The sequence below is a fragment of the Pseudomonas neuropathica genome, assembly GCF_015461835.1.
GTDB lineage: Bacteria > Pseudomonadota > Gammaproteobacteria > Pseudomonadales > Pseudomonadaceae > Aquipseudomonas > Aquipseudomonas neuropathica.
In genome coordinates this window covers 113,560-228,902 of the sequence record NZ_JACOPX010000011.1, presented here as the reverse complement: position 1 = coordinate 228,902, position 115,343 = coordinate 113,560, and the positions used below count along the sequence as shown (strand labels likewise).

Annotated in this window: 94 protein-coding genes and 1 tRNA gene (2 of these 95 only partly in view); 53 read left to right on the top strand and 42 right to left on the bottom strand. The window is 59.6% G+C overall.

What is annotated here, in order from left to right; genetic code table 11:
- Positions 1-630, top strand: the 3' portion of a protein-coding gene (locus H8F23_RS18085) for an alpha/beta hydrolase family protein (protein WP_194935292.1). The gene continues 354 nt to the left of window position 1, outside the view; 630 of the gene's 984 nt are visible here — the last part of the coding sequence; its start codon lies beyond the left edge, outside the window; it ends in the stop codon at positions 628-630.
- 138 nt (positions 631-768) lie between these two features.
- Here H8F23_RS18085 and H8F23_RS18080 read toward each other — a convergent pair whose 3' ends face one another.
- Genes H8F23_RS18080 through H8F23_RS18070 form a run of 3 tightly spaced genes read right to left on the bottom strand, consistent with a single transcriptional unit; the run spans position 769 to position 3,225 of the window.
- The gene (locus H8F23_RS18080) at positions 769-1,536 is read right to left on the bottom strand and encodes a TerB family tellurite resistance protein (protein ID WP_093441918.1); all 768 of its coding nucleotides are present in this window, start codon (positions 1,534-1,536) and stop codon (positions 769-771) included.
- Between the two features lies 1 nt (position 1,537).
- Positions 1,538-2,209 (bottom strand): N-acetylmuramate alpha-1-phosphate uridylyltransferase MurU, encoded by a 672-nt coding sequence (murU, locus tag H8F23_RS18075; protein WP_095050318.1) that lies wholly within the window; start codon positions 2,207-2,209, stop codon positions 1,538-1,540.
- Entirely contained in the window at positions 2,206-3,225 is a 1,020-nt protein-coding gene (locus H8F23_RS18070) for an aminoglycoside phosphotransferase family protein (RefSeq protein WP_194935291.1), read from the bottom strand. The genes murU and H8F23_RS18070 overlap by 4 nt, the downstream gene beginning before the upstream one ends.
- Before the next feature lie 130 nt (positions 3,226-3,355).
- Here H8F23_RS18070 and H8F23_RS18065 point away from each other — a divergent pair, with 130 nt between their 5' ends.
- From H8F23_RS18065 to H8F23_RS18015, 11 genes are all read left to right on the top strand, one after another.
- Positions 3,356-6,154: an LPS-assembly protein LptD gene (locus tag H8F23_RS18065; protein WP_194935290.1), complete on the top strand. Its 2,799-nt coding sequence runs from the start codon at positions 3,356-3,358 to the stop codon at positions 6,152-6,154.
- Positions 6,135-7,451, top strand: coding sequence for a peptidylprolyl isomerase SurA (surA, locus tag H8F23_RS18060; protein WP_407692564.1), 1,317 nt, complete (start codon positions 6,135-6,137; stop codon positions 7,449-7,451). The genes H8F23_RS18065 and surA overlap by 20 nt, the downstream gene beginning before the upstream one ends.
- The gene (gene pdxA, locus H8F23_RS18055; protein ID WP_194935288.1) at positions 7,448-8,437 is read left to right on the top strand and encodes a 4-hydroxythreonine-4-phosphate dehydrogenase PdxA; all 990 of its coding nucleotides are present in this window, start codon (positions 7,448-7,450) and stop codon (positions 8,435-8,437) included. Before surA ends, pdxA begins: the two co-directional genes overlap by 4 nt.
- Positions 8,434-9,252, top strand: coding sequence for a 16S rRNA (adenine(1518)-N(6)/adenine(1519)-N(6))-dimethyltransferase RsmA (gene rsmA / locus H8F23_RS18050; RefSeq protein WP_038363334.1), 819 nt, complete (start codon positions 8,434-8,436; stop codon positions 9,250-9,252). Before pdxA ends, rsmA begins: the two co-directional genes overlap by 4 nt.
- Before the next feature lie 113 nt (positions 9,253-9,365).
- Positions 9,366-9,746 (top strand): Co2+/Mg2+ efflux protein ApaG, encoded by a 381-nt coding sequence (gene apaG, locus H8F23_RS18045; RefSeq protein ID WP_194935287.1) that lies wholly within the window; start codon positions 9,366-9,368, stop codon positions 9,744-9,746.
- Positions 9,746-10,627, top strand: a complete 882-nt coding sequence (locus H8F23_RS18040) for a symmetrical bis(5'-nucleosyl)-tetraphosphatase (RefSeq protein WP_194935286.1) — start codon at positions 9,746-9,748, stop codon at positions 10,625-10,627. Before apaG ends, H8F23_RS18040 begins: the two co-directional genes overlap by 1 nt.
- Positions 10,628-10,660: 33 nt before the next feature.
- Entirely contained in the window at positions 10,661-10,990 is a 330-nt protein-coding gene (gene glpE / locus H8F23_RS18035; RefSeq protein WP_150749669.1) for a thiosulfate sulfurtransferase GlpE, read from the top strand.
- A 297-nt stretch (positions 10,991-11,287) separates the two neighbouring features.
- The gene (locus H8F23_RS18030) at positions 11,288-13,210 is read left to right on the top strand and encodes a PrkA family serine protein kinase (protein WP_007910115.1); all 1,923 of its coding nucleotides are present in this window, start codon (positions 11,288-11,290) and stop codon (positions 13,208-13,210) included.
- A 121-nt stretch (positions 13,211-13,331) separates the two neighbouring features.
- Positions 13,332-14,603: a YeaH/YhbH family protein gene (locus tag H8F23_RS18025; RefSeq protein ID WP_007910114.1), complete on the top strand. Its 1,272-nt coding sequence runs from the start codon at positions 13,332-13,334 to the stop codon at positions 14,601-14,603.
- Positions 14,600-16,162 carry a SpoVR family protein gene (locus H8F23_RS18020; RefSeq protein WP_194935285.1) on the top strand — a complete coding sequence of 521 codons (1,563 nt, stop codon included), beginning with the start codon at positions 14,600-14,602 and terminating at the stop codon, positions 16,160-16,162. Before H8F23_RS18025 ends, H8F23_RS18020 begins: the two co-directional genes overlap by 4 nt.
- Positions 16,163-16,225: 63 nt before the next feature.
- Entirely contained in the window at positions 16,226-17,455 is a 1,230-nt protein-coding gene (locus tag H8F23_RS18015) for a multifunctional CCA addition/repair protein (protein WP_194935284.1), read from the top strand.
- A 98-nt stretch (positions 17,456-17,553) separates the two neighbouring features.
- On the opposite strand, the gene folK is transcribed toward H8F23_RS18015, so the two are convergent.
- Complete coding sequence (gene folK / locus H8F23_RS18010; RefSeq protein ID WP_194935283.1) at positions 17,554-18,072, bottom strand: 2-amino-4-hydroxy-6-hydroxymethyldihydropteridine diphosphokinase; 519 nt, start codon at positions 18,070-18,072, stop codon at positions 17,554-17,556.
- Entirely contained in the window at positions 18,063-18,419 is a 357-nt protein-coding gene (gene folB, locus H8F23_RS18005; protein WP_122599210.1) for a dihydroneopterin aldolase, read from the bottom strand. The genes folK and folB overlap by 10 nt, the downstream gene beginning before the upstream one ends.
- A 74-nt stretch (positions 18,420-18,493) precedes the next feature.
- Between folB and plsY the strand changes: the two genes are divergently transcribed.
- Positions 18,494-19,063 (top strand): glycerol-3-phosphate 1-O-acyltransferase PlsY, encoded by a 570-nt coding sequence (gene plsY, locus H8F23_RS18000; protein ID WP_093441972.1) that lies wholly within the window; start codon positions 18,494-18,496, stop codon positions 19,061-19,063.
- A gap of 23 nt (positions 19,064-19,086) precedes the next feature.
- Here plsY and tsaD read toward each other — a convergent pair whose 3' ends face one another.
- A complete protein-coding gene (gene tsaD, locus H8F23_RS17995; protein WP_093441977.1) occupies positions 19,087-20,112 on the bottom strand; it encodes a tRNA (adenosine(37)-N6)-threonylcarbamoyltransferase complex transferase subunit TsaD in 1,026 nt (341 codons plus the stop codon).
- Positions 20,113-20,311: 199 nt separating this feature from the next.
- Here tsaD and rpsU point away from each other — a divergent pair, with 199 nt between their 5' ends.
- From rpsU to H8F23_RS17900, 19 genes are all read left to right on the top strand, one after another.
- On the top strand, positions 20,312-20,527 hold the full coding sequence (rpsU, locus tag H8F23_RS17990) for a 30S ribosomal protein S21 (RefSeq protein WP_002551877.1): 216 nt from the start codon (positions 20,312-20,314) through the stop codon (positions 20,525-20,527).
- A gap of 486 nt (positions 20,528-21,013) precedes the next feature.
- Positions 21,014-22,978: a DNA primase gene (gene dnaG, locus H8F23_RS17985; protein ID WP_194935282.1), complete on the top strand. Its 1,965-nt coding sequence runs from the start codon at positions 21,014-21,016 to the stop codon at positions 22,976-22,978.
- 67 nt (positions 22,979-23,045) lie between these two features.
- Complete coding sequence (rpoD, locus tag H8F23_RS17980) at positions 23,046-24,890, top strand: RNA polymerase sigma factor RpoD (protein ID WP_093441990.1); 1,845 nt, start codon at positions 23,046-23,048, stop codon at positions 24,888-24,890.
- A gap of 126 nt (positions 24,891-25,016) precedes the next feature.
- Complete coding sequence (locus H8F23_RS17975; RefSeq protein ID WP_194935281.1) at positions 25,017-28,763, top strand: bifunctional diguanylate cyclase/phosphodiesterase; 3,747 nt, start codon at positions 25,017-25,019, stop codon at positions 28,761-28,763.
- Positions 28,764-28,778: 15 nt separating this feature from the next.
- Positions 28,779-28,855 (top strand) — tRNA-Ile (locus tag H8F23_RS17970).
- A 335-nt stretch (positions 28,856-29,190) separates the two neighbouring features.
- The gene (locus H8F23_RS17965; RefSeq protein ID WP_194935280.1) at positions 29,191-29,703 is read left to right on the top strand and encodes a PAAR domain-containing protein; all 513 of its coding nucleotides are present in this window, start codon (positions 29,191-29,193) and stop codon (positions 29,701-29,703) included.
- Positions 29,696-30,394: a VRR-NUC domain-containing protein gene (locus tag H8F23_RS17960; RefSeq protein ID WP_194935279.1), complete on the top strand. Its 699-nt coding sequence runs from the start codon at positions 29,696-29,698 to the stop codon at positions 30,392-30,394. The genes H8F23_RS17965 and H8F23_RS17960 overlap by 8 nt, the downstream gene beginning before the upstream one ends.
- A 16-nt stretch (positions 30,395-30,410) precedes the next feature.
- Positions 30,411-31,499 (top strand): DUF3396 domain-containing protein, encoded by a 1,089-nt coding sequence (locus H8F23_RS17955; RefSeq protein WP_194935278.1) that lies wholly within the window; start codon positions 30,411-30,413, stop codon positions 31,497-31,499.
- A gap of 189 nt (positions 31,500-31,688) precedes the next feature.
- The gene (gene ptaA / locus H8F23_RS17950) at positions 31,689-32,783 is read left to right on the top strand and encodes a pyoverdine biosynthesis transaminase PtaA (protein WP_194935277.1); all 1,095 of its coding nucleotides are present in this window, start codon (positions 31,689-31,691) and stop codon (positions 32,781-32,783) included.
- A 146-nt stretch (positions 32,784-32,929) separates the two neighbouring features.
- Positions 32,930-33,391, top strand: a complete 462-nt coding sequence (locus tag H8F23_RS17945) for an Lrp/AsnC family transcriptional regulator (RefSeq protein ID WP_007910086.1) — start codon at positions 32,930-32,932, stop codon at positions 33,389-33,391.
- 222 nt (positions 33,392-33,613) lie between these two features.
- A complete protein-coding gene (locus tag H8F23_RS17940) occupies positions 33,614-35,296 on the top strand; it encodes a flavin monoamine oxidase family protein (protein ID WP_194935276.1) in 1,683 nt (560 codons plus the stop codon).
- Between the two features lie 12 nt (positions 35,297-35,308).
- On the top strand, positions 35,309-36,103 hold the full coding sequence (locus H8F23_RS17935; protein ID WP_194935275.1) for a carbon-nitrogen hydrolase family protein: 795 nt from the start codon (positions 35,309-35,311) through the stop codon (positions 36,101-36,103).
- A 38-nt stretch (positions 36,104-36,141) separates the two neighbouring features.
- Positions 36,142-38,556 (top strand): pyrroloquinoline quinone biosynthesis protein PqqF, encoded by a 2,415-nt coding sequence (pqqF, locus tag H8F23_RS17930; RefSeq protein ID WP_194935274.1) that lies wholly within the window; start codon positions 36,142-36,144, stop codon positions 38,554-38,556.
- A 156-nt stretch (positions 38,557-38,712) separates the two neighbouring features.
- Positions 38,713-38,787, top strand: coding sequence for a pyrroloquinoline quinone precursor peptide PqqA (gene pqqA, locus H8F23_RS17925; RefSeq protein ID WP_003422658.1), 75 nt, complete (start codon positions 38,713-38,715; stop codon positions 38,785-38,787).
- 81 nt (positions 38,788-38,868) lie between these two features.
- Entirely contained in the window at positions 38,869-39,780 is a 912-nt protein-coding gene (gene pqqB / locus H8F23_RS17920) for a pyrroloquinoline quinone biosynthesis protein PqqB (RefSeq protein ID WP_194935273.1), read from the top strand.
- A 140-nt stretch (positions 39,781-39,920) separates the two neighbouring features.
- Entirely contained in the window at positions 39,921-40,673 is a 753-nt protein-coding gene (gene pqqC / locus H8F23_RS17915; RefSeq protein ID WP_194935272.1) for a pyrroloquinoline-quinone synthase PqqC, read from the top strand.
- On the top strand, positions 40,670-40,945 hold the full coding sequence (pqqD, locus tag H8F23_RS17910) for a pyrroloquinoline quinone biosynthesis peptide chaperone PqqD (RefSeq protein ID WP_186616312.1): 276 nt from the start codon (positions 40,670-40,672) through the stop codon (positions 40,943-40,945). The genes pqqC and pqqD overlap by 4 nt, the downstream gene beginning before the upstream one ends.
- Positions 40,938-42,077, top strand: a complete 1,140-nt coding sequence (gene pqqE, locus H8F23_RS17905) for a pyrroloquinoline quinone biosynthesis protein PqqE (protein ID WP_228759287.1) — start codon at positions 40,938-40,940, stop codon at positions 42,075-42,077. Before pqqD ends, pqqE begins: the two co-directional genes overlap by 8 nt.
- On the top strand, positions 42,043-43,854 hold the full coding sequence (locus H8F23_RS17900) for a S9 family peptidase (protein ID WP_194935271.1): 1,812 nt from the start codon (positions 42,043-42,045) through the stop codon (positions 43,852-43,854). The genes pqqE and H8F23_RS17900 overlap by 35 nt, the downstream gene beginning before the upstream one ends.
- A 111-nt stretch (positions 43,855-43,965) precedes the next feature.
- Here H8F23_RS17900 and H8F23_RS17895 read toward each other — a convergent pair whose 3' ends face one another.
- Both H8F23_RS17895 and H8F23_RS17890 read right to left on the bottom strand, forming a co-directional pair.
- Positions 43,966-44,124, bottom strand: coding sequence for a YqaE/Pmp3 family membrane protein (locus H8F23_RS17895; RefSeq protein WP_003228885.1), 159 nt, complete (start codon positions 44,122-44,124; stop codon positions 43,966-43,968).
- Between the two features lie 194 nt (positions 44,125-44,318).
- Complete coding sequence (locus H8F23_RS17890; protein ID WP_194935270.1) at positions 44,319-45,602, bottom strand: aspartate aminotransferase family protein; 1,284 nt, start codon at positions 45,600-45,602, stop codon at positions 44,319-44,321.
- Positions 45,603-45,771: 169 nt separating this feature from the next.
- Between H8F23_RS17890 and H8F23_RS17885 the strand changes: the two genes are divergently transcribed.
- Entirely contained in the window at positions 45,772-46,686 is a 915-nt protein-coding gene (locus H8F23_RS17885) for a LysR family transcriptional regulator (protein WP_194935269.1), read from the top strand.
- 227 nt (positions 46,687-46,913) lie between these two features.
- Here the strand turns inward: H8F23_RS17885 and H8F23_RS17880 are convergent, their stop codons facing one another.
- The 11 genes from H8F23_RS17880 to bioB all read right to left on the bottom strand — a co-directional run bounded on the left by H8F23_RS17880 (position 46,914) and on the right by bioB (position 61,734).
- Positions 46,914-48,692, bottom strand: a complete 1,779-nt coding sequence (locus H8F23_RS17880; RefSeq protein ID WP_194935268.1) for an acyl-CoA dehydrogenase C-terminal domain-containing protein — start codon at positions 48,690-48,692, stop codon at positions 46,914-46,916.
- 212 nt (positions 48,693-48,904) lie between these two features.
- On the bottom strand, positions 48,905-50,701 hold the full coding sequence (locus H8F23_RS17875) for an acyl-CoA dehydrogenase C-terminal domain-containing protein (protein ID WP_194935267.1): 1,797 nt from the start codon (positions 50,699-50,701) through the stop codon (positions 48,905-48,907).
- Between the two features lie 90 nt (positions 50,702-50,791).
- The gene (locus H8F23_RS17870; RefSeq protein WP_194935266.1) at positions 50,792-52,081 is read right to left on the bottom strand and encodes a GGDEF domain-containing protein; all 1,290 of its coding nucleotides are present in this window, start codon (positions 52,079-52,081) and stop codon (positions 50,792-50,794) included.
- Positions 52,082-52,279: 198 nt separating this feature from the next.
- Positions 52,280-54,382 carry a cytochrome-c peroxidase gene (locus H8F23_RS17865; RefSeq protein ID WP_194935265.1) on the bottom strand — a complete coding sequence of 701 codons (2,103 nt, stop codon included), beginning with the start codon at positions 54,380-54,382 and terminating at the stop codon, positions 52,280-52,282.
- 271 nt (positions 54,383-54,653) lie between these two features.
- Positions 54,654-56,459, bottom strand: coding sequence for a phenylacyl-CoA dehydrogenase (locus H8F23_RS17860; RefSeq protein ID WP_194935264.1), 1,806 nt, complete (start codon positions 56,457-56,459; stop codon positions 54,654-54,656).
- Between the two features lie 274 nt (positions 56,460-56,733).
- Complete coding sequence (locus tag H8F23_RS17855; protein ID WP_093429944.1) at positions 56,734-57,030, bottom strand: pyrroloquinoline quinone biosynthesis protein PqqE; 297 nt, start codon at positions 57,028-57,030, stop codon at positions 56,734-56,736.
- A gap of 107 nt (positions 57,031-57,137) precedes the next feature.
- The gene (bioD, locus tag H8F23_RS17850) at positions 57,138-57,818 is read right to left on the bottom strand and encodes a dethiobiotin synthase (RefSeq protein ID WP_095050294.1); all 681 of its coding nucleotides are present in this window, start codon (positions 57,816-57,818) and stop codon (positions 57,138-57,140) included.
- Positions 57,815-58,624 carry a malonyl-ACP O-methyltransferase BioC gene (bioC, locus tag H8F23_RS17845; protein WP_194935263.1) on the bottom strand — a complete coding sequence of 270 codons (810 nt, stop codon included), beginning with the start codon at positions 58,622-58,624 and terminating at the stop codon, positions 57,815-57,817. The genes bioD and bioC overlap by 4 nt, the downstream gene beginning before the upstream one ends.
- On the bottom strand, positions 58,617-59,348 hold the full coding sequence (locus tag H8F23_RS17840) for an alpha/beta fold hydrolase (protein ID WP_095050292.1): 732 nt from the start codon (positions 59,346-59,348) through the stop codon (positions 58,617-58,619). Before H8F23_RS17840 ends, bioC begins: the two co-directional genes overlap by 8 nt.
- On the bottom strand, positions 59,341-60,519 hold the full coding sequence (gene bioF / locus H8F23_RS17835; RefSeq protein ID WP_137217376.1) for an 8-amino-7-oxononanoate synthase: 1,179 nt from the start codon (positions 60,517-60,519) through the stop codon (positions 59,341-59,343). Before bioF ends, H8F23_RS17840 begins: the two co-directional genes overlap by 8 nt.
- Before the next feature lie 159 nt (positions 60,520-60,678).
- Positions 60,679-61,734: a biotin synthase BioB gene (bioB, locus tag H8F23_RS17830; protein ID WP_194935262.1), complete on the bottom strand. Its 1,056-nt coding sequence runs from the start codon at positions 61,732-61,734 to the stop codon at positions 60,679-60,681.
- Between the two features lie 91 nt (positions 61,735-61,825).
- Between bioB and H8F23_RS17825 the strand changes: the two genes are divergently transcribed.
- The 5 genes from H8F23_RS17825 (at position 61,826) to rarD (ending at position 67,668) form a co-directional block, all read left to right on the top strand.
- A complete protein-coding gene (locus tag H8F23_RS17825) occupies positions 61,826-62,560 on the top strand; it encodes a ComF family protein (RefSeq protein WP_194935261.1) in 735 nt (244 codons plus the stop codon).
- 182 nt (positions 62,561-62,742) lie between these two features.
- A complete protein-coding gene (locus tag H8F23_RS17820; RefSeq protein WP_099757351.1) occupies positions 62,743-63,507 on the top strand; it encodes a TOBE domain-containing protein in 765 nt (254 codons plus the stop codon).
- A gap of 70 nt (positions 63,508-63,577) precedes the next feature.
- The gene (locus H8F23_RS17815; protein ID WP_194935260.1) at positions 63,578-65,479 is read left to right on the top strand and encodes a PhoX family protein; all 1,902 of its coding nucleotides are present in this window, start codon (positions 63,578-63,580) and stop codon (positions 65,477-65,479) included.
- A 166-nt stretch (positions 65,480-65,645) separates the two neighbouring features.
- Complete coding sequence (locus H8F23_RS17810) at positions 65,646-66,620, top strand: serine/threonine protein kinase (protein ID WP_016983182.1); 975 nt, start codon at positions 65,646-65,648, stop codon at positions 66,618-66,620.
- A 160-nt stretch (positions 66,621-66,780) separates the two neighbouring features.
- On the top strand, positions 66,781-67,668 hold the full coding sequence (gene rarD / locus H8F23_RS17805; protein ID WP_093429936.1) for an EamA family transporter RarD: 888 nt from the start codon (positions 66,781-66,783) through the stop codon (positions 67,666-67,668).
- Between the two features lie 223 nt (positions 67,669-67,891).
- Here the strand turns inward: rarD and H8F23_RS17800 are convergent, their stop codons facing one another.
- Positions 67,892-68,410, bottom strand: coding sequence for a glycine cleavage system protein R (locus H8F23_RS17800; protein ID WP_093429935.1), 519 nt, complete (start codon positions 68,408-68,410; stop codon positions 67,892-67,894).
- Between the two features lie 504 nt (positions 68,411-68,914).
- Here H8F23_RS17800 and H8F23_RS17795 point away from each other — a divergent pair.
- The gene (locus H8F23_RS17795; protein ID WP_194935259.1) at positions 68,915-71,092 is read left to right on the top strand and encodes a malate synthase G; all 2,178 of its coding nucleotides are present in this window, start codon (positions 68,915-68,917) and stop codon (positions 71,090-71,092) included.
- A 325-nt stretch (positions 71,093-71,417) separates the two neighbouring features.
- Here the strand turns inward: H8F23_RS17795 and H8F23_RS17790 are convergent, their stop codons facing one another.
- On the bottom strand, positions 71,418-71,864 hold the full coding sequence (locus tag H8F23_RS17790; RefSeq protein ID WP_194935258.1) for a response regulator: 447 nt from the start codon (positions 71,862-71,864) through the stop codon (positions 71,418-71,420).
- A gap of 259 nt (positions 71,865-72,123) precedes the next feature.
- On the opposite strand from H8F23_RS17790, the gene H8F23_RS17785 reads away from it, so the two are divergent.
- The 8 genes from H8F23_RS17785 (at position 72,124) to H8F23_RS17750 (ending at position 81,420) form a co-directional block, all read left to right on the top strand.
- Positions 72,124-74,058 carry a putative nucleotidyltransferase substrate binding domain-containing protein gene (locus H8F23_RS17785; RefSeq protein WP_324187889.1) on the top strand — a complete coding sequence of 645 codons (1,935 nt, stop codon included), beginning with the start codon at positions 72,124-72,126 and terminating at the stop codon, positions 74,056-74,058.
- The gene (locus H8F23_RS17780) at positions 74,055-74,762 is read left to right on the top strand and encodes a 3'-5' exonuclease (RefSeq protein ID WP_194935256.1); all 708 of its coding nucleotides are present in this window, start codon (positions 74,055-74,057) and stop codon (positions 74,760-74,762) included. Before H8F23_RS17785 ends, H8F23_RS17780 begins: the two co-directional genes overlap by 4 nt.
- A gap of 355 nt (positions 74,763-75,117) precedes the next feature.
- Positions 75,118-75,594, top strand: coding sequence for an RNA polymerase sigma factor (locus tag H8F23_RS17775; RefSeq protein WP_228759281.1), 477 nt, complete (start codon positions 75,118-75,120; stop codon positions 75,592-75,594).
- A complete protein-coding gene (locus H8F23_RS17770; protein ID WP_194935254.1) occupies positions 75,591-76,565 on the top strand; it encodes a FecR domain-containing protein in 975 nt (324 codons plus the stop codon). Before H8F23_RS17775 ends, H8F23_RS17770 begins: the two co-directional genes overlap by 4 nt.
- 235 nt (positions 76,566-76,800) lie before the next feature.
- Positions 76,801-79,227 (top strand): TonB-dependent siderophore receptor, encoded by a 2,427-nt coding sequence (locus tag H8F23_RS17765; protein WP_194935253.1) that lies wholly within the window; start codon positions 76,801-76,803, stop codon positions 79,225-79,227.
- A gap of 74 nt (positions 79,228-79,301) precedes the next feature.
- The gene (locus H8F23_RS17760; protein ID WP_194935252.1) at positions 79,302-80,432 is read left to right on the top strand and encodes a PepSY-associated TM helix domain-containing protein; all 1,131 of its coding nucleotides are present in this window, start codon (positions 79,302-79,304) and stop codon (positions 80,430-80,432) included.
- Positions 80,429-80,608 (top strand): hypothetical protein, encoded by a 180-nt coding sequence (locus H8F23_RS17755; RefSeq protein ID WP_194935251.1) that lies wholly within the window; start codon positions 80,429-80,431, stop codon positions 80,606-80,608. The genes H8F23_RS17760 and H8F23_RS17755 overlap by 4 nt, the downstream gene beginning before the upstream one ends.
- A gap of 182 nt (positions 80,609-80,790) precedes the next feature.
- The gene (locus H8F23_RS17750) at positions 80,791-81,420 is read left to right on the top strand and encodes a glutathione S-transferase (RefSeq protein WP_194935250.1); all 630 of its coding nucleotides are present in this window, start codon (positions 80,791-80,793) and stop codon (positions 81,418-81,420) included.
- A 208-nt stretch (positions 81,421-81,628) separates the two neighbouring features.
- On the opposite strand, the gene creD is transcribed toward H8F23_RS17750, so the two are convergent.
- From creD to rloA2, 4 genes are all read right to left on the bottom strand, one after another.
- A complete protein-coding gene (gene creD / locus H8F23_RS17745) occupies positions 81,629-82,999 on the bottom strand; it encodes a cell envelope integrity protein CreD (RefSeq protein WP_186619973.1) in 1,371 nt (456 codons plus the stop codon).
- Positions 83,000-83,168: 169 nt separating this feature from the next.
- A complete protein-coding gene (gene creC / locus H8F23_RS17740; protein ID WP_194935249.1) occupies positions 83,169-84,587 on the bottom strand; it encodes a two-component system sensor histidine kinase CreC in 1,419 nt (472 codons plus the stop codon).
- Positions 84,587-85,267, bottom strand: coding sequence for a two-component system response regulator CreB (gene creB / locus H8F23_RS17735; RefSeq protein WP_194935248.1), 681 nt, complete (start codon positions 85,265-85,267; stop codon positions 84,587-84,589). The genes creC and creB overlap by 1 nt, the downstream gene beginning before the upstream one ends.
- Before the next feature lie 73 nt (positions 85,268-85,340).
- Entirely contained in the window at positions 85,341-85,844 is a 504-nt protein-coding gene (gene rloA2, locus H8F23_RS17730) for a retropepsin-like aspartic peptidase RloA2 (RefSeq protein ID WP_194935247.1), read from the bottom strand.
- A gap of 306 nt (positions 85,845-86,150) precedes the next feature.
- On the opposite strand from rloA2, the gene H8F23_RS17725 reads away from it, so the two are divergent.
- Positions 86,151-87,038 carry an acyltransferase gene (locus H8F23_RS17725; RefSeq protein ID WP_194935246.1) on the top strand — a complete coding sequence of 296 codons (888 nt, stop codon included), beginning with the start codon at positions 86,151-86,153 and terminating at the stop codon, positions 87,036-87,038.
- A gap of 1 nt (position 87,039) precedes the next feature.
- On the opposite strand, the gene H8F23_RS17720 is transcribed toward H8F23_RS17725, so the two are convergent.
- The gene (locus H8F23_RS17720) at positions 87,040-87,597 is read right to left on the bottom strand and encodes a DUF2780 domain-containing protein (protein WP_194935245.1); all 558 of its coding nucleotides are present in this window, start codon (positions 87,595-87,597) and stop codon (positions 87,040-87,042) included.
- Positions 87,598-87,747: 150 nt separating this feature from the next.
- Here H8F23_RS17720 and H8F23_RS17715 point away from each other — a divergent pair, with 150 nt between their 5' ends.
- Positions 87,748-88,383 (top strand): RNA polymerase sigma factor, encoded by a 636-nt coding sequence (locus tag H8F23_RS17715; RefSeq protein WP_194935244.1) that lies wholly within the window; start codon positions 87,748-87,750, stop codon positions 88,381-88,383.
- Positions 88,380-89,054 (top strand): anti-sigma factor, encoded by a 675-nt coding sequence (locus tag H8F23_RS17710; RefSeq protein ID WP_194935243.1) that lies wholly within the window; start codon positions 88,380-88,382, stop codon positions 89,052-89,054. The genes H8F23_RS17715 and H8F23_RS17710 overlap by 4 nt, the downstream gene beginning before the upstream one ends.
- Positions 89,055-89,154: 100 nt before the next feature.
- Here H8F23_RS17710 and H8F23_RS17705 read toward each other — a convergent pair whose 3' ends face one another.
- The 9 genes from H8F23_RS17705 to H8F23_RS17665 all read right to left on the bottom strand — a co-directional run bounded on the left by H8F23_RS17705 (position 89,155) and on the right by H8F23_RS17665 (position 99,861).
- Positions 89,155-89,577, bottom strand: coding sequence for a DUF3757 domain-containing protein (locus H8F23_RS17705; RefSeq protein WP_194935242.1), 423 nt, complete (start codon positions 89,575-89,577; stop codon positions 89,155-89,157).
- Positions 89,578-89,749: 172 nt separating this feature from the next.
- The gene (gene fdhA / locus H8F23_RS17700) at positions 89,750-90,949 is read right to left on the bottom strand and encodes a formaldehyde dehydrogenase, glutathione-independent (RefSeq protein WP_194935241.1); all 1,200 of its coding nucleotides are present in this window, start codon (positions 90,947-90,949) and stop codon (positions 89,750-89,752) included.
- A gap of 172 nt (positions 90,950-91,121) precedes the next feature.
- Complete coding sequence (gene purU / locus H8F23_RS17695; RefSeq protein WP_008086918.1) at positions 91,122-91,979, bottom strand: formyltetrahydrofolate deformylase; 858 nt, start codon at positions 91,977-91,979, stop codon at positions 91,122-91,124.
- A 217-nt stretch (positions 91,980-92,196) separates the two neighbouring features.
- Positions 92,197-92,829 (bottom strand): sarcosine oxidase subunit gamma, encoded by a 633-nt coding sequence (locus tag H8F23_RS17690; protein ID WP_008086919.1) that lies wholly within the window; start codon positions 92,827-92,829, stop codon positions 92,197-92,199.
- Positions 92,830-93,010: 181 nt separating this feature from the next.
- Positions 93,011-96,028 carry a sarcosine oxidase subunit alpha gene (locus tag H8F23_RS17685; protein WP_194935240.1) on the bottom strand — a complete coding sequence of 1,006 codons (3,018 nt, stop codon included), beginning with the start codon at positions 96,026-96,028 and terminating at the stop codon, positions 93,011-93,013.
- Positions 96,025-96,354: a sarcosine oxidase subunit delta gene (locus H8F23_RS17680; protein WP_007913119.1), complete on the bottom strand. Its 330-nt coding sequence runs from the start codon at positions 96,352-96,354 to the stop codon at positions 96,025-96,027. The genes H8F23_RS17685 and H8F23_RS17680 overlap by 4 nt, the downstream gene beginning before the upstream one ends.
- A gap of 14 nt (positions 96,355-96,368) precedes the next feature.
- Positions 96,369-97,619, bottom strand: coding sequence for a sarcosine oxidase subunit beta (locus tag H8F23_RS17675; RefSeq protein ID WP_034155011.1), 1,251 nt, complete (start codon positions 97,617-97,619; stop codon positions 96,369-96,371).
- A gap of 20 nt (positions 97,620-97,639) precedes the next feature.
- Positions 97,640-98,893, bottom strand: a complete 1,254-nt coding sequence (locus tag H8F23_RS17670) for a serine hydroxymethyltransferase (RefSeq protein ID WP_007913117.1) — start codon at positions 98,891-98,893, stop codon at positions 97,640-97,642.
- A 257-nt stretch (positions 98,894-99,150) separates the two neighbouring features.
- Positions 99,151-99,861 (bottom strand): TraX family protein, encoded by a 711-nt coding sequence (locus H8F23_RS17665; protein WP_194935239.1) that lies wholly within the window; start codon positions 99,859-99,861, stop codon positions 99,151-99,153.
- Between the two features lie 126 nt (positions 99,862-99,987).
- Between H8F23_RS17665 and H8F23_RS17660 the strand changes: the two genes are divergently transcribed.
- Complete coding sequence (locus H8F23_RS17660; protein WP_093429910.1) at positions 99,988-101,028, top strand: threonine aldolase family protein; 1,041 nt, start codon at positions 99,988-99,990, stop codon at positions 101,026-101,028.
- A 173-nt stretch (positions 101,029-101,201) separates the two neighbouring features.
- Positions 101,202-102,026 carry an SDR family oxidoreductase gene (locus tag H8F23_RS17655; RefSeq protein WP_194935238.1) on the top strand — a complete coding sequence of 275 codons (825 nt, stop codon included), beginning with the start codon at positions 101,202-101,204 and terminating at the stop codon, positions 102,024-102,026.
- Positions 102,027-102,214: 188 nt separating this feature from the next.
- Here the strand turns inward: H8F23_RS17655 and gbcB are convergent, their stop codons facing one another.
- The gene (gene gbcB, locus H8F23_RS17650; protein WP_007911227.1) at positions 102,215-103,315 is read right to left on the bottom strand and encodes a glycine-betaine demethylase subunit GbcB; all 1,101 of its coding nucleotides are present in this window, start codon (positions 103,313-103,315) and stop codon (positions 102,215-102,217) included.
- Between the two features lie 297 nt (positions 103,316-103,612).
- Between gbcB and gbcA the strand changes: the two genes are divergently transcribed.
- Positions 103,613-104,908: a glycine-betaine demethylase subunit GbcA gene (gbcA, locus tag H8F23_RS17645; RefSeq protein ID WP_194935237.1), complete on the top strand. Its 1,296-nt coding sequence runs from the start codon at positions 103,613-103,615 to the stop codon at positions 104,906-104,908.
- Between the two features lie 102 nt (positions 104,909-105,010).
- On the opposite strand, the gene H8F23_RS17640 is transcribed toward gbcA, so the two are convergent.
- The 6 genes from H8F23_RS17640 to dgcB all read right to left on the bottom strand — a co-directional run.
- Positions 105,011-106,255: a metallophosphoesterase family protein gene (locus H8F23_RS17640; protein WP_194935236.1), complete on the bottom strand. Its 1,245-nt coding sequence runs from the start codon at positions 106,253-106,255 to the stop codon at positions 105,011-105,013.
- A gap of 25 nt (positions 106,256-106,280) precedes the next feature.
- On the bottom strand, positions 106,281-108,149 hold the full coding sequence (locus tag H8F23_RS17635; protein ID WP_194935235.1) for a c-type cytochrome: 1,869 nt from the start codon (positions 108,147-108,149) through the stop codon (positions 106,281-106,283).
- Positions 108,150-108,285: 136 nt separating this feature from the next.
- Positions 108,286-111,738 carry an alpha/beta fold hydrolase gene (locus tag H8F23_RS17630; RefSeq protein WP_194935234.1) on the bottom strand — a complete coding sequence of 1,151 codons (3,453 nt, stop codon included), beginning with the start codon at positions 111,736-111,738 and terminating at the stop codon, positions 108,286-108,288.
- A gap of 1,129 nt (positions 111,739-112,867) precedes the next feature.
- Positions 112,868-113,638: an electron transfer flavoprotein subunit beta gene (gene etfB / locus H8F23_RS17625; protein WP_194935233.1), complete on the bottom strand. Its 771-nt coding sequence runs from the start codon at positions 113,636-113,638 to the stop codon at positions 112,868-112,870.
- 9 nt (positions 113,639-113,647) lie between these two features.
- Positions 113,648-114,868: an electron transfer flavoprotein subunit alpha gene (gene etfA / locus H8F23_RS17620; protein ID WP_194935232.1), complete on the bottom strand. Its 1,221-nt coding sequence runs from the start codon at positions 114,866-114,868 to the stop codon at positions 113,648-113,650.
- A protein-coding gene (gene dgcB / locus H8F23_RS17615) for a dimethylglycine demethylation protein DgcB (RefSeq protein WP_194935231.1) crosses the window boundary here: on the bottom strand, positions 114,868-115,343 show its 3' portion. It continues 1,474 nt past the right edge of the window; 476 of the gene's 1,950 nt are visible here — the last part of the coding sequence; the start codon falls outside the window, past its right edge; the stop codon is at positions 114,868-114,870. Before dgcB ends, etfA begins: the two co-directional genes overlap by 1 nt.

The following is a 115,343-nucleotide window of genomic DNA, read 5'->3' as shown; positions in this document are numbered from 1 at the left end:
GCAAAATGGAGCAGCCTGAGTATCACCCTGCCCGATCTGCAAAGCGACGCCATCGCACCGCGCGTGGTTGAAGCGCCGGTTGCGCCGAAAGCACCGGAGTCGGGTAGCAAGGACTCCACCACCGCGCAGCCAATTGAACAAGCCGCTGGCGGTGAAGCCGAAGTGACGGATCAAGTGGTCGCCGAAACCCCTGAAGAACAATCCAAGGCTGACGCCGAACGCATCTTCGCGCGCATCGACGCCGCGATTGCCTACGCCGAACAGCAGAGTGCACGCAGCATTGTCGTGCTCGGACACGGCACCGGCGCCTATTGGGCCGCGCGATACCTGGGCGAGAAACAAACCGCGCAGGTAGAGAAGTTCGTCATGGTCGATGCGCAGATGCCAGCCAAGGCCAAACCGCCACTGGCCGAGCTGACGCCAACGCTGAAGCTGCCGACCGCAGATATTTTCTACATGGACAAGCCGCTGGATCGCAACGCCGCGCTGGAGCGCATGCAGGCGAGCAAGCGCTTGAAGACTTCGGCGTTCAGCCAAGTGGCGCTCAGAGCCTTGCCAGACAACAAGGCTGAGCAGGAACAGTTGTTCCGTCGGGTGCGTGGCTGGCTGAATCCGCAGAACACGGACTGACCGAATAAGACCGAGGCGCCTTCATTCGCGAGCAAGCTCGCTCCCACACTTGATCGCATTCCCTGAGCTGGCATGCGTTCGAATGTGGGAGCGAGCTTGCTCGCGAAGGGGTCATCACTGGCAACACAGCTTTAACGGTTAGCGAAAATCCCGCCGCTCACGAATCAACGTATAGGCATTGTGCAGCTCCCGGGTTCTATCAGTCGCCTCACGCACCTGCGCTGGCGTCGCCCCCGTTCCGGCAATCTTGTCCGGATGATGACGACTGAGCAGGCGCCGATAGGCCCGTTTGATCTGCGCCGGCTCACTGGACGCCGACACGCCCAATAAACGCATCGCCTCCTGATAGCTCACTGCAGCACTGACGATCGGACGCTTGCCCGGTTCGTAATCACTGGCCAGCGCCTGCACCTGATGCGTTGTCCAGCCCAGCCATTTACCCCACTGCGCCAACAATTCACGCTCGCTGACGCCAGCACGACCATCGGCCCAGACCATCCGCCAGCACGCACGCAAGACACCCTCGGCCGCATGGGGCTGCGCGCTCAAGCGCCGCAGATAACCGCGCAGATTGTCATTTTCAGACTTGCCACGGTTGAATGCCGCGATGGCACGGCGCGTTGCCGGCTCACTCATCTCCAGCGCACGCATCTCGTTGCGCGCCTGCTGGATATGCCCGTCGGTAACCCGACCATCACTCTTGGCCAGACGCCCGAGCAACACAAACAACAGTTCGTCGTTGCGCAGCATCGGCCGACCGCCGAGTTTTTCCCGCAAGTGTCCCCAGCTCTGCAAGTGCAGACGCCGATCCAGCGCCTGCCCCAACAATGCCCCAAGCATGGCCCCCGGAATGCTGGCGATTGCAAAACCCGCTCCGGCTCCAATCAGAGTCCCTGGCCACAACATGTCAGCGACTCGCTTCTATCAATGTTTCAGCTTCGGCCAGACGCTCATGCGTACCGACATCGACCCAGTGCCCTTTCAGGCGTTCGCCACTCACTTCGCCAGCCGCCATGGCTTTGCGCAGCAGCGGTGCCAGCTTGAACGCGCCATCGGTGCAACCGTCGAACAGTTGCGGATGCAGCACAGCAATGCCGCTGTAGGTCAGGGTTGCAGCATCAGGCTGGCCATCGATCACCTGGCCATCGGCCAACGTGAAATCACCGTTCGGGTGATGCGTCGGGTTGTCCGCAAGGACCAGATGCGCGAGTCCGTTGATCGGCTGGTGCAGGACGCTGAAGTCATAATCGGTCCAGATATCACCGTTGACCACCAGGAACGCATCATCGCCAAGCATCGGCAGCGCCCGGAAAATCCCCCCGCCGGTTTCCAGTGGCTCGCCTTCGGGCGAGTACTGAATGCTCACACCAAATCGCGAGCCGTCACCCAGATAATCCTCGATCTGCTGACCGAGCCAGGCGTGGTTGATCACGATCTCGTTGAATCCTGCGGCCGCGAGGGCGCGCAGGTGATATTCGATCAGGGGAACACCGCCGGCACGCACCAGTGGTTTCGGCGTGGTCAGGGTCAGCGGACGCATGCGCTCGCCTTTGCCGGCCGCCAGAATCATTGCCTTCATGCTGTTGCTCCACCCCGCAGGCTGGTGAACAGCGCTTGCAGTTCGGCCAATTCAGGACGTCGCGCAATCACCGCTTCTATATAGGAGAAGAAACGTGGCACGTCGGCCAGATAACGCGGCTTGCCGTCACGGTGGCAGATGCGCGCGAAGATGCCGATGACTTTCAAATGACGCTGCACGCCCATCAGATCGCTGGCGCGCAGGAAGTCTTCGAAGTCCGGCTGCACCGGGATGTTCAGCGCCGAGGCTTGTTGCCAGTAGCTTTCCAGCCAGCCGCGTACACGCTCTTCAGGCCAACTGAGGAATGCGTCCTTGAACAGGCACGTCACGTCGTAGGTCACCGGGCCGTAGACCGCATCCTGGAAATCCAGCACGCCGGGGTTCGGCTCGCTGAGCATCAGGTTGCGTGGCATGTAGTCGCGGTGCACCAGCACTTTGGGTTGAGCGAGTGCGCTGTCGATCAGCAGATCGCTGACCTGCTGCCACTGCTGTTGCTGAGTCGAATCGAATTCGACACCGAGTTCACGCTTCACATACCACTCAGGGAACAGTTCCAGCTCACGGCGCAGCAAGGCAACGTCGTAGCTCGGCAACGGTGCAACCATCGGCAACTGCTGAAAAGCCAGCAGTGCTTGCAAGGCATCGTTGAACAAAGCGTCGGCATTTTCGCCATCGATCACGTCGAGATAGGTCTGGCTGCCCAGGTCATTGAGCAAAAGAAATCCGCGCTCGAGGTCCTCGGCATAAATTTTCGGCACATTTATTCCGGATTTCGCCAGCAAAAAAGCGATATCCACGAACGGTTTGCAGTTTTCCTGGGGCGGTGGCGCGTCCATCACGACGAAGCTGCGACCCTCGCCTTCCCAGCGGAAGTAACGGCGGAAACTCGCGTCGCTGCTGGCCGCAGTCAACGTGGCCGGGGGCACGGTGCCCCAGCCCTGATCTGCAAACAGGATTGCCAACTGCTCATCGAGCCAAACTTTCAGGTGTTGCAAGCGTACATCTTGGTCAGGCATTGCAAGGGTCTCCGACGGCGCTAGCCGTCAAGCGGGTCATGCTTTATTATCCAGCATCTTTTTCAGACCATCGAGAGGCGTGCGGCCCACACCGCGGGCAGATGGCACGCAGGAAGCCCGGACTAATAAGATGGCATTGAAATCCCCCGCGTTTCGTAAAAAATTTCCGTTGTTGGTAACCGGCAGTCTGCTGGCTATGCAACCTCTGGCCAGTCAATTCGTTGTTGCCGCCGAGCAGTATGACTGCTCCGTCTCGGCTTCGGGTGGTTGGGCCTGTGCGCCCAAATCAACCGCTGCTGCGTTGCCGCCGCGTCCGGTGCATGACGGCAGTGCCGTCAGCGCTACGGGCGAAGCGGCGACCGAGAACGGTTCGGCTGCCGACACAGCGCCTAAAACGGCGCTGGTCACCGAAGCCAAGGGCCGCGGTTTGAAATCCCGTAGCGAAGACTTCAGTCACCTCGACTGGGTTCCGCGCGAGAAGCTCACCGCCGCCCAATTGGCCGAGACCGGGCCTTACTGCTCTGGTGCCTACATCGAACCGATTCGTCCTGGCATGAATGACAAGACGAACAAAAGCGATGCTCCGACCTTTATCGGCGCAAAAGCCTCGCGCTATAACACCGATGATCAAGTCGGTACGCTGGCCGGTGATGTTGTCCTGCGTCAGGGCAGCATGCAGGTCGAATCCGACGAGGCCAGCCTGTATCAGGCCGAGAGCCGCGCCGAACTCAATGGCGATGTACGTATCCGCGACAACGGCGCGCTGATCGTTGGCGATCACGCCGATGTGCAGCTCGACACCGGTGAAGCCAAGGTCGACAACGCCGAATACGTGATGCACAAATCGCGTATCCGCGGTAACGCGCTGTACGCCAAGCGTGCCGAAAACGCGATCATCCGCTTGAAGGACGGCACGTACACCACGTGCGAACCGAACAGCAACGCCTGGCAGCTCAAGGGCAACAACATCACCTTGAACCCGGCCACCGGTTTCGGTACCGCGACCAACGTGACGTTGCGCGTAAAAGACATTCCGATTCTGTACACGCCGTACATCTACTTCCCGATCGACGACCGTCGTCAGTCGGGCTTCCTGCCGCCAACCATCGGCAGCGGCAGCGATACCGGCTTCATGCTGGTGACCCCGTACTACTTCAACCTGGCGCCGAACTACGACGCCACGTTGTACCCGCGCTACATGAGCAAGCGTGGCATGTTGGTGGAAGGCGAGTTCCGTTACCTGACCAAGTCGAGTGAAGGTCAGTTCGGTGCCGCGTATCTGAACGATGACGATACCGAGCGCAGCAAGCAGACCGACTACGAAAAAACCCGCTACATGTACAACTGGCAGCACAAGGGCGGTCTCGACTCCCGCGTGCTCACCGAAGTCGACTACACCAAGATCAGCGATCCTTATTATTTCCAGGATCTGCAGACCGATCAGATTGGCGTGAAATCCAGCGACTTCGTGAACCAGCAGGGCGCGGTTACTTATCGTGGCGACAGCTATACCGCTCGCTTGAATGCTCAGCAGTACCAATTGGCCACTGTTTCGAACATCACTCCGTATGGTCGTCTGCCGCAGATCACCTTCAATGGTCAGCTGCCGTATCATCCGGAAGGTTTGAACTTCGATTACGAGACGGAGCTTGTCCGGTTTGATCGTGATCTGAAAACTGGCCAGTTCATTGATGAAAACGGGGTTGGAGAGGATCGTCTCGATACTCACGTATCCGGCTTGGCTCGAGCAAACGGCGACCGTCTGAACCTGAAACCAGGTGTCAGCCTGCCAATGAACTGGACTTATGGCTTCCTGAAGCCATCGCTGAAGTATCAGTACACTCAATATCAGCTGGATCTGGACAACACCGGTAAATCGCAGATCGATGCGATGACTGCTGAGCAGAAAAAACTCAACGGTGAATTCGACAGCAACCAGAACCGTGGCGTACCAATCGCCAGTATCGACAGCGGCCTGTACTTCGACCGCAATACGTCGTACTTCGGCAAGAACTACCGCCAGACCCTGGAACCACGCCTGTTCTACCTCTATGTACCGAAGGTTGATCAGGAAGACATTCCAGTATTCGACACCAGCGAATACACCTTCAACTACGCCTCGCTGTTCCGTGACAACCGCTTCTCCGGCTCCGACCGTGTCGGCGACGAGAACAAGCTGTCGCTGGGCGTAACCAGCCGCTGGATTGAAGACAACGGTTTCGAGCGTCAACGCATCAGCGTCGGTCAGGCTTACTACTTCAAGGATCGTGAAGTACAACTGCCAGGTATCGCGTTCAAGGATCGCAAAGATGCCCAGTCCGACGTCTCGCCATACGCACTGGAATACGAATATCGCTGGAACCGCGACTGGCGCACCACGGCCGACTACAACTGGGATCCGGACAGCCGCAGCCCACGTTCCGGCAGCGCGATGTTCCACTACCAGCCTGAAGACAACCCGAACAAGGTTATCAACGCCGGCTATCGCTATCGCAACGACCAGGTTCGTTACGACCAGAACACCGGTAAATGGTCGGTGGGCGGTGGTGACTACGGCACCCCTGGCCAGCCTGGCTACGTGAAGGACTACTACAAGATCCAGCAGCATGACTTCTCGGTTATCTGGCCGATCGTTCCACAGTGGAACGCGATCAGCCGCTGGCAGTATGACTACAACCGTAACCGTACCCTGGAAGCCTTCGGTGGTTTCGAGTACGACAACTGCTGCTGGAAACTGCGCCTGATCAACCGTTACTGGGTTTCCTATGACGAGTTCAGCCAGGAAGCTCCGCAAAACGAAAAAGGCGACCATGGCGTCTTCCTCCAAATTGTTCTGAAGGGACTCGGCGGCCTGACTGGCGCCAAGGTAGAGAGCTTCCTCGACAAAGGCATTCAAGGTTATCGTGAACGTGAAGACCAAGCTTTCTGATTGTCTGCGCCCGCTGATGCTGGGCGCGCTGTTCCTGGGTACTGCGGCTAACGCCGCAGTTCAATCCATCGACAAAGTGGTAGCGATCGTCGACAACGATGTGGTCATGCAGAGCCAACTGGACCAGCGCGTCCACGAAGTACAGCAGACCATCGCCAAGCGTGGTGGCGGCCTGCCGCCTCCTGGCGTACTGGATCAACAGGTGCTTGAGCGCCTGATCGTCGAAAACCTGCAACTGCAGATCGGCGAACGCTCCGGCATCCGCATCACCGATGAAGAACTGAACCAGGCGGTCGGCACCATTGCCCAGCGCAATAACATGTCGGTTGAGCAGTTCCGTACTGCTCTGGCTCGCGACGGCCTGAACTATGACGACGCCCGTGATCAGATCAAACGCGAGATGATCATCAGCCGTGTGCGTCAGCGTCGCGTGGCAGAACGCATCCAGGTTTCCGAGCAGGAAGTGAAGAACTTCCTCGCTTCCGACCTGGGCAAAATGCAACTGTCCGAAGAGCTGCACCTGGCCAACATCCTGATCCCGACGCCGGAAAGCGCCAACTCTGAAGCGATTCAGAGCGCTGCCCGTCAGGCCATGGAGGTTTACCAGCAACTCAAGCAAGGCGCTGACTTCGGCCAGATGGCCGTTGCCAAGTCCGGCAGCGACAACGCACTGGAAGGCGGCGACATGGGCTGGCGTAAAGCCGCGCAACTGCCACCGCCGTTCGACCGCGAGTTGAGCAGCATGGCTGTAGGCGACATCACGCAACCTGCACGCACGCCGGGTGGTTTCATCATCCTCAAGCTGCTGGCAAAACGTGGTGGCGAAGCGCAGATGCGCGACGAAGTGCATGTACGCCACATTCTGGTTAAGCCGAGCCCGATTCGCGATGAAGCGAAGACCAAGGCACTGGTTCAATCCTTGTACGAGCGCATTCTGGCCGGTGAAGATTTTGCCACTCTGGCGAAAAGCTATTCCGAAGACCCGGGTTCGGCGCTCAATGGCGGCGACCTGAACTGGATCGACCCGAACGCACTGGTACCGGAATTCCGCGAAGTGATGGCCAAGACCCCACAAGGTCAGCTGTCCAAGCCATTCCAGACTCAATATGGCTGGCACGTTCTGGAAGTCCTTGGCCGTCGCGCCACCGACAGCACCGAACAGGCCCGCGAGCAGCAAGCCATGACCGTACTGCGTAACCGCAAATACGACGAAGAGCTGCAAACCTGGCTGCGTCAGATCCGTGACGAAGCGTACGTAGAGATCAAACTCCCTGGTGCAGACCAGGCAGCGCAGTGAAACCCAAGCGTTTCGCGCTGACACCCGGCGAACCAGCCGGCATCGGTCCCGACCTGTGCCTGCTGCTCGCCTCGCAAGCCCAGCCACATCCCCTGATTGCCATCACCAGCCGCGACCTGCTCTCCGAGCGGGCCGCGCAGTTGGGGCTGGCCGTCACTTTGCTGGATGTTGCGCCTGGCATCTGGCCGGATGCTCCTGCACCCGCAGGCAGCCTGTATGTCTGGGACACACCACTCAGCGCCCCCGTGGTTGCCGGGCAACTGGACAAAGCCAACGCCGCATTCGTCCTTGAAACCCTGAGCCGCGCCGGCAATGGCTGCGTGAACGGTGATTTCGCCGGAATGATCACCGCGCCTGTGCACAAAGGCGTGATCAACGAGTCCGGCATCGCCTTTTCCGGGCACACGGAATTTCTCGCTGACCTGACCCACACCGCCCAAGTGGTGATGATGCTCGCCACCCGCGGTTTGCGCGTGGCACTGGTCACCACTCACCTGCCCCTGCGCGAGATTGCCGACGCAATCACACCCGAACGGCTGGAGCGTGTGACTCGGATCCTGCACAGCGACCTGCAAAACAAATTCGGCATCTCCCAGCCACGCATCCTGGTTTGCGGACTCAACCCGCACGCCGGTGAAGGCGGACATCTGGGCCATGAAGAAATCGACATCATTGAACCGACATTAGAGCGCCTGCGCGGCGAGGGCATGGACCTTCGTGGCCCGCTGCCTGCCGACACTCTGTTTACCCCAAAATATCTGGAGCACTGCGACGCAGTGCTGGCGATGTACCACGACCAGGGTTTGCCTGTGCTTAAGTACAAAGGCTTCGGCGCTGCCGTCAACGTGACCCTTGGTCTGCCGATCATCCGCACGTCGGTCGATCACGGCACTGCCCTGGATCTGGCCGGCAGCGGCAAGATCGACACCGGCAGCCTGCAAGTCGCCCTGGAAACCGCCTACCAGATGGCCGAGACCCGTTTATGACCGAGCAATACCAACACAAGGCGCGCAAACGCTTTGGCCAGAACTTCCTGCACGATGCCGGCGTTATCGACCGCATCCTGCGCTCCATCAGCGCCAAGTCTGAAGACCGCCTGCTGGAAATCGGCCCGGGCCAGGGCGCACTGACCGCCGGCCTGCTGTCCTCCGGCGCACAACTCGACGTGGTGGAACTGGACAAGGATCTGATCCCGATCCTCAACCAGCAATTCGCCGGCAAGAGCAATTTCAACCTGCACCAGGGCGATGCGCTGAAGTTCGACTTCAACACGCTCAACGCCGCGCCAAACAGCCTGCGTGTGGTTGGCAACCTGCCGTACAACATCTCGACACCGCTGATTTTTCACCTGCTGAACAACGCCGGCATCATTCGCGACATGCACTTCATGCTGCAGAAAGAGGTGGTCGAGCGTCTGGCTGCAGGCCCTGGCGGCGGTGACTGGGGTCGTCTGTCGATCATGGTTCAGTACCACTGCCGCGTGGAACACCTGTTCAACGTCGGTCCCGGCGCGTTCAACCCGCCGCCGAAGGTCGACTCAGCGATCGTCCGTCTGGTGCCGCACGCCGTACTGCCGCACCCGGCCAAGGATCACAAGCTGCTGGAGCGCGTGGTGCGCGAAGCGTTCAACCAACGCCGCAAGACCTTGCGCAACACTCTCAAGCAACTGCTCAGCAATGCCGAGATCGAAGCCGCCGGCGTCGATGGCAGCTTGCGTCCGGAGCAACTGGATCTGGCCGCGTTCGTACGTCTGGCCGACCAGCTCGCGGTACAAGTCCCGGCCTCCCCCGCCGCCGACTGATAAACGATGAACGCTATCGGGCAGGACGCCACTCTGGTTTACTGCCCGATACTTGCCTAGACTGAATCCCCATCAGCTACGCCCCGCGTTCCGCTTCGTTTAAGGCCTCTTGCATGTCCGATTCCCGTTACCAGGTCGATGTCAGTGTCGTCACCCGCTATCTGGCAGACCAATCGCAACCCGAGCACGACCGCTTCGCCTTCGCCTACACCATCACTGTGCAGAACAATGGCGCAATCCCTGCCAAGCTACTTTCGCGGCACTGGGTGATCACCGACGGTGATGGTCATGTAGAGGAAGTGCGCGGCGCTGGCGTGGTCGGCCAGCAACCGTTGATCGATGCCGGCAAAAGCCACACCTACAGCAGCGGCACAGTGATGACCACCCAGGTCGGCACCATGCAAGGCACTTACCAAATGGTCGCCGACGACGGTAAACATTTCGACGCCATCATCAAGCCGTTCCGCCTCGCCGTCCCTGGAGCCCTGCACTAATGGCGACGTATGCCATCGGCGACGTGCAAGGTTGCCTCGAACCGCTCAAGTGCCTGCTCAAGCAAGTCGCGTTCGATCCGCAACTCGATCGACTGTGGCTGGTCGGTGACCTGGTCAACCGTGGCCCGCAATCACTGGAAACCCTGCGTTTTCTGTATGGCATGCGTGAATCGCTGATCTGCGTGCTCGGCAACCACGATCTGCACCTGCTGGCTGCGGCTAAAAACATCGAGCGCTTGAAAAAGTCCGACACCCTGCGCGAAATCCTCGAAGCGCCGGACAGCGCCGAGCTGCTCGAGTGGGTTCGGCAACAAAAGCTGATGCACTACGACGAGACGCGTGATGTCGCCATGGTTCACGCCGGCATTCCACCGCAATGGTCGCTGAGCCGCGCACTGAAGTGCGCAGCCGAAGTCGAAACGGCCCTGCGAGACGACAACATGCTGCTCGCCTACCTCGACGGCATGTACGGCAACGATCCGGCGAAATGGGACAACGATCTCAAAGGCGTGGCCCGCCTTCGTGTGATCACCAACTATTTCACGCGCATGCGCTTCTGCACCGCCGAAGGCAAACTCGACCTCAAGAGCAAGGAAGGCCTCGACACAGCACCCGCCGGATATAAACCGTGGTTTCAGCACAAGGATCGCAAGACCAAAGGCCTGCGCATCATCTTCGGCCACTGGGCGGCACTCGAAGGCAATATCCATGAGCCAGGTATCTCGGCGCTCGACACCGGTTGTGTCTGGGGCGGCAGCCTGACCCTGATGAATGTCGACAGCGGCGAACGGCTGTCGTGCAAATGCGACGAACACGGCGGACTCGCGCCAACTGTCGCACCACTTATCCCCGAAACTTCGCCAGTCAGCGCACCGCGTTAGACTGCGCTTTCAGCCGAGCAACAGGAACCCGCCATGAGCGAATTCAAACGAATCCCCCCGGAACAGGCCCAGGCCCTGCGTGAACAAGGTGCTGTCGTGGTCGACGTACGCGACCCGGCGACTTTCGCCGCCCTGCACATCAGCGGCTCGAAGCATCTGGACAACCATTCCCTGCACGCTTTCATTCAAGGCGCTGACCTTGATGCGCCGACCGTCGTCGTCTGCTACCACGGCAATTCCAGCCAGGGTGCTGCGGCCTACCTGATCAGCCAAGGCTTCTCCGACGTCTACAGCATGGACGGCGGCTTTGAGCTATGGCGTACGACTTATCCTGCGGAAACCGCGCAAGGCACCACCGAATAATTTTTTTGTCACGCGCAGGCCCCGGCTGCCGTGGGCCTGCGCGGGCAGACGAACGGTCTTGCCACAACTAATTACGTATCTCGCCTTTACCTCCCGAATTCCCAACTATCCTTAAGCCCAGGCCATCCAAAACAGGGGAGAGCCGGTACACCGGCGCACGGGTCATCGGGAGTGACTTTCACGATTGTCGATCGTGAAAGTGTTCTGGGGGGTAAACAAACAGCTGCCTAAACGGTTGTTTGCCAGCATCGACTGAGTGATCCGGCGTCGGCTCCACGTATCGAGCGAGGTGACGTCATGAGTATCTTTAGCCACTTCCAACAACGCTTCGAGTCCACACGCCAGGAAGAACTCTCGCTGCAAGAGTACCTGGAGCTGTGCAAGAAAGACCGTAGCGCCTACGTTTCCGCCGCCGAGCGTCTATTGCTGGCCATCGGCGAGCCGGAACTGCTCGACACCTCGACCAACTCGAGGCTGTCACGCATCTTCTCCAACAAGGTGATCCGTCGCTATCCGGCCTTTGAAGACTTCCACGGGATGGAAGAATGCATCGACCAGATCGTTTCGTATTTCCGCCACGCCGCCCAAGGCCTGGAAGAGAAGAAACAGATCCTTTATCTGCTCGGTCCCGTCGGTGGCGGTAAATCGTCCCTGGCCGAGAAGCTGAAACAACTGATTGAAAAAGTGCCCTTCTATGCGATCAAGGGCTCGCCGGTATTCGAATCGCCTCTGGGTCTGTTCAACGCCACCGAAGATGGCGCGATTCTCGAGGAAGACTTCGGCATTCCACGGCGCTACCTGAACACCATCATGTCGCCATGGGCGACCAAACGTCTGGCCGAATTCGGCGGCGACATCAGCCAGTTCCGCGTGGTCAAGCTGTACCCGTCGATCCTTAACCAGATCGCCGTGGCCAAGACCGAACCGGGTGACGAGAACAACCAGGACATTTCCGCACTGGTCGGTAAAGTCGACATCCGCAAACTCGAGGAATACCCACAGAACGACGCCGACGCTTACAGCTATTCCGGTGCGCTGTGCCGGGCCAACCAGGGCCTGATGGAATTCGTCGAAATGTTCAAGGCACCGATCAAGGTGCTGCACCCATTGCTGACCGCGACGCAGGAAGGCAACTACAACAGTACCGAAGGCCTCGGCGCGATTCCGTTCACCGGGATCCTGCTCGCCCACTCCAACGAATCGGAATGGCACACCTTCCGCAACAACAAGAACAACGAAGCGTTCATCGACCGGATCTACATCGTCAAAGTGCCGTACTGCCTGCGCGTCAGTGACGAAGTGAAGATCTACGACAAACTGCTGTTCAACAGCTCACTGGCCAAGGCCCATTGCGCGCCGGACACCCTGAAAATGCTCGCGCAGTTCACTGTTCTGTCGCGCCTCAAGGAGCCGGAAAACTCCAACATCTATTCGAAGATGCGCGTCTACGACGGCGAAAACCTCAAGGACACCGATCCAAAGGCCAAGTCGATTCAGGAATACCGCGACTCGGCCGGTGTCGACGAAGGCATGAACGGTCTGTCGACCCGCTTCGCGTTCAAGATCCTCTCCAAGGTGTTCAACTTCGATCCGCATGAAATCGCTGCCAACCCGGTACACCTGCTCTACGTTCTGGAACAGCAGATCGAACAGGAACAATTCCAGGCTGAAACCCGCGAGCGCTACCTGCGCTACCTGAAGGAATACCTGGCACCGCGTTATATCGAATTCATCGGCAAGGAGATCCAGACCGCCTATCTCGAGTCTTACAGCGAGTACGGCCAGAACATCTTCGACCGCTACGTGCTGTACGCGGACTTCTGGATTCAGGATCAGGAATACCGCGATCCGGAAACCGGCGAGATTCTCAACCGTGTCGCGCTGAACGAAGAACTGGAGAAAATCGAAAAACCGGCCGGCATCAGCAATCCGAAGGATTTCCGCAACGAGATCGTCAACTTCGTACTGCGCGCACGCGCCAACAACAACGGCAAGAACCCGACCTGGCTCAGCTACGAGAAACTGCGGGTGGTCATCGAGAAGAAAATGTTCTCCAACACCGAGGACCTGCTGCCAGTCATCAGCTTCAATGCCAAGGCCAGCAAAGAGGATCAGCAAAAACACAACGACTTCGTCACTCGAATGGTCGAACGCGGCTACACCGACAAACAGGTACGGCTTCTTTCCGAATGGTACCTACGGGTACGGAAGTCGCAGTGAAGCAGCTGCAAGCTTCTAGCTACGAGCTGCAAGAACAAAGCGCGTAACCCACTGATGCCCGGGAACCTGCTTTTACTTGCAGCTTGAAGCTCACAACTTGAAGCTGCCCGGAGGGCTTCCTATGAGTTATGTGATCGACCGACGTCTCAATGGCAAGAACAAGAGCACGGTGAACCGTCAGCGCTTCCTGCGGCGTTACCGTGACCACATCAAGAAGGCCGTCGAAGAGGCGGTCAGCCGGCGCTCCATTACCGATATGGAGCACGGCGAACAGATCAGTATTCCCGGTCGCGACATCGACGAACCGGTGCTTCACCATGGCCGTGGCGGCAAGCAGACCGTGGTGCATCCGGGCAACAAGGAGTTCACCGCCGGCGAACACATCGCCCGCCCGCCGGGAGGCGGTGGCGGACGCGGCCCGGGCAAGGCAGGCAACTCCGGCGAGGGCATGGACGAATTCGTCTTCCAGATCACTCAGGAAGAGTTCCTCGAATTCATGTTTGAAGACCTCGAACTGCCGAACCTGGTCAAACGCAACCTGAGCGGTACCGACACCTTCAAAACCGTGCGGGCCGGGATCAGCAACGAAGGCAACCCTTCGCGGATCAATATCATCCGCACGCTGCGTTCGGCCCATGCTCGGCGCATTGCCTTGTCCGGCAGCAGCAGGGCAAAACTGCGTGAAGTGAAAGAAGAACTTGAACGTCTAAGACGCGAAGAGCCAGATAACTTCGGTGATATTCAGGAACTCGAGGCAGAAATCGAGAAACTCAGCGCGCGCATTCATCGTGTGCCGTTCCTCGATACCTTCGACTTGAAATACAACTTGCTGATCAAACAGCCCAACCCCAGTTCGAAAGCCGTGATGTTCTGCCTGATGGACGTCTCCGGCTCCATGACCCAGGCGACCAAAGACATCGCTAAACGCTTTTTCATCCTGTTGTACCTGTTCCTGAAACGGAACTACGACAAGATCGACGTCGTGTTCATCCGCCACCACACCAGTGCCCGGGAAGTCGACGAAGAAGAGTTTTTCTATTCACGGGAAACCGGCGGCACCATCGTTTCCAGTGCCCTGAAACTGATGCAGGAGATCATGGCCGAGCGTTACCCGAGCAACGAGTGGAATATCTACGCAGCTCAGGCTTCCGACGGCGACAACTGGAATGATGACTCGCCAATCTGCCGCGACATCCTGATCAACCAGATCATGCCGTTTGTGCAGTACTACACTTATGTGGAGATTACCCCGCGCGAACATCAGGCCTTGTGGTACGAGTACGAACGCATCGCCGAAGCCTTCTCTGACACTTTTGCCCAGCAGCAACTGGTCTCGGCCGGGGATATCTATCCGGTCTTCCGTGAACTCTTCCAGCGCAGGTTAGTGACATGACCGCCAAAGAGCAGAAGCGCCAACCTATTTCCACCGGCTCCGAATGGACGTTCGAGCTGATCCAGACCTATGACCGCGAAATAGCCCGGATCGCGGCCCGCTATGCGCTGGATACCTACCCCAACCAGATTGAAGTGATCACCGCCGAGCAGATGATGGATGCGTATGCCTCGGTGGGCATGCCACTGGGCTACCACCACTGGTCCTACGGCAAACACTTCCTCAGCACGGAAAAGTCGTACAGCCGTGGCCAGATGGGCCTCGCCTACGAAATCGTGATCAACTCTGACCCGTGCATCGCCTATCTGATGGAGGAAAACACCATCTGCATGCAGGCGTTGGTAGTGGCGCATGCCTGTTACGGGCATAACAGTTTCTTCAAGGGCAATTACCTGTTTCGCACCTGGACCGACGCCAGCTCGATCATCGATTACCTGGTGTTTGCCAAGCAGTACATCATGCAGTGCGAGGAGCGTCACGGCATCGATGCAGTAGAAGACCTGCTCGACTCCTGCCATGCGTTGATGAACTACGGCGTCGACCGCTACAAACGTCCTTACCCGATTTCCGCCGAAGAAGAACGGCGTCGGCAGAAGGATCGTGAAGAGCACATGCAGAAGCAGATCAACGATCTGTGGCGCACCATTCCCAAAGGCGCGGATAAATACAGCGACAAGGACAACGCCCGCTTCCCGGCCGAGCCGCAGGAAAACATCCTGTACTTCATCGAAAAACACGCGCCGTTACTGGAACCGTGGCAGCGCGAGATCGTGCGGATCGTGCGCAAGATCGCCCAGTACTTCTACCCTCAACGCCAGACCCAAGTGATGAACGAAGGCTGGGCAACGTTCTGGCACTACACGCTGATGAACGACCTGTACGACGAAGGGCTGGTCACCGACGGTTTCATGATGGAATTCCTCACCTCGCACACCAGCGTGGTGTTTCAGCCAGGTTTCGATAGCCCTTACTACAACGGCATCAACCCCTACGCGCTGGGTTTCGCCATGTATCGCGACATCCGGCGCATGTGTGAAGAACCTACCGAAGAGGATCGTCACTGGTTTCCGGAAATTGCCGGGAGTGACTGGCTGTCGTCCATCAAATTCGCCATGAGCAGCTTCAAGGATGAGAGTTTCATCCTGCAGTATCTATCGCCGAAAGTGATCCGTGACCTGAAACTGTTCAGCATCATGGATGACGATCAGAAGGACGACTTGCTGGTGCCTGCGATTCATGACGAACCCGGCTACCGGATCATCCGCGAAACACTGGCCGCGCAATACAACCTCGGCAATCGTGAACCGAACGTGCAGATCTACAGCATCGATCGGCGCGGCGACCGCTCACTGACCTTGCGTCACCAGCAGCATGACCGCAAACCACTGGGTGATTCCACCGACGAGGTGCTTAAACACCTGCATCGCTTGTGGGGCTTCGATATCCATTTGGAAACCCTGCAAGGCGACCAGATCATGAAAACCCACCACGTGCCGCCACGCAGTGAACACAGCGAAGGGGATTACGGTCGTCTGGACCTGGCCGTCATTCATCTTTGAAACGGTTCTGGCCTCCGAAAGTCCGGCGCAGAGGTTATCCTGTCGGGCTAACGGAGGTTTTTTATGCAGATTTTCAAGGTTGGCGGTGCCGTACGTGATCGCTTGCTGGGCAAACCGGTCACGGACATCGATTGGGTCGTAGTCGGTGCCACCACGGAAGAAATGCTCGCCCAGGGTTATCGCCCGGTCGGCGCGGATTTCCCGGTGTTTCTTCATCCCAAAAGCGGCGAGGAGTACGCCCTCGCCCGCACCGAACGCAAGAGCGGGCGCGGTTATGGCGGCTTTACCTTTCATGCCAGCCCCGAAGTGACGCTTGAAGAAGACCTGATTCGCCGCGACCTGACCATCAACGCCATGGCCGAGGACAATGAGCACAATCTGACCGATCCCTACCATGGCCAGCGCGATCTTGAAGCCCGGATTCTGCGCCACGTTTCTCCGGCGTTCGCCGAAGATCCCCTCCGTGTATTGCGTGTTGCCCGCTTCGCAGCGCGCTATGCCGGGCTGGGTTTTACTGTCGCACCAGAGACGCTGGAATTGATGCGTCAGCTCAGCGAGTCCGGTGAGCTGGAGGCATTGACCGCTGAACGTAGCTGGAAAGAAATCTCCCGAGCACTGATGGAAGATCAGCCGCAAGTATTCATTCAGGTGCTGCGCGACTGCGGCGCACTGAAAGTACTGATGCCGGAAGTCGACGCGCTTTTCGGTGTGCCACAACCAGAAGCGCATCACCCGGAAATCGATACCGGCCTGCACACCCTGAGCGTCCTGGAGCAATCGGCGCGGCACAAACAACCGCTGACGGTTCGCTGGGCTTGCCTGCTGCACGATCTCGGCAAAGGTCTGACCCCAGAGGAAGAGTGGCCGCGACACATCGCCCATGAGCACACGGGGTTGAAGCCGATCAAAGCGGTCAACGAACGCTTTAAGGCACCGAAGGATTGTCAGGAGTTGGCCTTGCTGGTCGGCAAGTACCACACCCACAGCCACCGGGCGCTGGAATTGAAGGCCTCGACGCTGCTTGAGCTGTTGCAGAGCTTTGATGTGTATCGCCGACCGCAGCGGTTTGAAGAGTTTATCGCGGCATGCGAAATGGACGCCCGAGGCCGTAAAGGGCTGGAGCAGAGAAGTTATCCACAGGCCGAATATTTACGCGGCGCTGCCAAGGCTGCACGGGAAGTCGCGGTGCAGCCGTTGCTGGAGAAGGGATTCAAAGGCCCGGAATTGGGCGAAGCGCTGAAGCGTGAGCGACTGAAGGCTTTGAAGATCTACAAAGACGCGGCGTCAGCCTGAAAAGCGTCGTCGGATCGCCGCCCGGATCCGGCTCGCTCCCACAGGGAAATGCATTCCAAAATGTGGGAGCGAGCCTGCTCGCGAAGACGTCAGTCGATTCAACACAAGTCTGAAGGCGTAAGCTGCTGCCCGCGCCACTCAAACCCGACCGGCGCCAGCACCTGATCAATCTGCGCTTCAGCCCACAAAGTCGCGAAGCTTTTTCCCACACCCGGATGCACGCGATCCGGCGCAATCAGCGACAGCGGCCACAGCACAAAAGCATTTTTCAGAATCTCCGCGCGCGGCAGAACCAGTCCGTCGAAATTCCCCGCCAGATCACCATACAACAGCACGTCGATATCCAGCGGCAAGCCCTTGCGATCAGGCGCGTAGCGACCGTTATCCGCCTCGATGAATTTCAAGCGTCGATCCAGTTCCATCAACGGCAGATCGGTAAACGCCGACACCACAAAATTGAAGAACGGCCCGCTCTTGATCCCCACAGGCGCGCTTTCGAACACCGCCGAACAGCGGACATCCACCAGAAACGTAGCCAAAGCTTCCAGCCCTGCGCGCAAATGGGTTTCGCGCTCGATATTGCTACCGAGCCCGAGGTAGACCTGAGTCAGCGACATCCGCGCTCGATCTCCACACCCACGCCGCCCTTGGCAGCCGGAACGGCACCTGGCTTGGTCAGCTTCAGACGTACCCACGTGATGCTGAATTCGCTCATCAGCACTTCGACCAGACGCTCGGCAAAGGTCTCGACCAACTGAAACTGCGCCTGCTCGGCAAAAGCCTGAATCCGCGCGGACACGCTGGCATAGTCGAGCGCCAGGGTCAGGTCATCACCGGCGGCGGCCGGGCGATTGTCCCAGGCGAAGCTCAGGTCAAGGCGCAGGCACTGGCGGATGCCGCGCTCCCAGTCGTAGGCACCAATCACGGTGTCGACTTCCAGGCCTTCGATAAACACTCTGTCCAAGCACTTCTCTCCGCTGCACGACAAGGGCGCAATGCGCCGTTAGAATCAGGGCGTCCTCGCCCGGAATAGTTAGCATGTTTTGGTTACTGGCGACTCTCGCCTACCTGCTCGGCTCGCTGTCCTTCGCCATTTTGCTCAGCCGCCTGACCGGAAATCCGGACCCGCGAATGAGTGGCTCGGGCAATGCCGGTGCCACCAACATGCTGCGCCTGGCCGGTCGCAAACTGGCGATCCTGACCCTGCTGGGTGATCTGTGCAAAGGCCTGGTGCCGGTGCTGATCGCTTCGACTGCCGGCCTTTCGCTGCAGGATCAGGCGTGGATCGGCGTGTGCGCCGTGATCGGTCACCTGTTCCCGCTGTACTTTCGCTTTCGTGGCGGCAAGGGTGTCGCCACCGCTGCCGGCATGCTGCTGGGCCTGTATCCGCCCGCCGCGCTGCTGGCAGTATGCGCCTGGTTACTGACGTTTTACCTGACCCGCACCAGCTCGCTCGCAGCACTGATCGCAACCCCCTTGACCCTGCCTTTGCTGGCCTGGCAGGAACCGGAGGCGCTGTTGCCGATGAGCGCGCTGACACTGCTGATCGTCTGGCGCCACCGCGGCAATCTACGCGACCTGTTTGCCGGGCGCGAACGGCATTTTTAAATACCGGCCATGAGCGCCACTCATCACAACGCCGACAATTGCTCCATCGGCCAGCGAGCCTGCACGCTGATCGCCAGACTTTCCTGCTGACCGGCCTGCAAACGCTGGCAACCGGCAAACGCGATCATCGCGCCATTGTCGGTACAGAACTCCGGGCGTGCATAAAACACATCGCCCTTCATGTCGCCGAGCATTTTTTCCAGCGAAACACGCAACGCCTTATTGGCGCTGACGCCGCCCGCAATCACCAGACGCTTCATGCCGGCCTGCTTCAGGGCACGCTTGCACTTGATGGTCAAAGTCTCCACCACGGCCTGCTGGAACGCCAGCGCGATGTCGCAACGGGCTTGCTCGCTGTCGTCCCCGGCGTTGACGCACTGCTGCCAGGCGTTGAGCGCAGAGGTTTTCAGACCACTGAAGCTGAATTGCAGACCCGGGCGATCACACATCGGACGCGGGAAGGTAAAACGTCCTGCGACGCCCTTCTCGGCCAGCTTGGCGATTTCCGGCCCACCCGGATAATTGAGGCCCATCATCTTCGCGGTTTTGTCGAATGCTTCACCGGCGGCATCATCCAGCGTCTCGCCAAGCAGACTGTATTGGCCGATGCCATCGACCTGAACCAGTTGCGTATGACCGCCGGAGACCAACAAAGCGACGAACGGGAATTCGGGCGGTTTCGGCTCCAGCATCGGCGCCAGCAAGTGGCCTTCCATGTGGTGCACACCGAGCGCCGGAATGCCCCAGGCAAACGCCAGTGCCTGAGCGCAGGAAGCGCCGACCAGCAATGCGCCAACCAGGCCAGGACCCGCGGTATAGGCGATTGCATCGATCTCGGTCGGCACGCAGTCAGCCTCGGCCAACACCTGACGGATCAAGGGCAGCATGCGTTTGACGTGGTCACGCGAGGCCAGCTCCGGCACCACACCGCCATAAGCACGATGCAGGTCGATCTGGCTGAACAGTGCGTCGGCCAGCAGGCCGCGTTCGCTGTCATATAATGCGACGCCGGTTTCGTCGCAGGAAGTTTCTAATCCCAGTACTAGCATGGGTTTGCGCCTTGTTTAGGCTGAATTCGAAGGCGCGCATAATAGTCGCCGCGTGATGCCCCGACCAGCGGTTTTCGATCAGAGGCTTTGCATTCCGAGCGATGAGGGGTTAACATCCGCAACCCTTAAAAACCGACGTCTTCAAGTGCTCTTTTGCCGCGAGGATGTTGACCCCGGTAATGAATGAAGGTAGCTCTGGATGCCAGCCGTCAAAGTTAAAGAGAACGAACCCTTCGACGTAGCTCTGCGTCGTTTCAAGCGCTCCTGCGAAAAAGCCGGTGTACTGGCTGAAGTTCGTAGCCGCGAATTTTACGAGAAGCCAACTTCTGAGCGTAAGCGCAAAGCAGCAGCCGCTGTTAAGCGTCACGCCAAGAAAGTTCAGCGCGAACAGCGCCGCGCCGTTCGTCTGTACTAATACACAGACGTTCGTAGCAAGCTTCTTTGCCTAAGCCCGGCTCTCAGCCGGGCTAATGGCATTTGCGTAAAACGCTTGATGCTTCAACGTCGAAGCCGCACACGCGACCAAGACGAATCTGCTTCACACGTCAGACCTGGCTCTTTTGCCAGCGGTGCACGTCTTTTCTGACGAGCCTTTCAAGGCTACTGACGAGCACACCCACTGATTCCTCTTACGACGATCAGCCCAAGGCACCTGCATGCGTGCCCGCTTTATTGAGCTATCCGAGGCCCTGAACCGGCCGTCAGCGGATTCAGCGCAACACTTTCAAATAGTCGATGACTGATGAGTACTAACGTCAGTGGATTTTCGGCAGATACACTTCCCGACAGCGATTACGCAGACGACACCGGTCGAGCCGCACATTTTGCGTGCTTCAGACAATGACCCGCGTCCGGCAGCCTTTCGCATCGGACTTATTACAGCGCAGACGACGAGAACGCCATGGCCGGGCTGATTCCCCAGAGCTTCATTGACGACCTGCTGAACCGCACCGACATCGTCGATGTGGTCAGTTCGCGCGTGCAATTGAAGAAGGCCGGCAAGAACTACACCGCCTGTTGCCCGTTTCACAAAGAGAAAACCCCGTCTTTCAGCGTCAGCCCCGACAAGCAGTTCTATTACTGTTTCGGCTGCGGCGCCGGCGGCAATGCCCTCGGCTTTCTCATGGATCACGACAACCTGGATTTCCCCCAGGCCGTCGAGGATCTGGCGAAAGCTGCCGGCATGGAAATTCCTCGCGAAGAAAGCGGCCGCGAGCGCAAGCCACGGCAACCGACTGATTCGCCGCTGTATCCGCTGCTCACCGCCGCCGCCGACTTTTACCGGCAGGCGCTCAAGAGCCATCCGGCACGCAAAGCTGCGGTGGATTACCTCAAGGGACGCGGCCTGACTGGCGAGATCGCCCGGGATTTCGGCCTCGGTTTCGCGCCGCCGGGCTGGGACAACCTGTTCAAGCACTTGAGCAGCGATACATTGCAGCAGAAGGCCATGATCGACGCTGGCCTGCTGATCGAGAACGCCGAAACCGGCAAACGCTATGACCGCTTCCGCGATCGCGTAATGTTCCCGATCCGCGACACCCGCGGGCGGATCATCGCTTTCGGTGGCCGCGTACTCGGCGACGACAAGCCGAAATACCTGAACTCACCGGAAACCCCGGTATTCCATAAAGGCCAGGAACTCTACGGTCTCTATGAAGCACGCAAGAACAACCGCAACCTCGACGAAATCATCGTCGTCGAAGGCTACATGGACGTCATCGCCCTCGCCCAGCAGGGGCTGAAGAATGCCGTCGCGACGCTGGGCACCGCGACCAGCGAAGAACATTTGAAGCGCCTGTTCCGCGTCGTACCGAACGTATTGTTCTGTTTCGACGGTGACCAGGCCGGCCGTAACGCCGCCTGGCGCGCGCTCGAAGCTACGCTTTCAAGCCTGCAAGACGGGCGCCGCGCACGGTTCCTGTTTCTGCCCGAAGGCGAAGACCCGGATACCTTGGTGCGCGCCGAAGGCACTGACGCCTTCAAGGCCCGGATCAATCAGCACGCTCAGCCACTGGCGGATTATTTCTTCCAGCAATTGACCGAAGAAGCCGATCCGCGCTCGCTCGAAGGCAAGGCCCACATGGCCACCCTCGCCGCACCGCTGATCGACAAAGTGCCGGGCGCCAACCTGCGCATTCTGATGCGTCAACGCCTGACCGAAATCACCGGCCTGAGCAGCGAAACCGTCAGTCAGCTGGCACAAAGCGCACCGCAGGAAGCGCCGCCTGCCTACGATCCGGGCATCGATTACGACGCAATGCCTGACTACAGCGACTACCATCAGCCGCAGGCACAGGACATGTATGTGCCGCAGCAGGAGTGGACGCCCAAGAAGCCCGGCGCTGGCGGCAAGAAGTGGGACAAAAAGCCCTGGGACAAGAACGGCAAACGTGGCGGTGATCGCGATCAGCAGCGCCCGCGCACACCGATTGGCGTCGAGTCGCCAACCCTGACCGCCCTGCGCACACTGCTTCATCACCCGCAATTGGCCAAGCGCGTCGAAGATGCCGGGCACATTGCGGACGAGAATCAGACCAACGCCCAGTTACTTGTGGCGCTGCTCGAAGCCGTACAGAAGAATCCCAAGCTAAACTCTTTTCAGTTGATCGCGCGATGGCACGGCACTGAACAGGGTCGCCTGCTCAAGGCACTGGCAGAAAAGGAATGGCTGATTGACGGAGATAACCTTGAACAACAGTTTTTCGACACCATTACTAGCTTGTCAGCCCGCCAACGCGAGCGAAATCTGGAACAGTTGCTCAGGAAAGCGCGTCAAAGCGAACTGAGCATTGAAGAGAAAAACCAACTGCGCGACCTACTAAGTCGCAATGTTTCCGCATCAAACCCGACCTCAACTGGCGCGTGAGGTCATAGCTCAGGTATAATCCTCGGCTTGTTTTTTGCCCGCCAAGACCTTCAGTGGATAGGGTGTTATGTCCGGAAAAGCGCAACAGCAGTCTCGTATTATTGAGTTGATCAAACTGGGTCGTGAGCAGAAGTATCTGACTTACGCCGAGGTCAACGACCACCTGCCCGAGGATATTTCAGATCCTGAGCAGGTGGAAGACATCATCCGCATGATTAACGACATGGGGATCCCCGTACACGAGAGTGCTCCGGATGCGGACGCCCTTATGTTGGCCGACGCCGATACCGACGAGGCCGCTGCGGAAGAAGCAGCCGCTGCGTTGGCAGCGGTGGAGACCGATATCGGTCGCACCACTGACCCTGTGCGCATGTACATGCGTGAAATGGGTACGGTCGAGCTTCTGACTCGTGAAGGCGAAATCGAAATCGCCAAGCGTATCGAAGAGGGCATCCGTGAGGTGATGAGCGCAATCGCGCACTTCCCTGGCACGGTTGACCACATTCTCTCCGAGTACACCCGCGTCACCACCGAAGGTGGTCGCCTGTCCGACGTTCTGAGCGGTTATATCGACCCGGACGACGGCATTGCGCCGCCTGCCGAAGTGCCGCCGCCTGTCGAAGCGAAAGTGGCGAAAGCCGACGACGACACCGACGACGATGAAGCCGAATCTTCCGATGACGAAGAAGAAGCCGAAAGCGGTCCGGATCCGGTCATCGCTGCCCAGCGTTTCGGCGCCGTGGCTGACCAGATGGAAATCACCCGCAAGGCCCTGAAAAAGCACGGTCGCAACAACAAGGCAGCGATTGCCGAGTTGCTCGCACTGGCCGAGCTGTTCATGCCGATCAAACTGGTGCCGAAGCAATTCGAAGGCCTGGTCGAGCGTGTCCGCAGTGCCCTGGATCGTCTGCGTCAGCAAGAGCGCGCGATCATGCAACTGTGCGTACGTGATGCACGTATGCCACGCGCCGATTTCCTGCGTCAGTTCCCGAGCAACGAAGTCGACGAAAGCTGGTCCGACGCCTTGGCCAAAGGCAAGAGCAAATACGCCGAAGCCATTGGTCGCGTGCAACCGGACATCATTCGTTGCCAGCAGAAACTGATCGCGCTGGAAACCGAAACCGGTCTGACCATCGCAGAAATCAAGGACATCAACCGTCGCATGTCGATCGGTGAGGCCAAGGCCCGCCGCGCGAAGAAAGAGATGGTTGAAGCCAACCTGCGTCTGGTGATCTCGATCGCCAAGAAGTACACCAACCGTGGCCTGCAATTCCTCGATCTGATCCAGGAAGGCAACATCGGCCTGATGAAAGCGGTGGACAAGTTCGAATACCGTCGTGGTTACAAGTTCTCGACTTATGCCACCTGGTGGATCCGTCAGGCGATCACTCGCTCGATCGCCGACCAGGCCCGCACCATCCGTATTCCGGTGCACATGATCGAGACGATCAACAAGCTCAACCGTATTTCCCGGCAGATGTTGCAGGAAATGGGTCGCGAACCGACCCCGGAAGAGCTGGGCGAACGCATGGAAATGCCTGAGGACAAGATCCGCAAGGTATTGAAGATCGCTAAAGAGCCGATCTCCATGGAAACCCCGATCGGTGATGACGAAGACTCCCATCTGGGTGACTTCATCGAAGACTCGACCATGCAGTCGCCAATCGATGTCGCCACTGTTGAGAGCCTCAAAGAAGCGACTCGCGAAGTACTCTCCGGCCTCACCGCCCGTGAAGCCAAAGTACTGCGCATGCGTTTCGGTATCGACATGAACACCGACCACACACTCGAAGAAGTGGGCAAACAGTTTGACGTAACGCGTGAGCGGATCCGTCAGATCGAAGCCAAGGCGCTGCGCAAGCTGCGCCACCCGACGCGAAGCGAGCATCTGCGCTCCTTCCTCGACGAGTGATACCAGAACCCCCGGCCCAGGCCGGGGGTTTTGTTTATATGGCAGATTAAATCCTTCGCAACGCCCCTCCCCCGCGTACCCCGTCTACACTCGAAACAATCATCCCCGAGCCATAACGAGAGCGTTATGCCCAGATTGGCGTCCGTGCTTTTTTTGCTGTCACTGATGATCTGGACCGCAACGGCTGACGCGCTGACTCTGACCGATGAAGAACGTAGCTGGCTGGCGGCTCACCCGGACTTGCGCCTGGGTGTCGATGCGTCGTGGCCGCCCTTTGAATTTCGCGACGACCAGAACCGCTATCAGGGCCTGGCGGCGGACTATATCGACGTGATTCGCCAACGCCTGGCAATTAAGTTGACGCCCATCGAACCGGTGAGCTGGACGGTGGTGCTCGAACAGGTCAAATCGGGCAAGATCGACCTCCTGCCCGGCATCATGTCCACCCCCGAGCGTCAGACCTACCTGTCGTTCACCCGCCCGTATCTTGATTTTCCGATCGTCATTCTCGCCCACATCGGCGGCGCGCAACCGCGCAAGCTCGACGACCTGTACGGTTTGAAGATCGCCGTGGTGGAAAACTACGCGCCCCACGAACTGCTGCGCACCCACCACCCCGATCTGAACCTGGTGGCCATGCCCAATGTCAGTTCGGCATTGCAGGCGTTGGCGACCGACGAAGTGGACGCCGTCGTCGGTGACCTCGCGTCCAGCGTCTGGAGCCTGCGCCAGCTCAAGCTCGACGGGCTGTATGTCAGCGGCGAAACCCCTTATCGCTACCAACTGGCGATGGCCGTCCCCCGCGCCAACAAGGTACTGGTGGGAATTCTCGACAAAGTCCTCGCTGACATGAGTCCTGATGAAATCAGTAGTATTCAGGAGCATTGGGTCGGCAACGTCCTTGATCATCGGACATTCTGGTCGGACCTGCTGATCTACGGTTTACCAGGTCTGTTGCTGTTGGTGACGATTCTCGCCGTGGTGATCCGCATCAACCGCCGCCTGAGTTCGGAAATCGCCCGACGTATCGACCTCGAACAGGAACTGCGCAGCAGCGAATACCACTATCGTGGCCTGGTCGAGAGCCTGTCGGCCATCGCCTGGGAAGCGCGGATGAGCGACTTCACCTACAGCTATGTGTCGCCCCACGCCGAAGACTTGCTTGGCTATCCACAATCCCATTGGTTGATTCCCGGTTTCTGGCACAACATCATTCACCCGGCCGATCTGACCCGTACACAAAGTTACTGCAAAGAAGCGCTTCGCCAGGGTCGCGATCACATCGTCGACTATCGGGTGATAACCGCTGATGGCCGCTGCCTGTGGGTGCGCGACATCGTCAGCCTGATCGAGCATGGCCATGAGCCGGTGATGCGCGGCCTGATGATCGACATCAGCGAAATCAAGCGCACCGAAGAGGCGCTGCGACTCTCGGAGCAAAAGTTCGCCTCGGTGTTTCAGCAATGCCCGGACATTCTGGTGATTGCACGGCTGTCCGATGGCTGCCTGCTGGAGGTCAACGAAGCGTTTGAAGAACAGATCGGACTGAAAGCCGAAGAAGTGCTGGGCCAAACGGCGACCGAGCTGAATATCTGGGGGATTCCTGGCGTCGGTCCCGGATTGCTGCAGCGCCTTCAGGCAGGCAGCATTCGTAATCTGGAGATGCCGTTTCGCCGCAACAATGGCCAACTGTTTACCGGCCTGATTTCCGCCGAGCCGTTTGATCTGGACACTACACCCGCGCTTGTCGTCGTAGTACGAGACATTACCCAACTCAAGGAGACCCAACAGCAACTGCAAACCTCCGAAGAGAAATTTGCCAAAGCCTTCCATGCTTCGCCGGACGGCTTGCTGTTGTCACGCCAGAGCGACGGCCTGCTGCTGGAGGTCAACGAAGGATTCAGCCGTATCACCGGTTTCAATAGCGCCATGTCGGTGGATCGCTCGGCACTGGATCTGGGAATCTGGGTCAACCTCAACGAACGCAAACAGATGCTCGATCTGTTGCATCGCGACGGCTTCGTCCGTGACTTCACCTGCCATATCCGCCGCAGTGACGGGCAGATCCGCCTCTGTGAAGTATCCAGCCGTCCGCTGCCGATTGGCGAAGATGACTGCATGCTGACCATCGCCCGCGACATTACCGAGCGGCATCTGATGCAGGAAAAACTGCAACAGGCCGCCACCGTGTTCGAAAGTACCGCTGAAGGCGTATTGATCACCGACACCCAACAACACATCAGTGCGGTCAATCGCGCTTTCACCGAAATCACCGGCTACAGCGAAAGCGAAGCGCTCGGGCATACACCGCGTCTGCTCGCCTCTGGTCTGCACGACAGCGCGTTCTACGCGGCAATGTGGCACCAGTTGACCGATGAAGGCCACTGGCAAGGCGAGATCTCCAACCGACGCAAGAACGGCGAGCTGTACCCAAGCTGGCTGACCATCAGCGCCGTGCGCAATCGAGACAGGTTTATTACCCACTTTGTCGCGGTGTTTGCCGACATCTCCAGCCTCAAACATGCACAAGCCAAACTCGACTATCAGGCGCACCACGACCCGCTCACTGGCCTGCCGAACCGCACGCTGTTCGAAAACCGTTTGCTGATGGCACTGAACAACCAGCAGGAAAACGGCAGTCAGGGCGCCGTGCTGTTTCTCGATCTCGACCGCTTCAAACACATCAATGACAGCCTCGGCCACCCGGTCGGCGACCTGCTGCTCAAGGGCATCGCCGTGCGCCTGAAGGAGCAATTGCGAGACATCGATACCGTGGCGCGTCTGGGCGGTGACGAATTCATCATTCTGTTACCCGGCCTGCAACAGGCCAGCGACGCCGATAACATCGCCACCAAACTGCTCAACTGCTTCGGTGCGCCATTCCAGGCCGGTGAGCATGAGTTCTTCATCAGTGCCAGCATCGGCACCAGCCTCTATCCTCGAGACGGTTGCGACGTCGCTACGCTGGTGAAAAACGCCGACGCGGCGATGTACCGCTCCAAGGCCAAGGGTCGCAACCGCGTCGAGAGCTACACCCGCGACCTCACCGCCCAGGCCAGCGAGCGCATCGCGCTGGAGCATGAACTGCGTCGGGCCATCGAGCGCGATGAACTGTTTCTCTACTACCAACCAAAAATCAGCCTCGACGATCATCGTCTGGTCGGTGCCGAAGCGCTGATCCGCTGGCGTCACCCGACCTTCGGCGACGTGCCACCAGAGCACTTCATTCCGCTGGCCGAAGAGAACGGCATGATCCTGCAGATCGGTGACTGGGTGCTCGAGACGGCGTGCCGGCAAATGTTCGAATGGAGTCAGGTCTACGACAGCCTCGGCCCGCTGTCGGTGAACCTCGCCGGTGCGCAACTGCGTCAGCCGAATCTGCTCGGACGCATCGAACAGCTGCTCAACGACAACCGCCTGCAGCCGGATTTACTGCAACTGGAAATTACCGAGAATTTCATCATGAGTCAGGCCGAAGAGGCGTTGGCGGTGTTACACCAGCTCAAACACCTCGGCGTTCAATTGGCGATTGATGACTTCGGCACCGGATATTCTTCGCTCAGTTACCTCAAACGGCTGCCGCTGGACATTCTCAAAATCGACCAGTCATTCGTTCGCGGACTGCCCGACGACCCTCACGACGCGGCCATTGTCCGGGCCATCATCGCGCTGGGCCGGAGCATGCAATTCACGGTTATCGCCGAGGGCGTGGAAACCCAGGCGCAACAACAATTTCTTGCCGCCGAAGGCTGTGAACAGATCCAGGGCTACATCGTCAGCCTGCCGCTGCCGCCGGAAGAATTCGCAGCAACGTTTCTTCGTGTAACCGTATCGGATTTTTCGGATAGCACAGCCGAGAAACCGTCGCTATAATCCGCGACCTACTGAGGGCCTATAGCTCAGTTGGTTAGAGCAGAGGACTCATAATCCTTTGGTCCACGGTTCAAGTCCGTGTGGGCCCACCAAACCTGAAAGCCGCGCAAATGCGCGGCTTTTGCGTATCTGAAGCGAAAAAATGCGGCTCCTTAAATCGCGTAATAGCTTGTTCCGTCCATCATCTGTCCACTCGTGTGCACTGATGCTGCAACAGACACATCACCTTTCGCACTCCCACCGTCAAGGCCTTCAACCCGCGTATTTGCTAAAAGGTGAAGGTTTCTGCTTACATGACGGCGGCCTTTAACCAGCGCGCGGCACCGGCATTTGCTTCGCGACACTTGATACTGGCTCACCAGCGGCACCCGGACTTGAGGCCTGCCGAGCTTTGCGCCGCTATCGCCCTTTTGCAAGGATTCGCAAAATGAGTGGTAAACCTGCTGCACGCGTTACAGATCCGACCGCCTGTCCATTGCCCGGACATGCAACCAACCCGATCGTTGCGGGTTCCCCCGATGTGATGTTCGAAGGCCTGCAGGCCGCAAGACTGAACGACGCCACCGCTTGCGGAGGCCACATTGCTTCAGGAGTATCCTCCACCGTTTTCATCAACGGCCAACCCGCCGCCATGCTTGGCAGCGTCACCGACCACGGTGCACCGGTCATTCAGGGCGCGAGCACGATCATCATCGGCGACACGCACACTCCCGCGCCCTTCATCCCGATCCCGTCTCTACCCGCGCCATTCTCCGGGCGCTTTCAATTGATCAACCAGGAAACCGGCAAGCCCATGGCTGGCCGCAAGGTCAAGGTCTGGTCCTCCTCCGGCACCAGCTTCTTCGACACCACGGATGCCGAGGGTATGACCCGTTGGGTCAAGGATAAATCGCCGCAAACCCTTCATATCGACCTTGTGCAGGGTGAAAGCAATGACTGAACCGTCCGTATCCCAAGGTGGCATGAAACCAGAGGGTCAGATGAACCCTGTCAGCGTCTTGGAACCCAAACTCGACCCGCAGGACCGGGAAGTACTTTGCTCGGCGATGTGTCACTGCAGCGCTACGCCGAACATCAGCAAGGACGGCAAGAGCCTCAAGCAGTCCTGTGTCGCGCAACGTTTGGGCGAGCTGGACGAACTTCTGCAAGGAAGAAGTCCGTACAAACCGGAAATCAGTTACGACATGACCAAAGAACCTCCGGTGCCGATTCTGGATAGTCAGACAGGCACTAACCCGCATGGCTGGATTCCGGGCTGGATCGAGAAGTACTGGGATGCAGATCCTGAGCATCCACCGTTCGTGAAAAACAGCGGCATGATTCGACGACCCGATGTGCTCGTCCTGAATAACCCGAGGGGAGCACCCACCCAAGACAATATCAAAGTGCTGGTGGAGATGAAGTTCCCCCCGGACCCGGAAGATCCCGAGCAAGCTCAAGCTTATGAAAGGATCGCAGGCAGTGGAAAGAAGGTCGTGATAATGAGCCCTGAAGACTGTGACTGCAGTCAAAAAAAACAGACATCCAAAATCCCGGTCGAGCAACTCGGATGGGCAGCAGCGATCGCCAGCGCCATCTTGTATGTGGTGAGCCGCGGACGCAGCCCTCGACCCATGCTGCCTGCGTATTAAGTTGATGGAGCACACAATGGAACAACCATTCGACATGGCTGCAGAGTTGATCAAGCAGCCCAATGTACTGGAAGTACCGGGCAGTCTGCTGATGAAAGGCGGGCCCGGGGACTATATCGGCGCTGTTCTCTGTTTACGCGCAACGCTGTACATCAAGGATGCCCATACTCCCTTGGTTCGCGAGGCGCTGTGCAAATGCTTCGACGAGTTCCAGGCATTGGCTGCGGATCATTTGACCTGGGTCGTACGGGACAGCCCACCTCAGGGAGAACGTGTAACGCCATACGATCAGGCGCGTACGCTGCGCAAAATGATGGAACCTATGGGAGAGAACGACTTCCTGAGCTTCCATTACACCAGCGGCAAACAGTCCAAAGATGCGAGCGCATGGCTTTTCAGCATTCTGGGACCTCGTGCCTGGCAAGCCAACATGGGGAACAATATCGGTGTACTGGAGTTTTCGGTACCGCTGTTGTTCCAGGAACAAAATCCGCTGAGCTTCTTGAAGCTGTTCCATGGATTCGCACGACGACTGAACCCACAACAAGGCTACGCAGGCCATGCGTTCAATCTGTCGATCGGCAATCAGGATGACAATCAGCCCACTGAGGCTTTCATGGCCGCGCGTATGCCGGGTCTGGATGTGGGCTCCGCATTCTTGCTGTCGGGTCGTAAAACCTTCAAGCAAGCCAAGATTAAAACGGTCAGTTGGCTCACACTTTTAGATAATGAACGCCTTGAGTCGGCCGGCGGCCTGGAAGCTTTGCGAGCACAGCTACCCGCTAGCCATTTCGCGTTTTATGCCTACGACGAAGGTGTGATCATCCAGTCGGGCGCTCACCCGTACATAGCCGGTGATGGCGAGGATCTGAGACCAGCGCCATATGTACTGATAAACCATCTGCTCAAACCTGTTCGCTACGAGTCTGTCGAGTCGCTGCATGGCAACAGTCACGCGGGGGAGTTGAGGTTGGTCGGATGGTCAGCCGATCAGTGGCTTAAACGCCTGGATGTTGACGACAGTTCGATTACAGACTGGCGCCTCAAGTTGCTGCGCGACGAACCGCATCTGGACTCGACAAATACGCTGGCAGAACGCTTGTAGCGGTCTGCGCGCAGAAAAAATCCGACGCTCGCTGCACATGCTGAACCGCCCGTGATGGGCGGTTTTTTTTCCGTGTGTTTTTCTGCTCATGAGATCACCCTCCTGTAAATCAACCATTAACCAGTTCGTTACTTCAGTATCCAGGCCCCACAGCCGTGGCGCATCTGATGATCCGAAAAGGGAGTTTTCATGGTTGATGTCACTCGACGCTCATTCGTTGGATTTGCTGCGACGCTGCCGTTACTGGCCCACAACCCCTGGGCACAGGCTCACATTGAAACCACCTCGACAGCAGCAACTTCTGATGACGTGCTGATCAACTTCAACGAAAGTCCTTGGGGACCCTCAGCGGCAGCCCGGCACGCGATGCAGGAAGGTATCGCCCTGTCGGGACGTTATCCCTACAAGATCCAGTACCGACTCAATGCACTGTTTGCCCGCCAGCAAGGCATTCCCGAGGATTTCGTCCAGACCTATTGCGGCTCCAAACAGGCCTTGCAGCATGCGGTGCATGCCTTCACGCAGCAGGGCAGTCTGGTGGTCGCCGCCCCCTCCTACGAAGATCCCGCCCAAGCGGCTCGCGGCAGGAAAGTCACTGTCCACGAGGTGCCCCTGAACGCCGAGCACGCCCACGACCTGCCGCGCATGCTGGCTGCCGACCCTCGGCCCGGTTTGATCTATATCTGCAACCCGAACAATCCGACTGGCACTCTCACGGCTCGCAGCGATATCGAACGTGCCTTGAAGGACAAACCCAAAGGCTCGATTCTGTTGGTCGATGAGGCCTACATTGATTTTTCGCAGGCCACGACGTGCATTCCCCTGATCAAGGATCACCCCGACCTGCTGGTGCTGCGTACCTTTTCGAAAATCTACGGCATGGCCGGTGCAAGGCTAGGCATCGCGGTGGGCAATCCGGTGTTGCTGGAACAACTGGAGGTGTTCGGCAACTACAACGTCCCGGCCACATCGTCCCTGCTGGGAGCAATCGCCAGCCTTGAAGACGCGTCGTTGTTGAGCCAAAGGAAACACAACAATACGCGCCTGCGCGAGGAAACCGTCGCGTGGCTGAATGCGCGCGGTTTTCGTTGCACAGCGTCCCAGGCCAATTGCTTCATGATCGATGTCAGACGCCCGGCGAGTGACATAGTCAAGGCTTTGGCCGAGCGTCGCGTGCATGTCGGTCGCGTCTGGAAAGAATGGCCGACCTGGGTTCGGGTGAGTGTCGGCACGGACGATGACATGCACCGGTTCCGAGAGGCGTTTGCCGAGGTTATGGCCTAAGCAACACGGGCGTGAAGTAACGGTCAGTTTTCAGCAGTTCAATATCGTCGGCACGCAGATGAAAACCCGATCATCGCCTGCAAGCGCCCGCTCTATTGAGCCTGTAACATGCGCAAGCCACCGATTCGCGCCAATGGAGCCGCCCCTTGCCAGACATCCGCCCGCCCGTGCTTGATGAAATCGACCGTCAGCTGATCGCCGCCCTGCAGATCAATGCCCGTGAAAGCGTAGCCATGCTCGCGCGGCAATTGGGCATCGCGCGCACCACTGTGACGTCGCGTCTGGCGCGGCTGGAAAAAGCCAAAGTGATCACCGGTTATGGCGTGCGTCTCGGCCAGCGAGTGGTCGATGGCGGGTTGCAGGCGTATGTCGGGATCAAGGTGCAGCCGCGCTCCGGCAAAGAGGTGTTGCGCCGGTTGAGTGCGATGGCGCAGGTACAGCAGCTGTGTGCCGTGAGTGGCGAGTTTGATTATGTGGCGTGGTTGCGCACCGATTCGCCGGAGCAGCTGGATCAGTTGCTCGACCAGATTGGCAGTGTGGACGGGGTGGAGAAGACGACGACGTCGATCATTTTGAGTAGCAAGATTGATCGGGGGCAGCCGGTTTAAGGTCTTGATCGGGCTTCTCGGCTGGATTTCAGGGCCTCTTCGCGAGCAGGCCTCTCCTACACTTTGGTCCATATGCAGTCTTTGATCGTCATATTGATCTGCTAATTGGCAAAACGACGACATTTTGCGTCTTATTAACGTGTTCTACGCTCCCTAAAATGGCAGGCATCTTTTCCTATACTCAGACGCGCATCCTGCGTCGGGTCGCCAGCAAGGTCAGCCATGAACAAGAACAATCGCCATCCTGCAGACGGTAAGAAACCAGTCACCATTTTCGGCCCGGACTTTCCGTTCGCGTTCGACGACTGGATCGAGCACCCGGCCGGTCTCGGCACTATTCCTGAACATCATCATGGCGCTGAAGTGGCGATCGTCGGCGCTGGCATCGCCGGCCTGGTAGCGGCTTACGAGCTGATGAAGCTTGGCCTGAAACCGGTGGTCTACGAGGCTTCGAAGCTCGGCGGACGTCTGCGCTCGCAAGCGTTCAACGGCACTGACGGCATCGTCGCGGAACTGGGCGGCATGCGCTTCCCGGTATCCTCCACCGCGTTCTATCACTACGTCGACAAGCTCGGCCTGGAAACCAAACCTTTCCCGAACCCGCTGACGCCGGCCTCCGGCAGCACCGTGATCGACCTGGAAGGCAAAACCCATTACGCACAAAAACTGGCGGATCTTCCTGCACTGTTTCAGGAAGTGGCTGACGCCTGGGCGGACGCACTGGAAGCCGGCTCGCAGTTCGCCGATATCCAGCAAGCCATCCGCGATCGCGATGTGCCGCGTCTGAAAGAACTTTGGAATACCTTGGTGCCGCTGTGGGACGACCGCACGTTCTACGACTTCGTCGCCACCTCAGAGGCCTTCGCCAGACTGTCGTTCCATCACCGCGAAGTATTCGGGCAGGTCGGTTTCGGCACCGGCGGCTGGGATTCCGACTTCCCCAACTCGATGCTGGAAATCTTCCGCGTGGTGATGACCAATTGCGACGATCACCAGCACCTCGTGGTCGGTGGCGTCGAGCAAGTACCGCAAGGCATCTGGCGGCATGTACCAGAGCGTTGCGTGCACTGGCCGGAAGGCACCAGCCTGAAATCCCTGCACCGTGGCGCACCGCGCTCGGGGGTGAAGAAAATCGCTCACGCGCCCGATGGCCGTTTCGCGGTCACCGACAATAATGGCGACACTCGCGAATACGCCGCTGTGCTGACCACTTGCCAGAGCTGGCTGCTGACCACCCAGATCGAATGCGACGAAACCCTGTTCTCGCAGAAGATGTGGATGGCCCTCGACCGCACCCGCTATATGCAATCGTCGAAGACTTTCGTGATGGTCGACCGGCCATTCTGGAAAGACAAAGACCCGGAAACCGGCCGCGACCTGATGAGTATGACCCTCACCGATCGCTTGACCCGCGGCACTTATCTGTTCGACAACGGCGACGACAAACCGGGGGTGATCTGCCTGTCGTACTCGTGGATGAGCGACGCCTTGAAGATGCTCCCGCACCCGGTGGAAAAACGCGTTGAGCTGGCGTTGAACGCGCTGAAGAAGATCTACCCGAAAGTCGACATCGCCGCGCGCATCATCGGCGATCCGATCACCGTGTCGTGGGAAGCCGATCCGTACTTTCTCGGTGCGTTCAAGGGCGCCCTGCCCGGCCACTATCGCTACAACCAGCGCATGTACGCGCACTTCATGCAGGACGAGATGCCCGCCGAGCAGCGCGGGATTTTCATCGCTGGCGACGATGTGTCGTGGACACCGGCGTGGGTTGAAGGCGCGGTGCAGACGTCGCTCAACGCGGTGTGGGGGATCATGAAGCATTTCGGCGGTTCGACACATAAAGCGAACCCGGGCCCGGGTGATGTGTTCAAAGACATCGGCCCTATCGCCCTGCCCGAGTAAGAGGAATCCCTGATGCGTGTAGCCCTTTACCAATGTCCACCGCTGCCCCTGGACCCCGCCGCCAACCTGCAACGCCTGCATCAAGTGGCGATGGAGGCCAAAGGCGCCGATCTGCTGGTGCTGCCGGAGATGTTCATGACCGGCTACAACATTGGCGCCGAAGCGGTCAGCACCCTGGCGGAGGTCTACAACGGGGAATGGGCACAGCAGATCGGCCGCATTGCAAAGTCGGCCGGTTTGGCGATTCTCTACGGTTACCCCGAGCGCACGGCCGACGGGCAGATCTACAACGCCGTGCAGTTGATAGACGCCAACGGTGAGCGCCTGTGCAATTACCGCAAGACGCACCTGTTCGGTGACCTTGATCGCTCGATGTTCAGCCCCGGTGAAGGCGATTTTCCGGTGGTTGAACTGAACGGCTGGAAACTCGGTTTCCTGATCTGCTACGACCTGGAATTCCCGGAGAACGCCCGACGCCTGGCCCTCGACGGCGCCGAGCTGATTCTGGTGCCGACGGCGAACATGATTCCATTTGATTTCGTCGCCGACGTCACCGTGCGTTCCCGGGCTTTCGAAAACCAGTGCTACGTGGCCTACGCCAACTATTGCGGCCATGAAGGCGAAATCCATTACTGTGGGCAAAGCAGCATCGCCGCGCCGGACGGCAGCCGCATCGCCCAGGCGGGTCTGGACGAAGCGTTGATTGTCGGCGAACTGGATCGGCAGTTGATGATCGATTCGCGTGCGGCCAATCGCTACCTCAGCGACCGCCGCCCGGAGCTTTACGGCGCGCTGAACAAGCGCTAATCCGCTAGCATGGGCACTTCACTGTTCTGGAAGTGCCCATGCCTGCGCTGACTCACCCCCGCCCCCACACCGAAACCCTGGCCAACGGCTTGCGCGTGACCCTGCGTCATGTGCCAGGCCTAAAGCGCAGTGCCGCTGCCCTGCGGGTGGCTGCCGGTAGCCATGACGTGCCATTGGCGTGGCCGGGGCTGGCGCATTTCCTCGAGCATTTGCTGTTTCTCGGCACTGAGCGTTTTCCGGCGGACGAAGGGTTGATGGCCTATGTGCAGCGCCACGGTGGCCAAGTGAATGCCAGCACTGGCGAACGCACCACTGACTTTTTCTTTGAGCTGCCGACGCGCTCGTTCAGCGAGGGGTTGGAGCGTCTGTCAGACATGCTCGCCAAGCCGCGTATGAATCTGGACGATCAACTGCGGGAACGAGAAGTGTTGCAGGCGGAATTTGTCGCCTGGTCGCAAGATCCTGCGGCTCAGCAGCAGTTTGCGTTGTATGAGGGTTTACCGGCAGAGCATCCGTTGCGCGGATTTCATGCGGGGAATCGGGACAGCCTGAAAGTGGAATTGCCAGCGTTTCAGCAGGCGTTGAAGGATTTCCACCAGCAGTTCTATCGCACCGGACAAATGAGCTTGAGCCTGGTGGGGCCGCAAAGCCTTGAAGAGCTGCGCGCACTGGCCGAGCAGTTCGCAGCGGGTTTACCGGCTGGGGATAAAATTGCGCAGGCTGCGCCCCTGCAACTGACGGTGAAAAGTTATCAACAGGCCGCTGAGCGACGCGCCAATCTGTTGTTTGCGTTCGATGATTTGCCGGAGTCTTCCGCCGAGGCAATGGCATTCCTCTGCCACTGGCTGAACAGTGCCAAGCCCGGTGGGTTGCTGGCGCATCTGCAGGAACAGAATCTGGCGGATGATCTGAAAGCCGCACCACTGTACTGCTTTGCCGGGCAAGCCTTGCTGCATCTGGCATTCATCGCACCAGCCGAATCAATGAACGTCATTAGCGAACGCGCAAAGGATTGGCTGAGCTTCTTCGCGCAACAGGATTGGACGCCGCTGCGGACGGAATACACGGCTCTAGTTCAGCGCCAGCAACAAGTCAGCGGCGCGCTGCAACTGGCACGACTCGACAGCGAGCGACAAGAGAGTGGTCTGTCCGACAGCGGCATCAGCGCGCTCAAACATCTGCTCCGTGAAATAGGTGTTGTGGATAACTTCAGCGCTCACTGGCGATTACCCGCTGCCAATCCATTTCTGCGCGCCAGCGAACCGCTCGCCAATGCGGGCCTGATTCGCGGCCAGACCAGCGCCCACCGTGGCCTTCGTACATTTGCTCAGGATCGCTCGCGCGGCCGTCGCGAACGCTCGCCGATGCAGTTCAGCCAAGTCTTGCCGGACAGCGGTGATGACGGCGCGATTTACCTGCGTTGGCAGGTTGAGTCTGCCGCCAGCCCTGATCTGCACTCGAGATTGCAACGCAGTCTCCGGCAAACTCAGCAAGACACGCGCGAGGCTGGAGTCGAGTTGTCTCTCAGCACCACAGGGCATCAATGGTTGCTCAAGCTCACCGGCCTGCAGGAGCCAATGCCCAGCGTCCTGGAGCATGCGCTGAAATGTCTGACGCAAGTTGACGCCGATTCGTTGCGTAGTGAGGCGGAAACGCCGCTGATCCCCATTCGCCAGTTGCTGAAAGCGCTGCCGGAACAGGCGCTGGAATCAGCTAAAACCAGCGACGACGCCCAACAGTTGTGGACAACTTCGCATTGGGACGGCCTCGCGTTGGGACTGAGCCAACAGACCCAGTCCGCCATGGGCCTGGCCCTGAGCCGGGTTCCCGGCATCCCGGACAACCATCTGGCAGAGCCGGCGGCAATCACCGCGCAAAAACACTGGCGCCATGTCGATACCGCCTCCAGCGAACACGCCGTGCTGTTGTTCTGCCCCGCCGCCAGCCGCGACATCGTCGAGGACGCCGCGTGGCGACTGTTGGCGCAGGTGTGCCAGACGCCGTTCTACCAGCGCCTGCGCGTCGAATTGCAATTGGGCTATGCGGTTTTCAGTGCGCTTCGCCAGATGAATGGCCAAACCGCCCTGCTGTTCGGCGTGCAATCTCCGAGCGCCAGACCTGCGGAGTTGCTCGAGCACATTCAACAGTTCCTCAAAGGTATGCCCGCGCTGATCGAACAACTTGATGAGGCCAGCCTCAACCAGCGGCGGCAAAACCTCGCGGATCAATTCGACGACGCCAATCTGTCCAGCAAAGACGCTGCCGAACTGCTCTGGCAGGCCAGACTCGCAGGCCACTCGTCGGATTATCTTGGGCAATTGCTCGCCGCCATTGGTCAACTCGATCGCCAGGCGTTGTTTAACGCAGCACAGCGCTTGATCAACGCCGAAGGCGGCTGGCTCTGTCTCGCCAGCGACCCCGCGCCCGGTAACCCATGGCAAACGACAAATTGATCATTACCGAGGCTGCAAGGAGCTTTCTCGAATATTCACGGGCAAACCCGGTGAAATTTTGAGTAACATAGCCGCCTAACTATTTGGAACATCTTTGCGCTGCCGTGGACTATACCTATGGACAGCGCTATCCCATCCACCCTGAAGGAGACACCCATGTCCTGGACAAAACCTGCTTACACCGACCTGCGTATCGGCTTCGAAGTCACCATGTACTTCGCCAGCCGCTGAGTTCTGCTTACGTAGAATCGCAGTGCAACGCCTCGGCTCGCCGGGGCGTTTTATTTTCCGCGTTGAAATGATGGAGTGTTCATGTTCGTCCAGATTCTGGGTTCGGCCGCTGGCGGCGGTTTTCCGCAGTGGAACTGCAACTGCGTCAACTGCGCAGGTTTTCGCGACGGCAGCCTGAATGCCAAGGCCCGCACCCAATCGTCCATCGCGATTTCCGACGACGGCATGAACTGGGTGCTGTGCAACGCCTCGCCGGACATCCGCGCGCAGCTGCAAAGCTTCGCCCCGATGCAACCGGGCCGCGCCCTGCGTGACACCGGCATCAGCGCGATCATTCTGATGGACAGCCAGATCGACCACACCACCGGCCTGCTCAGCCTGCGCGAAGGCTGCCCGCATCAGGTCTGGTGCACGGACATGGTTCACGAAGACCTCAGCACCGGTTTCCCGCTGTTCAAGATGCTCACCCACTGGAACGGCGGGCTGGACTGGAACCGCATCGAACTCGACCAGAGCTTCACCGTGGCGGCGTGCCCGAACCTGCGTTTCACCCCGCTGCCCCTGCGCAGCGCGGCGCCGCCGTACTCGCCGCATCGCTTTGATCCGCACCCGGGGGACAACATCGGTTTGATCGTTGAAGACCTGAACACCGGCGGCAAATTGTTCTACGCGCCGGGTCTGGGCAAAGTCGATGCGCCGTTGCTGGAGATCATGGCCGGCAGCGATTGCCTGCTGGTGGACGGCACGATGTGGGATGACGATGAAATGCAGCGCCGTGGCGTCGGCACCCGCACCGGTCGCGAGATGGGTCATCTGGCGCAGAACGGGCCTGGCGGCATGCTCGAAGTGCTGGAGCAACTGCCTGAACAGCGCAAAGTACTTATCCACATCAACAACACCAACCCGATTCTCGACGAAGATTCGCCGGAGCGCGCAGAGCTGGCGCGGCGTAATGTAGAAGTGGCGTTTGATGGCATGAGTATTGTGCTGTAAGCATTTGAGACCGCTGCGCGGTCTATCGCGAGCAGGCTCACTCCTACATTGGAATGCGATCACCTGTAGGAGTGAGCCTGCTCGCGATAAGGCCGGCACATACACTAGATATTTCTAGGGTTGTTCCCCGGAGAACAAACATGACTGACACGCCAATGTCCCCCACCGAATTCGAAGCGGCCCTGCGCGCCAAAGGCGCCTATTACCACATCTATCACCCGTACCATGTGGCGATGTACGAAGGCCGCGCCACTCGCGAACAGATTCAGGGCTGGGTTGCCAACCGCTTCTACTATCAGGTGAACATCCCCCTGAAGGACGCAGCGATCCTCGCCAACTGCCCCGACCGAGAAATCCGCCGCGAGTGGATTCAGCGCCTGCTCGACCACGACGGCGCCCCCGGTGAAGATGGCGGCATCGAAGCCTGGCTGCGCCTTGGCCAGGCAGTCGGTCTCGACCCGGATCAACTGCGCTCCCAGGAGTTGGTCTTGCCCGGCGTACGTTTCGCCGTCGATGCCTACGTCAACTTCGCCCGCCGCGCCAGTTGGCAGGAAGCCGCCAGCAGCTCGCTGACTGAACTGTTCGCGCCGCAGATCCACCAGTCGCGCCTCGACAGCTGGCCGCAGCATTACCCGTGGATCGACCCGGCCGGTTACGAATATTTCCGCACCCGCCTCGGTCAGGCGCGTCGAGATGTCGAGCACGGTCTGGCGATCACGCTTGAGCACTACAAGACCCGCGAAGGCCAGGAACGCATGCTGGAAATTCTCCAGTTCAAACTCGACATTCTTTGGAGCATGCTCGATGCCATGAGCATGGCCTACGAACTGAACCGCCCGCCGTATCACAGCGTCACCGCAGAACGGGTCTGGCACAAAGGAATCACCTTATGAGTTTCGATCGCAGCAAAGTCCCGACCTGGCGTCCCGGCTACCGCTTCCAGTACGAACCGGCACAGAAAGGCCACGTGCTGCTCTACCCGGAAGGCATGATCAAGCTCAATGAATCTGCCGCGCTGATCGGCGGTTTGATTGACGGTCAGAGCGATGTCGCGGCAATCATCGCCAAACTCGATGAGCAGTTCCCCGGCGTGCCCGAGCTCGGTGACGACATCGAGCAATTCATGGAGGTTGCCCGTGCGCAGCACTGGATCGAACTTGCCTGATCTGCCGCCCAAGCCCGAGGTCGGCCTGCCGCTGTGGCTGCTCGCCGAGCTGACTTACCGCTGCCCGCTGCAATGCCCGTACTGCTCCAATCCGCTGGATTTCGCCGAGCAGGGCAAAGAGCTGAGCACCGAACAGTGGATCAAAGTGTTCCGCGAAGCGCGGGAGATGGGCGCGGCGCAACTGGGCTTTTCCGGCGGCGAGCCGCTGGTACGTCAGGATCTGGCCGAGCTGATTCATGAAGCGCGGCAGTTGGGTTTCTACACCAACCTGATCACCTCCGGTATCGGCCTGACCGAGCAGAAAATCAGCGACTTCAAAAAGGCTGGCCTGGATCACATCCAGATCAGTTTCCAGGCCAGCGACGAGCAAGTGAACAACCTGCTCGCTGGCTCGAAAAAAGCCTTCGCGCAAAAGCTGGAAATGGCCCGCGCAGTGAAGGCCCACGGCTATCCGATGGTGCTGAACTTCGTCACCCACCGGCACAACATCGACAAGATCGACCGCATCATCGAGCTGTGCATTGCGCTCGAAGCGGATTTTGTCGAACTCGCCACCTGCCAGTTTTACGGTTGGGCACAGCTCAATCGTGTCGGCCTGTTGCCGACCAAAGAGCAACTGGTGCGCGCCGAGCGCATCACCAACGAGTACCGCGCGAAGCTGGAAGCCGAAGGGCATCCGTGCAAGCTGATTTTCGTCACCCCGGATTACTACGAAGAACGCCCCAAAGCCTGCATGAACGGCTGGGGCAGTATCTTTCTGACGGTTACCCCGGATGGCACCGCCCTGCCCTGCCATGGCGCCCGACAGATGCCGGTGCAATTTCCCAATGTGCGCGATCACAGCATGCAACACATCTGGTACGACTCGTTCGGCTTCAACCGCTTCCGTGGTTACGACTGGATGCCCGAGCCGTGCCGCTCGTGCGACGAGAAAGAAAAAGACTTCGGCGGCTGCCGCTGTCAGGCGTTCATGCTCACCGGTGATGCGAGCAATGCCGACCCGGTGTGCAGCAAGTCCGAACATCACGGCGTGATTCTCAAGGCCCGCGAAGAAGCCGAGACTGCCACTCAAACCATCGAACAACTGGCCTTCCGCAATGAACGAAACTCGCGCCTCATCGCCAAAGGCTGAGCCTTTCAGCGCCTCGCAAGCCGTCGCCGCCGGCATGGATTTCGCTGAACTGCAACTCGGCGCCAATGGGCTGTTCTGGAACGAATACCGCCCGGAAGATGCCGCGTGCCGGATCTGGCATTGGCGCGATGGCGTGGCGAAATGTCTGACGCCGAATGGTTTTAGCGTACGCAGTCGCGTGTACGAATATGGCGGTGGCGCGTTTTGTCTGACGCCGGATGGGGTGGTATTCGTTGCTGAGACGGATCAGCAGTTGTATCGCCAGACGCTGGGTGGTGAGCCAGAGGCGCTGACGTCGGGAGAGTGCCGTTATGGCGATCTCCATTTTGCCTTCGGCCAGGTGCTCGCGGTGGAAGAAGAGCGTGATCAGCATCGACTGGTGGCGATTGATCTGGCTGACGGCGCACGACATTTGTTGGCTGCGGGCGCGGATTTTTATGCGGCGCCAATCATCAGTGCGGATGGCCAGCGCTTGGCGTGGATCGAGTGGAGCCGGCCGCATCAACCGTGGACGTCGACCCGGTTGATGGCGGCTGAGCGCTTGGCTGATGGTGCATGTGGGCCTTCGCGATGCGTTGCCGGTGGTGAGATTGAAGAATCCATTCAACAGCCACGATTTGATGCTGAAGGTCGGCTGTATTGCCTGACCGATCGCGGTGGATTCTGGCAACCGTGGGCAGAAACTGCCGACGGTTTGAAACCATTAACCGCTGCGTCAGCCGATCATGCCCCCGCGCCATGGCAACTGGGCGGCTGCACCTGGCTGCCGTTTGAGGATTCGTTTTTAGCCAGCTGGAGTGAGGGCGGTTTTGGCCGCCTGACCCTCGGCGACGAAGACTTCACTGGCGACTACAGTCGCTTCCGTCATCTCGCTTTTGATGCACAATTTATTTACTGCATTGCAGCTTCGCCGATCAGTCCTTCTGCGGTCATCGCCATTGATCGGGCGACGCGCAAAGTGAACGTGCTGGCCGGCGGTGTGGCGCCTTTACCCGCAGAGCGCATCAGCCGTCCGCAAACCCTGTGCTACCCAAGCGGTTCGGGCAAAGCGCATGGGTTCTTTTATCCGGCCATGAGCGGCGAGACAAACCCGCCGCTGGTGGTGTTCATCCACGGCGGCCCGACATCAGCCTGCTACCCGATGCTCGACCCGCGCATTCAATACTGGACGCAACGCGGCTTCGCCGTGGCCGATCTCAACTATCGCGGCAGCAGTGGTTATGGCCGCGAATATCGGCAGGCCTTGCATCTGAGCTGGGGTGAAGTGGACGTCGAGGATGCTTGTGCGGTGGTGAGTCATCTCGCCGTCCAAGGTTTGATCGACGGTGATCGCGCATTCATTCGTGGCGGCAGCGCAGGTGGCTACACCACGTTATGTGCGCTGGCGTTCAAGCAAGTTTTCCGCGCTGGAGCGAGTTTGTACGGCGTCAGCGATCCGGTTGCATTGGCTCGAGCTACGCACAAATTTGAAGGTGATTATCTGGACTGGCTGATCGGCGATCCCGAGCAAGACGCCGAACGCTACGCCGCCCGCACGCCGTTGTTGCACGCAAACAACATCCGCGTACCGGTGATTTTCTTTCAGGGTGAACTGGATGCCGTGGTCGTGCCGCAACAGACCCGCGACATGGTCACGGCGCTGGAGCAGAACGACATCTCCGTCGAAGCGCATTACTACCCCGACGAACGCCACGGCTTCCGCCGCGCCGCCAATCAGGCGCATGCGCTGGAGCAGGAGTGGAAGTTCTATCGGCGGGTGATGGGATTTACAAACTGAAACCCTCTTCCTGTAGGAGCTGCGGCACGCTGCGATCTTTTGATCCTGATCCTCGAATTAAAATCAAAAGATCACAGCGTGCCGCAGGTCCTACAGGTTTATGCCGCTGACTCAACGCTTGGCGATGATGTACACCGCATGCACGATCCCCGGAATATACCCGCACAACGTCAGCAGAATGTTCAACCAGAACGCCCCGCCAAACCCGACCTGCAGAAACACGCCCAGTGGTGGCAACAGAATAGCGATGATGATGCGAATGAAATCCATGGGGCAGCTCCTGTATGGGGGTTGGCTCACTTGAGCCATACAAGCTAATCGACCCGCACCGTTCGTCAGGGTTCAGTGCAACTGCCATTTGATCGCCACCACCTCACAAAAAAACGCCCCACGCCAAAAGAATCAGGCGTGGGGCGTGCGTTATACCGCGAGACGGTTCTGGAAATCGGGTAGGAAAGTTCAGCTCAGACGGCAATCCCTTTACGGCATTGCAGTTGCGCGGTGCGCACTCGCGAGAACGCGCGGCCCAGGCGCAGGAGCATTTCGTCGATGTTGGTTTTGCTGACAGTGAGCGCCGGGGTGAAGCGCAGGCAGTTGGCTTGCGGAGCGTTGAGCAGCAAGCCTTCGTGAAGGGCGGCGTGGACCACGGCCTCGGCGCAATCGTCTGACAGGGTCAGTCCGTAGAACAGACCTTGGCCACGCAGTTCGCCGTGGTCGTAGCGGTGCGCCAATCGTGCGAGGCCTTCGCGCAGATGCTGGCCATGATCGTTGACCTGCTGCAGAAAGCTGCGGTCGTACACACTGTCGAGCACCACCAGACCAGCCGCTGTCATCAGCGCATTGCCGTGGTGCGTGCCGCCCAGTTCACCCGCGTCGAAACAACACGCCTTGCCCCGCGCCAGCAGCGCCGCCAAGGGCACACCGCCGCCAAGGCCTTTGCCGAGCACGACGATATCGGCGCGTACGCCATAGGACTGTTCGGCAAGCAAGGAGCCACAGCGACCGATACCGGTTTGCACTTCGTCGAGAATCAGCAGAATGCCCAGCTCTCGGCACAGACGTTCAACACCTTTTAGATAATGCCCGGTCGCCGGCACCACCCCCGCATCGCTCTGGATCGGCTCAAGCATGATCGCCACGGTTTGCGCATCGACCGCCGCGTGCAGGGCCGGCAAGTCGTTGAACGGCACCAGATCGAAACCCGGCAGCAACGGCGCGAAACGGTTGTGCAGGTTGCAGCTGTCGGAGGCGGAAATCGTCGCCAGACTGCGTCCGTGACAACCCTGCTTCGCGACAATGATCCGCGAGGCGCCGCCGCGATGCAGTTGCCCCCATTTGCGCGCGAGTTTGATCGCCGCTTCACAGGCTTCGCTGCCGCTGTTGAGCAAGTACGCCTGATCGCTGAAAGTGGCGGCGCAGAGGCGCTCGGCGAGGCTGAGCATGCCGCGATTGTGCAGATTGAAGCCGGGATTGATCAGTGCATGCGCCTGACTGCTGATGGCTTTGACCAATGCTGAAGGACTGTGACCGAGACTGTTGGCGCCACCGGCCTGGGAAAAGTCGAGGTACGCACGATCGTTGTTGTCCCACAACCAGGAACCCTGACCACGAACGAACACCTGTTGCGGCCGTTCGACGCTGGGCATCAGGCGTTCGGTGCTCAGATTTTCGTTGATATCAGAAGGATCAGCCTCAAAGGCGAGGTCATCAAGACTCGGCGTCTGGCGCCGCAAACTGAACATATTCATTGAAAAACACCGCGTTTAAGGTGTTTTGAACTGCCTATGCAAACACTGTCGAAGCGAACGCTATTCATCGCGCTTTCTGGCCCTGTAAGCCTTGTGAATGCGGTTAGACTAGGCTCACTGAGGCCTGCGGGCCATTTCGATTTACCAGCATTTTCGATAAGCGTTACTTATGGATTTCAAACAAATGCGTTATTTCGTCGCGGTCTACGAAGAAGGCCATGTAGGTCGCGCCGCCGAACGCCTGTCGATCTCGCAACCGGCACTGTCGCAGCAGATCCGCCAGCTCGAGCAGAACCTCGACGTTACCCTGTTCGAGCGCAGCAGCAAGCGTCTGCTGCCAACCCTCGCCGCGCACACGTTGTACAACCACGCCTTGCCGCTGCTCGACGGATTGCAGCGGGCGCGTGAAGCGTTGGGCAACTTCAAGGGCCAGGCCTTGCGCACACTGGCAATCGGCGTGCTGCAAACCGTTCACACCAGTCTCGTTCCGCAAATGCTTGAGCGGGTGCGCAAGGCGCAGCCGCATCTGGTGGTGCAGATCTATGAGTTGACTGGACTTGAGATCGAGCGGCGTTTGCTAAATGGTTCTTTGGACATTGGCATCAGTTATCTTCCGCCGCGCCAACCGGGTCTGCACGGCGTGATGCTCTACGAAGATGAACTGACGCTGGTCATCCCGGCGGATCATCCGCTGCGTGAATTCAAGAAAGTTTCGATGCGCCAGGCGGCTGAACTGCCGATGTTGCTGCTGGGCGAAGAGTTTCAGATCCGCCAGATCTGGCAGGCGCAACTGACCGCTCTGGGGCGACGTCCACAGGTGCAGGCAGAGCTGAACAATATGGTGGGGATACTCGACAGCCTGCCGCACACCAAACTGGCGACGGTGCTGCCGGGGCGTTCGCAAAAGGAGTACGACGATCAGGATCTGCTCTGGAAACCGCTGAGCGAACCGCGCGTGCCGCTGAAAGTTGGGTTGGTCTGTCGCGATGTGCAGCGCCAGCAGGCACCTTTGGCACTATTGCAGACATTGCTGGAGGAAGTGATGGAGCGCGAAGTGAAGCCGGCGCTTGATCCGCTGGCCTGACTACTTTTCTGCAGGCAAAAGAAAACCCCGCCGAAGCGGGGCTTTGCAGACTGTTTCCCTGACATCCATTTCACTCCGCCACCCTGGCAGAATCCTACGTGTCCGTGTTGTTGCTTTGCGCTTCCTGCGCGACGTCCATGAAATGTAGATTAGCCGTGGATCCAATCTACGCATATGGGAGAACAGCAGCACGTCATGTAAGAGAATGCTTACATGACGTCATCGCATCAGAATTGCGCCGCATCCAGCAGGAACAGCGACTCGCTACCGGCCTTCACCGACGCACTCAACGAGTGAATACGCGGCAGCAAACGGGCGAAGTAGAAGCGCGCGGTGCCCAGTTTGCTGGCATAGAAATCGTCTTGCGCTTCTTTGCCCAGCGAAGCTTTGGCCATCAATGCCCACATGTAGGCGTACGCTGTGTATCCGAATGCTTGCAAATATTCGACCGAAGCGGCGCCGATTTCGTTCGGGTTGTTTTTCGCCCGATCCAGCAGCCACGACGTCAGCTCGTCGAGGGTGTCGACGGCATCGTTCAGCGGTTTGGTGAATTCGCCCAGATCGGCGCTGGCCGTTGCGGTGAAATGACGGATTTCGTCAGCGAACAACTTGTAGAACGCGCCGCCGCTGCCAACGATCTTGCGCCCGACCAGGTCCAGCGCCTGAATGCCGTTGGTGCCTTCGTAGATCTGGGTGATGCGCACGTCACGCACCAATTGCTCCTGACCCCACTCGCGGATGTAGCCGTGGCCGCCGAAAATCTGCTGGCCGTGCACGGTGGTTTCCAGACCCAGATCGGTAAGGAATGCCTTGGCCACCGGCGTCAGCAACGCGACCAGATCTTCCGCACGTTTACGGGTGGTGGCGTCTTCGCTGAACTTGGCGGTGTCGAGTTGCATCGCCACGTAGGTGGAGAACGCACGGCCGCCTTCGTTCGAGGCTTTCATGGTCAGCAGCATGCGCCGCACGTCCGGGTGGACGATGATCGGGTCAGCGACTTTGTCTTTGTTCTGCGCGCCAGTCGGCGAACGGCTTTGCAGACGGTCGCGGGCGTATTCGACGGCGTTCTGATACGAACGCTCGCCGGTGGCCAAACCTTGGATGCCGACGCCCAAACGCTCGTAGTTCATCATGGTGAACATCGCGGCCAGACCTTTGTTCGGCTCACCGACCAGATAGCCCACGGCTTCATCGAAGTTCATCACACAGGTCGCGGACGCCTGGATGCCCATTTTGTGTTCGATCGAACCGCAGTTCGCCGGGTTGCGCGCGCCGAGGCTACCGTCGGCGTTGACCATGAACTTCGGCACGAGGAACAGCGAGATGCCCTTAGGACCGGCCGGGGCGTCCGGCAGCTTGGCCAGCACCAGGTGAATGATGTTTTCGGTGAGGTCGTGTTCGCCGCCAGTGATGAAGATCTTGGTGCCGCTGACTTTGTAGGAGCCATCGGCCTGAGGCTCGGCCTTGGTACGGATAATCCCCAGATCGGTGCCGGCGTGCGGCTCGGTCAGGCACATCGAGCCGGCCCAGACGCCGGCGTACATGTTCGGCAGGTACGCAGCTTTCAGCTCTTCGCTGGCGTGAGCGTTGATCGACAGGCAGGCGCCGGCGGTCAGCATCGGGTACAGACCGAACGACAGGCTGGCGGAGTTGACCATTTCTTCGACTTGCGCCGACACGGCTTTGGGCATGCCCATGCCGCCGTATTGCGGATCGCCACCGACGCCAACCCAGCCGCCTTCAGCGTACGTCTGATAAGCCTGTGGGAAACCAGCCGGCGTGGTAACGGCACCGTCCTTCCAGTGGCAGCCTTCTTCGTCGGCAGCGCGGCTCAGAGGTGCGATGCTTTTGCTGGTGACTTTGCCGGCCTCTTCGAGAATGGCTTCAACGGTTTCGGCGTCGACGGTCTCGGCCAGGGCCGGCAGTTCGGCCCATAGTTTGGCGACTTCGAACACTTCATTGAGGACGAAGCGCATATCGCGCAGCGGCGCTTTGTAGTCAGCCATGGCAAACCTCGCAAGATCTAAACAGGTGATTCGTGGAATGATGTTTTCGTTGAGCCCGAGTGTACCTCAACAACTTTTGCGACACATAGGGTCAACCGATGACCGATTTGTTATTTTTAGTCACTAGAAAAAATCGCAGCCTCCGCCACCTCCTACAGGTAAAACTCGATCCCGTGCAGGAGCTGTCGCAGGCTGCGATCTTTTGATCTTCCTTAAAGCGCAAACATTTCAGCCGGCAACTTCATCAAGCAATCACTGCCCGCCTCGATCGCCGCACGATGCGCCGCCGTACGCGGCAACAAGCGCTTGAAGTAAAACTCGCAGGTCGCCAACTTACCCCGCAGATAATCCGCCTCGCCCTCGCCGGCCTCCAGTTGCGCCTGCGCTACCAGGCCCATGCGCAACCACAGATAGCCAAGGATGATGTAACCGCTGTACATCAGGTAATCCACCGACGCTGCGCCCACTTCATCCGGGTTCTTCATCGCCGCCATGCCGACCTTCATCGTCAGGTCGCCCCACTGCTGGTTCAGCTCATTGAGTTGCGCAACGAAACCGCCCAGTTGCGGGTGTTCGACGTTGGCCGCGCAGAACTTGTGGACGATTTTGGTGAAGCCACGCAACAACTTGCCCTGACTGCCCAGCACCTTGCGCCCAAGCAGATCCAAGGCCTGAATGCCATTGGTGCCTTCGTAGATCGGCGCAATCCGACAGTCGCGAACCAACTGCTCCATGCCCCATTCACGAATGAAGCCGTGGCCACCGAATACCTGCATGCCGTGGTTGGTCACCTCCAGGCCGGTGTCGGTCATGAAGGCCTTGCAGATCGGCGTGAGAAACGCCAACAGGTCTTCGGCCTCCTGACGCGCCTCGGCATCGCTGCCCAGATGCGCGACATCGAGCAACTGCGCGGTGAAGTAGGTCAGCGCCCGATTGCCTTCGTTAAAGGCTTTCATGGTCAGCAGCATGCGCCGCACGTCCGGGTGGACAATGATCGGGTCGGCAGGTTTATCCGGGGCTTTGGCGCCGGTCAGCGCACGCATCTGCAAGCGGTCGTTGGCGTATTTGATCGCGCCCTGGAAGCTTGCTTCGCCCAGACACAAACCCTGCATGCCGGTGCCTAGCCGCGCGTGGTTCATCATGGTGAACATGCAGTTCAGTCCCTTGTTCGGCTCACCGATCAGATAGCCCTTGGCGCTATCGAAGTTCAGCACACAAGTGGCCGAAGCCTTGATGCCCATCTTGTGTTCGATCGAACCACAGGAAACACCGTTGCGCTCGCCCGCTTCACCCGCCGTATCGGGCAAGAACTTCGGCACGATAAACAGCGAAATCCCTTTGGTCCCGGCCGGCGCGTCCGGCAGTTTGGCCAGCACCAGATGGATGATGTTGTCGCTCATGTCGTGCTCGCCGGCAGAGATGAAAATCTTGCTGCCGGTGAGCGCATAACTGCCGTCAGCCTGGGGCACAGCGCGGGTCTTGATGATCCCCAGGTCAGTGCCGCAATGGGCTTCGGTCAGGCACATGGTGCCGGTCCACTGGCCGGCGGTGAGTTTGCTCAGGTAGGTGTCTTTCTGCTCGGCGCTGCCATGGGCATGGATCGCCGACATCGCGCCGTGGGTCAGGCCCGGGTACATGCCCCAGGAAGTGTTGCTGGAGCCGACCATCTCGCTGATCACCAGCCCAAGCGAACTCGGCAAACCCTGGCCGCCGTAGGCCGGATCCGCCGCCAGACCGTGCCAGCCGCCTTCCACGTATTGTGCGAAGGCTTGCTTGAAGCCTGCAGGCGTTGTCACCACGCCGTTGTCGAAATGGCAGCCCTCTTCATCACCGCTGCGATTGAGCGGCGCGAGCACGTTCTCACAGAACTTCGCGCCCTCTTCGAGGATCGCGTTGATCATGTCCGGGCTGGCGTCGTGCGCGCCAAGGGCGGCGTAATTGCTGTGGAAGTCGAAGACGTGATCAATCAGAAAGCGCATGTCGCGCAGGGGGGCTTTGTACTCAGGCATGGTGGCTTCTCCGTCAGCAGATTTCTCCAACCTACTGCCGGCCACCACACCCCACAATCACTGTGCAGACGCTGAATGCGCCGTCATCACTCAACCTGCGGCAGCGTCCATGCGCACCGCACCACGGCGGTTTTGTCCGTACGCCATCACGCAGTTACGCCCCGCACCTTTTGCGGCATAGAGCGCCTCGTCGGCGGACTTCAGCACTTGTTCCGGGTTGCGCTGCTCCACTCGTTCAGCAACACCGATGCTGACCGTGACCGAAACACTGGAGGCACCCGAGCCAGCGCGGCGCTGGCGACCTTGCTGATCATCCTGCGGACGGTTTTCCTGATTGCGCAGTTGAATGTTGTAGGAAGCAATCGACTCGCGGATCACCTCAAGGTGCGGCATGCACTCCTCAAGGGTTTTGCCTGCAAACACCAGGGCGAATTCCTCACCGCCATAACGATACGCCCTACCGCCACCGCTGATTTTCGACAGTTTGCTGGCGACCAGACGCAAAACCTGGTCACCGACATCGTGGCCGTGGGTGTCGTTGAATTTCTTGAAGTGATCGACATCGCTCATCGCCAATACGTAGTTGCGACCGAGGCGTTGCATCCGCTCGTTGAGCGCGCGGCGGCCCGGCAGACCGGTGAGTTCGTCGCGGAAGGCCATCTGATAAGCCTCGTGCGCAACCGCAGCGGCAATCATCAACATCACCTGGCTGCACATGATGTTCAGGGTGAACGGCAGGATGAAGGTTTTCGGCAGCATCCAGAACACGCCGAGCAGGCCAACCAATTGCGCCGCATGCAGCGGACGTGGATTGCGCCAGTATTGCCAGGCCAATAGCAGGAACGCCGAGATGAACACTGGATACGAGAGCTGGATCAGACTCATCCACGCGCCGTGCAGCGCCGGCCAGCGAATTTCCGAGAGCCACATCAGCAATGCCTGGGGATAACTTTGCTCAAGCCCCAATGCCACGCTGCCAAAGGCCAGCAACACGGCGAACCGCGCGACCATGTCCTGGAATAGATGTGTACGTTCCTGCCATGCGGCGAACAAGCCGAACAACAACGGCAACAGCAGGCAGACGAGGTGGAAGACCACCGCAGCGTCTTCGCGGACCTTGCCGTTGTCGCGGTAATAGTCGGTCTGGGTGTCGAGCAGAAAGTAGGCGATGTACACCGTGAGCATCAGAAACAGCTCGCGCTGACGGCGGTAAACCGCGCAATACGCGCCGCCCAGCAACAGCACCAACGTCGGCAACACGTTGAACAGCGAAGTGAAGAACACGCTGAGGTCTTTGACGTACGCAGCTGCCAACCCCGCTAGTAACAACAGCAGTGATGGCAGGAAATGACTGAAACGTACAGCGGAAGAACGCGGCAAGGGTAAAGCTCCGACCCGTCATAGCAAAGAGATGGCATTGTGCCTGCAATGCGTGCAGTTAAGCACACACAATGTGATCCAGATCACACGCAGTCTCTTTAACGGCAGAAAACCTGACTATCTGAGCGATTTGCCAAGTTTTTTGCCCGATTTGCCGTGCTGGCCATCATCACTGATGGCCAGGCTTGAAAATATCCCTCACAGATCGTTGTAGAACGGCAACAACGGCCCCTCCGCCGAACTCCGGCCCTCGGCCCCGTATGGCTTGAGCGAGAACAAAGCGTCAGCCGCTTGCCGGGTGGTGACTTTCGGACTGGCCGGACGCTGGGTCACGGCGTTTTCATCGCCGATCTCGCCCTGCGGAAGAACCAGCGATGGATGATCGAACGGCGCCCGCTCCCAGGCCACGCGCGGATCGGTCAGGCCGACTTCCATGAATTTCACCAGCGCGTCGATTTCTTCAGGCGTCAGGTTGAGATTGGTCATGTCCGGATCGAGATTTGAGGTGTTGTGCTGATTCGCCGAAGGATGCTCGAAACCGCTGGTGTTGTTGGCGTCTTCGCCGCGACGGTCGCCGCCACGGTTGTAGAACTCCATCACCTGCTTGAGCGTGGCGCGGCTGCCGTTGTGGAAGTACGGCCCGGTCAGCGCGATGTTACGCAAGGTCGGCGTCTTGAAGGCGCCGTCGACCGAATCACGGAAGTTGACGTTGGGCTTGAGCGTGGCGTCGCACGGAATCGCTGCGCTCAGCGGCACCTCGAAGGTGCAGACATCGACGTCCAGCGGATCGGGGATGCTGCCGCCTTGCAACAGCTTGTTGTACTGGCGGCTGAACGACCATGGGTTACCCCAGGCATCCGAGCCACCGAGCGCGAGGTCTTCTGAGGTCGGACGCACACCGGTGTTGTAGAAACCGTTGTCGTAAAGGGTGATCAGGTTATCGGCCATGACCATGCGTTCGATGCGTTCACGCGGGTGCATCAGCAGGCGGCTGGCCGCGTTGGTCAGCTCCGCGCCGCCGTGGCAATTGACGCATTTGCCCTTGCCGAGGAACAGATTCATGCCCTGAACCTGCTGCGCGTTCATCGCGGTTGAATCGCCTTGCAGATAGGCATCAATCGGCGCCTGGTCAGAGATCAGGGTGGATTCGTACATCTGAATCGCCAACCCGAAGAACAGCGGGAAGTTGGCTTCCATCTGTGTATACGGTGCACCGCCCACCAGCACATTTTGCGTGGCGTTCCACAGGCGTGGCTGGAAGGCATTTTTGATCAATTCGCGATAAGTCGGACGCCGCGCGCCGGATACCGAAGCGAGCACGGAGTCGTTGGAAGATATCCGCTGTTGCTTGAGCATCAACTGATCAAGCATGCGCCGGCCGATGTCGGCGAAAGTGCGGCCACCGCAGGACATTTCCACCCCGCTCCCGGGCGGACCTACTGCTTGCGACGCGGCAGAAGCATCGTTGAGCGCCAGCCGGACTTTGCTTGCCACGGTGCTGCGCTCGCTGGTCACGTAAATCGCCGCATCAGGGTCGCGATTGCCGAACGGCGAGAAACCGTTAAACACGTTATTCGCCCGTCCGTCCCAAAAGTTGCGCACATTGAACGCTGCGTTGATCACCGACGGCGCGTTGCGCCCGGTGCTGCGGCGCACGTTGATGCCGCCGACCTGGAAGATGCCGTCAGGCTGCTGGGTGCATTTGTCGAAACGCGGCTGGTTGGGTTTGACGAAATTGGCGTCGAATACGCCTTGGGAGCCGATCACGTCGTCCGTCGAGTAAACAATCGGCGAGTTGCGCTCCAGTGGATTACTCAACACATGGGTCGGGAAGTCGTTTTTCTTCAGTGTGTAGTTCGGCCCGCCCTTGCCGCCGGACAGCGTTGCGTAGGACGCCACATCGCCGGGAATATCCGACGCTACAAAGGGTTTGTTGAAGATCGAAGCGACGTTGGCATTGGTGTGCGCCTGGCCGGGGTTGAGCTGGTTGGTGATGCGGTGATCGACGCCGGCGTGGTAATGGCAGGAGGCACACGCCGTGGCGCCGTCGCTGCCGACTTCCATGTCCCAGAACAGCGCTTTGCCCAGCAGGATTGCGGCGGACCGGTTGAGCACGTAGTCGGTCATCAGGTCGACTTTACGGCCACCCTCGGTTCCTGAGGGATCGGGCGGAACCATGCCTCGCAGTGATTGCAGGCTCGGCACTTCCGGCACCGGCGGATCCACTTCCACAGGATCAGCCGCCATGGCGCCGCAGGCACTTAGCGTGAGGGTTAACCCGACAAGTCGACAGATGTTCATATGCTTCACCCTGACGTTGTTGTTATGAGTTCGCCGGGCGAGAGGCGTCGTGAAACAGGACAGGATTTCTCGTGAGCGCCGGTTAATCTGCGCAGTGCAATTAATTGGCCACTCTTCTGAGAAACATTTTGAATCAATAAACACTGAGGCTGCGCGCTGTCAGCTCACCGTTTCTGCTGGGGAAACATCCCCAGTGTTGGGGGTAAATCCAGCGCAAAAAAAACCGCCGCCCCCCAAGGAGCAGCGGTTTTTCAAAAGACCACGTTAAGGCTTAGTAGCCCAGTGCGAAGTCTTCTTCTTTCATGTCCATCAGGTTGTTGGCGCCCGACAGCATGGTGGCCACGTGAGTACGGGTGCGTGGCAGGATGCGCTGGAAGTAGAAGCGCGCGGTTTGCAGCTTGGCGGTGTAGAACGCCGCGTCGCCACTGCCTTCTGCCAGCTTCTCGGCTGCTACACGCGCCATGTCGGCCCAGAAATAAGCCAGGCAGGCATAACCGGAGTACATCAGGTAGTCCACAGAGGCCGCGCCGACTTCTTCGCGATCTTTCATGGCAGCCATACCGACCTTCATGGTCAGCTCGCCCCACTCTTTGTTGATTGCCGCCAGCGGTGCGACGAACTCTGCAACGGCTTCGTTGCCTTCGTTGTTCTGGCAGAACTTGTGGACGATCTTGGTGAAGCCCTTCAAAGCCTCGCCTTGCGTCATCAGCACTTTACGGCCCAGCAGGTCGAGTGCCTGGATACCGGTGGTGCCTTCGTACAGCATCGAAATGCGGCTGTCGCGAACGTTCTGCTCCATGCCCCACTCGGCGATGAAGCCGTGGCCGCCGTAGATCTGTACGCCGTGGTTGGCGGACTCAAAACCGACTTCGGTCATGAACGCCTTGGCGATCGGGGTCATGAAGGCCAGCAGTGCGTCGGCTTTCTTTTTCTCTTCTTCATCGACGCCGTATTTGACGATGTCGACCTGTTTGGCGGTGAAGTACACCATCGCACGGTTGCCTTCGGCGAACGCCTTCATGGTCAACAGCATGCGGCGTACGTCAGGGTGCACGATGATCGGGTCAGCGGCTTTGTCCGGCGCTTTCGGGCCCGTCAGGGAGCGCATTTGCAGACGATCGCGAGCGTATTTCAGACCGCCCTGGAAACCGATCTCGGCGTGGGCCAGACCTTGCAGCGCGGTACCCAGACGTGCGGTGTTCATAAAGGTGAACATGCAGTTCAGGCCTTTGTTCGCTGGGCCGATCAGGAAACCGGTAGCGCCGTCGAAGTTCATCACGCAAGTGGCGTTGCCGTGGATACCCATCTTGTGTTCCAGCGAACCGCAGCTTACTGCGTTGCGTGCACCGACGGTGCCATCAGCATTGGGCATGAACTTTGGAACGATGAACAGCGAGATGCCTTTGGTGCCAGCCGGTGCGTCCGGCAGGCGGGCCAGCACGATGTGGACGATGTTGTCAGCCATGTCGTGTTCGCCGGCCGAGATGAAGATCTTGGTGCCGGAAACTTTGTAGGAACCATCAGCCTGAGGTTCGGCCTTGGTGCGCAGCATGCCCAGGTCGGTACCGCAGTGCGGTTCGGTCAGGCACATGGTGCCGGTCCATTCGCCGGAAACCAGTTTGGTCAGATAGGCTTCTTGCTGCTCTGGGGTGCCGTGCTCGGAGATGGTATTCATCGCGCCGTGCGACAGGCCTGGGTACATGCCCCACGACCAGTTGGCTTCGCCAACCATCTCGCTCACTGCCAGACCCAGCGACTCCGGCAAGCCTTGGCCGCCGTGCTCAACATCGTGCGCCAGGCTTGGCCAGCCGCCTTCAACGAATTGCTTGTAAGCCTCTTTGAAGCCGGTCGGGGTTTTCACGCCGGACTCGCTCCAGGTGCAACCTTCGAGGTCGCCCACGCGGTTCAGCGGCGCCAGTACCTGCTCACAAAACTTGGCGCCTTCTTCGAGAATGGCGTCAACCATGTCCGGAGTTGCGTCTGCGCAAGCCGGAAGGCTCTGATAGTGCGCTTCGTAGCCGAGCAGTTCGTCACGAACGAAGCGAATATCACGCAAGGGGGCCTTGTAGTCAGGCATAGCGATAAACCTCTGCTGATGTAACCGGGAATGAACGACCGTGTTGATTTGTTGTGACGGTCAAACAGTTGTTTGAAACATACGTTTACGCCGAAATCTTGTCAAGCGTCGATCTTTTGCCGTTCGTCATCGCATCTTTCAAACGCCGGACACAGCAAACCGCCATGCGCTCGATCGAGTCACGGGGGCTGAAAAAAGATTAGTTGAGGGAGAAGGACTTACAACGAAAAACGCCGCGACAAAGCGCGGCGTTCAGGGGGCAGATGGCGAAAAATCAGGCAAAGGTGTCGATGATCGTACCGAGCATTTCGTCGGAAGCTTTGGCGACTTTTACGCCCAGCTCCACTTGAAACTTGCCTTGGGCCATTTGCACCATGTCGCTGCCCAGGTCCATTTGCTGGCTGCGATCAACGCCACGCAGACGATCGACCTGCGCTTCCGAAGACTGGCTGGTGACTGAACGCTCAATGGTGTTGTTGGCAATCTGGCTGGCGGCCTGATCAACGCGGTTCTGCCCGCTCTGAATCGAGCTCAGACCTGCATAAAAAGCTGTGTTACCGGAGATTTCCATAACAGTTCTCATCCTTGGGAAGGATCAATGGCGTCATTGAACCAGAGGCGCCAGAAAAACACCCGTCAAAAACACTAATGGCACAGTGCCTGCCCATAGAGAAAAGCTTAGTCGAGCAGATCCAGTTGCAAATGATCCGCTACCGCTTCGGCACTCAAGCTCTTGAGTTTCGGCACGCGCCCCAGACATGGCGCCGGAATTCGCTCGGCCAATGTGGCGAGGTTCTCCTCAAGCCGCGAAGTCTTCGGATCGATGATATTCGCCACCCACCCGGCCAATTGCAGCCCATCACGGGCAATCGCCTCGGCCGTCAGCAAGGCATGACTGATGCACCCCAGCCGCACACCCACCACCAGAATCACCGGCAGCTTCAACGCAATCGCCAGATCCGACAGATTGTCCTGATCCGCCAACGGCACCCGCCAGCCACCCGCGCCTTCGATCAAAGTGAAGTCGGCGTTCATCGCCAGAATCTCGCGCATCGGCGCCAGCAACGATTGCACGGTCAACGCTACTCCGGCCTCACGCGCTGCCAGGTGCGGAGCGATCGCAGGCTCGAACGCCACGGGATTGACCTGTTGATAAGTCAGCGGCAGCGAACATTCGGCCAACAGCGCCAACGCATCGGAATTGCGCAGCCCCTTCGGCGTCACTTCGCACCCTGAGGCAACCGGTTTGCCCGCCGCGGTACTCAAGCCCGCTGACCGCGCCGCATGCAGCAATCCGGCAGCCACCGTGGTCTTGCCGACGTCAGTGTCCGTTCCGGTGATGAAATAGGCTGCGCTCATACGGGTTTCTCCAACACGGCGTAGACCACCTGATAAGTCGCCGGCAATCCCGACGCTTCACGGAATTGCTCGTAAGCTTCCACCAGCCCGAGAATCCGCGCCCGTCCGGTCAAACCACCGGGCCGTCCGGGATTCAGATTGTGCGCACCCAAGGCCTTCAATTCATGAGTCAGGCTGCGCACATCGGGGTAATGCAGCACGTGAGGCTGATTCTCCAGGCTCAACGTACGCAAGCCACTGGCCGTACACCGTTGCTCATAACGGGTGAACTCGCGGAAGCGGTTGACGTGCACCATTCCGTCGACCTGCCGCCAGCTGTCGCGCAACTCGAACAACGTCCCTACACAAAGACTAGCAAACGCAAAAATCCCACCCGGTTTCAGTACGCGAAAGGCTTCGCTGAGCACCGCATCGAAATCCGCGCACCATTGCACCGCCAGGCTGGAAAAAATCAAGTCGCAAGTCGAGTCCTGCAACGGCAGACGCTCAGCATCGCCAGCAATGAAGTACTCAGCGCCGCCCAACGGCCGCGCGTGATCGAGCATGCCCTCGGCAATGTCCAGCGCCAGACCATGGCCCTCGGCAAAACGCGCGGCCAGTGCCCGGGTGAAATAACCGGTGCCACAGCCCAGATCCAGCCAGCGCGACGGTGAAAAATCCGCCGGCAAGCGTTGAAGCAATTGTGTTCCAACATCACGCTGCAACTCGGCGACGCTGTCGTAGCTGGCCGCCGCACGAGAGAAAGAGGCCGCGACCTGACGTTTGTCAGGCAAGCCGCCGGGCAGCACAAGAGACAAATCAGTCATCACCGCACTCATGTAGAAAAGCCTGGATAGCGCCCGCCAGTCCGTGGGGATCTTCCAGAAGAAAAGCATGACAGGCCTGTTCGATCAGACCGATTTCGATATCCGGTAAAAGGACGAACAACGCCCCCGCCGCTTCCGCCGGGACCAGAGCGTCCTGTCCGGCGAACAGATGAAATTGCGGGCCGCGAAATGCTTGCAGTGCTTCGCGGGTGTCCAGTTGCGCGAGCAGTTCCAGGCCCGCCATCAACGCCGACGGCGCCGTGTGCGGTGCGCCGCCGAGCATCAACCGCGACAAGCCGCGCGCATCTTGTGCACCTTGAGCACAGAGCAGCGAAAAACGTTTGAGGGTCAGCCGAGGATCGGCCTGGCAACCGGCGAGAAACGCATCGAAGGTTTCGCCGGGCATCGCGGTTGGCCACTGTTCATGGGCAACGAAGGAAGGATTGCTCGCCAGCGTCAGCAATCCGCAGCAACGCTCGCCACGGCGCGCCGCCAGTTCGGACGCGAGCATGCCGCCCAGCGACCAGCCACCGAGCCAGACGTCTTGTGGAATGCGTTCATCAAGTTCATCGAGCCAGTCTTGCAGGTCGCTGGAATCCAGCTCCGGCAACGGCTCGATTTCCACTTTCAGATGTTCGTCGAGCCCTTGCAAAGCGGCGGCCAGAGGCTCCATCGGCGACACACCGAGGCCCCAGCCGGGCAGCAGAATCAGGCGATTACGCATGGCTTGGCTCCGACGACAGTTGGGCAAAGCAATCGGCCAGTCCCTCTAACAATAGCTGCACCTGCGCCTCGCTGTGGGCGGCGGTCAGGGTCACGCGCAAGCGCGCGCTGCCGGCGGGCACGGTCGGTGGGCGGATGGCGGTAACCATCAGCCCGCGCTCGCGCAACATCTGCGACAGGCGCACCGCGCGCCCGGCATCGCCGATCATGATCGGCTGGATCGGCGTGAAGCTGTCCATCAACTCCAGACCGATCTGCTCAGCGCCCTGGCGGAATTGGCGAATCAAGGTCTGCAGATGTTCACGGCGCCAGTGTTCAGTGCGCAGCAGCTCCAGACTTTTCAGGGTCGCGCAGGCCAGCGCTGGTGGCTGGCTGGTGGTGTAGATGTACGGACGGGCGAACTGGATCAGGCTTTCGATCAGCTCTTCGCTGCCCGCGACGAAGGCGCCAGCAGTGCCGAAGGCTTTACCGAGGGTGCCGACCAGTACCGGCACGTCCTCCTGACTCAAACCGAAATGCTCGACGATGCCGCCACCGTTCGCACCGAGCGGCCCAAAACCGTGAGCGTCATCGACCATCAGCCACGCGCCTTTGGCCTTGGCTTCACGAGCCAATGCCGGCAGGTCAGCGAGATCGCCGTCCATGCTGAACACGCCGTCGGTGACTACCAGCGTATTGCCGGTGGCTTTCTCAAGACGCTTGGCCAAGCTCACCGCGTCGTTGTGCAGATAACGATTGAAACGCGCGCCGGACAACAGACCCGCGTCCAGCAGCGAAGCGTGATTGAGGCGATCTTCCAGCACCGTATCGCCCTGCCCGACCAGCGCCGTAACGGCGCCAAGGTTGGCCATGTAGCCGGTGGTGAAAAGCAGCGCACGCGGTCGACCGGTGAGATCGGCCAGCGCTTCTTCCAGAGCATGGTGCGGGCCGCTGTGGCCAATCACCAGATGCGAGGCACCGCCACCGACGCCCCAGCGTTCAGCACCGGCGCGCCAGGCTTCGATCACTTGCGGATGATTGGCCAAGCCCAGGTAATCGTTGTTGCAGAACGCGAGCAATGGTTTGCCGTCGACCACCACTTCAGGCCCCTGCGGGGACTCAAGCAGCGGTCGCTGGCGATAGAGATTTTCGGCACGACGGGCAGCAAGGCGTGCGGCGAGATCGAAAGACATGCAGGCCTCGACTTTCAAGTGACACAGATCCCTTGTGGGAGCGAGCCTGCTCGCGAAGAGGCCTTCACATCCGACATCAATGTCGACTGAAACACCGCTTTCGCGAGCAAGCTCGCTCCCACAGGGGTTTTGCATTCCTTCAGAGGAATCCGCGCAGGTTTAAACGGCGGCGTTGTAGAACTGCTCGCTGCTCTTCTGCTCCACCAGCGCCTGTTCGATTGCGGCCTGGTAAACCTCATCGGAATGTTCTTCACGAGCTTCCGGCTGGATGCCCAGACGCGCGAACAACTGCATGTCCTTGTCCGCCTGCGGGTTGGCGGTGGTCAGCAGTTTGTCGCCGTAGAAAATCGAGTTGGCGCCGGCGAAGAAGGCCAAGGCCTGCATCTGCTCGTTCATCGCTTCGCGGCCGGCGGACAGGCGCACGTGGGATTGCGGCATGAGGATGCGAGCCACGGCGAGCATGCGGATGAAGTCGAACGGGTCGACGTCTTCAGCATTTTCCAGCGGCGTGCCGGCAACTTTCACCAACATGTTGATCGGCACCGATTCCGGATGCTCCGGCAGGTTGGCCAACTGGATCAGCAGATTGGCGCGGTCATCCAGCGACTCGCCCATACCGAGAATGCCGCCGGAGCAGATCTTCATCCCCGATTCACGCACATAGGCCAGCGTTTGCAGACGTTCGCTGTAAGTACGGGTGGTGATGATGCTGCCGTAGAACTCGGGCGACGTGTCGAGGTTGTGGTTGTAGTAATCGAGCCCGGCCTTTGCCAGTGCCTCGGTCTGATCCTGATCGAGACGGCCGAGGGTCATGCAGGTTTCCAGGCCCATGGCCTTCACGCCTTCGACCATTTTCAGCACGTACGGCATGTCTTTGGCCGACGGATGTTTCCACGCCGCGCCCATGCAGAAACGTGTCGAACCGATAGCCTTGGCGCGTGCTGCCTCTTCGAGGACCTTCTGCACTTCCATCAGCTTTTCTTTTTCAAGACCGGTGTTGTAGTGACCGGACTGCGGGCAGTACTTGCAGTCTTCCGGGCAGGCGCCGGTCTTGATCGACAGCAGGGTCGACACCTGAACGCGGTTGGCGTTGAAATGTGCGCGGTGCACCGTTTGCGCCTGGAACAGCAAGTCGTTGAATGGCTGTACGAAGAGTGCTTTGACTTCGGCCAGAGACCAGTCGTGACGCAGGGTGGCGGTGGTGCTCGCGCTCATGGGTAGTTCCTTGGTTATGCTTGGCTGGCGGCTGCGGGAATGGAATACCCACAGGCGCGACACGGATGTTCGGCATATTTAAGGAAGAGTCATGCGCTGTCAACCACGATACGAAGGACAGGTTTACATCTGTTTAAATAATGTACAAACCTGCTTGCTTTGCGATGAGCCGGCAGAAGCAGAAATGCCAATCTGCGTGGCCTGCGAAACGGATTTGCCCTGGCTCGGCGACCACTGCCAGACCTGCGCCCTGCCACTCTCTGCCGCCGACCTGACCTGTGGCGAGTGCCTGCTAGAGCCGCCGGCGTTCGAACAGGTGGTGGTGCCGTGGCGCTATGGCTTCCCGGTCGACAGTTTGATTACGCGTTTTAAACACAACGCAAAATGGCCGTTTGGCCACCTGCTCGCCGACGTTCTCGGGCAATACCTGCAACATCGCTTCGATGAGGGGTTGCCGAGGCCTGATGTGTTGTTGCCGGTGCCGCTGGCGAACAAACGACTGCGTCAACGCGGGTTCAACCAGGCCGCTATGTTGGCGCGCTGGTTGAGTCAGGTGCTGGGGTTGCCGTGCGAAGATCGGGTTCTGCGGCGAATCAAGGATACCGATGCTCAGCAGGATCTCGACGCCAAGGCGCGTAAAGGTAATCTGCGCAATGCCTTCAGCCTGATACCCGACTGCAATGTGAAAGGCCGGCATCTGGCGTTGATCGATGATGTGCTGACGACGGGTGCCACTGCCCAGGCAATCGCCCGGTTACTGATGAACGCTGGCGCTGCGCGGGTCGATGTCTATTGCCTGGCCCGCACGCCAAAACCCGGCACCTGAGCCAGCACAATCCCTGTAGGAGTGAGCCTGCTCGCGATAGCGTCATCATTGCCAACATTTATGCTGACTGATCCACCGCAATCGCGAGCAGGCGAAGGCCTACAAGGGATCTCGGCTCGACTTGACTCTCGCGTCGCTAGCGGCCAACTTCCACCTCCACCGCCACAAAAAAGCACTCATTCATGTCCATGCCTTCCCTGCTCTCCCAGCACATCGTCCGCCGTCCGCAGCGCATCGCCCTGCTGCAACATATCGCCGAACAGGGCTCGATCACCCGCGCGGCGAAAAGCGCTGGCCTGAGTTACAAAGCGGCGTGGGACGCCATTGATGAGCTGAACAACCTCGCGCAAAAACCGCTGGTCGAGCGCGCCGTCGGTGGTAAGGGTGGCGGCGGTGCGAAACTCTCCAGCGAAGGCGAGCGCGTTTTGCGCCTGTACCAAAAACTGCAGGCCTTGCAGGCCCAGGTGCTGGAGGCAGCGGAAGACGCCAGTGATCTGGATCTGCTCGGTCGTTTGATGCTCAGAACCAGCGCACGCAATCAGTTGCACGGCAAGGTCGTGGCGATCGAAGCGCAGGGCCGCAATGACCTGATCCGCCTCGAACTGGCCGAAGGCCTGTGCCTCGATGCGCAGATCACCCATGACAGCACCGTGCACCTGGAGCTGCAAGCCGGCACCGAAGTGGTCGCCCTGATCAAGGCCGGCTGGCTGGAATTGCTCAGCAATGAGCAGCCTGCAACGTTTGGTCACAATCTTCTCAACGGCACCATCGAAGCGATCCTCGACGCCGAGGATGGCCCGAGCGAAGTGCGCATTGCCCTGCCCAACGGCCATATCCTCTGTGCCCTGGCGGAACCGCTGGACCTGCGCACTCGCGGGTTGGGCATCGCACAACCAGTACAGGTGCAGTTTTCGCCGTCCAACGTGCTGCTCGGCACGCCGCTGTAATCAGGCGCTGCAACGAAAGCGTCATCGACGCTCATTAAGGTGGCTGCCAAAACCAAGCAGGGAGCCTGATGTGAGCCTATTAGAAGAAAACCAATCCACTGACCTGGAAAAAATGGTCGGCCTCAGCCGTCGCGGTTTCATCGGCGCCGGCGCGCTGTGCGGCGCGGCGATGTTCCTCGGCGGCAGCCTGTTGAGCCGCAGCGCGCTGGCCACTGGCGTCAGTGCCGGCAACAGCCGTCTGCTCGGTTTCGAGAGTATTCCGGCGGCAACCACCGACGTCATCACACTGCCCAAAGGCTACAAGTCTTCGGTGCTGATCAGTTGGGGCCAGCCCCTGCAAAAGAACGGCCCGGCCTTCGACCCGAGTGGCAACGGCACCGCTGCCGCCCAGGAAGTGCAATTCGGCGACAACAACGACGGCATGAGCCTGTTCGCCTTCCCCGACGACCGCAACCGCGCGCTGATGGCGATCAACAACGAATACACCAACTACCGCTACCTCTATCCGCACGGCGGCATGCCGCAATCGTCCGAAGACGTGCGCAAGGCGCTGGCCTGCGAAGGCGTCTCGGTGATTGAAGTGCAACGCAAGAACGGCCAGTGGCAGTTCGTTCAGGGCTCGCGCTACAACCGCCGGATTCACGGTAACTCGCCGCTGCGCATCAGCGGCCCGGCGGCCGGTCACGACTTGATGAAAACGGCGGCCGACAAACACGGCAAGAAAGTCCTCGGCACCTTCCAGAACTGCGCCAACGGCAAAACGCCGTGGGGCACTTACCTGACCTGCGAAGAAAACTTCACCGACTGTTTCGGCAGCAGCAATGCCCAGCAACAGTTCGACCCGGCGCAGAAGCGTTACGGTGTCTCGGTCGCCAGCCGCGAGATCAACTGGCACCCGTACGACCCGCGCTTCGACATGGCCAAGAACCCCAACGAACTCAACCGTCACGGCTGGGTAGTCGAGATCGATCCGTTCGACCCGCAATCGACCCCGGTCAAACGTACGGCGCTGGGCCGCTTCAAACATGAAAACGCCGCACTCGCCGAGACCGACGACGGTCGCGCCGTGGTGTACATGGGCGACGACGAGCGTGGCGAGTTCATCTACAAATTCGTCAGCCGCGATCGCATCAACCACCGCAACGCCAAGGCCAACCGCGACATCCTCGATCACGGCACCTTGTACGTTGCCAGGTTCGATGCCGGCGACGGCAACCCTGATCACCCGAAAGGCCAGGGCCAGTGGATCGAACTGACCCACGGCAAGAACGGCATCGACGCCAGCAGCGGTTTCGCCGATCAGGCCGAAGTGCTGATCCACGCACGCCTCGCCGCCAGCGTGGTTGGCGCGACGCGCATGGACCGTCCGGAGTGGATCGTCGTCAGTCCGAAGGACGGTCAGGTCTATTGCACCCTGACCAACAACGCCAAGCGCGGCGAAGACGGGCAGCCGGTGGGCGGGCCGAACCCGCGCGAGAAAAACGTCTACGGGCAGATTCTGCGCTGGCGCACCGACCGTGACGATCACGCCTCGAAGACGTTTGCCTGGGACCTGTTTGTAGTCGCCGGTAATCCGGGCGTGCATGCCGGGACGCCGAAGGGTGGCTCGAAGAACATCACCCCGCAGAACATGTTCAACAGCCCCGATGGCCTGGGTTTCGACAAGGCCGGACGCTTGTGGATTCTCACCGACGGTGATTCGAGCAACACCGGCGACTTTGCCGGGATGGGCAATAACCAGATGCTTTGCGCCGATCCGAAGACCGGTGAAATTCGCCGGTTCATGGTCGGGCCGATTGGTTGTGAAGTGACCGGGATCAGCTTCTCGCCGGATCAGAAGACGTTGTTTGTCGGGATTCAGCATCCGGGTGAGAACGGCGGGTCGACCTTCCCTGAGCATTTGCCGAATGGCAAGCCGCGGTCTTCGGTGATGGCGATTACGCGTGAGGACGGCGGGGTCGTGGGCGCCTGACAGACCGCCTTCGCGAGCAGGCTCGCTCCCACATTGGGAATGCGATCCCCTGTAGGAGTGAGCCTGCTCGCGATAGCGTCAGCACAGACACCAAACCCCTAAGGGCCTGCCATCTGCGCTACCATGCTGGGCCGGACGCGGCAGCCTGCTGCGCGCAGGAGTCAGCATGGCCCACCCGTTTGAAACCCTCACCCCCGACCTCGTGCTCGATGCCGTTGAAAGCATCGGCTTCCTCAGTGATGCACGCATTCTGGCGCTCAACAGCTACGAAAACCGCGTCTATCAGGTCGGCATCGAAGACTCCGAACCGCTGATCGCCAAGTTCTACCGTCCGCAGCGCTGGACCAACGAAGCCATCCTCGAAGAGCACAAGTTCACCTTCGAACTGGCCGACGTTGAAATCCCGGTCGTGGCACCGCTGATCCACAACGGCGAAACCCTGCACGAGCATGCCGGTTTCCGCTTCACCCTGTTCCCGCGTCGCGGCGGTCGTGCGCCGGAGCCGGGCAATCTTGATCAGCTGTATCGCCTCGGCCAGCTGCTCGGGCGCATTCACGCGGTCGGTGCGACCAAGCCGTTCGAACACCGTGAAGCCCTCGCCGTGCAGAACTTCGGCCATGCTTCGCTGAACACCTTGCTCGAAGGCAACTTCATTCCGAAAAGCCTGCTGCCGGCCTACGAGTCCGTCGCCCGTGATCTGCTCAAGCGCGTGGAAGATGCCTACGCCAACACGCCACACCAGAACATCCGCATGCACGGCGACTGCCACCCCGGCAACATGATGTGCCGCGACGAGATGTTCCACATCGTCGACCTCGACGACTGCCGCATGGGCCCGGCGGTGCAGGACATCTGGATGATGCTCGCCGGTGATCGTCAGGAATGCCTGGGGCAGTTGTCGGAACTGATGGACGGCTACAACGAGTTCCACGACTTCGACCCGCGCGAACTGGCGCTGATCGAGCCGCTGCGCGCCTTGCGCCTGATGCACTACAGCGCATGGCTGGCGCGGCGCTGGGATGATCCGGCGTTCCCGCACAGTTTTCCGTGGTTTGGCACCGAGCGGTATTGGGGTGATCAGGTGTTGGCGTTGCGTGAGCAACTGTCGGCGCTGAATGAAGAGCCACTGAAACTCTTCTGATCAAAGATCAAAAGATCGCAGCCTTCGGCAGCTCCTACCCTGGAATACATTCCCCTGTAGGAGCTGCCGAAGGCTGCGATCTTTTTGCGTTCTGACACGACACATCTATACAACCTCCTTACAATCCCTCCTTTGTTAGCTGCCTAAGCAAGGATTCTGCATGCAAGCCGCCAACCCGCGTCGCGGGTACATTCTGGGCCTGAGCGCCTACATCATCTGGGGCCTGTTCCCGATCTACTTCAAAGCCATCGCCGAAGTGCCGGCCGTTGAAATCATCATCCATCGAGTGTTGTGGTCGGCGCTGTTCGGTGCATTGTTGCTGATGGTGTGGAAACACCCGGGCTGGTTGCGCGAACTGCTCGACAACCCTAAACGCCTGGCGATTCTGGCCCTGAGCGGCACGTTGATCGCGGCCAACTGGTTGACCTACGTGTGGTCGGTGAATAACGGGCGCATGCTGGAAGCGAGCCTCGGTTACTACATCAACCCGTTGGTCAACGTGCTGTTGGGCATGTTGATTCTCGGCGAACGCTTGCGGCGGATGCAGTGGCTCGCGGTCGGTCTGGCGGCGGTTGGTGTGGCGCAGCAGGTGTGGCAGGTCGGCAGTCTGCCGTGGGTATCGCTGGTGCTGGCGCTGACGTTCGGCTTCTACGGTCTGATCCGCAAACAGGCGCCGGTCAAGGCGTTACCAGGGCTGGTGGTGGAAACATGGATGCTGGTACCGATCGCGATTGCCTGGCTGCTGTTCAATCAGACCGCGACCAGCGCCCAACCGGAGTTCTGGACCACCTCGCAAGCCTGGTGGCTGGTAGCGGCCGGCCCGGTGACATTGGTGCCGCTGGTGTGTTTCAACGCTGCCACGCGTCACTTGCCCTACACCACCATCGGCTTCCTGCAATACCTGGCGCCGACTTTGGTGCTGCTGCAAGCCGTGCTGCTGTTCGGTGAGCATCTATCGTCCAGCACATTGGTGGCGTTTATCTTCATCTGGGCCGGTCTGGCCGTTTACAGCGTCGACGCGGTGATCAGTTTGCGCCGGCGCAGCTGATCAAAAAACGTACAAACCCTCACAGGCCACGGTTCTCGTGGCCTGCATCGTTCCTTCCCAAGGTTATCCACAGCGTGATCCCCGCCGTTTGTGTGCAAGTCACTGAATGTTGGCGATTTTTTGATCAGCTCCGCGCAAGCCCCGGCCGGCCTGACGCTGCGCCCGGTCTCTACAGGTTATCCACAGGCAGGTGCACGTTAAAACTGGATAACCCGGCCAGCGCTTAACTGTCTGTGCGTAACACCAGTTCGACCATCAGATCATCGGCCAGGGTTTCCAGCCGCGACTGCAATACATCCAGCGACAGAGTCAGCGGTACCGCGAGAATCGCTTCGGCGTGGAACAGCGGTTCGCTGCTCATCGGTGCCGGACGCACTTCAGTCACCAGCCGCTCAAGGTTGACGCCCTGCTCGCTCAACAGCCGGGTGATGTCGCGGACGATGCCGGGCCGGTCATTGCCCACCAGTTCCATGGCGATCGGTTTCCAGGTACAGGATTGTTCGATACCGCTCTCGGCGATCAGCACGCGAATGCCGTGCGTCGACAATGCTTGTAAGGCATCGACTAATTCGTCGTAAGCCTCTGCCGGCACCCCCACACGAAGAATCCCGGCGAACTGCCCGGCCATCCGCGACATGCGGCTTTCCAGCCAGTTACCGCCGTGTTCAGCAATGCATTGGGCGATGCGCTCGACCTGTCCGGGCTTGTCCGGGGCAAAAACGGTGAGTACGAGATGGTCCATGGCGTCGCCCTCTTGTCATGACTTTTGTTATAGAAGGGGAAGTATAGGCAAGGGTCGATTTTGCGTTGAGGCGACCGACGCTTTCGCGAGCAGGCTCGCTCCCACAAAAACCGGTGCCATAGCAGCCAATCACGATTTATGTGTACAACTTTTTATATTTAGCTGGAACAATCCATCTGTTTTTTGAGAACATCCCGTTCCGCGATGTGACCGCAATGCGACATGAGGTCGCAGAACGACGTAATTAGTCTGATTTTCACAAGCGCAACTCATCATGTAGTATGCCGCAGCGCGCACTACATAACGCTGGATCGATGTCTGCCCAAAGCCTGTTCGCAACCCTGAAAGCCCCGTCAGCAAGGCCCCCAAGCCGTTGATTGGTCCCAGCCCAGCCGCCAGCAATGGCATGTACTGGTCGGCAGGTTTGTGGTTTAAATGGCCAGAGGCTTCATTGTCAAATTGAAGAGCTGAAAAGCGAAATAGCTGAGCAGAGTGAGGCAAGCAATGACTGAACACGTTCAAGTCGGTGGCCTGCAGGTCGCCAAAGTCCTGTTCGACTTCGTGAACAACGAAGCCATTCCCGGTACCGGCCTCACCGCCGAAAAATTCTGGGAAGGTGCCGACAAGGTCATTCATGACCTGGCGCCGAAGAACAAAGCCCTACTCGCCAAACGCGATGACTTCCAGGCTCGCATTGATGCCTGGCACCAGGAACGCAACGGTCAGGCGCACGACGCCGTGGCCTATAAAGCCTTCCTGCAAGAAATCGGTTATCTGCTGCCAGAAGCGGCTGATTTCCAGGCAACGACGCAAAATGTCGATGATGAAATCGCCCGCACCGCCGGCCCGCAACTCGTGGTGCCGGTGATGAACGCCCGCTTCGCTCTCAATGCCTCGAACGCCCGCTGGGGTTCGCTGTATGACGCCCTCTACGGCACCGACGCGATCAGCGAAGACGGTGGCGCGGAAAAAGGCAAAGGCTACAACAAGGTGCGTGGCGATAAAGTCATCGCCTTCGCCCGTGCGTTCCTCGACGAAGCCGCACCATTGGCTGCTGGCTCCCACGTCGATTCGACCGCCTACAAAATCGCTGACGGCAAACTGCTGGTCACCCTCAAGGGCGGCAGCAACACTGGCCTGCGCGACGACGCACAACTGATCGGTTTCCAGGGCGACGCCAACGCGCCAATCGCCATCCTGCTGAAACACAACGGTCTGCACTTCGAAATCCAGGTCGACGCCAGCACCCCGGTTGGCCAGACCGACGCCGCCGGCGTCAAAGACATCCTGATGGAAGCAGCGCTGACCACCATCATGGACTGCGAAGACTCCGTGGCCGCCGTCGATGCCGACGACAAAGTGGTGATCTACCGCAACTGGCTCGGCCTGATGAAGGGCGACCTCGCGGAATCCGTGTCCAAGGGCGGCCAGACCTTTACCCGCACCATGAACCCGGATCGCACCTACGCCGCGCCAAATGGCGGTGAAGTGACGTTGCACGGTCGTTCGCTGTTGTTCGTGCGCAACGTTGGCCACTTGATGACCATCGACGCGATCCTCGACAAAGACGGTAACGAAGTGCCGGAAGGCATTCTCGACGGTCTGGTCACTTGCCTCGCGGCGATGCACAACCTCAATGGCAACACCTCACGCCGCAACACTCGCACCGGTTCCGTGTACATCGTTAAACCGAAGATGCACGGCCCGGAAGAAGCAGCGTTCACCAACGAGCTGTTCGGCCGCATCGAAGACGTGTTGGGCCTTACGCGCAATACCCTGAAAGTCGGGATCATGGACGAGGAACGCCGTACCACGGTCAACCTCAAGGCCTGCATCAAGGCAGCCAGCGAGCGCGTGGTGTTCATCAACACCGGTTTCCTCGACCGTACCGGCGACGAAATCCACACCTCCATGGAAGCCGGCCCGGTGGTACGCAAGGCCGACATGAAGGCTGAGAAGTGGATCGGCGCTTACGAAAACTGGAACGTCGATATCGGTCTGAGCACCGGCCTGCAAGGTCGCGCGCAAATCGGTAAAGGCATGTGGGCGATGCCCGACCTGATGGCCGCGATGCTTGAGCAGAAAATCGCGCACCCGTTGGCCGGTGCCAACACCGCTTGGGTGCCGTCGCCGACTGCTGCGGCGCTGCACGCGCTGCACTACCACAAGGTCGACGTGTTCGCCCGTCAGGCCGAACTGGCCAAACGTGCTCGCGCTTCGGTAGACGACATCCTGACCATTCCGCTGGCGGTCAACCCGAACTGGACGCCTGAGCAGATCAAGAACGAACTGGACAACAATTCCCAGGGCATTCTTGGCTATGTGGTGCGCTGGATCGACCAGGGTGTGGGCTGCTCGAAAGTGCCGGACATCAACGACGTCGGCCTGATGGAAGACCGTGCCACGCTGCGTATCTCCAGCCAGCACATCGCCAACTGGCTGCGCCACGGTGTAGTCACTGAAGCGCAAGTGATGGAAAGCCTCAAGCGCATGGCGCCGGTGGTGGATCGTCAGAACGCCAACGACCCGCTGTACCGGCCGCTGGCACCGAACTTCGACAGCAACATCGCCTTTCAGGCGGCGGTCGAACTGGTGATCGAGGGCACCAAACAGCCGAACGGCTACACCGAGCCGGTGCTGCACCGTCGTCGTCGCGAGTTCAAGGCTGCCAACGGCCTGTAAATTTGCGCTGATGTGAAAAAGCCCTGGTCGAGAGATCAGGGCTTTTTTGTTTGTGCGGTGTGGGCTGGTATTTGTGGTGGGCTTGAGATCGATCCCCCTCACCCCGGCCCTCTCCCCCAAGGGGTAGAGGGGGAAAGGGAGCAGATTTATATGCTTTTCAAAATCTGAGCTCGGCTCAGGAATTGCCAGGGTGGAGGGGAAAGGGAGCAGATATTGGTGCTTTTCAAAACCTGAGTTCGACTTAGGAATTTCAAGTCGGTGGACCTTGCACATCCACCTCGGTCAGTCCCCTCTCCCTCTGGGAGAGGGTTAGGGTGAGGGGCTTCTAAGGCTCTATCCCCAATTCATGTTTCACCAACGCCAACAACTTGCCCGTATCAATCGGCTTGAGCAAAAAATCCACCACGCTCAAATGCATCGCCGCAATCGCGTCTTTCACATCGGCATCGCCGGACACAATGATGATCGGCATCGCCGCCCGCACTGACTCGCGCACCTGCCGAATCAGATCCAGGCCATCGACGTTGCCCATGCGCAAATCGGTAATCACCAGCCCGATCGAAGGTTTTTCATCGAGCATCTTCAGCGCCGTCTCGCCACTGGCTGCGGTCATGCAACGAATGCCATCCAACGCGAGAATCTCCGACAACAGCTCCCGGGCGTCCTTGTCGTCATCGACGATCAGTACACGCTGCGGCGGCAAATCGGGTTCGAGCATTACAGCGCTGAGCGCTTCACGCTCGGCGTCGCTCAAAATATCGTGGTCGGACATGGCGTTCTCTACGTTTTCAAATCAATCACCTGGCACAGTCGTCAGACATCGCTAAGCAGCGCTTCAATGTGCACTTCGTCGGATTTTTTTCCAAGAGGCTGGCGGGCGAATTTCCGACTGTTTTTGTAGGGCACTTCCCAAATGTGCCCAACGGCAACTCAAACCTAGACTTACGTCCAATGGGCACCCCGCCCGCAGGGGTCGACCATGGTCAGAACGATCCGACAACAACAATTCGAAAAAGACTGCGGTAATGGTTATGAGTAAAGCGGACGCCTTCACCCAGGCAGGGAAAACCGCGGTATTGCAGAACATTCAGGGCACCCTGCAATTCCTCCAGCGCTTCCCGCCCTTCAATCAGATGGAACACGCCCACCTGGCTTATCTGGTGGAGCAATGCCAGCTGCGTTTCTACGGCCAGGGCGAGAGCATCATCAAACCCGCCGACGGCCCGGTTGAACACTTCTATATCGTCAAGCAAGGTCGGGTGGTCGGCGAACGTCAGCACATCACCAAACCCGGCACCGAGACCACGTTTGAAATCACCACCGGCGAATGCTTTCCGCTGGCCGCGTTGCTCGGCGAACGCGCGACTCGCACCGAACACCTGGCCGGCGAAGACACCTTCTGCCTGCAACTGAACAAACTGGCGTTCATCAAGCTGTTCGCCCTCTCCAGCACCTTCCGCGACTTCGCGTTACGCGGGGTCAGCAGCCTGCTTGATCAGGTCAATCAGCAAGTGCAGCAGAAAGCCGTGGAAACCCTCGGCACGCAGTACTCGCTGAACACCCGACTGGGCGAACTGGCGATGCGGCACCCGGTCACCTGCAGCCCCGACACGCCATTGCGTGAAGCGGTGAAGCTGATGCACGAGCAGCAGGTCGGCAGCATCGTGGCGGTAGATGAACACAAAGCCCCGCTGGGGATTTTCACCCTGCGCGATCTGCGTCATGTCGTGGCTGCGGGCGTCGGTGATTTCAGCGAGGCTATCGAGCGCCACATGACACCCGCGCCCTTCTACTTGTCGCCGGATCACAGTGCGTTCGATGCAGCGATTGCCATGACCGAACGGCATATCGCCCACGTCTGTCTGGTCAAGGATCAGCGTTTGTGTGGCGTGGTCTCCGAGCGCGATCTGTTTTCCCTGCAACGGGTCGACCTGGTGCACCTGGCCCGGACGATTCGCAGCGCCCAGCGCGTCGAACAACTGGTGAGCCTGCGCGGCGAGATCGGCCAACTGGTCGAACGCATGCTCGCCCACGGCGCGTCCTCGACGCAGATCACCCACATCATCACCCTGCTCAACGACCACACCGTGTGCCGGGTGATCGAACTGACCCTCGCGGAAAAAGGCGATCCCGGCGTGCCGTTCAGTTGGCTGTGTTTCGGCAGCGAAGGCCGCCGTGAGCAGACGCTGCATACCGATCAGGACAACGGCATTCTGTTCGACGCCCGCGATGCTGCGCATGCAGCGGAGATTCGCGGCAAGCTGCTGCCGATTGCCCAGCAGATCAACCAGAGTCTGGCGTTGTGCGGTTTCACCCTGTGCAAGGGCAACATCATGGCCGGCAATCCCGAGCTGTGTCTGTCGCGGGCGGAATGGGCGCGACGCTTTGCGGCGTTTATTCGTGAGGCGACGCCGGAGAATCTGCTCGGTTCGAGTATCTACTTCGATCTGCGTGTGGTCTGGGGCGATGAAAAAGGCTGCGAACAATTGCGCCGCGGCATTCTCGATCAGGTCGGTGACAACCGTTTGTTCCAGCGCATGATGGCCGAGAACGCCCTGCGCAACCGTCCACCGGTGGGGCGTTTCCGCGAGTTTGTGCTGGCGCGCAAGAATGGCGAAAAAGCCACGCTGGACCTCAAGGTGCAGGGGCTGACGCCGTTCGTGGATGGCGCACGCTTGCTCGCGCTGGCCAACGGCATCGACACCAACAATACCCTCGAGCGCTTCCGTCAGTTGGTCGAGAAAGAAGTCATCGAGCGACTGGATGGCGCGGCGTATGAAGAGGCCTATCACTTCATTCAGCAAACGCGCATGCAACAGCATCAACTGCAGACGCGGGAGAACCTGCCCTATTCCAACCGCGTCGACCCGGACAGCCTCAATCACCTCGACCGGCGCATCCTGCGTGAGTCCCTGCGCCAGGCCCAGCGCCTGCAGAGCAGCCTGACCTTGCGGTATCAGCTATGAGCCTGTTCTCGTGGCTGCGTCCGGCCAGCCCGGTGTTGCCGGTGGAGTGGCAACAGCGTCTTGCGCAGCTGCCGGTGCACCGCGAACTCAGCGAATGCAGCCTGCGTGAACAACGCTGGGTGGTGCTGGATCTGGAGACCACCGGGCTGAATCTGAACAAGGACCGTGTGTTGTCGATTGGCGCGGTGGTGATCGAGGACGGCGCGATCGATTTCAGTCAGCAGTTCGAACGCACGCTGCAATGTCGCGAGCTGAAGCTCAGTCCCAGCGTGTTGATTCACGGGTTGGGGCCGAATGCGATTGCGGCGGGCAGTGAGCCGGTCGAGGCGTTGCTGGAACTCATGGAATTTATCGGCGACAGCCCGGTGCTGGCGTTTCATGCGCCGTTTGATCAGCACATGCTCGGGCGTGCGCTGAAGGAACATCTGGGGCACAAGTTGCAGCAGGTGTTCCTGGATGTCGCCGACATTGCACCGCTAGTGTGCCCGCAAGCGAACATTCGTGAGGCCGGGCTGGATGAGTGGATCGACTGGTTCAAGCTTGAGGTGTTCGAGCGACACAACGCGAGCGCCGATGCGCTGGCCACTGCGGAGTTGGCGTTGATTCTGTTCAGCCGGGCACGGGGTCAGCAGATTCATAGTCCGTTGAATTTGCAGCAGCGGTTGAGTCAGTGGAAACGCAGGCAGCAGGCGCCTTCGTTCTGAAGTTGAGTCAAGTCCAAGATCCATCGCCCTCACCCCAGCCCTCTCCCAGAGGGAGAGGGAGCCGACCGAGGTGTCTCGGGCTTTTCATCGACCTGAAAGACCGAGTCGATTGTGGATTCACTGAAAATCGTTCAGGTCGGTGTATCTCCCGAATATCCCCCAATCGGTCCCCTCTCCCCCCGGGAGAGGGCTAGGGTGAGGGGGTCTGCCTTTACATGCCCACCTGACCAGTGGCCAATTGCTAACCATTCCCACCTCTGCCACAATCGCGAACAATTCGCGTTAGTTAATATTTCCCAATCGGTGATGTCCGGTGTCGTCAGTCCCAAGCCCTAACAGTGAGCTCGTCGGTGCGATGTATCGTGACCATCGCGGTTGGCTGCTGGCGTGGCTGCGGCGCAATGTGGCCTGCCCGCAACGTGCCGAGGACCTCAGTCAGGACACCTTCGTCCGCCTGCTCGGTCGCGACGACATGCTGACACCGCGCGAGCCGCGCGCCTTTCTGGTGGCGATCGCCAAAGGCTTGCTGTTCGACTACTTCCGCCGCGCGGCGCTGGAACAGGCCTACCTCACCGAACTGATGCTGATCCCCGAAGGCGAACAACCGTCGGTGGAAGAACAGCAAATGATCCTCGAAGACCTCAAAGCCATCGACCGCTTGCTCGGCAAACTGTCGACCAAGGCCCGCGCCGCTTTCCTTTATAACCGCCTCGATGGCCTCAGCCATGCCGATATCGCCGACAAGCTTGGCGTCTCGGTGCCGCGCGTGCGCCAGTATCTGGCGCAAGGCATTCGTCAGTGCTACATCGCGCTGTACGGTGAGCCGACGTGAGCCCGGCCAGTTCCAGACCGGTGCCGGCGCATGTGCTGGACGCGGCGATTGCCTGGCAACTGACCCTCGATTCGAGCAGCCCGCTGGAGCGCGAGGAGTTCGCCAAATGGCATGCGGCCCATGAAGAACATGCCCGCGCGTGGCGGCAACTGGGCATGCTCGATCAGCGCTTCAGCGTGGCCAAAGGTCCGGCCCGCAGTGCCTTGCTGCAGTCGCGCGAAGGCATTCGCCGCCGGGTGCGCAGACTGGGCAGTGGGCTGGCCAGCGTTGTGGTGCTGGTCGGTGTGGGGCTGTTCGCCAGCGAACGCTTTCTGCCACTGGATTACTGGCTCGCCGACCAACGCACCGCGACCGGTGAGCAGCGCACCGTGCGTCTGGCGGACGGCACTGTGTTGAATCTGAACACTCACAGTGCGGTAGACGTGCGGTTCGATGACAAGCGCCGGTTGATCGTGTTGCAGGAAGGCGAAATTCTCGTCGAAACCGGTCATGGCGATGCGCGCCCCTTTATCGTCGAAACCCGCGAAGGCAGCATGCGCGCGCTGGGTACGCGGTTCCTGGTCAAGCGTGAAGACCAAGGCACGCGCCTGAGTGTGTTGCAGTCGGCGGTCGCGGCGCACCCACAATCCAGCCCTGAAGAGCAAATTCTCCATGAAGGCCAGCAAGTGTTGCTGCGCAGTGATGGATTGGGCTCGATCGTCGCGCTCAACCCCGGCGCCGATGCCTGGACGCGCGGCATGCTGGTGGTCGACAACGCGCGACTGGGCGATCTGGTGCATGAGCTGGGGCGTTATCGTCGTGGGCATCTGGGCGTGGCGCCGGAAGTGGCGGATCTGCGGATTACCGGTAGCTTCCCCCTGCATGACACTGATAAAGCCTTGAGCGCCCTGCTGCCGACCCTGCCGGTGCAGATTGAGCGGCATACGCCGTATTGGGTGACCGTGGCGAAGGCCGAGCCCTCCTCCCCTTGACCTGATCGTTCCCACGCTCTGCGTGGGAATGCAGCCCGGGACGCTCTGCGTCCCTGCCGAAGCGGACGCAGAGCGTCCATTGAGGCATTCCCACGCGGAGCGTGGGAACGATCAAGCCCGCAGAAATGTGGCTGTTTTCCAGTCAATCGAAATTATTTTCATCCCGCCCTATCACTTTCTGATTCTCATCCGGCACACAGGCAATTGAGAAATATTTCCATTCAGGAGCCGCCGTATGTCCCGTTCGCTAGACACCTTGTTGCGCCCCAGTCTGCTGGCCGTCGCCATCGCGTTCAGCGCGCCGCTGATCAGCAGTCCGTTGCTCGCCGCTGAACAAGCGTCCAGCGTGCGCGCCTACAACCTGCCGGCGGCGCCACTGTCGACCACCCTGAACCAGATCGCCAGCCAGGGCGGCATTGCGCTGTCGCTGAATCCGTCGCTGGCGGCAGGCAAAACCTCGGCACCGGTCAACGGCCAGTACGACGCGGCCGGTGCCTTGCGCGCGGCCCTGCGTGGCACCGGTCTGCAACTGGAACAAAGCAGCACCGGCACCTACACCCTTGTGGCGGTGCCTGAAGGGACACTGGCCCTGCCGGAAACTTCCGTCATCGGTGTGGAAAACTTCGAAAGCGCCTGGGGCCCGGTCGAAGGCTATACCGCCACTCGCACCGCCGCTGGCAGCAAGACCGACACCGCGCTGGTCGAAGCACCGCGTTCGATCTCCGTCGCGACTCGCCAGCAAATGGACGACCGCAGCGTGCACAGCCTCGATGACGCCGTGCGCTACATGCCGGGTATCACCGCCAGCAGCTACGGCAGCGACACCCGTGCCGACTGGCTGCGTGTGCGCGGTTTCGAACCGACCCAGTTCCTCGATGGCCTGCCGCTGCCAAAAGGCGTGTACGCCAACCCGAAACAGGAAACCTGGAACCTCGACCGCCTCGCCCTGCTGCGCGGCCCGGCCTCCTCGGTTTACGGCCAGACCCCGCCGGGCGGCCTGCTGGACATGGTCAGCCGTCGCCCAAGTGCCGAAGCCAGTAATGAAATCCAGCTGCAATACGGCAGCGACAATCACCGCCAGATCAACTTTGCCAGCACCGGCAAGATCGATGACGCCGGCCAGTTCCTCTACGGTATCAGCGGCGTCGTACGCGACAGCGGAACACAGGTCGATCACGTCGACAACAAGCGCTACAACATCGCGCCGAGCCTGACCTGGAACATCGACGACGACACCAAGCTCACCCTGCTGAGCCAGTTCACCCGCGACGATACCGGCATCACCAGCCAGTTCCTGCCGGTGCAGGGCACCAAGATCAAATCGCCGTTCGGTGATATTTCCCATCACAAGAATCTGGGTGATCCGGACTGGGAATATTACGATCGCACCTACTACGCGCTGGGCTATGCCTTCGAACATCGTCTGAACGATGTCTGGCAGTTCAAGCAGAACCTGCGCTACACCAAGTCGGACCTGTCGTTCCAGTCGCTGACGCCAGGGTCGTACCCGTTCACCGAAGTGGATGATCAAGGCAACGTCGGGCGCACCAGCACCAGCGTCGAAGAAGACATCAGCCAGTTCGCCGTGGACAACAACTTCCAGGCTGACTTCGCCACTGGCGATATCCGCCACACTCTGTTGTTGGGTCTGGACCATCAGCGCAGCAACACCAACTACACCTCGATCTTCGGTGACGGCCTGACCACCAACGTGATCACGCCGATCTATGGTCAGCCGATCGTGCGTCCAGCGCGCTCCACCGCGTTTTACGATTACGACCAGAAGACCTACCAGACCGGCCTGTACATCCAGGATCAGATGGCCCTCGACCAGTGGCGCCTGACCCTCGGTGGCCGTGAAGACTGGGTGCACACCAGCACAAAGTTCATCAACAAGGGCGATGCCACCAACACCCAGCGTGACAAGGCGTTCAGCGGCAACGCCGCGCTCAGCTACGTCTTCGACAACGGTTTCGTGCCGTACCTGTCGTACGCTGAATCCTTCCAGCCGACCACGGGCGCCGACGCCACCTCGACCGGTTCGCTCAAACCAACCGAAGGCAAGCAGTGGGAACTGGGCATCAAGTACCAGCCGCCGGGCAGCAAAACCCTGCTGACCGCCGCCGTGTATGACCTCACCCAGAAGAACGTTTCGGTCAACACCTTCGTCAACAACGTGTCGATCACCAGTCAGACCGGCGAAGTGAAAGTCAAAGGCCTGGAGCTGGAAGCGGTTTCCGACGTCACCGACAACCTCAAAGTCATCGCTGCCTACACCCTGGCCAAATCGGAAGTACAAAATGGCGTCGACAAGGGCAATCGCCTGCAACTGATGCCGAACCAGCAAGCGTCGCTGTGGACTGACTACACCTGGCACGCCGGCGTGCTCGACGGCTTCGGCATTGGCGGTGGCGTGCGTTACACCGGCAACACCTACGGCGACAAGGCCAATACCTGGCTGGGCAAGGCGGACGCCTACACCGTGTTCGACGCTTCGGTGCATTACGACCTCGGCCGCCTGGACAACAGCCTCAAAGGCGCGTCGCTGGCACTCAACGCGACCAACCTGTTTGACAAGGAATACATTTCCACCTGCGACAGCTTCTACTGCTACTACGGTGACACGCGCAGTGTTGTCGCCAGCGCCACTTACAAGTGGTAAGCGCTTGAGCTGAAACAGGCCCTGTGACCAGGCCGTCCCTCGGGGACGGCTTTGGTGTTTTTGAAGGTCATGAAATGAAAAGTAAAACAATCCGCCGCTGGTCGTTCATCCACACCTGGACCAGCCTGGTCTGCACCGTGTTTTTGCTGATGCTGGCACTGACCGGTTTGCCGCTGATCTTTCATCACGAGATCGAGCACCTGCTCGGCGACGCTCCCGAAGTGCGCGAGATGCCCGCCGACACGCCTCGATTGAATCTGGCGCAACTGGTTGAGGCCGCCGAAAAGCATCGCCCCGATGACGTCGTGCAGTACTTCGGTTTCGACGACGATGAGCCGAACGCCGTGCTGACGATCATGGCGAAAACCGCTGGCACCGAACCGAATTCCTCGCACACGTTCATGCTCGATGCGCGAACCGGGGAAGCGCTGGAAACGCCTTCGGCCAATGGCGGCTTGATGCTGTTCATCCTGCGACTGCATGTCGACATGTTCGCCGGGCTGCCGGGCAAGTTGCTGCTGGCGTTCATGGGGCTGCTGTTTGTCGTGGCCATCGTATCCGGGACAGTGTTGTACCTGCCGTTCATGCGCCGCTTGAAGTTCGGCACCGTGCGCCAGGACAAGTCGACAAGATTGCGCTGGCTCGACCTGCACAACCTGATCGGTGTCGTCACCCTGACCTGGGCGCTGGTCGTCGGCGTGACCGGTGTGATCAGCGCCTGCGCCGACCTGTTGATCGCGGCCTGGCGCAACGATGCATTGACTGCGCTGATCGAACCGTACCGCGATGCGCCACCGCTGACCCACTTGGCGCCGGCCACGCGTTTGCTCGACATCGCTGCTGAAGTGGCACCGGAGATGAAACCTGATTTCATTGCCTTTCCCGGCACACGCTTTTCCAGCGAACACCATTACTCGGTGTTCATGAAGGGCGGCACGCACCTGACCTCGCATCTGCTGACGCCGGTGCTGATCGATGCGACCACGCTGCAGGTCACCGCCGTGGCCGAACGGCCCTGGTACATGGACGCCATGGGCATGTCGCAGCCGCTGCACTTCGGTGATTACGGCGGCATGCCGATGAAGATTCTCTGGGCCACGCTTGATGTGCTGACGATCATTGTGCTCGGCAGCGGTGTGTATCTGTGGGTGGTGCGGCGCACAGCGGCCAGGCCTGTGCTGGAAACGGCGGAGGCGTCTGCATGAAGCCGCGTCAGTCGAATTTCTGGAAGGTGTTCAGCACGCCGATCGTGATTGCGCTGCTCAGTGCGGCGGGGTTGTTTGCGGCGTTGCTGGGGGATGGGATTTGGGATGCGTTGAGCTGGGTTGGGTTGGGTGTGCCGGCCGTTCTGGCGATCAGGGGATTGTTGCTGCGCAGGTAATATTTGCATTGCCTGAGATGGCCCCTTCGCGAGCAAGCTCGCTCCCACATTTGAAATGCGTTCCCCTGTGGGAGCGAGCTTGCTCGCGAAGGCGACAGTGAATACACCATCAATTCCTCGCCAGCCTCGCCGCATCTGGCTAGGCTAACCTCCTGCTCTTCGACGATCACCGAGGTTTGCCAATGTCCGCCCCCAGCATGACCCTGTACCACAACACGCTCTCCCCGTTCGTGCGCAAAGTGATGGTATTGCTGCACGAAACCGGTCAGCAGGATCGCGTCGCCCTGCAAGACTGCGTGCTCAGCCCGGTCAGTCCGAGCGCCGAGCTCAATGTCGACAACCCGCTGGGCAAGATCCCCGCCCTGCGCCTGGCCGATGGCAACGTCATCCATGACAGCCGTGTGATCCTCGAATACCTCGATCAACAACACGTCGGCAATCCGCTGATCCCGCGCGAAGGCGCGGCCCGCTGGCGGCGTCTGACCCTGGCCTCGATGGCCGACGGGATCATGGATGCGTCGGTGATGGTGCGTTATGAAATGGTCCTGCGCGCGCCGGAAAAGCATTGGGACGAATGGCTCGAAGCCCAGCGCGACAAGATCCGCCGCGCCCTCGCTGTACTGGAAACCGATGCGATTGCCGAGCTGACCAGCCATTTCGATGTGGCCGCCATCAGCGTGGCGTGTGCCTTGGGATATCTCGATTTGCGCTTCCCGGACCTGGGCTGGCGTGATGCCAACCCGCAATTGGCCAACTGGTTCTTTGAAGTGAGTCAGCGACCTTCCATGATCGCCACGATGCCCAAGCCTTAAATCGGCGGCGCCTGTTCCGGCCTCTTCGCGAGCAGGCTCGCCCCCACATTGTTTTTGGGCATGGCAGAAATCTCTGTTCCAACACCCATCCTGTGGGAGCGAGCCTGCTCGCGAATGCACCACCTCGGTTCCACAGGCAAAAACCCGATAATCCGCGTCACCAACTCATCCTTCCAGCACTGATCCTCACGCAAGCCCAGCGACCGGCTCATTGCATCGCCCCCACATCAAACTCCAACGGCTTGCCCGGCTTCTGCCCAATCCCGTACCAATCCAGTTTGCGCGTCAGCACCATGAACACACCGAGCAGACCGAACAGCAACAACGAGCCCATCAACAACGCGTAATCCTCAGCGCTCAGCAAGCCATAGAGCAGGCCATACAACGCCGCCAGCCCTGCCGAAAAACTCAAGCCGTGACGCACACTGCGTAGCACATGGCAGACATAAAACCCGATCAACACCACACAGGCACTGGCCGACAGCAAATATGCCAGGGCAAAACCAATGTGCTCCGACAGCGACAGCAACAACAGATAGAAGAACGCCAGCGCCACACCAACCAGCGCGTATTGCACCGGGTGTACGGCCAGGCTCTTGAGTACTTCGAAGAGGAAGAAACCGGCGAACGTCAGGACAATGAACAGCAGCGCATATTTGATCGCCCGGTCACTCTTCAGGTACTGATCCACCGGATCGATGAAGCTCACACCGAAGCTGCGACCATTAAACGCCTCGCAATCATTGCTGCTCACGCAACGGCTCATGGCGTCTTGCAGGTTGGTGGAGAAAAACGTGGTCTGCCAATCGGCGCTGAAGCCTTGATCATTGATTTCACGTTTGCCCGGCAGGAAGTTGCCGACAAAGCTTGGATGCGGCCAGTTGGCGGTGAGGCTGACGCTGCTGCTCTTGCCCACCGGCAGCACCTGCAATGAACCGGTGCCTTGCAGACGCAGGTCGAAGCCGAAGCTCAGTTCCGTGGTTTTACTGGTGTCGAGCAACGGCAGCGTGACCCGCACACCTTCACCGAGCCAACCGACTTGCGTACCCGGAACGAAATCGAGGCGCTGGCCATCGAGCTCGAGTTTCAGCGCATTTTCGATACCGCGAATATCGCTGATACCGACCGCGAGAAACGGTGCATCGAACTGGTAGTCGCTGAAGTCTTCCTTGATGCCCAATTGCGCCGGCAATGAGAAATGGCCGTTGATTCGGTTATCGGCGTGGAACAACCGTGCTTCATAAATGCCTCGTGCACGCAGTTCGGTTTGCACTTGGCCGTCGAGTTCGAAACGCTCCGGCAGGAAGTACAAACGGCCGCGCTCTTCGCTTGGCTCGTCGTAACGCTGGTTGGTTTTATCGTTGGTTTTCCAGTTGTGAATCACTTTGCGATACGGCACCACCATCACCGGGCCGCTCAGTTGCTGGCTGTAGCTGGAGCTGCGGGCAATGTCTTCGAGCACACCGTCGCGCAGCTGTTGGCGCTCGTCGATGACGCCGTCGATCATCAGCAGCGGGATCAGCAACAGCAGGATCAGCAGGGCGATGGCGCCGAGCTTTATCGTCAGATTCTTGTTCATGGGACTCTCCCTGTTTGGATGGGCAGAGTCTGCTGGTGCTGTATGGGGGGAATGTGGGGGGAATGTGGAGATTGTGTGGAAAGATCAAAAGATCGCAGCCTTCGGCAGCTCCTACAGGTGTACGCAACCCTATGTAGGAGCTGCCGAAGGCTGCGATCTTTTGACGGAATCAAGGCAGGCGCAATGTCACCTCAACACCGTTCTCGACATTACGAATCTGCATCGACCCACCATGCAACTTGACCACCTCTTCGACGAAGTTAAGCCCCAGCCCCGTGCTTTTCCGCCCACTGTCCGGTCGCGGCAACGAGTAGAAACGCTCAGTCAGTCGCGGCAAGGCGTAATCGGGAATCGGCGCCGTCTCATTGAACAATCGACATTCGATTTGCTCGCCAACCCGCTCGGCGCTGAACCGCAGCAACCCCTCAACCAGGGTGAAATCCAGCGCATTCTCCAGCAAGTTGCCCAGCGCCTGACGCAACAGAAACGGCTCGCCAATCAACAGCAGATCTGCGGCAATCGTTTGTTCGATGCGCAACTGTTTGCCTTCAATTCGCGCTGCCTGCCCCTGCAACAACTGATCAACCAGCGCCGCCAACGGCACGGCGACCCGCTCTTCAAGGCCCTGACGTTGCTCGACCTGAGCCAGATTCAACAACCGCTCGATCAACTGCTGCATCCGCGCACTTTCGCTGTCGATGTTGCCGACAAAGCGCAGGCGCTGAACCGGCGACATATCCCCTTGCAGCAACTCCGCCGCACCACGAATCGCCGCCAGCGGACTTTTCAGTTCATGGGTCAGCGTGTGCACATAGCGCTCGACGTAGGCCTTGCCTTCCAGTTGCGTGCGCATCTGCTCCACGGCGGTAGCCAGTTGTTCCAGTTCACCACCCCGGTAATGCGGCACTTCCACCCGCCGGCCCTCACTCACGGCTTGGGCATAACCGGTCAGACGGTGCAGCGCACGGCTCAACCACCATGACAACAAAGCACCGAACAGCAGACCGAGGCCAATCAAACCGGCACCGTAAAACAGCAAGCGCCGTTCGGTGCGATCAACATAAGGTTGCAAGGAGCTGTTGGGCTTGGCCACGGTGACCACGCCGATGATCTTGCCGTTGTCACGGATCGGCGCGCCGACGTGCATCACTGACGAGCTGGCGTCATCCGGATCACTGCGGCTCGAACGCGCACCGTACTCGCCACGCAAGGTCAGGAAGACATCGTTCCAGCGCGAGTAGTCCTGACCCACGGCCACGCCACTGGAATCGAGCACCACAATGCCCTCGGCGTCGGTGACGTAGATGCGGTGGTTGACCTGGTTTTTCGGCAAGCCCCAAATGGTTGCTTGCGGCTGGCGCTCGCCATAGGCGCGCAGCAACTCGGGCCAGCGGTTCTCGCTAAGGGTGCCGGCCTTGAAATCATCACGGAGGATTTCTGCCATCAGGTTGGCGGTATCGACCAGGGTTTCTTCGGTGGACTGGCGCACGCCGGGGCGGATTTCTTCCATCACCGTGTTGAGCACAAAGTACCCGGTGAGGCCGACAAACAGCACATACACCAGAAAGATCCGCAGCCCCAGCGACATCAGCTGTGCCCCGGGCTGTAGCTGTAACCGAGACCGCGATGGGTCTGGATCGGCTCGGCGTCGGCCCGCACCAGACGCAGTTTGGCGCGCACGCTTTTGATGTGGCTATCGATGCTGCGCTCGTAGCCGGCGTCGGCAGCGACGCCCAAAGCATCAAGCAGTTGTTCGCGACTGAAGACCCGCTCGGGTTGTTCGAGCAGGCATTGCAACAGGCGGAATTCATGGCGGGTCAGGCTTAACGTCTGGCCGCGATAAATGATTTGAATCCGTTCCGGATCGACACGGAACAGCGCGGAAGTGGCTTCAATCGCCGGACGCGGCGCCATGCGTTTGAGAATAGCCTTGACCCGCGCTGCCACCTCTCGAGGGCTGAACGGCTTGACCACGTAGTCGTCGGCGCCGATCTCCAGGCCCACCACGCGATCAATCTCGGCATCGCGGGCGCTGAGGAACAGCACCGGCACGTCGCTGAAGCGACGTAGCTGTTTGCAGGTCTCGAAGCCGCTGATGTCCGGCAGGCCGATGTCGAGGATGATCAGATCGGCCGGCGTCTGCCGCTGATGCTCCAGCGCCGCCGCGCCGAGGTTCAACCACATGGTGGTGAAGCCCTCGCCCTGCAAGGCAAAAATCAGCGTGTCGGCAATCGCCGCTTCGTCTTCGACAATCAGGATATGAGGCATGGCGTCCGAGCCCGTGGGTTAGGTGCGCGAACGGTGCCCCAAGCCTGACGTTACGTCAATGAGACCACTTGGCTCAGCAGTCCGGCTTGTCCGCCGTGAAGCGCCGCGCCGGGTTCACCGCCGCGCCGAACTCGCGCAAGGCTTTGGCACCGATCAGCAGCGGGTAGTTGAAGTTGCTGCGGTCGGTCAGGTTGACCTCAACGGTACGCTTGACGTCGCCCAGGCACAGCTCCAGATCGACCACCGGGCGCTTGGCGACTTCGGTGCTTTCGCCCTCGTCCTCTTCATCCGAACGGCTCTTGATCTTGCTGATCCGCGCGACCTTGTGTTCGTAGACTTTGTTGCTGGCGTCTTTGGTGCCGAGGCGGAAACGTACCCATTCGTCGCCATCACGGGTGAAGGTCTCGATGTCCTTGGCCGACAGCGAAGCGGTCAGCGCGCCAGTGTCCATCTTGGCCTTGAGCACTTCACCACCGATTTCCGGCAGCGCGATGTATTCATAGCGCCCGTACAGGGTCGGCTCGGCGGCCATGACCGGCAGGGCGACGAGGGCAAACAGTGCAAGGAGGGATTTCACGTAAGGGGCTTCCTTGGAAAATGAGGGCGGCAGACGCGAGATTTTAGACACCCAGTAAGTAATTCGTTCGCCATGAAATCGCTTCGCGAGCAAGCTCGCTCCCACAGGGATTTATGTCGAACACTCATCCTGAGTACACCTGAATACACTGTGGGAGCGAGCTTGCTCGCGAAGAGGCCAGCACATTCAGCACAACGCTTGAGCAAAGCATACCGGCCCAAAAGTGAAACATTCGTCACCACCGATTTGGCCTGTCGCGCGAAGCTGCTTATCATGGCGCGCCCATCCGTTTGCAAAGAGTTGCTTATGCGCCGCCTGCTCACCGGCTGTTTCGTCACCCTGCTGCTGTTGCTCAACACCCTGATCCTGATCGGGCCGTTGCTGGTATTTGCTCTGCTCAAACTGATCGCACCAGGCCGCTGGCGCGATTACGCCTCGTGGGCGGTGATGTGGATCGCCGAGACCTGGGCCGAGATCGACAAGCTGATTTTCCGCCTGTGCATCCCCACCCAATGGGACATTCGCGGCGGCGAGAATCTGCGCAGTGACACTTCGTATCTGGTGGTCAGTAACCACCAGTCGTGGGTCGACATTCCGGCGCTGATCCAGACCCTCAACCGCCGCACGCCGTTCTTCAAATTCTTCCTCAAGAAAGAACTGATCTGGGTGCCGTTTCTCGGACTGGCGTGGTGGGCGCTGGATTACCCGTTCATGAAACGCTACACCAAGGCATTTCTGGCAAAACATCCGGAGCTGGCCGGCAAGGATCTGGAAATCACCAAACAGGCCTGCGAGCTGTTCAAGCGTCAGCCAGTGACCGTGGTGAATTATCTGGAAGGCACCCGCTACACCGCGGCAAAAAGCGCCCAGCAGCAATCACCGTTCAAGCACTTGCTCAAGCCCAAGGCCGGCGGCGTGGCGTTTGTATTGGCGGCGATGGGTGAACAGCTGGATGCAATTCTCGACGTCACCGTGGTTTATCCACAGGCGAACATCCCGGGCTTCTGGGATTTGATCAGCGGCAACGTGCCGCGGGTGATCATCGATATCAAGACCCGCGAACTCGACCCGGCGCTGTGGCAGGGCGATTACGAGAATGATCCGGCGTTTCGCCAGACGGTCCAGAGCTGGGTCAACCAGCTCTGGAACGAGAAGGATCAGCGCATCGCCGAACTGCGCGGCGAACGCGGCTGAATCAGCTACCGGTGCCGGCGCCCCAGATGCTGCCGAGGCTTTGCAGCAGCGGGCCGCCGACGCCCTGATCACCCAAGTACTTGAGCAGCACCGGGGCAAACTGGCCAACCATGCCACTGTCCATGCCCAGCGCGCCGAAGGCATTGTTCAGGTCATTGGTGTCCTTGACGTTGCCCAGCGCGTTTTCGAGTCCGGCTGACTTGCCCGACGAGCCCAACAAGCCGCTCAGCGCCGTGAGGTTGCCGCCACCGCCCGACAGCTTGTCGATGCCCGGTACTTCTTTGGCCAACTGTGAATAATCGGTGCTGCTCAACTGGTTCTTGGCCAAGCCAAGCATGGCGCTGGTGCCGCCGACGGCTTGCTGCGGGGTAACCCCCAGACCGGTGACGGCTTGCAGCAGACCGGCGGTTTCCGAGGTCGGCGCGGCGGCGGTGGCAGCGTTGCCGCCCTGCATGCTCGAAGCCGCCTTGGTCACGTCGTCGAGGCTGAAACCGGCGAACACCGGGCTGGCCGCAAGGGTCATCAGTGAAGCCAAGGCAATACCGCGTGAAATCTTCATTCAGACATCCTCTTGCGCTGTGAAAACCACCCGTTGAACGGGCAGTGAAACTGCCGGTTTGACCGGGTATCCGCCGGCATGTTCCGGCGCGGCGCATCCATTTTCGTCCGGCCTGCGTATATAAAACGTGAAATCCCGGACACCTTCGCGATGAATGGCACAACCGCTATCACTGAACTAGCCTGTGAACAGTCCGAGCCCAGCCCTCGTCGCTCTACCTTTGCCTGGAGAGTCGTCATTTCCATCGCCGACACCGATCAGTTGCGCCAGCTGTTGGCCCAGTGTGCACTGGGCGATCGTCGCGCCTTCGAAACGCTGTACCGCAGCGTCGGCCCGCGTTTGCATGGCGTCGCCCTGCGTTTTATGCGCCGCACCGATCTGGCCGAGGAAGTGCTGCAGGAAAGCTTCGTGCGCATCTGGAACAACGCCTCGCGTTACGAAGCGCACCTGTCGGCGCCGCTGACCTGGATGATCAACATCACCCGTAATCAGGCCATCGATCAGTTGCGTAAACATCGTGACCGGCCCCTGACTGACCTCGAACAGGACGCCCTGCCGGACGAAAGTCCTTCAGCGCATGATCAGTTGAACAGCGCTCGCGAGGTTCAGACGTTGAACCGCTGTCTGGACACCCTTGAAAGCATGCAGCGCCAGTCGATCACCGTGGCCTACTTTCAGGGGTTGTCGTGCACGGAACTCGCCGAACATCTGGCCACGCCACTGGGAACGGTGAAATCGTGGATTCGCCGTGGCCTGGAACGCCTGCGCCGGTGCCTTGAATCATGAACTACCAGACCCCAGCCCTGCGCCGCGCCCTCGCCGCCGATTATGCAATCGGCCTGATGTCTGCGCCTGCGCGGCGGCGTTTTGAACAGTTGCTGCTGGATGACGCTGTGTTGCGAGCTGAAGTGGCGCAATGGCAGGAATCGCTGGTGAGTCTCACCGAATCTCTGCCGGAGCATCCGGTGCCCGATCGCGTCTGGCAAGGCATCACCGCGCGGATCGAACCGCAAGTGCTGCATGTGCCCGAGAAGCGACCGTTCTGGAACTGGCTGCGCGTCACCGCTGCACTGTGTTCGATCGTGGTGTTGGTGTTCCTCGGCTCGCTATACAACCGCGACGACGCCCGCTACCGCGCCACCCTGTTGACCGCCGATGCGCAACCGGCACTGAAGGTCGAGGCGCATGCGGATTACCTGCAAGTCGAGCCGCTGACGCTCGCGGCGGTTGGTGCGGATCGTAGCCTGGAGCTGTGGGCGATTCCGGCGGATGGCAAACCGATTTCGCTGGGTGTGATTCCGGCGGGGGGCAAAGGCAAGGTTGAATTGAGCGAGGCGCAGAAGGTGTTGATCGGCAAACCGATTGCGCTGGCAGTGAGCCTGGAACCCAAAGGTGGTTCGCCGACCGGACAGCCAACGGGGCCGGTGTTGTACCAAGGGGCCTTGGCGGGATTATAGATGATCGTATTAAAAGACGGAAAAAGAGGGCGACACATGTCGCCCTCCAAAACAATTAACCTTCTAATAAATTTTTACTACCACCCATATAAACCCAACATCAGTCAAAGTGGCACTCCTTTGCATTCTGAGCGCGACAAGTGCCGTCAACCCAGCCTTCACCTGCTTGAGAAACTGCTCGACCGGCGCCCCAATTCAAAGTCAATCTGATTCCTGCCCTGTCTTTACCCTCATAACTACATGCAACAAAATTTGAATCAGATTTAATCGTGACACTATGAAATCCGGCATCTTTAGTATAATCGGTGCTGTCGTTTGGATTCTCGCCCCTCCACGCCTGATCCCTCGAGGTGTAATTGGCTCCATCCCCGCTCTTGGTATATATAACTTGACTGAGATCCGGACAATTTGCAGCTGACACACTGAAGCTACCAAACAATGCAGCAAGCGCACATAAACCACCAATGGAAAGTTTGCGTAGCTGTAACTTGCTCGATTTAACTGAAGAGTTGTTTACATTCATTTTGCCGTACTCCCTTACACAATTGAGGAGCACTTATCGTAAGTGATCAAAATAAATGTTTGCACTGTCATATCTGACAGGTATTCATAACAAATCGAAATTAAAAATTTTCTGGCTATATGCAATAGAAAAGGCGACATCGCTGTCGCCCTTGGTTGAAATGATTGAATTATTACGCCGCACTAAACAAATTATGCGGATCAATCACAAACTTCTTCGGCACGCCCGCATCAAACTCGCCGTAACCTTCCGGCGCCTGATCGAGGCTGATCACCTGCACGCCGACCACTTCGGCGATATTGATGCGATCCCACATGATCGCCTGCATCAGTTGGCGGTTGTACTTCATCACTGGGGTCTGGCCGGTGTGGAAGCTGTGCGACTTGGCCCAGCCCAGACCGAAGCGAATGCTCAGGCTGCCCATTTTCGCGGCGGCATCCACAGCACCCGGATCTTCAGTGACGTACAGGCCGGGAATACCGATCTTGCCGGCAACACGCACCACGCCCATCAGCGAGTTGAGCACGGTGGCTGGAGCCTCGGCTTTGACCCCGTCGTGGCCGTGGCCGCGTGCTTCGAAGCCGACGCAGTCCACCGCGCAATCCACTTCCGGTTCGCCCAGCAGTGCGGCGATCTGTTCGTGCAGCGGGGTGTCTTGCGACAGGTCGACCACTTCAAAACCCTGCGCCTTGGCGTGGGCCAGGCGGATGGTGTTGACGTCGCCGACGATCACCACCGCAGCACCCAGCAGACGCGCGGAAGCGGCTGCGGCCAGACCGACCGGGCCGGCGCCCGCGATATAAACGGTGCTGCCCGGGCCAACGCCGGCAGTGACGGCGCCGTGGTAACCGGTCGGGAGGATGTCGGAGAGGCAGGTCAGGTCGCGGATTTTCTCCATGGCCTTGTCGCGGTCCGGCAATTTCAGCAGGTTGAAGTCGGCGTATGGCACCAGCACGTATTCGGCTTGGCCACCGGTCCAGTCGCCCATGTCGACATAACCGTAAGCGCCACCGGCACGGGCCGGGTTGACGGTCAGGCAGACGCCGGTGTGTTGCTCTTTGCAGGAACGGCAGCGCCCGCAAGCCACGTTAAACGGTACGGAGACCAGATCACCGATTTTCAGGTTTTCGACGTCGGAGCCTTTTTCGATCACCTCACCGGTGATCTCGTGGCCCAGCACCAGACCGGTCTGCGCCGTGGTACGGCCGCGCACCATGTGTTGGTCGGAGCCGCAGATATTGGTGGAAACCACTTTGAGAATGACCCCGTGCTCGATCTTGCGACCGCGCGGGTCCTGCATTTTCGGATAGTCGATTTTCTGTACTTCGACCTTGCCAGCGCCGAGATACACCACACCACGATTGCCAGACATGCTTTCACCTCGCTGTTGTTTTTATGGAACCGCGTTGCCCAGGCAGGCAGCGCGTTGAATGCTCGGGTACAGATGCTGTTTATGTGTTGCCTGTTATGGCCTCTTCGCGAGCAAGCTCGCTCCCACATTGGAATGCATACCCTGTGGGAGCGAGCTTGCTCGCGAAAGAGATCTAAAGAACGACGGTTCTATTGGCGTTCAAAAACACCCGTCTCTCAATGTGGTACCCAACCGCGCGCGCCAGCGTCAGGCCTTCGATATCGCGCCCCTTGGCAATCAGATCCTCAGGGTAATGACTGTGATCCACCGCCTCGACGCCTTGGGCAATGATCGGCCCTTCATCCAGATCGTTATTGATGTAATGCGCCGTCGCGCCCACCAGTTTCACGCCCTTGTTGTAGGCCTGGTGATACGGCTTGGCGCCCTTGAAGCCCGGCAGCAACGAGTGATGAATGTTGATCGCCTTGCCATCGAGCTTGCGGCACAACTCTGGCGACAGCACTTGCATATAGCGGGCGAGGATCACCAGCTCAGCGCCGGACTCTTCGATCACCTGCCACACCTGACGCTCCTGCGACGGCTTGTCGTTGGGGTCGAGGGGGAAATGGTAGTAGGGAATCTGATGCCAGTCGGCCAGCGGTTTCAGATCCGGGTGGTTGGAGACGACGGCAGCGACGTCCATCGACAACTGGCCAATGCGCTGGCGGTAGAGCAAGTCGTTGAGGCAGTGATCGGCCTTGGAGACCATGATCACCACTTTTGGCCGGTAGTTCGGTGCGGTCAGCTCAAAGATCATGCCGAAGGCCTGACCACGTTCGGCTAAGCCTGCGCGGAAGGACTGTTCGTCGAAGCCGTCGGGCTGGCGGAATTCCACGCGAATGAAGAAACGCCCGGAGAGGCGGTCATCGAACGAATGGTGCTCGGTGACGTAGCAGCCCTGCTCGAACAGAAAACGCGTGACCGCGTCCACGGTGCCGAGGACGCTGGGGCAGTCGGCGGTCAGAATCCATGTGTCTGGGGCGCGGCTCATGGTGCGGTGACTCCTGTTCTTTGTGCGGGGTGTCAGGTTTTTCCCTCACCCTAGCCCTCTCCCAGAGGGAGAGGGGACTGACCGAGGTGTTGTTTCGAGCTACGCCGACCTGAAATATCGCGGGTGAATATAGATCACAAAAACACCCGAGATCGGCTCCCTTTCCCCTCGCCCCCTTGGGGGAGAGGGCTGGGGTGAGGGGGTGGCTTTTGATCTGTCAGGCCTGAACGCTCAACCCGTACTCAGCCGAAGCATCCTGCAACCACAACCACCAGTAATCCGAAAAACTGCGACGAATCAGCAATTCCCAAGTGTCTTCAGCGGTATGACGAATCATCAGCTGCGACTTGGCGAACACCGTGCCGACCGCTTTACCCACCGGGAAGTTATTCGGGTGCACGTCATAGCTGGTCGACTTCATCAGCACCTGACGCACGTTCGGCCCGCTCAGTTCGAGTACTTGCTGGCCGCCGCTGACGTTGACGATCGCGATGTGCAGATCGCCCAGGGCTTCCCGCAGTTTCTGTTCGGCGGCGAATTCTTCACCGCTTGGCACGATCAGCAGCCACTCGTCCGGGCCCATCCATTGCAGGCTGGTTTCACCTTTGACGATGACGCTCAGGGCGCCTGGCAATTCGATGCCCAAGGCTTTATGGACACCGGCGGCGAACGCGGCATCGTGGCCATCGCCACGAATGGTCAGGTGGCCGAGGAGTTTCTTTTCCCGCACGATCACGCCGGCGTTCTTGCGGCCCTTGCCGACCAGGCTGGCGAGGTCGGCATGGTGCAGCGACGACTCGGCCTTGGCGCCGGTGGTCGGGCGTTGTTGGTAAACATTGGCTGTGGTCATAAAGCACCTTTATCAATTCTGTTGGTTCCGGCCCTTGTGGTGGCTGTTACACCGCCTTCGCGAGCAAGCTCGCTCCCACACTGGACTGATGCCTGACACAAATCCCATTAACAACCCGAAACCTGTGGGAGCGAGCTTGCTCGCGAAGGCGATATCCGCCACCCCACAGGGCCCGAAGCTGTCAGATGTTCTGGCGATCCCCCTTCGGATCGAAGAACACCGAAGAAACGATCTCCGCCTCGATCACGCTGCCATCGGCCAGGGGCGCAAACACCCGCTCACCGAGGCGCTTCAGACCGCCCTTGACCACACCCATGGCAAACGAATAACCGAGGGAGTTGTGCGCGTAACTTGAGGTCACGTGGCCGACCATGGTCATCGGGATCGCTTGTTTGGTGTTGAACACCAGTTGCGCACCTTCCGGCAGCCACACGTTCGGATCGATCGGCTTCAGACCGACCAATTGCTTACGCTGATCCTTCACGCAGTCTTCACGGTTCATGCCACGCTGGCCGATCCACGAGAACGGTTTGGTGCGACCCACGCACCAGCCCATGTTCAAGTCGTCCGGAGTCATCGAGCCGTCAGTGTCCTGGCCAACGATGATGAAACCCTTCTCGGCACGCAGTACGTGCATGGTTTCAGTGCCGTACGGGGTCAGGTTGTACTGCTTGCCGGCCTCGACGATTTTCTCCAGCACGCCCATCGCATAATCGGCCTGCACGTTGACTTCGTACGACAGCTCACCGGTGAACGAGATGCGGAACACCCGCGCCGGCACACCGCCGACCAGACCTTCTTTCCAGGTCATGAACGGGAAGGCTTCGTTGCTCAGATCAATGTCGGTCACAGCGCTGAGCAGCTTGCGGCTGTTCGGTCCGGACAGGGTCATGGTCGCCCAGTGGTCCGTCACGGAAGTGAAGTAAACCTTCATGTCCGGCCATTCGGTCTGGTGGTACAGCTCCAGCCACTGCAGCACGCGCGCCGCGCCGCCGGTGGTGGTGGTCATGACAAAATGGTTGTCGGCCAGACACGCCGTCACACCGTCGTCGAAGACCATGCCGTCTTCTTTGCACATCAAACCGTAGCGCGCCTTGCCCACGTCGAGCTTGGTCCAGGCGTTGGTGTACACGCGATTGAGGAACTCGCGGGCATCCGGGCCTTGAATGTCGATCTTGCCGAGGGTCGAGGCGTCGAGCAGGCCGACGCTGTCGCGCACGGCTTTGCATTCACGCTTCACCGCTGCATGCAGGTCTTCACCGTTTTTCGGGAAGTACCATGGACGCTTCCACTGACCGACGTCTTCAAACTCTGCGCCATTTTTCACATGCCAGGCATGCAGCGCGGTGTGACGAACAGGTTCGAAGATGTGCCCACAGTGACGACCGGCCACGGCGCCGAAAGTCACCGGCGTGTAGTTCGGACGGAACATCGTGGTGCCCATCTGCGGGATGGTCACGTTCAGCGAGCGGGCGGCGATGGCCAGACCGTTGACGTTGCCGAGCTTGCCCTGATCGGTGCCGAAGCCCAGCGCGGTGTAGCGTTTGACGTGTTCGACCGACTCGAAACCTTCGCGGGTTGCCAGTTCGATGGCGGCGGCGGTCACGTCGTTTTGCAGGTCGACGAATTGCTTCGGCGCCCGTGCGGTGTTCTTTTCATGCGGCACCTGGAACAGCGCCAGCGTCGGCTCTTCGAGACGGCTCAGTGCTTTTGGCAGCACGCCTTCGACGGTCTGGAAACCCGCTTCAGCCGCAGCGCGCACGCCACCTTCAAAACCGTCAGCCAGCGAATCACCGAGACCGTAAACGCCGTTGATGCCACCGACGCACACGCGCTTCTGCGGTGCTTCGCCCGGCACGAAACCGAGGATGTCTTCACGCCAGGTCGGCTTGCCACCAAGGTGCGAAGCCAAGTGAACGACCGGGCTGTAACCGCCGGAACTGGCAACCACATCGCAGTCGAGCCATTCGCCCGGGCTGGTCACGGCGTGCGCTTTGACATCGATCGCGGCAATACGAGCAGCGGTGACGCGCTTGCTGCCACGGGCTTCGATCACGGCGCTGCCGGTGAGGATGCGGATGCCTTTGGCGCGTGCTTCTTCGACCAATGCACCGCGCGGATTGCTACGGGCATCGGCGATGGCCACCACTTGCAGACTGGCGTCGAGCCAATCCAGTGCCACGCGGTAGGCGTGATCGTTGTTGGTCGACAGCACCAGCTTCTTGCCCGGTGCCACGCCGTAGCGACGCACGTAAGTCGACACCGCACCAGCGAGCATGTTGCCCGGCACGTCGTTGTTGCCGTAAACCAGCGGACGCTCGCAAGCACCGGTCGCCAGCACGACACGCTTGGCGCGAACACGGTGAATACGCTGACGCACCTGACCGATTGGCGCACGGTCGCCGAGGTGATCGGTGAGGCGTTCGTGAATGGTCAGGAAGTTGTGGTCGTGGTAACCGTTGACCGTGGCGCGCGGCAACAGCAGCACGTCCGGGGTGTTCTTCAGTTCCGTGATGACACTGGCGACCCAGTCCATCGCTGGTTTGCCGTCGAGGCTTTCGCGTGAGTCGAGCAGGCTGCCACCAAACTCTTCCTGCTCATCAGCAAGAATCACTCGGGCACCACTGCGCGCAGCGGCCAAGGCAGCGGCGAGACCGGCCGGGCCAGCGCCGACGATCAGCACGTCGCAGTGCTGGTTCATGTAGTCGTAGGTGTCCGGATCGTTCTCTGTCGGCGAACGGCCCAGGCCGGCAGCCTTGCGGATGTACTTCTCGTACGTCATCCAGAACGATTGCGGGTACATGAAGGTTTTGTAGTAGAAACCCGGCGGCATCAGCTTGCCGCCGACCTTGCCGAGAATGCCCATCATGTCGTTGTTGACGCTCGGCCAGCCGTTGGTGCTGGTCGCAACCAGGCCTTGATACAACGCCTGTTGCGTGGCGCGCACGTTGGGAATCTGTGTGGCTTCGGTTGCGCCGATCTGCAGCACCGCGTTCGGCTCTTCGGCGCCGGCGGCAAAGATCCCGCGAGGACGCGAATACTTGAAGCTGCGGCCAATGATGTCGACGCCGTTGGCGATCAGCGCGGCGGCCAGCGAGTCACCCTCGAAGCCTTTGTAGCTCTGACCGTTGAAGGTGAAGCTCAGCACTTTGTTGCGGTCGATCCGTCCACCGTTGGACAGGCGATTGGTCTGGCTCATACCTTCTCTCCCAGCGCCGTCGTGGCTGTTTTCGCCGAATCAGCCTTGTCGGTGAATTGCGGCTTGGTGCCAATCTTGTAGGTTTCGAGAATCTCGTAGGTCACGGTGTCGCGAGTGACGTTGAAGTACTGGCGGCAACCGGCGACGTGATCCCACAGTTCGTGGTGCAGTCCGCGCGGGTTATCGCGGAAGAACATGTAGTCGCCCCACTCTTCATCAGTGCAGGCGCCTGGATCGAGCGGGCGCGGAATGTGCGCCTGACCGGATGCGTGGAATTCCTCTTCGGAGCGCAGTTCGCCGCAGTGAGGACAGAAGATATGCAACATGGGGATTTCTCCTGTTAGTGGGCAACCGCAGCAGCGCCGTGTTCATCGATCAACGCACCGTTGTGGAAACGGTCGATGGAGAAAGGTGCGGCCAACGGGTGCATTTCACCCTTGGCCAGACTCGCGGCAAACACGTTGCCCGAGCCAGGTGTGGCCTTGAAGCCGCCGGTGCCCCAACCGCAGTTGAAGAACATGTTCGGTACCGGGGTTTTCGAAATGATCGGGCAAGCGTCCGGCGTGGTGTCGACGATGCCGCCCCACTGGCGGTTCATGCGTACCCGCGACAGCACCGGGAACATCTCGACGATCGCCTGAATGGTGTGCTCGATCACAGGATACGAACCGCGCTGACCGTAGCCGTTGTAGCCGTCGATACCGGCGCCGATCACCAGGTCGCCCTTGTCGGACTGGCTGATGTAACCGTGCACGGCGTTGGACATGATCACGCTGTCGATAATCGGCTTGATCGGCTCGGACACCAGCGCTTGCAGCGGGTGGGATTCGATCGGCAGACGGAAACCGGCGAGTTTGGCCATGTGCCCGGAGTTACCGGCCGTGACCACACCGACGCGCTTGGCGCCGATGAAACCCTTGTTGGTTTCAACGCCGATGCACACGCCGTTTTCCTTGCGGAAACCGATCACTTCGGTCTGCTGGATCAAGTCGACACCGAGGGCGTCAGCGGCACGGGCAAAGCCCCAGGCCACGGCATCGTGACGGGCAACGCCGCCGCGACGCTGAACAGTCGCGCCCAACACTGGGTAGCGAGTGTTTTTCGAGCAGTCGAGGTACGGAATCTCGTCAGCGACTTGCTTGGCGTTGAGCAGTTCGCCATCGACGCCATTGAGGCGGTTGGCGCTGACCCGACGCTCGGAATCACGAATGTCCTGCAGGGTGTGGCACAGGTTGTAGACGCCACGCTGGGAGAACATCACGTTGTAGTTGAGGTCCTGCGACAGGCCTTCCCACAATTTCATCGCATGTTCGTAGAGGTGCGCCGACTCGTCCCACAGGTAGTTGGAGCGAACGATGGTGGTGTTGCGCGCGGTGTTACCGCCGCCCAGCCAGCCCTTCTCGACCACGGCGACGTTGGTGATGCCGTGCTCTTTCGCCAAGTAATAGGCAGTCGCCAGGCCGTGCCCGCCACCGCCGACGATGACCACGTCGTAGACTTTCTTCGGCGTTGGCGTGCGCCACATGCGCTGCCAGTTTTCGTGGTGGCTGAGGGAGTGTTTGAAGAGGCCGAAGCCCGAATAGCGTTGCATAGTCAGTTACTCCAGAACACTCAGCGATAAACCGGGAAGTCTGCGCACAGGGCCGACACTTGCTGGGCAACATTGGCCTCGACATCGGCATCGCCGAGGTTGTCGAGGATGTCGCAGATCCAGCCAGCCAACACTTCGCACTGGGTCACCTTGAAACCGCGAGTAGTGACGGCCGGGGTACCGATGCGCAGGCCCGAGGTCACGAACGGCGATTGCGGGTCGTTCGGCACGGCGTTCTTGTTGACGGTGATGTGCGCGCGGCCAAGGGCGGCGTCGGCGTCTTTGCCGGTCAGGCCCTGACGGATCAGGCTGACCAGAAACAAGTGGTTGTCGGTGCCGCCGGACACTACATCGTAGCCACGTTTGATAAACACGCTGGCCATCGCCTGAGCGTTGTCGATCACTTGTTGCTGATAAGCCTTGAAGCCCGGCTCCAGCGCTTCCTTGAAGCACACGGCTTTGCCGGCGATGACGTGCATCAGCGGGCCGCCCTGAGCGCCGGGGAACACGGCAGCGTTGAGCTTCTTCTCGATCTCTTCGTTGGACTTGGCCAGGATCAGCCCGCCACGTGGACCGCGCAGGGTTTTGTGCGTGGTGGTGGTGACCACGTCGGCGTACGGCAGCGGGTTCGGGTACAGACCGGCGGCAACCAGACCGGCGACGTGGGCCATGTCGACGAACAGCAGCGCGCCGACTTTGTCAGCGATCTGACGGAAGCGCGGGAAGTCCAGCGTCTTCGAGTAAGCGGAGAAACCGGCGACGATCATTTTCGGCTTGGATTCGACGGCGAGACGCTCGACTTCGTCGTAATCGATCAGCCCGGTGTCGGTGTTGATGCCGTACTGCACAGCGTTGTAGAGCTTGCCCGAGGACGACACTTTGGCGCCGTGGGTCAGGTGCCCGCCGTGGGCCAGGCTCATGCCGAGGATGGTGTCGCCCGGCTGGATCAGCGCCAGGTACACGGCGCTGTTGGCCGACGAACCGGAGTGCGGCTGGACGTTGGCGTAATCGGCGCCGAACAGTTGCTTGGCGCGTTCGATGGCCAGCGCTTCGACTTTATCGACGTGCTCGCAGCCACCGTAGTAGCGCTTGCCCGGATAGCCTTCGGCGTATTTGTTGGTCAGGCCGCTGCCTTGCGCTTGCATGACGCGTTTGCTGGTGTAGTTCTCCGACGCGATCAGCTCGATGTGATCTTCCTGACGTTGCTCCTCGGCATTCATCGCCGCCAGCAGTGCATCGTCGTAACCCTGGATCTGGTCTTGCTTGCTGAACATCGCGTCTCTCCCAGCGGCATCTGTGCGCCATTCGTCTCGGTAAGGCACTGGCATTGAAGGCAGTGCCCTTTGATGCCGATGGTATGACCGGCGCAGACAGCTCAAATGCCTGCGCGCGCCACGCAAAGGTGCGTTTACGACATGGCCGGAAATGACCCGAAGAATGCATCCCCCTGTAGGAGCTGCCGAAGGCTGCGATCTTTTGACTTTGATTTTCAAGATCAAAAGATCGCAGCCTTCGGCAGCTCCTACAGGGGTTATGCGATCAATTGGCGGACGGCGAGCAGCAGGAGGAAATGCGCGGGATACAGGGCATAAGCCCAGCGCCGCATCGGTGGCGGCTGAAGATGTCGCCCATGTCGCAACAGGAACATTCCGAGCAGTGGCGCAAACAGACATGCGGCAATGCCAAGGATCGCGACGCTGCTACCGAATCTTGCCGAGTCGTAAAGCACCTGCCATTGATTCGCTGCGAGACAAATCAAACCCGGCAGCAGGCTGAAGTACCACGGAAGGCGAAACACCAACAGCATCGCCAGCGGCAGCAGAACCCCGAAGAAGCCGAACATCAGTCGTTCCGAGAAAACTATCGCCAGCACCAGCGCAGCAACGCCCAGTAATCGCGACATGCTCGACGGATCCTGCCACCCGCGCGCCACCAGCAACCCGAGCGCCAGGGTCGGCATCACGTTCAGGGTGTCGGGATCAGGAATGTACAGCCGATAGGGAATCTCACTGACTGCACTGAACAGCATCAACCAGCCCAGATAGCGCCATTCCATCCTCCGCGACCCGTCGCGCGCCAGATTCGCCGCCATCGCCAGACAAAACCACGGAAACGCCAACCGCCCCGGCACATACAGCCAATCGGCGGAGAACCCGGCATATCGCAGGTGATCGAGCAACATGCACAGCAGCGCCAGCCACTTGAGCAGATCCAGTGCGCCGTCGCGTTTGCTCAGGTGCATAATCGTCCTACAAACTGGTAATTTCCTGAACGTGACATCCCGTGTGCTCCCCGGAAGATCTTCGGTAAAGTGCGCACCCTCATTGACCACGAGCCTTCACAAGAGTCTCGACCACGGAAGCCGGCCATGACCGACAAGAGCCAACAATTCGCCAGCGACAACTATTCCGGAATCTGCCCTGAAGCCTGGGCTGCGATGGAACAGGCCAACCACGGCCACCAGCGCGCGTATGGCGACGATGAATGGACCGCACGCGCGGCCGACCATTTCCGCCAGTTGTTTGAAACCGACTGCGAAGTGTTCTTCGCCTTCAACGGCACCGCCGCCAACTCGCTGGCCCTGTCGTCGCTGTGCCAGAGTTACCACAGCGTGATCTGCTCGGAAACCGCCCACGTCGAAACCGACGAATGCGGCGCCCCGGAATTTTTCTCCAACGGCTCGAAACTGCTGATCGCTGGCACCGAAAACGGCAAGATCACCCCGCAATCGATCCGCGAAGTCGCGCTCAAGCGCCAGGACATCCATTACCCGAAACCGCGCGTTGTAACGCTGACCCAGGCCACTGAAGTCGGCAGCGTCTACACCCCGGAAGAAGTCCGCGCCATCAGCGCCACCTGCAAAGAGCTGGGCCTGCACCTGCACATGGACGGCGCGCGCTTCTCCAACGCCTGCGCGTTCCTCGGCTGCTCGCCGGCGGATCTGACCTGGAAGGCCGGCGTCGACGTACTGTGCTTCGGCGGCACCAAAAACGGCATGGCCGTGGGTGAAGCGATCCTGTTCTTCAACCACAAACTGGCCGAAGACTTCGATTACCGCTGCAAACAGGCCGGGCAACTGGCGTCGAAAATGCGTTTCCTCTCGGCGCCATGGGTCGGCATTCTCGAAAACGGCGCCTGGCTGAAATACGCCCGCCACGCCAACCACTGCGCGCAACTGCTGGCCGAGCTGGTCAGCGACATTCCAGGCGTGGAACTGATGTTCCCGGTGCAGGCAAACGGCGTGTTCCTGCAACTGTCGGAACCGGCGATCGCCGCGCTGACCGCGAAGAACTGGCGCTTCTACACCTTCATCGGCAAGGGCGGCGCGCGCTTCATGTGCTCCTGGGACACCGAAGAAGAACGCGTCCGCGAACTGGCTCGCGACATCCGCGAAGTCATGTCCGCCTGACCTGACTCCACACCCTCCCCCCGTAGGAGCTGCCGCAGGCTGCGATCTTTTGATCTTAAAAACAAAATCAAAAGATCGCAGCCTTCGGCAGCTCCTACAGGGATTGCATTGCCTCTTGGTCTACATTGACTGTCGAACCCTCCGCTCACATAACAATAAGCAGGAGCATCGGCATGTCGTTACAAGGCAAAACCCTGTTCATCACCGGCGCCAGCCGTGGCATTGGCCGTGAGATTGCGCTGCGGGCCGCCAGGGACGGGGCCAATATCGTGATTGCGGCGAAGAGCGCCGAACCCCACGCCAAGTTACCCGGGACCATTCACAGCGTCGCAGCGGAAGTCGAAGCAGCGGGCGGCAAGGCTTTGGCCCTGCAAGTCGATGTGCGTGAGGAAGACGCCGTGCGCCAGGCACTGGCTCAGGCCAACGAACATTTCGGCGGCATCGATGCACTGGTGAACAACGCCGGGGCGATCAAACTCACCGGTGTGCAACACATCGAGCTCAAACGCTTCGACCTGATGCACCAGATCAACACCCGCGCGGTGTTGCTGTGCAGCCAGGCCGCCCTGCCTTATCTGAAGAAATCTGCCGGGCACATTCTCAACCTGTCGCCACCGCTGAATCTGGCAAGCAAGTGGTTTGCGCAATTCAGCCCGTACACGGTGACCAAGTACGGCATGAGCATGCTGACGCTGGGGATGAGCGAGGAATTTGCCAGTTACGGGATCAGCGTCAATTCGTTGTGGCCGCAGACGATGATTGCCACAGCGGCGATCGAGTTTCAGCTGGGGAATCGGGAATCGTTCAAGCAGGCGCGCCTGCCTTCGATCATGGCGGATGCGGCGCATGTGATTTTGGATAGCGGTGGACGGCAGATTACCGGGCGGTTGTTGATTGATGAGGAGATTTTGCGGGAGAGCGGCGTGACTGAGTTCGATCAATATCGCTTTGATCGAGAAAGCGACGCGGCGTTGATGCCGGATTTGTTTGTTGACTGAAAAGCCCCCCACCCTAGCCCTCTCCCGGAGGGAGAGGGGACTGATTGGGGGATATTTGAGAATTACGCCGACCTGAATCTGCTTTGCCGTATCCATAATCGATAAGGTCTTTCAGGTCGATGTAGAACGTCAGACACCTCGGTCGGCCCCCTCTCCCTCTGGGAGAGGGCTGGGGTGAGGGTTACCGATTAGAAATCGATACGCACATCACCCTTCGGCACACTGCAGCACGACAAGATAAATCCTTCGGCCTCGTCGTCCTCGGTAATCCCGCCGTTGTGCTCCATCTCCACCTCGCCGCCCAGCTTCAGCACCTTGCACGTGCCGCAAATCCCCATGCCGCAAGCTTTCGGAATCATCAGCCCCAGCTTGGCCGCCGCCGCATGCACCGTCTCGCCCGGTGCCACACGAATGCTCTTGCCCGACGAAGTGAATTCGACCTGATGCAAATCCGCCGCATCGATTTCCGGCGCATCGGCTGCCTGCTCGGCTTGCTCCACCGCATCGGCACGCGCTTCCGGCGGCGTAGCACCGAAAGATTCTTCGTGATAGCGCGACATGTCGTAACCGGCCACTTCCAGCAGACGCTTGACCGCGTTCATGTACGGCGTCGGGCCGCAGCAGAATACTTCGCGCTCAAGGAAGTCGGGAACCATCAGCTCGAGCATCTTGTGATTGAGGTAGCCGCGATACCCGGCCCACGGCTCGCCCAAGCCATGCTTCTCGCAAATCAGGTGCAGGCTGAAGTTGTCGATCCGCGACGCCATGTGTTCCAGCTCGCGGTGGTAAATGATGTCTTTCGGCGAGCGCGCGCTGTGGATAAAGGTCATGTCGACGTTGGCGTTGGTGTCGTAGAACCAGCGCGCCATCGACATGCACGGCGTGATGCCGACGCCGCCGCTCAGGTACAGCACTTTCGGGCTCGGGAAATCGATGGCATTGAACAGCCCGACCGGCCCGTGCACCGCCAGCTCTTGCCCCTCATGAAGCGTGTCGTGCAACCAGTTGGACACCTTGCCACCCGGCACCCGTTTGATCGTCACCGAAAAGCTGTACGGCACCGACGGCGAACTGGAGATCGTGTACGAGCGCATGATCGGCTGGCCTTCGATTTCCAGCTCCAGGGTCACGAACTGCCCGGGCTTGAAGAAGAACAGGATCGGCTGGTCGGCCATAAAGCAGAAGGTGCGCACGTCCCAGGTTTCCTGGATGACTTTGACGCAACGGACGATGTGTCGGCCATTGGCCCAGGTCTGGGTGGTGACCGGATTCAGGAAGCTGTTGGACATGCTGTTCTCCACGGCCGACTGTCGGCCTCATGTCGGCGATTCTGCGTATAGCGTGAACCGTCCGTTTACCTATCCGCGACATCGGCATACTTATCGCGACCAGCCCCCAACCACCGGGGGTTGCGCGTCGGGAACAGATTGCACCATGTCGCCCATGGATAAGGTTCGCGGCAGCGCCGGCCCCACACTCGCCCCAACACCAATACAGATTCTTTACACCTTGCGTAGCAACCGTTAGCAGCACACCTGATCAGCCACTTTTCGCCGGCCACGCAGATGGCCATGAGGATCACATCGATGGACGTCACCGCAAAAATCAGCCTGGGCGATCCGCTGGAACCCGCACGCAAGGCCACCGCACAAATGCTGCAAGAGCGCGAGCGCACCTTTTCGCTGCCGCAACCGTTCTACAGCGATGAACGGTTGTTCGATATCGACATGCAGGAGATCTTCCAGAAAGAGTGGTTGATCGCCGGCATGACCTGCGAGATCCCGGCCAAGGGCAACTACCTGACCCTGCAGGTCGGCAAGAACCCGATCATCGTCATCCGTGGCGCCGAAGGCGTGGTGCATGCCTTCCATAACGTCTGCCGCCACCGAGGTTCGCGCCTGTGCACCAGCGAAAAAGGCAAGGTTGCCAAACTGGTCTGCCACTACCACCAGTGGACCTATGAGCTGGACGGTCGCCTGCTGTTCGCCGGTACCGAAATGGGCGCCGACTTCGACATGAAGCAATACGGCCTCAAACCGGTGAACGTGAAGACTGCCGGCGGCTATATCTTCATCAGCCTGGCCGAGACTCCACCGGCCATTGATGACTTCCTGTCGACGCTGAACCACTACATGGAACCGTACGACATGGAGAACACCAAGGTGGCGATCACCACCACCTTGATGGAAAAGGCCAACTGGAAACTGGTGCTGGAAAACAACCGCGAGTGCTACCACTGCAACGCGTCGCACCCGGAATTGCTGAAAACCCTGCTGGAATGGGACGACGTCACCGACCCGCGCGCCGATCAGGCGTTCAAGGATCACGTCGCCGCCTCCGCTGCCGCCTGGGAAGCCGAGAAGATCCCTTACGCCCACGCCAGTTTCGGCCTGCGTAACCGTATCGTGCGCATGCCACTGCTCAAGGGCACCGTGTCGATGACCCTCGACGGCAAACAGGGCTGCGCGAAACTGATGGGCCGGATCAAGAACCCGGATCTGGGTTCGATGCGCATCCTGCACCTGCCGCACTCGTGGAACCACTGCATGGGCGACCACATCATCGTCTTCACCGTGTGGCCGATCAGCGCGCAGGAAACCATGGTCACCACCAAGTGGATCGTGCACAAGGACGCCGTTGAAGGCGTGGATTACGACGTCGAGCGTATGCGTCAGGTGTGGGATGCGACCAACGATCAGGACCGTCGTCTGGCGGAAGAGAACCAGCGCGGGATCAACTCCACCGCCTACCAGCCCGGGCCTTACTCCAAGACTTATGAGTTTGGTGTGGTCAACTTCGTTGATTGGTACAGCGAGCGCCTGTTGAGCAACCTCGGCGCCGAGCCTGCGCCATACCTCAAAGGCGTCCCGGTTCAGGGCTAAAAACAAAGGCAAAGGCTTCGCGAGCAGGCTCGCTCCTACAGGGGAACGCATTCCAATTGTAGGAGTGAGCCTGCTCGCGATGGCGTCATTACAATCGCTGCATCACTTCGATGACCACCTCACCGATCCATCCTCCCCAATAAACTCCTCAAATATCTCCTCCCCCACCAACCTGATTTTCGCGTACCCGTTCAACACCCGCAGCGGATATGCCGGGTCCTTGGCATCCTGCGTCTCCGACCACAACACCCGCGAATGCCCGTCCAGCTCGCTGGCATTGCCATAGGGAATCGCCCCGTGCCCGGCACAACGCGCATGCAAACCGCCCTGCTGCGCATACACGATGCCGTTGTGCAGATGCCCCCAATACCAGTAATCCGGTTCACGCCCCAGCGCATCGCACACCGGTTGATACAGCGCGGTCTTGTTGTGCCCGGAAATATCGAAGCCCTGATGATGGCTGAGCACCATGATCTTTTTGCGTTTTGGCAGGCCTTTCAACCACTCGATCTGCGGCTCGTTCAGAGTGCCGTCCATGTACAAATTCATCGCATCAGACGCGTACGCAGAATCCAGCCCTACCACCAGCCAGTCATCGTTGATCAAGGCGAAGTAACTGGTGCCCTTCTGCCCCGGAAAACGCTTGGCCAGCTCCTTGAAATAACCGTGGGCGCCGCTGTACATCTCGTGGTTGGAATTGAGGGTGAACGAGCCATGCGTACCCATCGGCCAGCCAGCCATGTCGACATCTTCCTGGGAGTGACTGCCGGCGTAATACACATCGCCCAAGTGAATGGTGAAATCGGCCTGGGCCAGTTGCATCTGATTGGCCACCGACACCGCCGGCGCATGACTGTCGAACGGCCCGGTGCCCCAGTCGCCGGCAATCGCCAGGGTCACCTCGCGATCCATCTGCACCACCGCCGGGTCAGTACCGAAGGTCGCGTGATGGCGCAGGTTTTCGATCCACTTCAGCAGCGCCTCGCTCCACAGCAGATCCAGCAGTTCCCACTTGCGACAGCCGAGCAGGCTGCCGTCCTTGAGCACCCGGGTCGCCAGTTGATCGGTGGATTGCGGCAACGGCGTGGCATTGCCGATGCGCAGGATCGACAGACCGTGGGACAGCTCCCAGGGTACGCTCGGTTCGTCGTCCGGCAACTCGCCGTTCTTCAGCACGTACTGCGCCTGATCATGTCCGCGTTGCAGCAGCTTGATGATCGCCTGAAACTCCTGCGGCTCCAGCTCGCTGATGAGTTTCATCCAGGCCATTTCCATGCGCGTGAACAAGCCGTGAATGCGCACTTTGACCTTGTCGTATTCGTGTTCCCAATGACTGACCAGTGACATGGTGTAATCCTCTCTCCGTAAGGGTTCACAGGGTTTTCATGAATTCGATCAATGCACGCTTGTCGTCGTCCGACAGAGTCGTGCCATACAGGTGACCGCTGTTGTGATTGCCCTCCAGGCGCGTGTCGTATTTGAAGTCCGCCGAGGCTTTGGCCTGGGCGCCGCTGGTGACGAAACCGACGTTGACCGGGTCGTAAATATCCGAGCCGGTGATGAACACCTGCGGACGTTTTTCCGGCGGTTGCAGTAAGTCCCACAGGGTCGGCACCGAGCCGTTGTGCAGGTACGGCGCGCGCAACCAGACGCCGTCGGTGGGCGTGTTGCTGTAGCTCTGGGTCTTGCGATACGCGCCGAAATCGAACGGCGGTTTCTTGAAGGTGTGGAACGCGGCGACCAGCCCCGTGGTGAACGAGTCGAGCCGGTGCGGATCAGTGCCGAGCTGATCGATGTTGGTCGTGACCTGCCCGGTATCGGCGCGCCCGAAGTCATGACAAGCCGCGCAGTTGGCCTCCCAGATCGGTTTGCCCTGGGCGACCTTGGCCTGATCCAGCGCCCACGGCCACGCCGGCGCCTTGTGCCCGAGCAGCCAGTTGGTCACGCGGTTGAAGCTCGGCGGCAACACCGATTCCGGCGTCGCGCCCACGGCCATCGCGGCGGCGTAGTTGCGTTCGTGGATCTTGTTGTTATTGCCGTCCCAGTGCAGGTACATCGATTCGCGTGGTTTCTGGTTCCACACTTGCGGCAGGTCGACGGTGCCGATCGTCGAGTCATCCGGGAAGCCGAACACCACCATTTTCGTCGGGTTGAAGGTGTCGGTGCGGCCCGGGCCTTGTTGCGGGCGCAGCTTCTGCCAGGCGTAGGCCTGCTTCTGCTTGAGCAATGCGCTTTTGGCCATCGGCATGATCAGGTAGCGGTTGTAGAGTTTCTCGAAGAAGCCCAGCTGGAACTTGCTGTTGATCGCTGCCATCACCGCGTCGGTGGTGAATTTCGGATCACTGGCGCAATCGTAAGCGAACCACTGGAAGGCTTGCAGTTGCAGGGTGTTGGCCGGTGCGCTAGGCACATTGACGGCGACGTCGCTGGCATTGGCCCGGTAGGAGCCGGTGTGGCACAGCGCGCAGTTCGGCTCTACCGTCGGGTAACCGATCTGCCGCTTGGCCATGCCGATCGGCAGGTCCTTGCCGTTTTCGAAGAGGAAGCCAAAGACTTCCCAGCCACCGGGTTTGGGCATTTTCTCCGGGCACATCTGCGGCAGCACGGCGAACAGGTAATACGGGATCCGTGCTTCGATGCCGAGGCCAATGGCGGCGTACTTGTAGTGATCTTCGTCGGAGGCGTATTCCTGCTCCGGCACCACGCGCAGCATCTGATACCAGGTCTCGTAACCGATGAAACCGAGCACCGCGACGACAATCAGCGTGCCAACCTTGAAGGCGTGACTCTGCCATTGCCGCTGCCATGCCGCGCGCCACTCGCGCCAGCCATCGCAAAGCAATGCCCAAGGGCGATTCTCCGGCGTTGTACCGAGGTAGAGCAGAACGCCGAGGATCAGAAAGAAGCTCAGATCGCCCATCAGCATTGGCACGAATACCGAGCCTTGAGAGCTGGTGTTGATCAGGTAGATCCAGAACACCACGGCGATCAACCGCGTCAGCACACAGAGCCAGGAATGCACCACGTAACGCGGCGCGTTGAAACCCGACGGCATGTAAAACACGCTGATGCCAACCAGCAGCATCCCGGCGTTTTCCAGCCATGGATCGGAGAGTTGTGGCGGCAGCCCGACCACCGATGTCAGCAAGCCCGGCGCGAACAGCGCGGGGATGGCGAACACCATGTTCATCGCAATGCCTATCCAGATGAAGCGTTGAAACCAGCGGATGTAGCTGTCCATGTCATCCATTTCCTTGTGCAGACCCAAGAGGTGTAGCGCCTGACCTACCGCTTTCGCGAGCAAGCTCGCTCCCACATTGGAATGCGTGCCCCTGTGGGAGCGAGCTTGCTCGCGAAGCAGTCGACTCGGTCAATAGTCAACCGAGGGCAGTTTTCTCCAGGTGTTCAAGGATGATCGGATAGACATCGACCACCGCGTTCTTGCCGAACATGCAGTCGATGTGACCGTAGCCCGGCACCACCTGCCGGCTGTAGCGCTCCGGCCCGTTGACTTCGCACAAACGCTGGTAAGTCTTGAGGGTGCTTTCGGGCAAATAACACTGGTTGTCGGCGCCGCTGATGAAGCAGATCGGCATGGTCAGGCGATCAAAGTGCGGCATGTACACATCGTTGCCTTTGAAATCCACCAGGTGCCCTTTGCGCACGATCAGCGCCAGGTGCTCGAAGGTTTCGATATTCGACTCGCCGAACAACTCGTGCAGGTTGTCGTGCAGGGTTTCGTTGAGGGTGTCGTGGCGATACAGCGAGGCGTACATAAAGGTGATGCGGTGGCACACCGGGTTGGTGCAATAACCCTGCGCCTCGATCCGCGCGTAGCCATTGAGGGCCTTGTCGTAGAGTTTGTTGAACCAGTTTTCCTTGCTGTCGGCGTAAGCGGTCATCGACTTGATACCGATGGCGTCGAGCATCCCCGGCAAATGCAATCCGGCCTTCAACCCAGTCGCCGTGGCGACCACGGTGTCCGCAGCAATCTGCGAGCAGACCACCGAGCGCACACCCTGCAACCCGGCGAGCAACGACATGAAGAAGGTTGTTGCGCCGTAGCAATGCACCACGCATTGCACATCTTTGGCGTTGGTTTGCTGCTGAATCTGCGCGATGGCCGCCTTGAAGTCGTATTGGGCGATCTGGTCGCCGTTCCACTCCTTCTTGCTCGCCGGCAACAAAATGCTCACGCGGAAATCCAGCAGCCACACGTCGTAATCGTGCTTGCACAAATATTCCAGCAGGTTGGTCTGGATGGTGTCGGTGGAAAAGATATTCGAGCCGACGCCCAAACCATGCACCAGCATCACCGGGCCTTTGCTCCCGGCCTGATACCGGGTCAGGCGCAGTTCCACGCCATCCTGGGTGGGAAAGAAATGCACCGCTGGCGTCGGCGCATCCAGCGGCCGTTTCAGGCGTGGCGGTGCATCCGGGTTGAAGTAAATATCCCCGGCAAACACCCCGCCGTAACTTTCCCAGAGGATCCCGGCGAAGAACTTGCCGAAGCGTGCCAGCCCTTCGATGCGCTCGCGTTCGTTGCGCGCATTGAGCACTTTCATGGTGGTCATCTGCTTGGCGAAATCGGTCGGATGAATGTGCATCACCCCGGAGCCGATCACCTCACCGGTCTTGTCCGGCCCGCGATACAGCGTCACATAGAGCGTGCTGGTGTCGTGCCAGATGTTCAGCACGCCGTTGTCTTCCGGCACAGTTTTGAAGGCGCTGAAGAAATAGTCGTTGCCGTCCTCGGCGGTCAGTTTCATGTCGTATTTCATGTGGCGCGTATCGACCTGTTGCTCGAATTGTTCGAACAGGTTGAACACGCCATTGCTGGCGGTCAGCGGTTGTGGCGACAGTGCCGGAGCAATCACCGTGCCGACAATGGTTGCCGCGTGCTCGGGCTCCTTGATCATGCGGTTGAGGTCGTTGGCGGTGATGGTCAGGGTGAAGTCGATCGGCGAATTGTCCGCCTCACCGCGTTTGGCCGCCGCTTCGTAGACTTTCAGATCAGTGCTTTGCGCCGCGGTGAAGGCGCGAGAGAAATAGCCCTTCATGGTTTCGGTGAACTGCACGCCGAGAGTCGGTGGCGCCACCGGTTTGCGTGGTGCCGATGGCAGCGTGTAATCGATCTGCCAGCCACGGTCGGCGGCGAGCAGGCCCATGTTGCGCTCACTCACAGCGGAAATGGTCAGCAGCGGATTGACCGCCAGCGAGGTCGGAATCACCGCGCCATCGGTCACGTACAGGTTGGCGTAAACATCGCTGCCACTGGCGCCGCTGAACACCTGCCCCTTGTGATTGACCACGCCTTGCGCCGCGTCTTCACCCATCACGCAACCGCCCAACGGGTGCACCGAGACGATGCTGTGCTTGAGCAGTTTGGTCCAGATCGGGTTCTCCACCCACACGCCACCCAGTGCCTTGGTGCTCAGGTGCAGACGTTCGTTGCCGAGCTTGAAGTTCTCCTGCTCGCCAACGCCTGGCCAATCGATGCGCAGTTGATCCTTGCTGTCGAGGACCATCCGCCCCTGGCCGCTGTCATGGCTCATGATCAGGTAAGTCTGCATGTTGTGCAGTGCGCCGTAATACGGGCCGCGCAGAAAGCTTTCCGCTTCGCGCTCCTTGTATTTCACCTTGCCGCTGAAGCTGTCATCCGTGGCCACGCCGATCATCTCGGCAAACCCGGCCATGGCCGGCACCATCGGCCGGCCGAGCGCGCCGGGGATCGAGCCCTCCTCGATGACCATGCGGCTGCGCCAGTCGCCTTCAGTGCGCATGTCGATCACCGAAGTGATACACGGGCCGACCGGGTGCAGTTCCTTGGCCGGGTGCGCGCCGAAACCGATGCCGTTGATGGTCTGCTCGCAGTTGTGGCCGAAGCCGAGGATGTCGCCGTTGCCGCTCATGTTCTCGCCGAGCTGGGCGGACATCACCACACCTTTGTCGCGCGTGCGCAGAAGAATTTCCGTGGAGCCGAGGGTGCCGGCGGAGACCACGACGATGTCGGCCTTCACGAACAACGTCGGCGCGTTGAACATCTCCCGTCCGCTGTCGAGGTACTGGAAGTGCACGATCCAGCCTTCACCATCACGCTCCAGGTGCCGCACTTCGGCCTGGCAGAAAATCTCCGCGCCGTGATTCCAGGCGTCCGGCAGATAGTTCATCAGCGTGGTGTTCTTGGCCTTGTTGTTACAGCCCGACACGCAGTCGCCGCACTGGTTGCACGGCAGTTGCTCGACGCCGACATGGTTGAGGTTGTTCGGCAGCTTGTCGAAGGTCACGTTGATCGGCGGCTTGTAGAAATGCGCGCCTTGCTTGAGGTAATCCGCGGATTTCTTGTTGGCGTCGAGTTTGGGCAGGTTCGGCGCTGTGTTCGGGTAAGGATTGGGTTTGAGCATTTCCCGGGCGCGGGCATAACCGTCCTTGAGCAGCGTATCGCGGTGTTCACGCACCGCTTGCGGCCAGCGCGGATCATCGAATACGCCCGGCTCCGGTTCGAGGGCCACGTTGGCATTGATCAGCGACGTGCCGCCGAGGCCGCAACCGACCACGACGTTCTGCTGGGCATTCACATGTAAATCGAACAGCCCGGTGCGCGAGCCGATATGGCCATCCGGGTCATGCACCTGCAGTTCCTCGGTGGCGGCGATCATGGTGTTGGGGTATTCGCCGGGCTGGATTTCCCGACCGCGTTCGAGCAGGCACACACGTTTGCCGGCACGGGACAGGCGCGAGGCAGCAATGCCGCCGCCGTAGCCTGAACCAATGACAATCACATCGTAGTGTTCCTTGATCTCGCTGATGGGCGTTGCGATCCGTGTCATGAGGTGGTTCCTCTAATCAGGCAGATGGGGGCAACTCTGCGGTTGCCTGCAATCGATGGGCGAACGGGCACCTGGCCACCGGATCAAGTCCGGCGACAGCACAGCGGTCTGGCAGGTGGGGCGCGCTACAGACGAGCGTGCTGATTGGCGGCGCGTCGTAGCGTGCGCTTGCGTGGCGAGGGCGGGGGGCGGTGCGGCTGACTATCCATCATGCGTTCTCCCAGAACCTGATGTGGATAAGTGACGGCTGTCCTTGTGCCATTGCAGTGAAGACAGCGCAGGAATCGAAGTCAAGGCAACGTCTTAGAACTGTATGAAATGTGATCAATTGCCGTTTGGACTATGCCGGACGGGGCTTGCAAGGTTTGGCAAACAAGTTATCCACATAGCCACCCACAGCAAATGGGGGTAACTGTGGATGAGTGAAAAAATAACTTGCTGATTTGTGAAGAAAAATCGTGACTTATCCAGAAGGACGGTTTGCGAGACGCATTGGTTGATTTTTGATCACATTCTTGTAAGCCACGTTCTGCATGGCCTGTAGAGGATGGCAAACATGTTATCCACAGAAGCGCCAACAGAGTTCGGGGGTAACTTTGCCGTATCTGTGGAAAAGCGTTGGAGGCTGTGTGAAATCGAGGTTTGCGCGGGAGTTTTCCATGGAAACAGACGAATTGACTGTTTTTTGATCACATCTTCGCAAGCCACGTTTTGTATGGCTTTCAGACGATAGCGAACATCTTATCCACAGAAGCGCCAACAGAGATTGGGGGCAACTTGCTGAGTTATCCTGCCGAAAAAGCCCTGAAAATCCGTGACTTAGGCTGGTTGTTTTTTGATCGGAGGGCTGTAGGGCTTGATTGGCGCGGGGCGCAGGGATGGGCGAACACGTTATCCACAGATCCGCCAACAGGGATTGTGGGTAAACACTAACCCTCACCCCAGCCCTCTCCCAAAGGGAGAGGGAGCCGACCGCATCGCCTGGTCAAACTCCACCGACCTGAACGAACATTGTGATCTCAGGCTTGGCCAAGCCAAGGTCACCGCGCAATCGCAGGTCGATGTAATTAGCCAATACCACTCGGTCGGTCCCCTCTCCCTCTGGGAGAGGGCTAGGGTGAGGGGCTTTTCAGCGAACAACACCCTCTTCGATCAGCAACTTGAGAATCGCCTCGGCGCCAGCCTGCGCAGTAACCCCCTTGAGCACCTGCCCACCACCCCCACTGGCCTTGGCCGTCGCGGCCTTCATCCGGTCCGCCCCACTCTTGGCCTTGATCACCTTCAAGCGTTTCGGCCGTGGCTTGGCCGCTTGCAAAGTGCCGACCGCGAGCAACTCATCGTCCACCACCTGAACGTCTTCAGCCTGCAAAACCCCACGTCGCGCCGGCCCATAAGCACTCTGCCGAGGCTTCGGCGCAGCGTTATCCACAGTCGCCAGAAACGGCAGCTTCACTTTCAACCGGCGCCGTTGCCCGCGCGGCAACGCTTGCAGCACCAGCGCCGAACCTTCGTTGATCGACTCGACCTGCGCCAGGCCCACCACCAGCGGCCAGCCCAGACCTTCCGCCAGCAAGAACGGCAACATCCCCGAACCTTCGCCGGTTTCCGCCTGGCTGCCGGTCAGCACCACCTGCGCACCGGCATCACGCAGATACGCGGTCAGCGCCGGCAGCGCATCGGCACCAGCCGGTTGCTCCAGCACATGCATCTGCTCAAGCCCCATGCCCAGATAGGCGCGCAAGGCCGGCTCCGCAACGTCGCCGGCATGCAGCACTTGCAAGTTATCCCCAGCCAGTTGCAAACCCAGTTCCACGGCGCGTGCGTCCTGATCAGCGCGGCGTGGCCGCCCGGAAGTAGGGTGAGCGCCGATTGAAACCAGACTGATTACTTTCGTGTTCATAGCGTTTCCTTAAGCCGCATCGCGCTTGGCTTCGTTGCGGTAAGCCGCCACCGCCTCGATCAACGCCTGAAGAATCTCTGCGCTCTCGCCGATCACAGAGAGGTCTGCACGCTTGATCATGTCGCAACCCGGATCGAGGTTGATCGCCACCACCTTGTCACAGGCACCAATGCCTTGCAGGTGCTGGATCGCCCCGGAAATCCCCACCGCAACATACACCCGCGCGGTGACCCAGGTGCCGGACGCGCCGACCTGGCGATCACGGGCCATGAAGCCATCGTCCACCGCCACCCGCGACGCACCTTCGGTAGCGCCGAGTGCCGCCGCCGTTTCGTGGAACAGTGCCCAGTCCTTGACGCCGTTGCCGCCGGAGAAAATGAACTCCGCTTCGGCCATCGGAATCGCTGCCGGGTCGACCGCCACGGCGCCGAGATCTTCAATCCGCGACAGGCTGCGCGCCACTGTTGTGGATAACTCCACCGACAAGGCTTCATGACGGGTTTCGCTGACCGGCTCCGCGCATTCGGCGGCGGCGAGAATCAACCGTGCGAGCGGACGGGCGAGGTCTTGCAGACCCGCACCGGCACGACCGATGCACTCCTGATCCTTGACCTGCCAGACCCGCGTGGCCGGGCGCTCGCCCAGTGCAGCGGCAAAACGCCGGCCGAGTTCGCCGCCACCGCTGCGACTGTCTGGGAGCAGCCAGTGACGCGGGTTGAACTGGTTATCCACAGCGCGCAAGCCTTGCACGCGTTGCTCCGGTGCATAACCACTAAAGGCTTCGCCCTCCAGCACCAGCAAGCGATCGACGCCTGCCGTGGCGAAGGCGTTTTCCTTGTGCTCGCCAAAGACCACCGCCAGCACCGCGCCGTCATTGCCGGCGAGCTGATGAGCGAGGCCGAGCAAGTCGCGATCGTGGCTGCTCAGGCGGCCGCCGACCATGTCCGGCACCACACTGATATAGAACGCCGGGGCCGGCACCTGATGCAGTGGCAATTGCACTTCAACTGTGGCCGAACGTTTGACCGCCCCGCCCTGTTGCGCGCCGCTGCGATCGATCCGCTTGATGCCGTTGGGGCCGATAAAACCAATACCGTGCAGGTTCTTGCGGATGATGCCGTTGGGGCCCATCCAACTGTGTTGCGCCGGTTGCATGGCCGCGTGTAGCGGATGCAAACGGTTACGCGCAATCCATTCGGCGCGCGGGTCGCGGCGGATAATGTCGCTCATCAGTGGGCCTCCGCTGGTTCACGTTTGGCCGGGGTGGCAGGCTTGCTTGGCGCAGCGTCTTCGAGCAGCGCGTCGGCGACCAGTTCGGCGATGTCCTTGATCAGCGGACGCGGTTCGACCACGCCTTCGAGCATCGCCGTGCACTGTGGACAACCCACGGCCACCAGTTCGGCGCCGGTCTCGCGGATGTCTTCCATGCGCATATCAGGAATCCGTTGCTTACCCGGAATGTCGGTGATCGGCGCCCCGCCGCCGCCGCCGCAGCAGCGCGAGCGGAAACCGGAACGTTGCATCTCTTTGATCTCGATGCCGAGGGTACGCAGCACTTCGCGCGGCGCTTCGTACTCGCCGTTGTAACGCCCCAGGTAGCACGGGTCGTGATAGGTCACGCTGTTGCCTTTGTGCTGGCCGAGGTTCAGCGCACCGGCCTGAATGATTTCCGCCATGTAGGTACTGTGGTGCTGCACCAGGTAGT

Excerpts from the sequence above, each read along its gene's own strand:
- gbcA (WP_194935237.1), top strand. The coding sequence starts at position 103,613 with ATGGACGTCACCGCAAAAATCAGCCTGGGCGATCCGCTGGAACCCGCA.
- H8F23_RS17935 (WP_194935275.1), top strand. The coding sequence starts at position 35,309 with ATGCGTGTAGCCCTTTACCAATGTCCACCGCTGCCCCTGGACCCCGCC.
- rpsU (WP_002551877.1), top strand. The coding sequence starts at position 20,312 with ATGCCAGCCGTCAAAGTTAAAGAGAACGAACCCTTCGACGTAGCTCTG.
- H8F23_RS17680 (WP_007913119.1), bottom strand. The coding sequence starts at position 96,354 with ATGTTGCATATCTTCTGTCCTCACTGCGGCGAACTGCGCTCCGAAGAG.
- H8F23_RS18080 (WP_093441918.1), bottom strand. The coding sequence starts at position 1,536 with ATGTTGTGGCCAGGGACTCTGATTGGAGCCGGAGCGGGTTTTGCAATC.
- H8F23_RS17725 (WP_194935246.1), top strand. The coding sequence starts at position 86,151 with ATGCGCCGCCTGCTCACCGGCTGTTTCGTCACCCTGCTGCTGTTGCTC.
- H8F23_RS17875 (WP_194935267.1), bottom strand. The coding sequence starts at position 50,701 with ATGCCTGAGTACAAAGCCCCCCTGCGCGACATGCGCTTTCTGATTGAT.
- H8F23_RS17640 (WP_194935236.1), bottom strand. The coding sequence starts at position 106,255 with ATGTCACTGGTCAGTCATTGGGAACACGAATACGACAAGGTCAAAGTG.
- H8F23_RS17655 (WP_194935238.1), top strand. The coding sequence starts at position 101,202 with ATGTCGTTACAAGGCAAAACCCTGTTCATCACCGGCGCCAGCCGTGGC.
- H8F23_RS17790 (WP_194935258.1), bottom strand. The coding sequence starts at position 71,864 with ATGTCCGACCACGATATTTTGAGCGACGCCGAGCGTGAAGCGCTCAGC.
- purU (WP_008086918.1), bottom strand. The coding sequence starts at position 91,979 with ATGAGCCGCGCCCCAGACACATGGATTCTGACCGCCGACTGCCCCAGC.
- bioB (WP_194935262.1), bottom strand. The coding sequence starts at position 61,734 with ATGAGCGCGAGCACCACCGCCACCCTGCGTCACGACTGGTCTCTGGCC.
- bioC (WP_194935263.1), bottom strand. The coding sequence starts at position 58,624 with ATGACTGATTTGTCTCTTGTGCTGCCCGGCGGCTTGCCTGACAAACGT.
- glpE (WP_150749669.1), top strand. The coding sequence starts at position 10,661 with ATGAGCGAATTCAAACGAATCCCCCCGGAACAGGCCCAGGCCCTGCGT.
- H8F23_RS18030 (WP_007910115.1), top strand. The coding sequence starts at position 11,288 with ATGAGTATCTTTAGCCACTTCCAACAACGCTTCGAGTCCACACGCCAG.
- apaG (WP_194935287.1), top strand. The coding sequence starts at position 9,366 with ATGTCCGATTCCCGTTACCAGGTCGATGTCAGTGTCGTCACCCGCTAT.
- H8F23_RS17705 (WP_194935242.1), bottom strand. The coding sequence starts at position 89,577 with ATGAATGTAAACAACTCTTCAGTTAAATCGAGCAAGTTACAGCTACGC.
- rpoD (WP_093441990.1), top strand. The coding sequence starts at position 23,046 with ATGTCCGGAAAAGCGCAACAGCAGTCTCGTATTATTGAGTTGATCAAA.
- rsmA (WP_038363334.1), top strand. The coding sequence starts at position 8,434 with ATGACCGAGCAATACCAACACAAGGCGCGCAAACGCTTTGGCCAGAAC.
- H8F23_RS17785 (WP_324187889.1), top strand. The coding sequence starts at position 72,124 with ATGAGTAAAGCGGACGCCTTCACCCAGGCAGGGAAAACCGCGGTATTG.
- H8F23_RS17960 (WP_194935279.1), top strand. The coding sequence starts at position 29,696 with ATGACTGAACCGTCCGTATCCCAAGGTGGCATGAAACCAGAGGGTCAG.
- pqqB (WP_194935273.1), top strand. The coding sequence starts at position 38,869 with ATGTTCGTCCAGATTCTGGGTTCGGCCGCTGGCGGCGGTTTTCCGCAG.
- dnaG (WP_194935282.1), top strand. The coding sequence starts at position 21,014 with ATGGCCGGGCTGATTCCCCAGAGCTTCATTGACGACCTGCTGAACCGC.
- folK (WP_194935283.1), bottom strand. The coding sequence starts at position 18,072 with ATGTCGCTGACTCAGGTCTACCTCGGGCTCGGTAGCAATATCGAGCGC.
- H8F23_RS17965 (WP_194935280.1), top strand. The coding sequence starts at position 29,191 with ATGAGTGGTAAACCTGCTGCACGCGTTACAGATCCGACCGCCTGTCCA.
- etfA (WP_194935232.1), bottom strand. The coding sequence starts at position 114,868 with ATGAGCGACATTATCCGCCGCGACCCGCGCGCCGAATGGATTGCGCGT.
- H8F23_RS17760 (WP_194935252.1), top strand. The coding sequence starts at position 79,302 with ATGAAAAGTAAAACAATCCGCCGCTGGTCGTTCATCCACACCTGGACC.
- H8F23_RS17825 (WP_194935261.1), top strand. The coding sequence starts at position 61,826 with ATGCGCTGTCAACCACGATACGAAGGACAGGTTTACATCTGTTTAAAT.
- pqqF (WP_194935274.1), top strand. The coding sequence starts at position 36,142 with ATGCCTGCGCTGACTCACCCCCGCCCCCACACCGAAACCCTGGCCAAC.
- H8F23_RS17975 (WP_194935281.1), top strand. The coding sequence starts at position 25,017 with ATGCCCAGATTGGCGTCCGTGCTTTTTTTGCTGTCACTGATGATCTGG.
- H8F23_RS17820 (WP_099757351.1), top strand. The coding sequence starts at position 62,743 with ATGTCCATGCCTTCCCTGCTCTCCCAGCACATCGTCCGCCGTCCGCAG.
- H8F23_RS18015 (WP_194935284.1), top strand. The coding sequence starts at position 16,226 with ATGCAGATTTTCAAGGTTGGCGGTGCCGTACGTGATCGCTTGCTGGGC.
- plsY (WP_093441972.1), top strand. The coding sequence starts at position 18,494 with ATGTTTTGGTTACTGGCGACTCTCGCCTACCTGCTCGGCTCGCTGTCC.
- H8F23_RS17955 (WP_194935278.1), top strand. The coding sequence starts at position 30,411 with ATGGAACAACCATTCGACATGGCTGCAGAGTTGATCAAGCAGCCCAAT.
- pqqD (WP_186616312.1), top strand. The coding sequence starts at position 40,670 with ATGAGTTTCGATCGCAGCAAAGTCCCGACCTGGCGTCCCGGCTACCGC.
- tsaD (WP_093441977.1), bottom strand. The coding sequence starts at position 20,112 with ATGCTAGTACTGGGATTAGAAACTTCCTGCGACGAAACCGGCGTCGCA.
- H8F23_RS17900 (WP_194935271.1), top strand. The coding sequence starts at position 42,043 with ATGAACGAAACTCGCGCCTCATCGCCAAAGGCTGAGCCTTTCAGCGCC.
- H8F23_RS17720 (WP_194935245.1), bottom strand. The coding sequence starts at position 87,597 with ATGAAGATTTCACGCGGTATTGCCTTGGCTTCACTGATGACCCTTGCG.
- H8F23_RS17750 (WP_194935250.1), top strand. The coding sequence starts at position 80,791 with ATGTCCGCCCCCAGCATGACCCTGTACCACAACACGCTCTCCCCGTTC.
- H8F23_RS17675 (WP_034155011.1), bottom strand. The coding sequence starts at position 97,619 with ATGCAACGCTATTCGGGCTTCGGCCTCTTCAAACACTCCCTCAGCCAC.
- etfB (WP_194935233.1), bottom strand. The coding sequence starts at position 113,638 with ATGAACACGAAAGTAATCAGTCTGGTTTCAATCGGCGCTCACCCTACT.
- H8F23_RS17635 (WP_194935235.1), bottom strand. The coding sequence starts at position 108,149 with ATGGACAGCTACATCCGCTGGTTTCAACGCTTCATCTGGATAGGCATT.
- H8F23_RS17670 (WP_007913117.1), bottom strand. The coding sequence starts at position 98,893 with ATGTTCAGCAAGCAAGACCAGATCCAGGGTTACGACGATGCACTGCTG.
- H8F23_RS17940 (WP_194935276.1), top strand. The coding sequence starts at position 33,614 with ATGAACAAGAACAATCGCCATCCTGCAGACGGTAAGAAACCAGTCACC.
- H8F23_RS18070 (WP_194935291.1), bottom strand. The coding sequence starts at position 3,225 with ATGCCTGACCAAGATGTACGCTTGCAACACCTGAAAGTTTGGCTCGAT.
- H8F23_RS17765 (WP_194935253.1), top strand. The coding sequence starts at position 76,801 with ATGTCCCGTTCGCTAGACACCTTGTTGCGCCCCAGTCTGCTGGCCGTC.
- H8F23_RS17885 (WP_194935269.1), top strand. The coding sequence starts at position 45,772 with ATGGATTTCAAACAAATGCGTTATTTCGTCGCGGTCTACGAAGAAGGC.
- H8F23_RS17895 (WP_003228885.1), bottom strand. The coding sequence starts at position 44,124 with ATGGATTTCATTCGCATCATCATCGCTATTCTGTTGCCACCACTGGGC.
- creC (WP_194935249.1), bottom strand. The coding sequence starts at position 84,587 with ATGTCGCTGGGGCTGCGGATCTTTCTGGTGTATGTGCTGTTTGTCGGC.
- H8F23_RS17630 (WP_194935234.1), bottom strand. The coding sequence starts at position 111,738 with ATGACACGGATCGCAACGCCCATCAGCGAGATCAAGGAACACTACGAT.
- murU (WP_095050318.1), bottom strand. The coding sequence starts at position 2,209 with ATGAAGGCAATGATTCTGGCGGCCGGCAAAGGCGAGCGCATGCGTCCG.
- H8F23_RS18040 (WP_194935286.1), top strand. The coding sequence starts at position 9,746 with ATGGCGACGTATGCCATCGGCGACGTGCAAGGTTGCCTCGAACCGCTC.
- H8F23_RS17710 (WP_194935243.1), top strand. The coding sequence starts at position 88,380 with ATGAACTACCAGACCCCAGCCCTGCGCCGCGCCCTCGCCGCCGATTAT.
- H8F23_RS17780 (WP_194935256.1), top strand. The coding sequence starts at position 74,055 with ATGAGCCTGTTCTCGTGGCTGCGTCCGGCCAGCCCGGTGTTGCCGGTG.
- H8F23_RS18065 (WP_194935290.1), top strand. The coding sequence starts at position 3,356 with ATGGCATTGAAATCCCCCGCGTTTCGTAAAAAATTTCCGTTGTTGGTA.
- H8F23_RS18020 (WP_194935285.1), top strand. The coding sequence starts at position 14,600 with ATGACCGCCAAAGAGCAGAAGCGCCAACCTATTTCCACCGGCTCCGAA.
- bioD (WP_095050294.1), bottom strand. The coding sequence starts at position 57,818 with ATGAGCGCAGCCTATTTCATCACCGGAACGGACACTGACGTCGGCAAG.
- gbcB (WP_007911227.1), bottom strand. The coding sequence starts at position 103,315 with ATGTCCAACAGCTTCCTGAATCCGGTCACCACCCAGACCTGGGCCAAT.
- H8F23_RS17690 (WP_008086919.1), bottom strand. The coding sequence starts at position 92,829 with ATGACCACAGCCAATGTTTACCAACAACGCCCGACCACCGGCGCCAAG.
- H8F23_RS17775 (WP_228759281.1), top strand. The coding sequence starts at position 75,118 with ATGTATCGTGACCATCGCGGTTGGCTGCTGGCGTGGCTGCGGCGCAAT.
- H8F23_RS17855 (WP_093429944.1), bottom strand. The coding sequence starts at position 57,030 with ATGGAAATCTCCGGTAACACAGCTTTTTATGCAGGTCTGAGCTCGATT.
- creB (WP_194935248.1), bottom strand. The coding sequence starts at position 85,267 with ATGCCTCATATCCTGATTGTCGAAGACGAAGCGGCGATTGCCGACACG.
- H8F23_RS17795 (WP_194935259.1), top strand. The coding sequence starts at position 68,915 with ATGACTGAACACGTTCAAGTCGGTGGCCTGCAGGTCGCCAAAGTCCTG.
- H8F23_RS17685 (WP_194935240.1), bottom strand. The coding sequence starts at position 96,028 with ATGAGCCAGACCAATCGCCTGTCCAACGGTGGACGGATCGACCGCAAC.
- H8F23_RS17865 (WP_194935265.1), bottom strand. The coding sequence starts at position 54,382 with ATGAACATCTGTCGACTTGTCGGGTTAACCCTCACGCTAAGTGCCTGC.
- H8F23_RS17665 (WP_194935239.1), bottom strand. The coding sequence starts at position 99,861 with ATGCACCTGAGCAAACGCGACGGCGCACTGGATCTGCTCAAGTGGCTG.
- fdhA (WP_194935241.1), bottom strand. The coding sequence starts at position 90,949 with ATGTCTGGCAATCGTGGTGTGGTGTATCTCGGCGCTGGCAAGGTCGAA.
- H8F23_RS17860 (WP_194935264.1), bottom strand. The coding sequence starts at position 56,459 with ATGCCTGACTACAAGGCCCCCTTGCGTGATATTCGCTTCGTTCGTGAC.
- pqqC (WP_194935272.1), top strand. The coding sequence starts at position 39,921 with ATGACTGACACGCCAATGTCCCCCACCGAATTCGAAGCGGCCCTGCGC.
- H8F23_RS17660 (WP_093429910.1), top strand. The coding sequence starts at position 99,988 with ATGACCGACAAGAGCCAACAATTCGCCAGCGACAACTATTCCGGAATC.
- bioF (WP_137217376.1), bottom strand. The coding sequence starts at position 60,519 with ATGTCTTTCGATCTCGCCGCACGCCTTGCTGCCCGTCGTGCCGAAAAT.
- H8F23_RS17810 (WP_016983182.1), top strand. The coding sequence starts at position 65,646 with ATGGCCCACCCGTTTGAAACCCTCACCCCCGACCTCGTGCTCGATGCC.
- H8F23_RS17840 (WP_095050292.1), bottom strand. The coding sequence starts at position 59,348 with ATGCGTAATCGCCTGATTCTGCTGCCCGGCTGGGGCCTCGGTGTGTCG.
- H8F23_RS17715 (WP_194935244.1), top strand. The coding sequence starts at position 87,748 with ATGAATGGCACAACCGCTATCACTGAACTAGCCTGTGAACAGTCCGAG.
- H8F23_RS17890 (WP_194935270.1), bottom strand. The coding sequence starts at position 45,602 with ATGAATATGTTCAGTTTGCGGCGCCAGACGCCGAGTCTTGATGACCTC.
- H8F23_RS17755 (WP_194935251.1), top strand. The coding sequence starts at position 80,429 with ATGAAGCCGCGTCAGTCGAATTTCTGGAAGGTGTTCAGCACGCCGATC.
- rarD (WP_093429936.1), top strand. The coding sequence starts at position 66,781 with ATGCAAGCCGCCAACCCGCGTCGCGGGTACATTCTGGGCCTGAGCGCC.
- H8F23_RS17880 (WP_194935268.1), bottom strand. The coding sequence starts at position 48,692 with ATGGCTGACTACAAAGCGCCGCTGCGCGATATGCGCTTCGTCCTCAAT.
- ptaA (WP_194935277.1), top strand. The coding sequence starts at position 31,689 with ATGGTTGATGTCACTCGACGCTCATTCGTTGGATTTGCTGCGACGCTG.
- creD (WP_186619973.1), bottom strand. The coding sequence starts at position 82,999 with ATGAACAAGAATCTGACGATAAAGCTCGGCGCCATCGCCCTGCTGATC.
- H8F23_RS18025 (WP_007910114.1), top strand. The coding sequence starts at position 13,332 with ATGAGTTATGTGATCGACCGACGTCTCAATGGCAAGAACAAGAGCACG.
- H8F23_RS17800 (WP_093429935.1), bottom strand. The coding sequence starts at position 68,410 with ATGGACCATCTCGTACTCACCGTTTTTGCCCCGGACAAGCCCGGACAG.